85 protein-coding genes and 1 tRNA gene are annotated in these 88,779 nt (G+C 34.8%); 25 read left to right on the forward strand and 61 right to left on the reverse strand.

Features of this window, described 5'->3' with window-relative positions:
• Window positions 1–539 precede the first annotated feature (539 nt).
• The 7 genes from BXY58_RS16375 to BXY58_RS16405 form a co-directional block, all read right to left on the reverse strand.
• Window positions 540–872, reverse strand: coding sequence for a VanZ family protein (locus tag BXY58_RS16375; RefSeq protein WP_120215030.1), 333 nt, complete (start codon window positions 870–872; stop codon window positions 540–542).
• Between the two features lie 28 nt (window positions 873–900).
• The gene (gcvH, locus tag BXY58_RS16380; protein ID WP_120214954.1) at window positions 901–1,278 is read right to left on the reverse strand and encodes a glycine cleavage system protein GcvH; all 378 of its coding nucleotides are present in this window, start codon (window positions 1,276–1,278) and stop codon (window positions 901–903) included.
• A 109-nt stretch (window positions 1,279–1,387) separates the two neighbouring features.
• On the reverse strand, window positions 1,388–8,494 hold the full coding sequence (gene sov / locus BXY58_RS16385) for a T9SS outer membrane translocon Sov/SprA (protein ID WP_120214955.1): 7,107 nt from the start codon (window positions 8,492–8,494) through the stop codon (window positions 1,388–1,390).
• Between the two features lie 43 nt (window positions 8,495–8,537).
• Window positions 8,538–9,122: a Holliday junction branch migration protein RuvA gene (gene ruvA, locus BXY58_RS16390; protein WP_120214956.1), complete on the reverse strand. Its 585-nt coding sequence runs from the start codon at window positions 9,120–9,122 to the stop codon at window positions 8,538–8,540.
• Window positions 9,123–9,226: 104 nt separating this feature from the next.
• Window positions 9,227–11,509 carry an NADP-dependent malic enzyme gene (locus BXY58_RS16395; RefSeq protein WP_120214957.1) on the reverse strand — a complete coding sequence of 761 codons (2,283 nt, stop codon included), beginning with the start codon at window positions 11,507–11,509 and terminating at the stop codon, window positions 9,227–9,229.
• 238 nt (window positions 11,510–11,747) lie between these two features.
• Window positions 11,748–12,608 carry a BadF/BadG/BcrA/BcrD ATPase family protein gene (locus BXY58_RS16400; protein WP_120214958.1) on the reverse strand — a complete coding sequence of 287 codons (861 nt, stop codon included), beginning with the start codon at window positions 12,606–12,608 and terminating at the stop codon, window positions 11,748–11,750.
• Between the two features lie 63 nt (window positions 12,609–12,671).
• Complete coding sequence (locus BXY58_RS16405) at window positions 12,672–12,923, reverse strand: hypothetical protein (RefSeq protein ID WP_120214959.1); 252 nt, start codon at window positions 12,921–12,923, stop codon at window positions 12,672–12,674.
• Between the two features lie 257 nt (window positions 12,924–13,180).
• Between BXY58_RS16405 and BXY58_RS16410 the strand changes: the two genes are divergently transcribed.
• From BXY58_RS16410 to BXY58_RS16425, 4 genes are all read left to right on the forward strand, one after another.
• Window positions 13,181–13,639, forward strand: coding sequence for a GtrA family protein (locus BXY58_RS16410; protein ID WP_120214960.1), 459 nt, complete (start codon window positions 13,181–13,183; stop codon window positions 13,637–13,639).
• Window positions 13,640–13,679: 40 nt separating this feature from the next.
• Window positions 13,680–14,408, forward strand: coding sequence for a lysophospholipid acyltransferase family protein (locus BXY58_RS16415; RefSeq protein WP_120214961.1), 729 nt, complete (start codon window positions 13,680–13,682; stop codon window positions 14,406–14,408).
• A gap of 73 nt (window positions 14,409–14,481) precedes the next feature.
• Complete coding sequence (locus BXY58_RS16420; RefSeq protein ID WP_120214962.1) at window positions 14,482–15,930, forward strand: MFS transporter; 1,449 nt, start codon at window positions 14,482–14,484, stop codon at window positions 15,928–15,930.
• Complete coding sequence (locus BXY58_RS16425) at window positions 15,920–16,969, forward strand: DUF3810 domain-containing protein (protein WP_229728466.1); 1,050 nt, start codon at window positions 15,920–15,922, stop codon at window positions 16,967–16,969. The genes BXY58_RS16420 and BXY58_RS16425 overlap by 11 nt, the downstream gene beginning before the upstream one ends.
• A gap of 616 nt (window positions 16,970–17,585) precedes the next feature.
• On the opposite strand, the gene BXY58_RS16430 is transcribed toward BXY58_RS16425, so the two are convergent.
• The 7 genes from BXY58_RS16430 to greA all read right to left on the reverse strand — a co-directional run bounded on the left by BXY58_RS16430 (window position 17,586) and on the right by greA (window position 23,481).
• Window positions 17,586–17,659: transfer RNA gene (locus tag BXY58_RS16430), tRNA-Met, on the reverse strand.
• Between the two features lie 46 nt (window positions 17,660–17,705).
• Window positions 17,706–18,986: a TlpA disulfide reductase family protein gene (locus BXY58_RS16435; RefSeq protein ID WP_120214963.1), complete on the reverse strand. Its 1,281-nt coding sequence runs from the start codon at window positions 18,984–18,986 to the stop codon at window positions 17,706–17,708.
• Window positions 18,987–19,044: 58 nt separating this feature from the next.
• Window positions 19,045–19,221 carry a hypothetical protein gene (locus tag BXY58_RS17010; protein WP_170144260.1) on the reverse strand — a complete coding sequence of 59 codons (177 nt, stop codon included), beginning with the start codon at window positions 19,219–19,221 and terminating at the stop codon, window positions 19,045–19,047.
• A gap of 66 nt (window positions 19,222–19,287) precedes the next feature.
• Window positions 19,288–21,258 carry a hypothetical protein gene (locus BXY58_RS16445; RefSeq protein WP_120214965.1) on the reverse strand — a complete coding sequence of 657 codons (1,971 nt, stop codon included), beginning with the start codon at window positions 21,256–21,258 and terminating at the stop codon, window positions 19,288–19,290.
• Between the two features lie 82 nt (window positions 21,259–21,340).
• Entirely contained in the window at window positions 21,341–22,519 is a 1,179-nt protein-coding gene (gene clpX, locus BXY58_RS16450) for an ATP-dependent Clp protease ATP-binding subunit ClpX (protein ID WP_120214966.1), read from the reverse strand.
• 47 nt (window positions 22,520–22,566) lie between these two features.
• Entirely contained in the window at window positions 22,567–22,956 is a 390-nt protein-coding gene (locus tag BXY58_RS16455; protein ID WP_120214967.1) for an HIT family protein, read from the reverse strand.
• Between the two features lie 57 nt (window positions 22,957–23,013).
• On the reverse strand, window positions 23,014–23,481 hold the full coding sequence (gene greA, locus BXY58_RS16460) for a transcription elongation factor GreA (RefSeq protein ID WP_120214968.1): 468 nt from the start codon (window positions 23,479–23,481) through the stop codon (window positions 23,014–23,016).
• Window positions 23,482–23,580: 99 nt separating this feature from the next.
• On the opposite strand from greA, the gene BXY58_RS16465 reads away from it, so the two are divergent.
• On the forward strand, window positions 23,581–24,039 hold the full coding sequence (locus BXY58_RS16465) for a hypothetical protein (RefSeq protein WP_120214969.1): 459 nt from the start codon (window positions 23,581–23,583) through the stop codon (window positions 24,037–24,039).
• Window positions 24,040–24,489 (forward strand): D-aminoacyl-tRNA deacylase, encoded by a 450-nt coding sequence (dtd, locus tag BXY58_RS16470; protein WP_120214970.1) that lies wholly within the window; start codon window positions 24,040–24,042, stop codon window positions 24,487–24,489.
• Window positions 24,490–24,515: 26 nt separating this feature from the next.
• Here the strand turns inward: dtd and BXY58_RS16475 are convergent, their stop codons facing one another.
• The 6 genes from BXY58_RS16475 to BXY58_RS16500 form a co-directional block, all read right to left on the reverse strand.
• Window positions 24,516–25,247: an SIMPL domain-containing protein gene (locus BXY58_RS16475; protein WP_120214971.1), complete on the reverse strand. Its 732-nt coding sequence runs from the start codon at window positions 25,245–25,247 to the stop codon at window positions 24,516–24,518.
• Between the two features lie 62 nt (window positions 25,248–25,309).
• Window positions 25,310–25,819 carry an RDD family protein gene (locus BXY58_RS16480; RefSeq protein WP_120214972.1) on the reverse strand — a complete coding sequence of 170 codons (510 nt, stop codon included), beginning with the start codon at window positions 25,817–25,819 and terminating at the stop codon, window positions 25,310–25,312.
• A 24-nt stretch (window positions 25,820–25,843) separates the two neighbouring features.
• Complete coding sequence (folB, locus tag BXY58_RS16485) at window positions 25,844–26,206, reverse strand: dihydroneopterin aldolase (protein WP_120214973.1); 363 nt, start codon at window positions 26,204–26,206, stop codon at window positions 25,844–25,846.
• 387 nt (window positions 26,207–26,593) lie between these two features.
• Window positions 26,594–27,610, reverse strand: coding sequence for a quinolinate synthase NadA (gene nadA / locus BXY58_RS16490; RefSeq protein WP_120214974.1), 1,017 nt, complete (start codon window positions 27,608–27,610; stop codon window positions 26,594–26,596).
• Between the two features lie 17 nt (window positions 27,611–27,627).
• Complete coding sequence (gene gmk, locus BXY58_RS16495) at window positions 27,628–28,194, reverse strand: guanylate kinase (RefSeq protein ID WP_120214975.1); 567 nt, start codon at window positions 28,192–28,194, stop codon at window positions 27,628–27,630.
• A complete protein-coding gene (locus BXY58_RS16500; RefSeq protein ID WP_120214976.1) occupies window positions 28,194–29,051 on the reverse strand; it encodes a YicC/YloC family endoribonuclease in 858 nt (285 codons plus the stop codon). The genes gmk and BXY58_RS16500 overlap by 1 nt, the downstream gene beginning before the upstream one ends.
• Before the next feature lie 112 nt (window positions 29,052–29,163).
• On the opposite strand from BXY58_RS16500, the gene lpxK reads away from it, so the two are divergent.
• Both lpxK and BXY58_RS16510 read left to right on the forward strand, forming a co-directional pair.
• Window positions 29,164–30,189, forward strand: coding sequence for a tetraacyldisaccharide 4'-kinase (gene lpxK, locus BXY58_RS16505; RefSeq protein WP_120214977.1), 1,026 nt, complete (start codon window positions 29,164–29,166; stop codon window positions 30,187–30,189).
• Window positions 30,173–30,988: a purine-nucleoside phosphorylase gene (locus BXY58_RS16510; protein ID WP_120214978.1), complete on the forward strand. Its 816-nt coding sequence runs from the start codon at window positions 30,173–30,175 to the stop codon at window positions 30,986–30,988. Before lpxK ends, BXY58_RS16510 begins: the two co-directional genes overlap by 17 nt.
• Before the next feature lie 39 nt (window positions 30,989–31,027).
• Here the strand turns inward: BXY58_RS16510 and BXY58_RS16515 are convergent, their stop codons facing one another.
• The 6 genes from BXY58_RS16515 to BXY58_RS16540 are packed head-to-tail and all read right to left on the reverse strand — an operon-like array spanning window position 31,028 to window position 34,763.
• Entirely contained in the window at window positions 31,028–31,774 is a 747-nt protein-coding gene (locus BXY58_RS16515; RefSeq protein WP_120214979.1) for a T9SS type A sorting domain-containing protein, read from the reverse strand.
• Window positions 31,775–31,779: 5 nt separating this feature from the next.
• Window positions 31,780–32,298: an ankyrin repeat domain-containing protein gene (locus tag BXY58_RS16520; RefSeq protein WP_120214980.1), complete on the reverse strand. Its 519-nt coding sequence runs from the start codon at window positions 32,296–32,298 to the stop codon at window positions 31,780–31,782.
• On the reverse strand, window positions 32,298–32,840 hold the full coding sequence (locus BXY58_RS16525; protein WP_120215032.1) for a YceI family protein: 543 nt from the start codon (window positions 32,838–32,840) through the stop codon (window positions 32,298–32,300). Before BXY58_RS16525 ends, BXY58_RS16520 begins: the two co-directional genes overlap by 1 nt.
• A gap of 20 nt (window positions 32,841–32,860) precedes the next feature.
• Window positions 32,861–33,220: a c-type cytochrome gene (locus tag BXY58_RS16530; protein WP_120215033.1), complete on the reverse strand. Its 360-nt coding sequence runs from the start codon at window positions 33,218–33,220 to the stop codon at window positions 32,861–32,863.
• A 10-nt stretch (window positions 33,221–33,230) separates the two neighbouring features.
• A complete protein-coding gene (locus BXY58_RS16535; protein ID WP_120214981.1) occupies window positions 33,231–34,070 on the reverse strand; it encodes a DUF5777 family beta-barrel protein in 840 nt (279 codons plus the stop codon).
• 57 nt (window positions 34,071–34,127) lie between these two features.
• A complete protein-coding gene (locus BXY58_RS16540; protein WP_120214982.1) occupies window positions 34,128–34,763 on the reverse strand; it encodes a Crp/Fnr family transcriptional regulator in 636 nt (211 codons plus the stop codon).
• Between the two features lie 162 nt (window positions 34,764–34,925).
• On the opposite strand from BXY58_RS16540, the gene BXY58_RS16545 reads away from it, so the two are divergent.
• The 4 genes from BXY58_RS16545 (at window position 34,926) to BXY58_RS16560 (ending at window position 38,889) form a co-directional block, all read left to right on the forward strand.
• Window positions 34,926–35,441 (forward strand): TlpA family protein disulfide reductase, encoded by a 516-nt coding sequence (locus tag BXY58_RS16545; RefSeq protein ID WP_120215034.1) that lies wholly within the window; start codon window positions 34,926–34,928, stop codon window positions 35,439–35,441.
• Window positions 35,442–35,560: 119 nt separating this feature from the next.
• Window positions 35,561–36,649 (forward strand): DNA polymerase IV, encoded by a 1,089-nt coding sequence (dinB, locus tag BXY58_RS16550; protein WP_120214983.1) that lies wholly within the window; start codon window positions 35,561–35,563, stop codon window positions 36,647–36,649.
• A 333-nt stretch (window positions 36,650–36,982) separates the two neighbouring features.
• Window positions 36,983–38,452, forward strand: coding sequence for an alpha-amylase (locus BXY58_RS16555; protein ID WP_120214984.1), 1,470 nt, complete (start codon window positions 36,983–36,985; stop codon window positions 38,450–38,452).
• 38 nt (window positions 38,453–38,490) lie between these two features.
• Window positions 38,491–38,889 carry a VOC family protein gene (locus tag BXY58_RS16560; RefSeq protein WP_120214985.1) on the forward strand — a complete coding sequence of 133 codons (399 nt, stop codon included), beginning with the start codon at window positions 38,491–38,493 and terminating at the stop codon, window positions 38,887–38,889.
• A 50-nt stretch (window positions 38,890–38,939) separates the two neighbouring features.
• Here BXY58_RS16560 and deoC read toward each other — a convergent pair whose 3' ends face one another.
• Window positions 38,940–39,686: a deoxyribose-phosphate aldolase gene (gene deoC / locus BXY58_RS16565; RefSeq protein WP_120215035.1), complete on the reverse strand. Its 747-nt coding sequence runs from the start codon at window positions 39,684–39,686 to the stop codon at window positions 38,940–38,942.
• 60 nt (window positions 39,687–39,746) lie between these two features.
• The gene (locus BXY58_RS16570; protein ID WP_120214986.1) at window positions 39,747–40,217 is read right to left on the reverse strand and encodes an Lrp/AsnC ligand binding domain-containing protein; all 471 of its coding nucleotides are present in this window, start codon (window positions 40,215–40,217) and stop codon (window positions 39,747–39,749) included.
• A gap of 414 nt (window positions 40,218–40,631) precedes the next feature.
• Between BXY58_RS16570 and BXY58_RS16575 the strand changes: the two genes are divergently transcribed.
• Window positions 40,632–43,454, forward strand: a complete 2,823-nt coding sequence (locus BXY58_RS16575) for an alpha-amylase family glycosyl hydrolase (protein ID WP_120214987.1) — start codon at window positions 40,632–40,634, stop codon at window positions 43,452–43,454.
• Window positions 43,455–43,515: 61 nt separating this feature from the next.
• Here the strand turns inward: BXY58_RS16575 and BXY58_RS16580 are convergent, their stop codons facing one another.
• Window positions 43,516–44,046 carry an SRPBCC family protein gene (locus BXY58_RS16580; protein WP_120214988.1) on the reverse strand — a complete coding sequence of 177 codons (531 nt, stop codon included), beginning with the start codon at window positions 44,044–44,046 and terminating at the stop codon, window positions 43,516–43,518.
• Window positions 44,047–44,330: 284 nt separating this feature from the next.
• Between BXY58_RS16580 and BXY58_RS16585 the strand changes: the two genes are divergently transcribed.
• Both BXY58_RS16585 and BXY58_RS16590 read left to right on the forward strand, forming a co-directional pair.
• Window positions 44,331–46,349 (forward strand): M3 family metallopeptidase, encoded by a 2,019-nt coding sequence (locus BXY58_RS16585; RefSeq protein ID WP_120214989.1) that lies wholly within the window; start codon window positions 44,331–44,333, stop codon window positions 46,347–46,349.
• A gap of 117 nt (window positions 46,350–46,466) precedes the next feature.
• A complete protein-coding gene (locus tag BXY58_RS16590) occupies window positions 46,467–46,844 on the forward strand; it encodes a YchJ family protein (RefSeq protein WP_120214990.1) in 378 nt (125 codons plus the stop codon).
• Between the two features lie 64 nt (window positions 46,845–46,908).
• Here the strand turns inward: BXY58_RS16590 and BXY58_RS16595 are convergent, their stop codons facing one another.
• Window positions 46,909–47,154 carry a VF530 family protein gene (locus tag BXY58_RS16595; RefSeq protein ID WP_120214991.1) on the reverse strand — a complete coding sequence of 82 codons (246 nt, stop codon included), beginning with the start codon at window positions 47,152–47,154 and terminating at the stop codon, window positions 46,909–46,911.
• Window positions 47,155–47,322: 168 nt separating this feature from the next.
• Between BXY58_RS16595 and BXY58_RS16600 the strand changes: the two genes are divergently transcribed.
• From BXY58_RS16600 to BXY58_RS16610, 3 genes are read left to right on the forward strand one after another with little or no spacing between them, the layout of a single operon-like run.
• Window positions 47,323–47,976: an SGNH/GDSL hydrolase family protein gene (locus BXY58_RS16600; protein ID WP_120214992.1), complete on the forward strand. Its 654-nt coding sequence runs from the start codon at window positions 47,323–47,325 to the stop codon at window positions 47,974–47,976.
• Entirely contained in the window at window positions 47,976–48,506 is a 531-nt protein-coding gene (locus tag BXY58_RS16605) for a YfiT family bacillithiol transferase (protein ID WP_120214993.1), read from the forward strand. The genes BXY58_RS16600 and BXY58_RS16605 overlap by 1 nt, the downstream gene beginning before the upstream one ends.
• Window positions 48,507–48,522: 16 nt before the next feature.
• Window positions 48,523–48,924, forward strand: coding sequence for a lysozyme inhibitor LprI family protein (locus tag BXY58_RS16610; RefSeq protein ID WP_120214994.1), 402 nt, complete (start codon window positions 48,523–48,525; stop codon window positions 48,922–48,924).
• A 16-nt stretch (window positions 48,925–48,940) separates the two neighbouring features.
• Here the strand turns inward: BXY58_RS16610 and BXY58_RS16615 are convergent, their stop codons facing one another.
• Entirely contained in the window at window positions 48,941–50,245 is a 1,305-nt protein-coding gene (locus tag BXY58_RS16615; protein ID WP_120214995.1) for a serine hydrolase domain-containing protein, read from the reverse strand.
• A 91-nt stretch (window positions 50,246–50,336) separates the two neighbouring features.
• Here BXY58_RS16615 and hutH point away from each other — a divergent pair, with 91 nt between their 5' ends.
• Window positions 50,337–51,824: a histidine ammonia-lyase gene (hutH, locus tag BXY58_RS16620; protein ID WP_120214996.1), complete on the forward strand. Its 1,488-nt coding sequence runs from the start codon at window positions 50,337–50,339 to the stop codon at window positions 51,822–51,824.
• A gap of 121 nt (window positions 51,825–51,945) precedes the next feature.
• Window positions 51,946–52,392, forward strand: a complete 447-nt coding sequence (locus BXY58_RS16625; RefSeq protein WP_120214997.1) for a GNAT family N-acetyltransferase — start codon at window positions 51,946–51,948, stop codon at window positions 52,390–52,392.
• A gap of 131 nt (window positions 52,393–52,523) precedes the next feature.
• Here BXY58_RS16625 and BXY58_RS16630 read toward each other — a convergent pair whose 3' ends face one another.
• The 8 genes from BXY58_RS16630 to BXY58_RS16665 form a co-directional block, all read right to left on the reverse strand.
• Entirely contained in the window at window positions 52,524–53,699 is a 1,176-nt protein-coding gene (locus tag BXY58_RS16630) for a peptidase associated/transthyretin-like domain-containing protein (RefSeq protein ID WP_120214998.1), read from the reverse strand.
• A 39-nt stretch (window positions 53,700–53,738) separates the two neighbouring features.
• Window positions 53,739–54,566: a 4,5-DOPA-extradiol-dioxygenase gene (ygiD, locus tag BXY58_RS16635; RefSeq protein ID WP_120214999.1), complete on the reverse strand. Its 828-nt coding sequence runs from the start codon at window positions 54,564–54,566 to the stop codon at window positions 53,739–53,741.
• Window positions 54,567–54,906: 340 nt separating this feature from the next.
• Window positions 54,907–55,416, reverse strand: a complete 510-nt coding sequence (locus tag BXY58_RS16640; RefSeq protein WP_120215000.1) for a YceI family protein — start codon at window positions 55,414–55,416, stop codon at window positions 54,907–54,909.
• Window positions 55,417–55,654: 238 nt separating this feature from the next.
• Window positions 55,655–56,413 carry a TIGR03915 family putative DNA repair protein gene (locus BXY58_RS16645; RefSeq protein ID WP_120215001.1) on the reverse strand — a complete coding sequence of 253 codons (759 nt, stop codon included), beginning with the start codon at window positions 56,411–56,413 and terminating at the stop codon, window positions 55,655–55,657.
• Between the two features lie 75 nt (window positions 56,414–56,488).
• A complete protein-coding gene (locus tag BXY58_RS16650) occupies window positions 56,489–56,917 on the reverse strand; it encodes a hypothetical protein (protein ID WP_120215002.1) in 429 nt (142 codons plus the stop codon).
• Window positions 56,918–56,956: 39 nt separating this feature from the next.
• Window positions 56,957–57,253: a type II toxin-antitoxin system RelE/ParE family toxin gene (locus tag BXY58_RS16655; protein WP_120215003.1), complete on the reverse strand. Its 297-nt coding sequence runs from the start codon at window positions 57,251–57,253 to the stop codon at window positions 56,957–56,959.
• Window positions 57,246–57,485 (reverse strand): type II toxin-antitoxin system ParD family antitoxin, encoded by a 240-nt coding sequence (locus tag BXY58_RS16660; RefSeq protein WP_120215004.1) that lies wholly within the window; start codon window positions 57,483–57,485, stop codon window positions 57,246–57,248. The genes BXY58_RS16655 and BXY58_RS16660 overlap by 8 nt, the downstream gene beginning before the upstream one ends.
• Window positions 57,486–57,639: 154 nt before the next feature.
• Window positions 57,640–58,896: a putative DNA modification/repair radical SAM protein gene (locus tag BXY58_RS16665; RefSeq protein WP_120215036.1), complete on the reverse strand. Its 1,257-nt coding sequence runs from the start codon at window positions 58,894–58,896 to the stop codon at window positions 57,640–57,642.
• Window positions 58,897–59,039: 143 nt separating this feature from the next.
• Here BXY58_RS16665 and BXY58_RS16670 point away from each other — a divergent pair, with 143 nt between their 5' ends.
• The 4 genes from BXY58_RS16670 (at window position 59,040) to sucC (ending at window position 62,350) form a co-directional block, all read left to right on the forward strand.
• Window positions 59,040–60,368 carry a hydroxymethylglutaryl-CoA reductase, degradative gene (locus BXY58_RS16670; protein WP_120215005.1) on the forward strand — a complete coding sequence of 443 codons (1,329 nt, stop codon included), beginning with the start codon at window positions 59,040–59,042 and terminating at the stop codon, window positions 60,366–60,368.
• Window positions 60,369–60,372: 4 nt separating this feature from the next.
• Window positions 60,373–60,543 (forward strand): hypothetical protein, encoded by a 171-nt coding sequence (locus BXY58_RS17015; RefSeq protein WP_170144261.1) that lies wholly within the window; start codon window positions 60,373–60,375, stop codon window positions 60,541–60,543.
• A gap of 2 nt (window positions 60,544–60,545) precedes the next feature.
• Window positions 60,546–60,932: a DUF423 domain-containing protein gene (locus BXY58_RS16675; RefSeq protein ID WP_120215006.1), complete on the forward strand. Its 387-nt coding sequence runs from the start codon at window positions 60,546–60,548 to the stop codon at window positions 60,930–60,932.
• Between the two features lie 227 nt (window positions 60,933–61,159).
• On the forward strand, window positions 61,160–62,350 hold the full coding sequence (sucC, locus tag BXY58_RS16680) for an ADP-forming succinate--CoA ligase subunit beta (protein ID WP_120215007.1): 1,191 nt from the start codon (window positions 61,160–61,162) through the stop codon (window positions 62,348–62,350).
• 61 nt (window positions 62,351–62,411) lie between these two features.
• Here the strand turns inward: sucC and BXY58_RS16685 are convergent, their stop codons facing one another.
• From BXY58_RS16685 to glyA, 22 genes are all read right to left on the reverse strand, one after another.
• The gene (locus tag BXY58_RS16685) at window positions 62,412–63,275 is read right to left on the reverse strand and encodes a mechanosensitive ion channel family protein (protein ID WP_120215008.1); all 864 of its coding nucleotides are present in this window, start codon (window positions 63,273–63,275) and stop codon (window positions 62,412–62,414) included.
• 63 nt (window positions 63,276–63,338) lie between these two features.
• Complete coding sequence (locus BXY58_RS16690; RefSeq protein WP_229728467.1) at window positions 63,339–63,947, reverse strand: porin family protein; 609 nt, start codon at window positions 63,945–63,947, stop codon at window positions 63,339–63,341.
• 188 nt (window positions 63,948–64,135) lie between these two features.
• Window positions 64,136–66,787, reverse strand: a complete 2,652-nt coding sequence (locus BXY58_RS16695; RefSeq protein ID WP_170144262.1) for a T9SS type A sorting domain-containing protein — start codon at window positions 66,785–66,787, stop codon at window positions 64,136–64,138.
• A 93-nt stretch (window positions 66,788–66,880) separates the two neighbouring features.
• On the reverse strand, window positions 66,881–68,005 hold the full coding sequence (locus tag BXY58_RS16700) for a glycosyltransferase family 4 protein (RefSeq protein WP_120215010.1): 1,125 nt from the start codon (window positions 68,003–68,005) through the stop codon (window positions 66,881–66,883).
• Entirely contained in the window at window positions 68,005–68,802 is a 798-nt protein-coding gene (locus tag BXY58_RS16705; RefSeq protein ID WP_120215011.1) for a glycosyltransferase, read from the reverse strand. The genes BXY58_RS16700 and BXY58_RS16705 overlap by 1 nt, the downstream gene beginning before the upstream one ends.
• Window positions 68,803–68,820: 18 nt before the next feature.
• On the reverse strand, window positions 68,821–69,900 hold the full coding sequence (locus BXY58_RS16710; RefSeq protein ID WP_170144263.1) for an EpsG family protein: 1,080 nt from the start codon (window positions 69,898–69,900) through the stop codon (window positions 68,821–68,823).
• A gap of 15 nt (window positions 69,901–69,915) precedes the next feature.
• A complete protein-coding gene (locus BXY58_RS16715) occupies window positions 69,916–71,010 on the reverse strand; it encodes a glycosyltransferase (RefSeq protein ID WP_120215013.1) in 1,095 nt (364 codons plus the stop codon).
• A 4-nt stretch (window positions 71,011–71,014) separates the two neighbouring features.
• On the reverse strand, window positions 71,015–72,058 hold the full coding sequence (locus BXY58_RS16720) for a polysaccharide pyruvyl transferase family protein (RefSeq protein ID WP_120215014.1): 1,044 nt from the start codon (window positions 72,056–72,058) through the stop codon (window positions 71,015–71,017).
• The gene (locus BXY58_RS16725) at window positions 72,048–73,763 is read right to left on the reverse strand and encodes an adenine nucleotide alpha hydrolase family protein (RefSeq protein ID WP_120215015.1); all 1,716 of its coding nucleotides are present in this window, start codon (window positions 73,761–73,763) and stop codon (window positions 72,048–72,050) included. The genes BXY58_RS16720 and BXY58_RS16725 overlap by 11 nt, the downstream gene beginning before the upstream one ends.
• Window positions 73,756–74,751, reverse strand: coding sequence for a glycosyltransferase family 2 protein (locus BXY58_RS16730; protein ID WP_120215016.1), 996 nt, complete (start codon window positions 74,749–74,751; stop codon window positions 73,756–73,758). Before BXY58_RS16730 ends, BXY58_RS16725 begins: the two co-directional genes overlap by 8 nt.
• Complete coding sequence (locus BXY58_RS16735; RefSeq protein ID WP_120215017.1) at window positions 74,751–75,716, reverse strand: glycosyltransferase; 966 nt, start codon at window positions 75,714–75,716, stop codon at window positions 74,751–74,753. Before BXY58_RS16735 ends, BXY58_RS16730 begins: the two co-directional genes overlap by 1 nt.
• Window positions 75,713–76,693 (reverse strand): glycosyltransferase family 2 protein, encoded by a 981-nt coding sequence (locus BXY58_RS16740; protein ID WP_120215018.1) that lies wholly within the window; start codon window positions 76,691–76,693, stop codon window positions 75,713–75,715. Before BXY58_RS16740 ends, BXY58_RS16735 begins: the two co-directional genes overlap by 4 nt.
• A gap of 50 nt (window positions 76,694–76,743) precedes the next feature.
• A complete protein-coding gene (locus BXY58_RS16745) occupies window positions 76,744–77,631 on the reverse strand; it encodes a glycosyltransferase family 2 protein (protein ID WP_120215019.1) in 888 nt (295 codons plus the stop codon).
• The gene (locus BXY58_RS16750) at window positions 77,631–78,695 is read right to left on the reverse strand and encodes a polysaccharide pyruvyl transferase family protein (RefSeq protein WP_120215020.1); all 1,065 of its coding nucleotides are present in this window, start codon (window positions 78,693–78,695) and stop codon (window positions 77,631–77,633) included. The genes BXY58_RS16745 and BXY58_RS16750 overlap by 1 nt, the downstream gene beginning before the upstream one ends.
• 32 nt (window positions 78,696–78,727) lie before the next feature.
• Window positions 78,728–80,002: an ATP-grasp domain-containing protein gene (locus tag BXY58_RS16755; protein ID WP_120215021.1), complete on the reverse strand. Its 1,275-nt coding sequence runs from the start codon at window positions 80,000–80,002 to the stop codon at window positions 78,728–78,730.
• A 4-nt stretch (window positions 80,003–80,006) separates the two neighbouring features.
• The gene (locus BXY58_RS16760) at window positions 80,007–81,089 is read right to left on the reverse strand and encodes a DegT/DnrJ/EryC1/StrS family aminotransferase (protein WP_120215022.1); all 1,083 of its coding nucleotides are present in this window, start codon (window positions 81,087–81,089) and stop codon (window positions 80,007–80,009) included.
• Window positions 81,086–82,519 carry a lipopolysaccharide biosynthesis protein gene (locus tag BXY58_RS16765; RefSeq protein ID WP_120215023.1) on the reverse strand — a complete coding sequence of 478 codons (1,434 nt, stop codon included), beginning with the start codon at window positions 82,517–82,519 and terminating at the stop codon, window positions 81,086–81,088. The genes BXY58_RS16760 and BXY58_RS16765 overlap by 4 nt, the downstream gene beginning before the upstream one ends.
• Before the next feature lie 6 nt (window positions 82,520–82,525).
• Window positions 82,526–84,850: a GumC family protein gene (locus BXY58_RS16770; protein ID WP_120215024.1), complete on the reverse strand. Its 2,325-nt coding sequence runs from the start codon at window positions 84,848–84,850 to the stop codon at window positions 82,526–82,528.
• A gap of 4 nt (window positions 84,851–84,854) precedes the next feature.
• On the reverse strand, window positions 84,855–85,559 hold the full coding sequence (locus BXY58_RS16775) for a polysaccharide biosynthesis/export family protein (protein ID WP_229728469.1): 705 nt from the start codon (window positions 85,557–85,559) through the stop codon (window positions 84,855–84,857).
• A 133-nt stretch (window positions 85,560–85,692) separates the two neighbouring features.
• Entirely contained in the window at window positions 85,693–86,349 is a 657-nt protein-coding gene (locus BXY58_RS16780) for an outer membrane beta-barrel protein (RefSeq protein WP_120215026.1), read from the reverse strand.
• A gap of 113 nt (window positions 86,350–86,462) precedes the next feature.
• Window positions 86,463–86,930: a regulatory protein RecX gene (locus BXY58_RS16785; protein WP_170144264.1), complete on the reverse strand. Its 468-nt coding sequence runs from the start codon at window positions 86,928–86,930 to the stop codon at window positions 86,463–86,465.
• 50 nt (window positions 86,931–86,980) lie between these two features.
• The gene (gene glyA, locus BXY58_RS16790; protein WP_120215028.1) at window positions 86,981–88,249 is read right to left on the reverse strand and encodes a serine hydroxymethyltransferase; all 1,269 of its coding nucleotides are present in this window, start codon (window positions 88,247–88,249) and stop codon (window positions 86,981–86,983) included.
• 76 nt (window positions 88,250–88,325) lie between these two features.
• On the opposite strand from glyA, the gene BXY58_RS16795 reads away from it, so the two are divergent.
• Window positions 88,326–88,622, forward strand: a complete 297-nt coding sequence (locus BXY58_RS16795) for a hypothetical protein (RefSeq protein ID WP_120215029.1) — start codon at window positions 88,326–88,328, stop codon at window positions 88,620–88,622.
• Window positions 88,623–88,779 lie beyond the last annotated feature (157 nt).

An 88,779-nucleotide genomic window follows, 5' to 3' on the forward strand; every position in this document is an offset into this window, starting at 1 on the left:
TTTTTATTCCAGCAAATATTTTTCAAGTTTTTTTTAATCGTTTTCTTAAACTCTTAAATTTAAACCCTTTCTCTATTCTACCGACCTTCTGCGCTACCAATTCTCTCGTTTTGGTTCTGCAAATGTATGGTGAATATGTAACAACTTGCAAATCGAATTAACAATAAATTTACAATTGTGTAAAACTTGATTAATTAAACAGCTGTGATAGAGGGCTCTAAAGATATTTTAAAGTTATCCACATTATGTTAAATAGATTATCGAATGGTAAAATGTTGTTATGAAAACGGATGTGCAGCAGGGATAGCAGCGGTTATCCTTTTGCTTTTTTGGTGAAATGGATACAAAGCTGTACTTGGGACAACATCTATATAATATAGAGTATGTGGAAACCGATGATCTAAAAAAGCAAAAGATATGAGCGAATAGCCCGGTGACAAAATAGCTTGGGGAATGATTTGGCTTTTGGCAGCCGCCCAAATTTGTTTTAAGAATATCTAAAGGTCTATTAAATGGATGCTTAAGATTTTTTTGGGAAATTAAATCCTGTTTTGGAATTTGACATATCTACTATATATATAGTATGATAATGACAGGCCTAATGTGTCGGCAACAGCATCAAGAATCTCTAATGATCGTCCCAACTTCATCGTGTCCTGAAGAATCTCTGTAAGTAAGGCGTAGGAAACGAGAATGAGAAAGAAATATAAGAATGTTGTTTTGGGAAATCTGAGTCTGAAGAAAAATCCCAAAAGAAAGAAAATAGTAAAATGGATGAGCTTGTCCAAATGCGGAAACATAAAGAAATACTCCTTGTTCTCTACACCCGGACGCAACAGCATATAAGTAAGAAATGCCCAATAAATGGGCAATATAATCTTACTGTATTTTGTTATGATATTATCCAACAACTTCCTGATATTCTTCTGCGGATAATAAAGTTGATAGATCTGCGGAATCTGAAACTTTCAATTTGATGATCCAACCTTTTCCATAAGGATCGGTATTCAGTAATTCCGGTTGGTCTTCCAGATCTGCGTTAACTTCTAAAACTGTACCTGCTACGGGAAGATATAGATCTGAAACAGTTTTAACAGCTTCTACGCTTCCGAATACATCGCCTTCGTTCAGATCTTCGTCAACGGTATCAACATCTACGAAAACAATATCTCCCAATTCTCCCTGGGCATAATCTGTAATTCCGATAGTTGCTGTATCGCCTTCTACTTTAATCCACTCGTGGTCTTTGGTGTACTTTAGTTCTGATGGTGTGTTCATTTTCTTAGATTAGGTTTTGGCAAATTTAATTATATAATTAGGATATAACAATAGAATAAAAATAAATTACAAAAAAAGAGTAAACAAATCTGCTTACTCTTTTTTATGATTAATTACTAGTCCCTCCGAATGTCATCGTGGCAGTGATACCAGCTCTGATTGTGGACAGCGGGAAGGCTGTTGAAATCTTATACTTGGTCATCATCTGATCGTAGAAGAATTTCAGGTTCAGATTCTGTGACATATTATAATCTGCGGATAACTTGAGACTGAAAATCTTCTGTCCTCCCGTCACCTGGGAATCATCTATCAAGATATTGGTAATAGTTGTTTTACTATCTCTCATTGATAAGTCTGCTCTCATATTAAGATCACTCTTGATGTCTCTTCCCTTCCCTTTATAATTAATTCTAATCTTAAGGTCTTTCAGGATATATCCGTAACCTACGACGAATTCGTTTCCTAATTCTTCCGTCAATGTTGTATTAACTAATCCTAACAAGTAAGTTCTATCCCTGTTATAATTGAAACGGAACTGCATATTGTTTCTCATTGTTACATCAAAACCGATAAGCGGAGAGAATGATTCTACATAACCGACTTGTGTAAATGTGTAAGGATTGTATCTGTTACCATTGGAATCATAAGCTGTGCTAGGATCTCTAAGGTCTCTGTCAAAATAATCCACACTTGCCTGAACGCCTGCCATTGTAAATGTTGAAACATAAGAATGCAGAACATCGAACTTAGAGAATTGACTGTTAACAATTGGCAAGTTTCTAAGTCCTGAATAAACCAATTTCCAGTTTGGTAACGGAATACCAGCTTTGGTTGGATTATTCAGTTTTTTCGGCGACTTACCTTCGATTGCCGCTTTGAATGCCGGAATCAAGACGTAAGAATTACTTCTGGAGTAACCTGCCGTGTAACCTTCTACATCTCTAATCCCTTCATACTGCTGAGAAATTGCCAATGCATTATCCTTAATTGCCTGATAAATTGCCGCTCCATCCTTGAAAGCCGTATTGAATGACCATGCTGTGTTGGAGTATGTGATCAATTCTGTCCCGAAAGCATCTCTGTAACCAAGGTAGTTTTCCAAATCCTTAACAACATTATAACCGCCCTGTACATAATTTCTACTATAATTCTGCAATACATTGAAATCTATTCGAAGATCATTTGCCGGCATCATCTGCAGATCTGCCGTGATGGTTCTGTTATTAAGCTCAGAATAAGCGTCACTCATTAATTCAGAATTAGAAACCCAACCGTTTTCAATAACAGTTCTTCTGATATCTGCCTGTGATCCTAATAAGAATCCAATGGTTGGACCGCCTAATGTTTGTCCATAACCGTAGAAGTTTGGCGCAGACAATAGACCTGGTAATACGATACCATTATTCTCATTGTAATTAAAATTAAATTGCTTCAATGAAGTTAATGCATACGATGCAGCCTGAAGTGGTGTCAGCTTATTCTTGAATTTATAATTCTTGAACTTGAATCTGCTATTCTTCTTAGTGAATGCCTGGTTGTAAACATTCGCAAGAGAATCTATCTCCTGACGGCGCTTCTGCATCTTCTCATTGATTTTTCTGAAGTAATTGAACTTCGTCAGGAATTTAGGAATATCAACCGTTGATGTTGCAACAATAGCATTCGTATTCTGAGAGATGTTTCCAAGGTTTTCTATTCTTCCATCAAACTCAATATTTCTTACTCCTGTAGATCTGGCATTCCAGTTATATTGGAACTGATAACTTAATTCTGCTGTGATGAAATCCAGATATGGGAAATATTCAAACGGTAATCTATAGTTCAGCTGAGCTCTGTGGTTATACAATACCGGGCGCCCTGCTCTGAAAGGATTACTGAAAATCGAACGGTTGTTCATAGAACTCACATCCATCTGGTCATTCAAAGTTTTGGTTTCGGAGTTGATTTCTAATTTCAGAGATTTTGTAAAATTAAATCCTAAGCTGTACTGCCAGCCAAAGAAGAAGTTTCTGTTCTTAATGACATCAAAATCTTCACCGGCGTTTCCAGAAAGCAATGCATCCACATTCCTGTATTCTAACTCATTATAATTTCTATCCAAAATAGTTCTGAAAGATAATCTTGTAGGAACCGGGTTGAAATTAAATTCCTTCACCCATCTCAAATATTTATAAGACTTCGCTGTGTCGCTAACCATTTTGTTGAATGGCTTCAAAACATACGGCTTGAAGGTATAGTTGTATTCTAGATAACCATTCAAATATTGTTTATAATTACGTTTTGTATAGACATCACGATAGAAGTCATCGTTGTAAATCGCTGTTACATTCAAGTTTTCTACATCATAGAACTTTGCCTTTTTATCAGGATTCATTCTTTCCTTTCTCATATTCACGACACCAATACTTCTTTGCTGCGTGTATGTGCTAACTACTTTTTTCAGCTCATCCTGATTTGGAGCTTTCGTCAACTCGATGTCATTATCCAAAGGATTATATTTTGGATTAGTCATTGTCTGAGTATAAGAGTAGTTCAAAGGAATCTTCATACCAGATTTTTCCGGTAAGAACTTATCTACATTCACAGTCGTGTTGATACTGAAAGCAGAATTCTCGTCCTGAGATCTTTCTGAAGGTTTTTGATCGATTGCTCCAAATCCTACAGATGCATAAGAAGCATTAGCATTAACCATTGCAAAGTCTCCAAGGTTGAAGTTCAGACTCGCGTTTCCGGCATACCCGCCTTTATTTTCAATTTCAGACAAACGGATCTCATTCACCCAAAGCACGAGCGTTTTTCCTGATCCAGAAGCATCATTATTTCGAACACCAATTGTAATAGTCGTTACATTCCCAATACTCGGACGACCTTTTACATAGATTCTTTTATCACTTTCAGCACCTTCATAATCATATGTGTACCTTTTTGTAAGTTCTGCCAGAGGATCTCCTGCTCTATTCAATTCATCTCTTTTTAATTTTGCGTTGACAAAATTTTCGATTTCGAGATTAACTGTATTCGCATCCGGCCAAATATCCAATGGTGATGTCGCATTACTTGCTGTATAAGTTAGTGATGATTCATACTCATAATAATTATCCGAAACATCGCTACCAAAACGAATAAAGAATTTCGCATCCTTATCCAAATAACTTTGGTTAGCTGTACTTTGGTTAGTTTGATTTTCTGCGTGTACAAACAAAGCTAATTTTTTATAGCGACGCATATCCAGACTTGTATTCTTGAAAACCCCTCTTGATTCACCTTTCAACTGAGTGGTTTTCATATATAATGAAGCCTCGTTCTGTCTCTGTGCACCAGCATTTCCACTCAACACTTGTCGGTCGATTCCCGGAGGCAGTACGTACGGCGGTGTTCCAAGAGCATTTTCTTCTAAGTTTACACTTCCCACATCGAAATTTGAATTCTGATCTGTTGGTCCTGCTGTACCTTCTTGTACATTATCAACAGTTGGACTAAATAATTTATTAGTATATTTTCTCCAATCTGATCTTACCAAATCAAATGATCCAAATCTAAGTGTTGATGTCTGGTCAAAACCTTTCATCAATAGTCTGGCAAATCTGATGTTATTCAGTACCGAAGCATCAGAACCTTCAACGTCTGGATCAAAACTTGCTACCGGGATTCTGTAGAGATACCATTTAACTTTTCCAGCTTGTCCGTTTTCAAACTTAACATCCACTTCTTTTATATCAACCACTTTGCTACCAGGTGTTCCCACCGTCATCGCTGCAGGAGAAAGATCAATCGTATACTGATTGTAATTTTCTGTTTGGTCCAGGTTGTAATCTCTGTTGATATCTTCTGCATCCGGCGTTTGTGTTGCTACCTCCAGAGTATTGGAAGCTGAGTTTCCTTCCGGACCTCTGAAATATTTGTAACGCTCTGTTAAAGATGATGCCAAATCTCCCTGGAATTGATCTGACAAATAGAATACGAAATTATCTGATGCCGGATCCAGTTCATTTGTCACAGGATTTACAAAATCAACTCCGAATTTTTGTTGTTCTTGTGTGCCGTTAAGACCATCATATCCTAAGTCCTGTTGCGCTCTTTCTTCACCTTCTGTGGAAAAAGCATATAGAATAGGCACTTGTTTTGGCTGTATCCCCCATTTGGACTCCGTTGTTGTCGTTGGTGTGCTTGCCGTCGGCATACCATTTTCATATAGCAATCGTCCATCCTTCAATACATCTTCAGAAACGTTACCTAACTGTAATAATAACTTCGGATCATTTCCCAGATTATTTCCATCAGCACGAGGATCCATTAACCAGAATTCTACATAATCTATGTTTGATGTTACAAAGTTGGTTACCGAAATTGGCCTCATTAGACCTGCCCATCTTTGTGCTGTTGTTTCTGTACCTGGGTTAACGTTATAAGGTCCTCTCTCCTGAGGATAATAAGTGATATCAAAGGTGTTCAAAATAGTTTGCTCACCTGCAACATAGTCTCTGTTATTATAGAGTTCCCGCATCTGTACCCTTCTGGATGCGTGGTTAGAAAGTCTTTGTGCATTGATCCCGTTAGGTGCCGCACCGCCAACACCATAAAATCTTGGGTCAATTGTATACCAAGATAATAGTCCTCTTCCGTAGCCACTGGTGATATTGTCACTATCTAGAGATCTAGGGAACAAAGGATCACCAATATTTTTCTCAGGGCGTGACGCCAAACTCCACATTGCAGGCTCTTTCAAAGATATTTTTGATGTTGTTTGTTCAAAATCATCGATGTATGACTGATCATTAATTCCTTTACTTTGACCTGGAATCAGGTACGCTCCTTCAGCCTTGAAGTTAAGATTTGAAGGTGCTTCTGTATTGATAAACGGAATCTTATCTGTTAATCTGGTTAAGAATGGCAGCTCATTATTATACATCATATTGAAGCCAACCATTGTATTGCTCACCGCTTCCTGTCCATAGTTGACTTTTTGCGTTAATGGTCTTTCTGTATAATTAACGGCAGTTGCGCCTACTGTAAGATGCTCATTGAATTTTCGTTCTAAATTAAGTCCCCAGAAACTTTTTCTCTGAGTATTAAAGGTCAGTTGATTTTCTAATGAAATATTAATGGCTTGTCCGGATTGTTTTACAGTTTCATTAATGATATTAACTGTTCCCGACATGTAATCGACTGTATAATCTACACCTTCGACAAGCTGCGTTCCATTAGCCGTTACTTTCACAGACCCTTGCGGCACATTGATTGCCCCCAAAGAAATCCCCTGTCCTTGTGCACCTTTGTATCGGCCTTCGATCGTATATCGCAATGGTATCTGGGAAGGTATTGCTTTTTGCTTGTCATAGATATCATTGAAAACGTAAGGTGTTTTATTAGGAACCGTCAGAATACTTTCCAGGTAACTTCCAAAAGGTTTTACTTTTGTAAATATAATTTTACCATTTTCTGCATCTACAGTAACACCGTTCACGAAGTCAAAAACACCATCACCTTTTGTCCCGTCCGAATTGCTTTGCAAATCACCATTAATATTCAACCTATCCAAGTTAAACAGGCGGAGTAGATTGGTATCAGCCGGTATACCATTGTTATATTGAGCGCCGGGCAGATAATTAACTTTAGCGGAACCCTGATCTCTGTAATAAACATTGAGCAGAAAATCCTGAGGCTGTAACTGACTTGTATTAAGAGAATAAACGTTCTTCATCATCAGTTGCCACATTGGAGAATTTACGTTGGTGTTGGAATTAGACTTCAATAGTTTGGTGACTAATACAGCATTTTCCTCTGAGAATTCACCTACTTTATAAACCTGGCTGGATCCATTAAGCGTGTACGAATAAGAAACTGCCAAAAATTGCTCGTTGTTCAACCTTTGGTTCAATGATATATAACCTAATTGTGTATTGTATTTATATTCAGAGCTGGTCAGTTTCCGTGCTTTCACATTTGTCATAAAATGTTCACCCGACACAAATGGTTCTGGTGTTCCTTGAGCGTTCGGAAAAGATCTTCCTGTCAATGTATTGTTAGCCGCAACTACATCTCTGGAGGTTCCTAATGCAGCGGTTATTTGCCCATATAGATTATTGTTGGGATTATTAGGTGTTACACCTTGACCATCACCCAAGTCACGGATACCCACTATAGGTTTTTGAGATTCTATATTAGCACCACCTTGATCCAGAACCCAAACTTCTAGTCTAGTAATATTAATTCTGGAATTGATTAGCGGATAGTTTTGTAAGGCGCTATCATAGTTGTCACTAAAATAGTGTCCCAAAAAGTAGTGCTGGTTATCTTCATAATCAAAGGCATCAACTTTGAAGGTACTCATCGTTCCTCCACCTTGTGCAACAATGGTTTTGGCTTCACCCTGCTGTTGTGAAAACACCAAAGTTCCTGTTGTCTTACCCAACTGGAATTCTGTTTTGAGACCAAACAAAGATTGAGAACCTCTAATTAAACTCGTAGAAAGCGGCATATTGATATTACCCACCTCTACTCTTTTGATAATTTTGTCCTCAGGATCCTGGCCTTTTTCATTCAAACCTTTGGACTGGAGATCTTTCCAGGAACCTTTTGCCTGCCATACCATATTCATCCGGTTCTCGAAGGCAAATCCACTTTGGGTATCATAATTAGCTTTCAGCTGAAGATTTTCACCAACTTTACCTGTAATTCCTAATTGGATCCTTTGCTGGATGTTAATAGCAAAACTAGTTCTGTTCTGAGGAAGAATCAGTGGATTGTCGATCTTCTGGTAAAGGCCACCCAAATCAAATGACGCAAAACCTTGAGGAATTAATTCGATTTTATTACTCCCAAAAATATTTTCGAACATTTTATTTTTGATTGTAATGGCCGGAATCAAGCCTTTTTTCTTGGCATCGGTCTGATCTTTTCTGCGTCCAAGATCGTTTAAAAGTGATTTTTCTTCGTAATAGGCACGAAGATTGTTTTGCATCACATAGTTTTTATACTCCTCGAATGTCATCGCAATTGGAGCACCGACCACCGAGTTACCGATTTTCGGATAGAGATAATACATTCCCGTTTTGATGTCATAAAATGCATCATAACGTATAGGATCAGCAAGACTAAAATCCTTCCTACCTGTCACCAAAGTGTCAGCCGGTTTGTCTTGTGCAAAAATGTTTGTAAATCCTACAAAAAATAAAAAAAGGAGGGTTAATTTATAAAGGTAAATATTTTTCTTCACTTATATTCTTTTAAGAAATTGATGACAAAATTGTCCTCAATTGTTAAATATTTTTTAAAATCTCTTTCACTAGTTCTTCTACGGAAATTTCCGGATTTTGCTTCAGAATTCTATCCGCAATTTTCTCGCTCATTTTCCTAGAAATCCCTAAAACTTCTAAAGCAGATAACGCTTCATTTTTGTTTTTATTGTCTGCAAAATTAGAAAGTTTTTCTTCCGAATTGCCGAAGCTACCAACTTTGTCACGCAAATCAACAATGATTCTTTCTGCTGTTTTTGCACCAATACCTTTAACCTTTTGTATCAATCCGCTGTTGCCGGAAAGTATCGCGTTAGCAGCCTCTGACAGACTGAGCGAAGATAACAATATTAATGCAGAAACAGGCCCAACACCATTAACACTTATTAACAGGTTAAACATCTCTTTTTCTTCCTTGGTAAAGAAACCAAAAAGCAAGTGCGCATCCTCACGAATAATTTGTTGGATGTAAAGTAGAACGTTTGCTCCTTGTGTCAGTTTTTGGGATGTCTGTAAACTGATACCGACATAATATCCAACTCCGCTAACATCTATCACGGCAAATGTAGGCGTTAACTCCTGAACAACTCCTTTGAGTGAATAAATCATCGAATGAAAAAATTAGGGTTTTGCGAAGATATAAATTAACTTAAAAACAAAAGCCATCTTAACACGTTAAAATGGCTTTTACTTTATATTATAGATAAATAATTCTATTTTTTATCTTTCATCTGTGCATCAAGAACTGCAATTGTTGCAAGATTTACAATTTCATCCACACTTGATCTCATTTGCAGAACGTGAACCGGCTGGTCAAGCCCCATCAGGATTGGCCCGATGGTTTGTGCGGCTTTCATTCCTCTGATGATCTTATATGATAGGTTTGCACTTTCAAGATTTGGGAAAACCAAAACATTGGCCGGATTGGTTCCTAATTTTGAGAAAGGATAATCCGCCAAGTGGTCACTATTTAAGGCAAAGTCTGGTTGGATTTCACCATCTACAATCATTTTCGGATATTTCTCGTGAAGGATTTTCACCGCAGCCGCCACTTTTTTAGAAGTATCTGCTTTGGCAGAAAAATTTTCGAATCCCAGCATCGCCAGCCTTGGTTCAATAGCAAAAGATTTTACGGTAAATTCTGCCATTCTTGCAATCTCAACAAGATCTTCTGCAGAAGGATTTTTATTTATAGAAGTATCTGCGAAGAATAATGGCTTCTTTTCAGTCAGGATCATCATCATTGCGGCAACCTTATTAACACCCGGTTTTTTATCAATGATTTCTAAAATAGGTTTCAAAACCGATGCATAGCTTTTGGAGAAACCAACAATCAAAGCATCCGTATCGCCATGCTCCAGCATTAACGGTCCAAAATAATCACGCTGTCTGACGTATCTTTTCGCTTTATATTCGTTGATGCCTTTTCTGTTGCGTTTGTCCCAAAGGGTTTTGCGGTATTTTTTACGGGTTTCTTTATTTTCGTCATCATTCGGATCGATGATTGGAATGTCTAGTGTGATTCCGTATTCTTCCATTTTTTCTTTGATAAGCCTTTTGCTTCCCAATAAACTTGGATAAGCGATGCCTTCTTCCTGTAGAATCTGCGCTGCTTTCAAAATATTATACTCTTCGCCGTTTCCAAGAGTTACCCTTTTCGGGTTTGCTTTGGCGCGGTTTTGCATCATTCTTACGAGCTTTTCATCTCTTCCCATCCTGTCAAGAAGCTGGTTCTCGTATTCTTCAAAATTATCAATTGATTTACCTGCAATTCCACTTTCCATTGCTGCTTTTGCGACGGCAATAGAAACTTTGGTAATCAACCTGTTATCAAAAGGTTTTGGGATAAAATATTCTTTTCCGAAGCTGATATCTCTCACATTATAAGCCAGCTTTACCATTTCAGGAACGGGTTCCTTTGCAATTTCTGCTAAGGCGTGAACCGCTGCTAATTTCATCGCTTCATTGATTCCTCTTGCCTGAACATCCAAAGCTCCTCTGAATATGTAAGGAAAACCAAGAACATTATTCACCTGATTAGGATAATCACTTCTTCCAGTCGCCATTATCACATCTTCTCTTGTTTCAATTGCCAAATCATAACTGATTTCCGGATCCGGATTGGCCAAGGCAAAAACGATTGGATTGCTCGCCATAGAAAGCAGCATATCAGGCGACATTACGTTTCCTTTTGACAATCCTACAAAAACATCGGATCCTATTACCGCATCTTCCAAAGTTGAAATATCAGTCTGAGCAATGAAGTCTAATTTCTCCGGCGTAAGGTTTTCTCTTTTATGATTGATGACACCTTTGCTGTCACACATCAAAATATTTTTTGGATCAAGACCAAGCGAAATATATAATTTTGCACAAGCGATAGCTGCTGCTCCAGCTCCATTGATCACCATTTTCACTTCTCCGATCTTTTTTCCTGCAATTTCCAAAGCATTAATCAAAGCAGCTGCAGAAATAATCGCCGTTCCGTGCTGGTCATCGTGCATCAATGGAATGTCTAATTCTTCTTTCAATCTTTGCTCGATGTAGAAAGCTTCCGGTGCTTTGATATCTTCCAGATTGATTCCTCCGAAAGTCGGCGCGATGGCTTTTACGGTTTCTATGAATTTGTCAGGATCTTTTTCATTGATTTCAATATCAAAAACATTGATTCCTGCAAAGATTTTAAAAAGTAAACCTTTTCCTTCCATCACCGGCTTAGATGCTTCCGGACCGATGTCTCCTAAGCCTAAAACAGCTGTCCCGTTGGAAATTACAGCTACCAAATTTCCTTTGGATGTATATTCGTAAACGCTTTGCGGATCATCGTGGATGGCCATACAAGGTACAGCAACCCCTGGCGAATAAGCCAAAGACAAATCTCTTTGCGAAGAATGCGGTTTGGAAGGAATTACCTCGATTTTACCCTTCGGTTCCTGACGGTGATAATCTAAAGCTGCTTTATCAAAAGCGTTTTGGTCTCTTGAATTTTTTGACATTGTTGATTTACTTTTGTTGTGCTTCTATATACTATTATAGACTCACGGGTTTTTATTTTTCTTTGCGTAAGGGCGGAGGGCATTGTTGGAGCTCTTTTTTGTTTTTGTTGAAAAGGCACTTCGAGCGCCTCAGGATGATAAAAACAAAAAAAGCGACTGCCCGCAGACCGGCCCGCTTGTTTTGGCGGCTGACTCAGCCCGGCAAAACAAAGGGATACGCCCTAATATTATTGCAAAGTTAAAGCTTTGGAATGATATAGTCACGATGATAATTGACCAGACTTTCTATCGGCTTCTGTACAACTGTCCCGATTCTGAAGTGAAAATCTGACGCCGCTGCCCGCAAGGAATCTTCAAAAAAGTAGGCAATGGATCCAATGAAATTGATCTCACAATCCCGGCACTCTTCGTACGGCATCACCTGAAACTCAAGGAAATTCTTGAGTTCTTTGTAAATGAAATTCTGAAAATACGGATGGTTTTTTCTGTCTACAATGAACCTTGTAAAATCTGCCATATAAGCATTCGCTCTGGGATTGTGATACATATTTTTCAATAACTCATCAATATTCAGCTGATAAATCTCAGTAAATTGCTGATGCAAATCCGGTGGCAGTTTCTTCATAAAATAATGGCGAACGAGCTGCTTTCCTAATGCACTTCCACTGCCTTCGTCCCCGATCAGGAATCCTAAAGACGGTAATTCGGTTTTGACATTTTCGCCATCGAAATAACAGGCATTGGAACCTGTTCCGAGAATGCAGACAATTGCTGGAACACCTCTATAGGCGGCATATGCTGCTGCGAGAAGATCTTCTTTGACGTGAACCTGCGCATTGGTAAAAACCTTTTGTATCTCACGTTCCACGATCAGCTTTTTTTCTGCTGTTCCACAACCGGAGCCATAAAAAAAGATGTTTTCCAGATAATCCTGAAACTTTGTAAGAGCTTGATTTTTTTCTAATTCGGGAGCAATTAATTCTGCTTTTATGATATTAGGGTTGAAACCCACCGTTTCTGTTTTCAGTACTTCTGTACCGTCGTTTTCAAGAATGACCCAGTCACATTTTGTGGATCCTCCGTCAACAATAGCAATCATATAAATATGTATTTAGAATGCTAAAATAATATTTTTTCGGGAAGGTTTTGAATTGATTTTTCACTATTGATCTTTATCTTCTATCAACCAGTCTTCTATCTCGTCCTCCAGATAAGTTGTTTGTAGTTTGATGGCATTGATGAAATCATCCGGGATACTTTCTGTAGTCTCACTGCTTTCAAGATCCCAGAGCTCATCAGACATTGTTTCATACTCAGAATAGATTCTTTTGAATCTGGAACTGCTTTTTTCCAACTCTTCGATCTTTTTTTGCTGAGGCAAAAATTTTCTGTAAGGTCTGTTAGAATTTTTCATTTGATTACTATTTGTGGTTTGGGTGTTTTATGTTTAGCGAAAAAATTTCCCGACCAATTATTATTAGTCAGGTTAACTTTATTCTTAACTTTAATTATTTGCATTATTTTCAATAAGAAAACCTTTGTACAAACAATTTTTCAATCAAATATCATTTTCTTTTACAATAAAATAAATGTAGGAATATTTCTAATACAAAAAAATTATTTAACGATTATTTTAAAACATTTAACAATTCGTATAAATTTGCAAATGAAATGAAACAATTAATTCTACATCAGAAGCAAGTTATATTCTTTATCATTGCAGGCGGACTAAGTGCTGTTATAGAAATCGGCAGCTTTAAACTTTTCAGCGTTTATCTTCCAAAAGTCTTTTTGTGGGAGTATAATCTTTATGGAATTAAATACCCGTTTAGCAATATCCTGTCAACGAGTTGTGGAATTATTACCAATTATTTTTTAAGTATTTGGTTTGTGTTTGAAAGAGGAAAACATTCCAAGAGAAAAGAGTTTGCTTATTTTATCCTTGTTTCTGTGGTTTCTACTTTTATAAGCTTGTTTTTGTTCCAGATATTATATCACTTTGTCTTCAAAGAAGTAATAGATCTGGGAATCTATGTGCTTTCTCCGGAAATGATGAGTAAGATCTCTGCCATACTTCTCGTCTCGATGCTGAATTATTCTATAAAGAAAAAAGTTATTTTTAACGGATAAAAACTTATTTTTGGTCTGATTAATTTTTTATTAGACATTAATGAAAACATTACTGGTGTATGTTTGGCGATTTTGGATGGTGATCCTGGGCACTGTTCTAACATTAATATTTTTTATTCCTGTTTATATTTTATCGATCCGGCAGAAGGATTACAAATTCTGCTATTTTTTTATCCGTCTCTGGGCTATCGGAATGTTCTACGGAATGGGTTTCCGATACAAAATGATTTCTAAAACTGATCAAAAAATCGACCGGTCACAGCCGTATGTTATCATCTCCAACCATACTTCTATAATGGATGTTATGCTGCCCTGCATCCTCTTCCCCAATCATCCGCTCTGTTATGTCGGAAAAAAAGAACTGGAAAAAATCCCAATCTTTGGAACCGTTTACAAAAGAGTGTGTGTGATGGTAGACAGAAATAGCGCAAGAAGCCGTGCCGATGTTTACCGAAGGTGTGCGGAAAGAATGCAGAAAGGTCACAGTGTTGTTATTTTCCCTGAAGGTGGTGTCCCGGATGATACGAGCATTGTTCTGGATCAATTCAAAGATGGTGCTTTTATTTTGGCAACTAAACATCAGTTTCCTATTGCGGTTTTCAGTTTCAAAGGTCTGAAAGAGATGTTCCCTTTTGATAACAAAAAGGGATATCCCGGAGTTGTGAAGGTTTTTTTCAATGATATTTTGACACCGGACTTATCATTAAAAGAGCTTAGGGAAAAAGCTTTTAACGAAATTCAATTCTCCCTCATAGAGAAAATAAAATAATTTATCCAACGAATACTAGTTTTTACTTACATTTGTTTCAATCTTAACTTAAAATTAACATTAAAATTAAATAATGGAAACACAAAAAACCAATTGGGCACAGTTCATTCCTCTTGTAACCGTCTTCTTCTTCTGGGGATTCGTTGCAGCGAGTAACGATATTTTGATTCCCGTTTTCAAAAAAGCATTTGATCTGACACAGGGTCAAAGCCAGCTTGTATCTGTCGCCTTTTATATTGCTTATACAGTAGGTTCTATTATTTATATGTTGATTTCGTTAGCGATCCGTAAGGATTTGGTCAACAAAATTGGTTATAAAAACGGATTAGCTCTGGGACTTGCGATCTCAGCATTAGGAACATTATTGTTTTATCCGGCAGCTAATCTGCACTCATTTCCGCTGATGCTTTCCGGATTATTTATTGTGGCTCTAGGGTTTTCTTTACAACAAACAGTCGCCAATCCATTAGCAATTGCCTTAGGTCCGGTAAAGACCGGTTCTCAACGATTGACATTAGCCGGAGGAATCAACAACCTTGGAACCACAATCGGTCCATTGATTGTAAGTTTTGCTATTTTTGGTTCAGCCGCTTCTGAGAATACCGAAATGAGCATCGAGAGTGTGAAAATCCCTTATCTGGTTTTAGGCGTAGCATTCTTAGCCGTTGCTATTTTGCTTAAATTATCATCACTACCAGAACATCCAGACACCATCGAAGAATCCGTAAAAGATGAAGGCGCCGTAAGAAGTTCAGCTTTGAAATATCCGCAGCTTTTATTGGGAATGCTGGCAATTTTCATATACGTTGGCGTAGAGGTTTCAACAGCAAGTAATCTACCTGCTTATATGGAATCTATCGTGAATTCGGAGACAGGTGTTCTTTACACTTTGAAAGAAATATCTCCTTACATTTCTCTTTATTGGGCAAGTTTGATGATTGGTCGTTGGACAGGAGCTGTTGAAGCTTTTACAGACAATATGAGTTTGCAAAAAGTGTTAAGATTCTTAGCACCCTATTTAGCTTTCGGAGTTTTCCTTTTAGTTAATGCTATTGCGAAACACGATTTGACACCTTTTTATATTTATGGACTAATTATCCTAGTATTAATTGCAGCTGATATGGCAAGTAAAGGAAATCCGGCAAGGATGTTATTGATCTTCTCAGCGTTAGGAATTGTGGCAACAGCAGTTGGTATGTTTACAGACGGCATTGTCAGCATCTACGCTTTCACAAGTGTTGGATTGTTCTGCAGTACACTTTGGCCTTGTATTTTCACCTTAGCGGTAAGCGGGTTAGGAAGACATACCAGCCAGGGAAGCAGCTTCTTGATTATGATGATTATGGGAGGCGGAATTGTCAGCTGGTTGCAAGGTATTGTATCTGAAAGTATCGGTATCCAAAACAGTTATATTGTTGGAGTCTTATGTTTTGCTTATCTTGCGTTCTATGCTTGGAGAGTAAGTGGAATATTAAGAAATCAAGGTATTAATTTTGATAAAAAAATATCCGGTGGACATTAGAAAAAATATTTTTTTTAAAAATAAACTTTGGGCAATCATTTTGGTTGCCCAATTTTTGTTGTTTTATATACTGTCAAAATTCACATTTGCAATCGATTTCTTTTCAGGCGTTTTTGAATGGAAAAAGGATTTGCATATTTTATTATTTTCAGAAATTGATTTTTCTTTTGGAGATTTAATTTACATTCTAAGCGTTGTATTATTGATCTATTTTCTCGTTAGTTTGATCAGAAATAGAAAATCAAAATACCTTAAATACATCCTGGTTTTTATTAACATATATTATTTTATTTACCAATTTTTTTGGGGATTGCTGTATTTCCAACCACCAATTATTGAGAAATTACAATCCAAAACACCTACCGATGCCGAAATCAAAAATCTAACACTGAAATATCTTAATCTCTGTAAAGCAACAAGAGAACAGCTCCCTGAAAATAATAAGGGTATATTGGTAATTAATGATCTTAATCAAATAAAATTGGAGATCCTGAGACAACAGATACATTTACCTTCTGAAATTAACACAAAGAAGCCAGTTAAAGTCTTAGCTGTAAAGCCAAGCCTATTCGATTCTTTTATGAATAAAACAGGAATTCTTGGCTATTACAATCCTTTTACAGCCGAGGCACAATACAATCCCAATATTCCAAGTACACAGCTTCCATTTACATTAGCTCACGAGATGGCACATCAACTCGGATACGCAAGAGAACAGGAAGCCAGCTTTATAGCTTACTTATCGGCTAAAAATTCAAACAATAAAGAATTACGATACAGCTGTCAGCTTTATGTCTTAAAAAGCCTTTTAAGATCTCTCTCTAAGAGTGATATTGCTTTTGCTAAAAATGTTGTTGATCTATATTCGAAAAAAATGAAAAGAGACAGAGAAAATGAACTATTGTTCAATAAAAACAACGAAGGATTTATCAGCGATTTTTTTGGAGTTACCAATGATCTATTTCTCAAATCCAATCAGCAGGACGGAAGTGTTACGTATTCCTACTTTATCAATCTTCTACTTCTGTATGAAACATAAAAAAAGAATCGTACTAGGTACGATTCTAAAAACACAAATGATGAAAAAAAATTTATTGCTCCTGAGTGATTGTCTCAAAAGCACCGTAAAAGTACAACATTTGAATTTACCTTCCAAATATTTTACTAATATTTTTTTAAAAAATTAAAATTAGTCAGTAAAACGTTCATTATTAGCAACTTTTCTTTCACAAAATTGTATAGTTTAAGAAATAAGTTTTTATCCTAATCTTAGTAATTAATCCGTAATTAGACATCATAAATATAAAATTTCTCCACAATAAAATACCTTTGCAAATAATCATAAAATCACAATCATAACTCAATGATTATTAGATACAAAAGCAAAATTATTTGTTAGAATTTTATAGTATAATTTCTGGAATTATTCACTACATATTTTTCATTTAATTAATTTTTGATATAGTTTTGTATCAGAAATTATGACAGTATATATTTATGTTTAAATAATTAATAATTATAACTAATTATCATTAATAAATAAAACACAAAAACACAAGTGATCGAATGAAAGTAGAAGAATTCTGCTTTCATTTTTTTTGCTAAAATTTAAAATAAAAAACCGCAAACTAAAAAGTTTACGGTTTTTTTTGTTGTAGCGAAGACGGGAATTGAACCCGTGACCTCAGGGTTATGAATCCTGCGCTCTAACCATCTGAGCTACCTCGCCATTTTTGTGGTGCAAATATAAGGATATTTTGCATTTCCACAAATTTTTAATTGACTTTTAAGTAATCCAAAACATCAGCAACGTGATTTGGCTTGCTAATTATTTTATTATCAGCATCTAAGACAAAATAAGTCGGCGTCGCAGAAATATTATAAGTATCACCATACGAGCTATACCAACCTTTTCCTTCTGAATCACTCACCCACGGATAGATATTAGCCTTGCTTTTAAATTCATCCAGATTACTATCAAGCGACAGTCCAACAATTTCGATATTTTGAGCTTTTAACTTATCATATTTTTCTAGCAATTTCGGCAACTCAGCTTCACAATGTGAGCAAGTAGAAGACCAAAAAACCACAATTTTTTTAGAGCTTTTGATATCATATAAAGATTTTGCTTTTGTATGGATCGCATTAACAAAAGTGTTATTTGGCATTTTAGCGCCGATCTCCGTGTTGTTATTCGACTTCAGCGTAGAAGCTAACCTGTCATTGATTGTACATTTCAAATTATTACCTTCTGACAGGTATTTTTGTTTCAACTTATCCATATTATATGTGTTGAAAATATCGATCAGTTCAGACAAAATAGTTTGGCCGCGTGGTGTTTCCAAATTGACCGCTTCTAATAATTTATCGACTCCGCCTTCGACATTAGATTTAGACACGTTTAGATAGTTAATTAAGGAAGGTTTCAGGATCAGAGAGGTTTCCAGATATTCTCCAGATTTTGAGTAAAAATCGATGTAATCCTGCGGTTTCAATTCAGTTGCTTTTTCCTGAACAGAAAATTTTTGATTTTTATTATAAAAATCTAAAAAAGGGTGTGCTTCATACATCGCCTGATCATCTTTAGAAAGTAAGCTGATCTCACTTTCCAAAGATATATAGAAGTTTTCAGACGGTTTGTAATAATCCTTAATTTGAATCAACGCCGGCAAAATTAACTCCTTTTTCTTTTGCTGCTCAACATCATTACTAAATAACTGATTGGTCTGATCATTAAAAGTTACATTGGAAAACTTGTTCTTGCTGTCCAACTCAACCTTAAAATCTATATTCTTATTTTCAGAAACCATATTCACAGAAGAATTTGTCTTCTGGAAAAATGCCCTCATCATTCCGACATATTTCTTATCGACCTTGAAAACAGCTTTGTTATTTGAAATTTTAGCCTTAGAATACAAGATTTCTTTAGAACCGTTAAATCCGTATAGATATATGTCTGAATCTGATAAATAAGAAGGAATTTGAACATTCACGCTAAACTGTGGGAATGCATATGCAGATAAGAGAATACTGCTTACATATAGTATTTTTTTCATAAAGTAAAAATAAAAAAAACTCACTAAAAGTGAGTTTAATATATTAAAATAAATATTTTTATTGTAATAATTTTCTTTTAGACTTTGCTGCAACAATCACAATCATAGATACAGCGATCAGCAAAAGAAATATTACATAATCGTCAATTGGAGATGCGGGATATGCACCAATATCACCGGACTCTGGATTCTCTGGCGGTGGAGGTACAGATTGTCCAAACGCAAATATACTCATTAATAGGAATAAAAACCCGTACGCCCTTTTAAATAAAAGATTTGTCATCATTAAATATTTGTGTTTTTAGTTAACAATTTTTTTAATTACAACTTCTCCTTTATCAGAAATTGCCTTTACTACGAAAATACTTTTTGCTTGATAATTCAATGGAATAGTATAATCTGTACTCGTAGATATTTGTGATTTTGAATTTAAAAGCTGTCCTGCAGCAGAATAAACTTCAACAGTTGCTTTATTCCAATTTTTAGCAAATCTTACTGTCCACTGAGCATCTTTTTTCGCAATTACAGTTTGTGAATTATTAAAGTTACCCGTTCCTAATGTGGCACCCTCTGGCAATTCGTAATATAATCCCAATTGCTGATTACCATTCATAGATAAGCTTTCCCCATCAACAATTTTCACGAATTGACCATTATTATTCTTCAGATAGAAAGATCCATCAGACAATCCTTCCTCGACTCTCTCACCAGCTTCATACAATTCAAATTTGAGCTGATAAGGCTGTTCCGTATATTGAATAAAAAGAGGAATCTCCTTAGATTTAAAATCTATCTGATTGGCTTCATTGATATATAATTGATCATAATAATTATAATCCTCACCACCATTAGGCTGTTCTTCTTTTGTATATATCTTTTTCCCTTCAACAAAAGACTGCGTTCCACCATCATTTGTATGTCCTGTAACAGAAGTTGGAGAAACTGCATAATAAGTTCTATCCAACTCTGCTCCATCAAGATCGTACATAACTACAGCAACTTGTTTTACAATTTTATCAGCAGGTATACCTTCTTTTGCTGTATAATTTGATTTTGCTGCCGTAACTGAATAATCAAGACCATCTGCACGCGATGCGAATTTAAATCTTCTGGTTCTAGAAAGATTTAAAGTTTGAGATGTATTGTTATTCAACTTTACCATAAATGCTCCCATAGGCTTAATGATAAGTCTATTTGCTGTTATATCTCCTGATTGAAAAACACCAGAAGTAGCTAATGCGACAATTGCAGTTCCATACGTAGAGCCTTGTCTAATATCCCAGTTAATTTGATTATTTCCATAGTAGGCAACACCAACAATATTTGAAATATTATTACCATCTGTAGCATTTCCTGTTTCGTTAGCCCCTATAAATTTAAGGTCTATATTAGTAAGAAAAGGATTAGCCATTTGGTATAGATTAAGTCCATAATCAGAGGACCAATTTGGAGTTTTTGACCTAAATGGATCATCTATATAGCTGTAATATTTTTCTCCAAAATAATTAGTTCCGTTACCATTAATACCAAAACCTCCGGTATAAGCACCAGCCAAAGTCATTTGGATATTGTTTATCCCACCTCCAATTACATCTGATGCAGGCGTACCAGTAAAAGTTTTTTTATCTGTAGTTGGAACCCACATATAAGTACCATCGTCTCTCCTTCTTGGCATAATATAATATGTCATCGGATTAATAAACGTTGCAGATGGGTTACCTGCAGCGTCGTAAGCTGTCCCACTATAAGCAATCTGATCAAAACGAGCTCTTGCATTGTTCCACCAGAACGCTGAAGACAAATTAAATCGCCCAGAAGAATTGTTCGTAGTATTAGTAACATTAAGATTCCCTGCTCCAAATGCAGTTACAAGTTCCGGAATTGTAAAATTATAAAAAGGTAACGCGATCTGTTGTCTACCGGTCGTTCCGTTTAAAAAGTCAGATGTATATTCCTTATTAACCTTACCTGTAATATTAGCTTGGGGAACACCAGTAATATACAGTTGTCCATAATCTGTAGTCGAAGCTAATCTTAGATTAACACTTGAAGTTGAAGCAACATTTAAAACATCCGTTGCTACTCCATTGATCATAATGTTTCCAGAATTGTTAACCACAGCGGAACCAGCCGTTTGCAAACCTCCACCGTTGTAAACCAAAGTCTGGCTTTGGATAGTAACTAACGCTGAGTTTCCTACATAAGTCAGAACTTGAGAAAAAGCAATACTATTGAATAGTATTAGTTTGATAATAAATAATTTTCGTATCATATGTGTATGTGTTTTCGTGTTCTTCCTGCAAAGATATTAATTTTTTGAATATTTAAAAAAAATATCTTATTAATTAAAGATTTTATAATATTGACTCAATTCTTATCTTGGAATTATTCTCTATATCAAACATATAATCTTCCAAAACTTTCTCTGTTGTTCCTCTAAGCCCTCTTGCGCCAAGGCCTTTATTCATAGTATCTTCTACAATTTCTTCAATAGCATTATCGGTAAACTCAAGAACCACATTATCCATTTTGAATAATTCTGTAAACTGATTTATGATTGAATTTTTTGGTTCCTTCATAATTCTTACAAGCGTTTCTTTCGTCAATTTATCCAGATATGTGATGATCGGAAACCTTCCTAAAAGTTCAGGAATCAATCCAAAACTCTTCAAATCGATAGCATTGATCTGACTTAAAATATAATCTTCTTCATCGGTTTTATTGATTTTATCTGAAGAAAAACCAATGGCCTGCTTGTTGAGTCTTCTCTCAATAATTTCTTTCATCCCGTCAAAAGCGCCACCCGCAATGAACAAAATATTCTGGGTATTAACCTGAATATATTTCTGATCAGGATGTTTGCGTCCACCTTGAGGCGGAACATTCACGATACTGCCTTCCAGCAATTTCAACAAACCTTGCTGAACACCTTCTCCCGAAACATCTCTCGTGATACTCGGATTATCAGATTTTCTGGCAATCTTATCAATCTCATCAATAAAAACAATTCCTCTCTCGGCTTTTTCTACATCATAATCAGCAACCATCAACAATCTCGAAAGGATACTTTCCACATCTTCACCCACATAACCTGCTTCTGTAAGGATAGTCGCATCTACAATACAGAATGGAACATTCAGTTGTTTTGCAATCGTTTTTGCCAGCAATGTTTTTCCTGTTCCGGTCTCACCGATCATTATGATGTTGGATTTTTCAATCTCAACTTCACGGTTTTCGTCTTGTGCATGTAATAATCTTTTGTAGTGATTATAAACCGCTATCGACAATTGTTTTTTTGCCTGGTCCTGACCAATCACATATTCATCAAGAAAAGCTTTTATTTCTCTCGGCTTTTTAAGTTCTTCCAGAGATTCCGCCATAGATGCAGAATCCGAAGTTTTATTAACACTATCTTTTACAATAGCATGTGCCTGTTCTATACAGTTTTCACATATAAATCCATTTTGCCCGGAAATCAGTATTTGTACTTCACTCTTTTTCCTTCCGCAAAATGAACATTGATTTGGATTCATAATTTTTCTCTAAGTTCTAAATTAAAAAAAGAAGCTCAAGACTTCTTTTATGCTTTTGTTATGGATTCCTGAATCTCCTTATACTCTTCGGGTGTAAAAATCAGCCTGGCATTTTTAAAATTAAGGTCGTCCATACTGTTAAGTGGTATCAAATGTATATGAGCATGCGGCACTTCCAAACCAACAACAGCCACTCCTACTCTTTTGCAAGGGATAGCTTTCTTAATCTGCTTAGCAATATCCTGTGTAAAAGCCCAAAGCTCTTTATAATCTTCAGAATCTAAATCGAAGATAAGGTCTGTTTCCTTTTTCGGAACAACCAGCGTGTGACCTTTTACCAAAGGCATCGCATCCAGAAAAGCGATGTGTTTTTCGTCCTCGGCAATTTTATAACTAGGAATTTCTCCGTTGATGATTTTAGAAAAAATAGTGCTCATAATTTTTAATATTGATTTTAAATCTCAGCAATTTTTAAACCAACATCTCTGTTTATTTTATAACGAAATTTCTAAAACTTCAAAAGAAAGCTTGTTACCATTAGGCAATACGATATCGGCTGTTTCACCAACAGATTTACCCAAAAGCCCTTTCGCAATAGGTGTATTCACAGAAATTTTTCCAGCCTTCAAATCACTCTCATTATCAGGAACCAAAGTGAATTTTTGTTCACCTTTTGTTGCATTATTTTTCAGTCTAACCGTCGTAAGTATAGATACTTTGCTCAGATCCAGCTGGCTTCCGTCGATAATTTTGGATGTAGAAATAATATCCTTCAATTTAGAGATTCTCATTTCCAACATCCCCTGCGCTTCTTTAGCTGCATCGTACTCTGCATTTTCAGACAGATCCCCTTTATCTCTTGCTTCAGCAATCTGCTGCGTTATTTTTGGTCTTTCGATCGTTTCTAGTTGTTCCAGTTCGGCTTTCATTTTGTCCAAACCTTCTTTGGTCACGTAGTTCATAACAATAAAATTTATCGTTTGTATAAAAAAATAATCCGACCTTTGCCGGATACTAATTTGTCTCGAATTGAGTTTACAAATATATAATTTATTTTTGAAATGAAAACCAAAAAAATCGCATCGCTATTCGCATTATTTTTGATTATCAGCGTTTTAAGTATTAATAATTCTTGTAGCGAAAGAAATGAAACCGTAAGCTGTTTTCCCAATTCCACGATTGCTGTACAACTTAACCTGACTTTACCACTTTATTATAAGTTACAGACCGTTGGATCCTGGGTTTACGTGAATGAAGTTGGAGCGGGAACCAGAGGGCTGATCGCGGTAAGAACAACAAGTGGATTCAAAGTTTATGATAGAAATGCACCACATATCTGTCCGGATACAGATACAACTCTTGAGGTCAAAAATGACACTTCCATTTATTGTCCGAAAGATGGCTCACAATGGATACTAATCACGGGACAACCTACAGATAACAGCGTTGCCAAAATAGCACCTAAAACCTACGGCTATAGTTTCGATGCTAATACTAATATTTTATCAATTTATAATTAAATGAGAGTCGTAATCCAGCGCGTTTCCGAAGCAAGCGTAAAAGTAGATAAGCAAATTGTCGGAGAAATCGGAAAAGGATTGATGCTTTTGATTGGCGTTGATGAAAGTGATGAAAACGCAGATGCAGAATGGCTTGTGAAAAAAATTCTTGATGTAAGAGTTTTTTCCGATGAAGATGGAAAAATGAATCATTCCGTGAAAGACATTAATGGCGAAATCCTTTGCATCAGTCAATTCACTCTGATTTCTGATTATAAAAAAGGCAATCGCCCTTCCTATATCAAAGCTGCCAAACCAGATAAAGCCATTCCGTTATTTGAATACTTTAAAGATGAAATAAAAAAATCCGGACTGAAAACCGAAAGCGGCATTTTCGGTGCAGATATGAAAGTTTCATTGATTAATGATGGTCCGGTCACATTAGTTTTTGACAGCAAGACAAAATTATAAAGGAGCAAATATTTGCTCCTTTACTTTTAATCGACCTCGTATTCAAGTTTTATGGTAATGCTTGCTTCTTTTTCCTTGGAAGTGGTATTGTAAGTTCCGCCATAGGAATAATCTTCGTTGGAATTTGGTGCCGTAATCTGAATTACACCCATTGTTGCTTTTTTCAGATTTCCGAGACTGCTTCCCGCATTTTCAGCAATTTTCTCCGCTCTTTCTTTCGCATCTTTTGTAGCGTTAGCAATCATTTCTTGCTTAACATCAGACAACTTGGTGTAGAAATATTGCGGTGAAGAAGATGTGAACTCTATTCCACGATTGATGATTTCGGTAATGTTTCTGGAAATATTTTCAATTTTTGAAACTTCTTTGGATTGGATAGAAACACTTTGGGTCAAATTATATCCTGAAAATTCTCCCTGTTGATAATTCCCGTTGGAATCCGTATAGCTACGGAATTGTTTCTGAATATCAACCGCAGAAAAAACCATTTCATTTTGCTTCACACCTTTGGAAAGAAGATAATCGGAGATCACTTTTCTGTCAATTGCCAAAGCATCATAAGCCGATTTCAGCTCAAAATTATTCTTGGAAAAGCTTCCTGACCAGGTAATAAGGTCTGATGTAAATTTTTTGGAACCAAGTCCGGTCACAGAAACGGTATTTTCAGATTTGTTTCTATTTTTGATGGCGCTGCCAAGCAATCCAGCAGCAATAATAAAACCTAATGCAGCAATTCCAACTGCAATATAATTCTTCATAAAATTTTGTATTTGAGTTTTTTGCATCAAACTTGATACCAAATTTTATGATTTTATTAACATTATGCTTCCGCTAATTTCCCAATATCTTCAATAGAATTCTCTCTTTCCAATGCTTCCAGATAGGATTTACGTTTTACAACCCTGGTATCGCTCCAGCTGTCGTGCCATCCTAAGCTTCCCAAAAATGAGAGTGCATCAAACGGAACAATCCTACTGAAGTTTCTTTTCAGGAAATCATTTCCTGTTGGCAAGCCACCGTTTTCCTTCACTACCATTGTTCCCGTAATCAGTTTGCCGAGACTTCGTCCTTTTGAAATCATCTCTGTGAGATACATAAAAAGCGCATAGAAAAAAGCAGTAACCAGTCTATCTAAAAAAGAATTAATATTGGAAACCTTGTCTGCAACTATCAAATAATCTATTCCTGAAACAAAGGAATAAATAACCATCATTACAGCATAAAGCAGAATGACAAGCAAATAAGTGAAAAAATAGTCGATGAGAAAATTGATAAAGCGTAATAATTTTTCCGCCTGATTTCTGTCTACGATTTTGGAGTGGTTTTTCATTGGTTTAGTTTTTTATTAATGATTTTAATTAATTTCCTTCTCGAATTCCAGACTAACACCTTTCATCTCGCCCGGCATTGGCGGAACGGATTTGGTTAATTTGATTTTGATAAAAGTGATTTGTGGAAACTGGTTTTCGATTTTGTTAATGATTCTTCCAATCACGTGTTCCAAAAGTTCGGAACGGATTGCCATTTCCCGATGAATAATTTCGCTGACCTCAGCATAATTGATAGTATCGCCTAGATTATCGGATTGCAATGCTTTTTCTAGATCAGCGTGTAACTCTGCATTGATGATATAATTATTTCCAATCAAAGCTTCTTCCGGCAAAACACCGTGATAGGCGTAGATTTTTATGTCTTCTAATAGGATTTTTGATTTCATTCTTTAAAAATAGAAAAATATTTTGAACGCAAAGTACACAAAGATTTTTTAGCATTAATTGAAAATATTTTAAGGTTCGCAAAGGCGCTTCGCTCAGCAAAAGAAAGTTATATTTTAAATATAACGTTTGTCATTCCGGAGGAATCTCTTCAATTTAGATTCTTACAGAATGACAAAGATTCTGGTAAGCTCTTATTTACTCTGAAGGTTTCTTTCGTGCACAGATGCAATAGGGATAGTAGTGGAAATCCTTTTTTGCAAAAAAAGATTGCAACGGATAGCCCGGCTCTGCAAATTTTTGCTTCGGGAAAGCTTGGAAAAATCTTGCGGAGATTGCCCAAATAATTCCACAAAAAAAACCTCATCTGTAAAGACAAGGTTTTGATTTTATTTGATGCTTTTGGAAAGTTCCAGCATGGCTTCAATCGGTTTCAATGCTTTGAGACGAATATCCTCGTCCATTGTAATTTCCGGAAGTTCATATTTCATACACAGATAAAGTTTTTCCAGCGTGTTTCTCTTCATAAAGAAACATTCTGAGCAATTGCAGCTCTCGTCGAAAACTAAAGCGGGAATCAAAGATTTGTGTGGCGCACGTTTTCTCATCTCGTGAAGGATGCCTTCTTCAGTCGCAATGATAAACTCTTGGCAATCATCTTGTTCTACATAATTCAAAAGCGCGGACGTTGAACCGATGAAATGCGCCAGTTCCAAAACCGGTGTTTCACTTTCCGGGTGAGCGATCAGTTTTGCATTCGGGTGGTCTGCCAGCTGTTTTGCGATACGCTCCATAGAAAACGCCTCGTGAACGATACAGCTCCCGTCCCAAAGAATCATATCACGACCTGTTTTCTTGCTGAGATATCTTCCTAAGTTTTTATCCGGAGCGAATATAATAGGTCGGTCTTTTGGTAAAGCATTAATGATCTGTTCTGCGTTGGAGCTCGTTACAATAATGTCCGAAGCAGCTTTGGTTTCCGCATTACAGTTGATGTAAGTTGCTACTAGCGCATCTGGATATTGCTCGCGCATCTTGTTGAGACCTTCCGCCGAACAACCGTCTGCTAAGGAACAGCCTGCTAAAGTATCGGGCAGAACAACTTTTTTGGTCGGGTTAAGGATTTTTGCCGCTTCTGCCATAAAGTGAACGCCACAAAAAGCGATCATATCTGCATCGGTTTCCTTTGCCTGTCTTGCCAACTGTAAAGAGTCTCCCAGGAAATCAGCAATATCCTGAATAGGACCTGGCTGATAATAATGCGCCAGAATAACGGCATTTTTTTCTTTTTTGAGGTCAAGAATAGCTTTCACAAGGTCATCGCCTGTTGGAATCGCAAATTCTTTGAGGTCAAGAAAACCTTTTACAGGCATATTGTTGATTGCAATGTCTAATGTATTTTCCATTACGTGTTTTTCAGATTTTATTCGTTGATAAAGTTATTAATAATTTTCTCGACTTCCGCTTTTGCCTCATCCAAATCTGTATTAACAATAATTTTATCAAAATGCTTTTGGTAAGTCATTTCCTCGCCTGCTTTTTCCACTCGGGTTTTTATGGTTTCTGCGCAGTCGGTGTTTCTTTTTATCAATCTCTGTTCCAACTCGGCGATGCTTGGTGGCATTACGAAAATCGACAATGCTTTGTCACCGAAAATCTCTTTCAGTCGGATTCCGCCTTTAACATCAACATCAAAAATCACGACTTTTCCTTCTTTCCAGATTCTTTCTACTTCGGATTTCAGCGTGCCGTAATATTTGTCGGTATAAACTTCTTCGAATTCTACAAATTCATCTTTCGATATTTTGGTTCTGAATTCTTCCGGTGTCAAGAAGTAATAATCTACTGCATGTTTTTCTTCGCCGCGCGGTTGTCTTGTGGTGGCAGAAATCGAAAAGCTTAATTGAGGAACTACTGAAAGTCCGTGTTTGACCAACGTTGTTTTTCCACTTCCGGACGGTGCTGAGAAAATGATGACTTTTTCTTTCATTACAGGACATTCAAAGTTTGCTCTTTGATTTTCTCCAAATCATCTTTCATCTCGACCACCAATTTCTGAATCTCAGAATGATTGGCTTTTGAACCCAAAGTATTGATTTCTCTTCCCATTTCCTGCGCAATGAAACCCAATTTTTTTCCATTAAAATCTTCGTTTTTCATCACTTCGAGATAATATTTGATGTGTTGGGACAATCTTACTTTTTCTTCAGAAATATCCAATTTTTCAACAAAATAAACCATCTCCTGATAATACCTTGTCTCATCAATATTTTCAAAATTCTTAAGCGCAGCCTGATATCTGTCTTTGATGGGCTGGATTCTTTCTTCTTCGTATTGAGCAACCTGATTGAGGTTATATTCTATGTTCTGAACGATTTTTTCTATTTCGACAGCCAGATTATTTCCTTCCGTTTGTCTGAACTCGATAAATTTAGAAATAGAATTCTCTACAGTTTCCAAAAGAGTTTTCCACTCGTTCTCTTCCAAATCGGAGTTTTTTGTAGACAAAGCGTCCGGCATTCTGACCGCCATTTTCAGCAATTCGAATTCAGGTGCATCGGAACCGACCTCTCTCAACTGATTCATATAATTCTTGACAACATCCTGATTGATTTTGACATCATTATTATCCTCCAGACTTTCGCAGTTGATGTAACAATCTACTTTCCCTCTGAGGATTTTATCATTCAGTAATTTTCTGATATCAAATTCTTTTTCTTTGTATCTCAACGGAATTTTAACATTCAAGTCAAAGTTCTTGCTATTCAAAGATTTGATATCGATTGTAATTTTTTTTCCTTCATAAACAGTCTCAGCGCGGCCGAAACCTGTCATAGATAATATCATACGATTCTATATAAGAATGCAAAGATAATTAATTTTGATTCTCCGGATTCAATTTCCTTTTTGAATTAAAAACACGATCAGAATTCGAAGTATTTCCTTATTTTTGCCTCCTATGAAAAGATGGTATCTCTACCCTTTTTCCTTGGGTTATCATCTCGGCACTTCTGTTAGAAACCGGATGTATGATTGGGGAATTTTTTCTTCTTCGAAATTCAGAACACCAATAATTGGTGTCGGAAACCTGTCGGTTGGAGGCAGTGGAAAATCGCCGATGGTAATGTATCTGGCAGATTATCTTTCACGCTCGTTCCGAACCGGAGTCCTGTCAAGAGGTTATGGCAGAATTACAAAAGGTTATAAAATCGTGAATTACGAAAGTAATTACAAATTGGTTGGTGATGAGCCAATGCAATTGTTCGAGCGATTCCGAAACCGTTTTGTGATCGGTGTATGCGAGGACCGTGTTTTTGGTGCAAAAAAAATCATTTCCGATATGGATCTGGACGTGTTGATTTTGGATGACAGCTACCAGCATCGCGCTATAAAACCAGGAATGAATCTTCTCCTGACAGATTATAATGATCCTTTTTTCAAAGATTTTGTATTGCCGGCTGGTGATCTTCGCGAAAGCAGAAGAGGAAAAAGCCGTGCCGACATCATTATGGTAACGAAATGTCCCGATGATCTGACGGAAGAAAAGAAGCAATACTATATCTCCAGAATACGACCTCAACATTATCAGAAAGTATTTTTTTCATCAATTTCTTATGATGAAAACATTCTCGGAATAGATAAGATGATGCCTGTAAAGAATCTGGATTATTATGATGTTTTACTGATCACGGGAATTGCAAATCCTTCTCAGCTGCTGAAAGAAATCTCCAAATACAACAAAAAGATTAAACATCTTCAATTCAAAGATCATCATAATTTTACTGATGATGACATCAAAAAAATCACTGCAGAATATAAAAAACTAGGCGAATACAAGGTGATTCTGACCACTGAAAAGGATTACGTGCGCCTAAAAACTTTTGACTATCTTAGAGATAAGATCTATTATTGGCCAATCAATGTAGAGATTGATAAGCGAGAAGACTTCAACAAGATTATTCAGAATTATGTTAGAAAAGTTTAAAGAAACAGCAGAATTCATCAGAGATATTATTGGTGAAACGCCTGATTTTGCTATTGTTCTCGGTTCCGGACTTAGTAAACTTCAGTATGAGGTAGAAGCGATTCATACTTTAGACTACAAAGACATTCCGAACTTTCCCCAAACCACTGTTGCGGGTCACGGCGGAAAATTAATTTACGGAATTCTCGAAGGTAAAAAAGTTTTGATGATGAGCGGTCGTTTCCATTATTATGAAGGCCATTCTATGGAAACGGTAACTTTTCCTTTCCGAGTTTTTCACTTATTAGGAATTAAGAATTTGATTCTTTCCAATGCTGCCGGTGGTGTGAATCCCAATTTCAAAGTAGCTGACGTAATGATTCTGACAGACCATATCAATATGATGCCGGAACATCCGTTGAGAGGAAGAAATATTGAGGAATTAGGGCCTCGTTTCGTGGATATGAGCGAACCTTACAATCGTAAAATGATTGAATTAGCTAAACATATTGCTGTTCAAGAAAATATCAATTTAAAAGAAGGTGTCTATGTCGCTTTAACAGGACCAACTTTTGAAACACCAGCAGAATACGGAATGGTAAAGGCTATTGGCGGAGATGCTGTTGGAATGAGCACTGTTCCGGAAGTCATTGTTGCAAAACATCAAGGGATGGATTGTTTCTGTCTTTCTATCATCACAGATTTGGGAGGTCCGGATATTTCCTTCGCTGTTTCTCACGAAGAAGTTTTGGAAGCAGCTAACAAAGCAATGCCCAATGTTATTAAAATCGTAAAAGGACTTGTAAAAAACTACATTTAGATAAAATTAAAATCCTCAGAAATTTCTGAGGATTTTTCGTTAATTCTTAATTATTTTCTCATAACTCTTCGAACCATCTATATTTTCAAATTCGATGAAATAAATGCCTTTCATCAATTGAGAAACATCGATTGTTGCAGCAGATTTCTGAGACAGAACTTGCTTCCCTGTAGAATCGTAAATTTTCAGAGAATTCGCTTTGTCAGAGTTGCTGAGGTTCAAAACATCTTTTACAGGATTTGGGTAAACACCAATTTTCTTCGTAAATGCATTAGTATCGTCAACAGCCAAAGAAGGTAACAAAGTCAAAGTCGCAAAATCTCTGTTTCCGCTACCGTGATTTGCCAAAGCCAAAGCGGCTCCTTTTGCATAAAATATTGGAAGAGTGCCTGCAGAATTGGTAAAAGCAAAATCACCAGCACCACCCGCAAGCGTTCTTCTTACAACCAGAGTTCTTGTGCCGGAAGCTACTGTATTAGATACTTCTGTCCAATTTTGTACAGCATCTGCACTAGGGGTTATACCGACGCCATTGAACGTATAATCTCTATTTGCGGTACTGTTATAAATGAAACCATCCGCTCCAGCAGCCATCCCTTCCGAACCGAATCCTACGCCTAGCCACGCCGTGCTGCTTCCCGTGAGCGTCATTGTAACATTGGTCGCATCAGTATCAATTTTTATTGTCATTGCTGTGGTTGGCAGACTGACAACTCCAGTAGAAAATTGAGAAAACATTGTTCCGCCAATCAACAGCGGAAGCATCTTTAGTAAGTTTTTTGCCATATTTTTTAATGTTTCAGAAGATTAATTAATTCGTTATTATTAGATTTCAAAGCATATTCAAAAGCTGAAACTCCCATAGAGTCTTTTATATTCACGTCTGCTTTATTCTTTAGCAAAATGCTTACAAGTTCCAGGTTATTCCTTTTCACCGCCCATAAAAGAGGTGTATTCCCAAAAGAATCCTGAATATTAGGATTTGCATTTTTTGCTAATATTTTTTCCACAAGCTCTTTATTATAATTGATGCAAAGCGAAGAAAGCGCTGCGCCTTCCGGACTTGCATAATTCAAATCTTTGACGTTATCAATCAGGTATTTGGCAACTTCTGTATTGCCCCTGTAGCAAGCGAGAATCAAAGGTGTAAAACCTCTTTCATTTTTAGAATTAATGATATCCGGATTTTGACTAGCTAAAGCTTTCATTTCATCAACAGTTCCGCTCCGGGCAATATCGAAAACGTTTTTGGTTTGAGAAAAACCTAATCCAAAAATCATTAGTGCAATTATTGTAAAATATTGTTTCATTATTTCTGAAGTAAAAAGTTATAATTGACATTCACATTTTCCGCCACTTTCGCAGCCACCATTTTTGGAATTTTAACTTTATAATCTGCTGTTTTAGCAACAAATTTTCCCTGAACAACAATCTTGTCATCTTTCAGATAGATGTTAGCCATTGATTGAACTGCGTTATCAACACCGTGGAAATTCAGAGTTCCGGAAATGGTGTAAGTTTTCGGTTTGGCTGACAGATCACTTTTATTGAAATTCTGGATTTTACCTTTGAAACTCGTCTTGGGATATTTGGCAGATTCTGCATAGTTTTCATTGAAATGTTCCTGCATCAGGCTAACTTTAAAAGTAAATCCATTAACCATTGCAAGTGAGGCAATATCGCCCGTATCAGCATTCATGATTGCTGTCGAATTGTTATTCTCGGCATACACATCTTCAAATAGCGGAACCGAAGCTTCAAAAGTAATTTTCCCGGTTTTGGTAGAATATTTTTGAGCAAAGGCGAAATTCGAGGTTAGAATAATGCCCATAAAAAAAACTAAAGCTTTCATTTTTTTCATTTGTTTATAGATTAATTTTCCAGTAAACCATCTGCTTTCCATTTGATGATCAGGTTGATATTATCCTGAGACAATGTTCCACCCTGAGGCATTTTCAAAGGGTCGCCGTTAGCTCTCTGGATTCTGTCCAGAATGTTGTCAATAGAATTTTTCACAGCCGTGTAATCCGTGAGAGGAAAATAAGGATTAGAACCCGTCGGCGAGTGGCAAACGACACAATTATTATCAATGATTGTTTTCACATTTTTGTTGTAGCTCACTGTTTCTGTAATCGGCTTCACATCAGAAATTTCTTCAAAAGTTTTGGTATCGCAACTCATCAACATCAAAAATCCTGAAACCGGAACGAATAGTTTTATTGTTTTTTTCATAATCAGCATTCTAAAAAACTCTGTAAAGATTAAACCCAAAAAAGAAATGTCCTTTTCCCCAATCACCAGTCGCATTGGAAATGTAACCGGTTTCCGTATTGGCCTGCGAATTACTGAAAACCAACTGGAACACGTGTCCGCCAGTATCGATGTCCAACCCTACAGATAAAGGATTTTTGTAAAAGTTCTTATCCTCGAAATTGTAGAAATATTCTGCGTTGATAGAAACCCGTTTCGAGATTTTATATCGTCCGCCTAAACCTGTTGAGAAGAGATTTTTGCTGTCAATGGTTGGTTCGATGAGATTTTTATGAACAAAACTTGGCATCAATTGTATGGTCAGATTTTCTGTGAATCTTCTTGAAATCAACAATTGAGATAGATAGGCAAATCTGTCGGAAAATTCCAACTTTGGGAAATCATCTTTTCTGAGTTCCGAATTGATGTCCAAAACATTGTAACCAACAATATCAAATGGCGATTCTTTTTCCTGTTTGAAGAGTCTATATTTTGCACCAAACTCATAAGTTTTTTGGTAAGTATGCCGGGAAGCACTCAAGGCAAGCCAATCTTCCAAGCCATAGATTACGCCTAATTTTGTGGTCGCATTATCTAATCCGAAGAAATTTTTGAACCCATCACTTACATCCCCGAATCTATGAGAAATGTCAAGATAGAATTCTTTTCTTGCAGGTAATTTTGTGGATTGCGCAGTAACAACCTGCAGTGCTTTGAAACTAGGAGAATATGATTCTTCAGTTTTTACAGTATCAATTTCTTTTAACAAATCATCCTGTGCATAAGAGAAAATTAAAATAAATAGAGAAATAAATGATAAAAATTTCAACATATTAACATTTTAATGTCAAAATTATAACGTATCTCTACAAAAAAACGGTGACTAAAGTCACCGTTTTTCAAATATTTCTATCCCTAATGGGGTTTGTGAAATCAATCCTTCTTTTTCAAATTTTTTCAGAATACGGCTTACGACTTCCCTCGCTGTTCCCAATTCATCAGCAATCTTCTTGTGGGAGACCTTTACAGCATCAGCCCCATTTCTTCTGATTCGTTCGTGGAGATATTCCAACACCCTATGGTCAAGCTTTTGGAAAACAATTTTATTGATTGTCTCCATCATAAACTTATATCGGGAATCATATTCCAGGAAAAACATTTGGTTCAGCATAGGATATTTCTGAAGCCAAATTAAAAATTGAGAAACGGGCAAAAGAAGAACATCGGATTTTTCCTCAGAGACGGCGTAGATTCGGCTCACTTTATCGGTGAATATCGTAGAAAAAGTCATAATGCAACTCTCACCTGGTGATATATAATAGTAAACAAGCTCTTTCCCGTCATTCAAATTATAAACCTTTACCGAACCCTTTATCAGTATAGGGATAAATTTTACCTTATCACCTTCAGCAATCAATTCTTGTTTAGCATTGACCGAGGTGAAAATCCCGTGTTCTTTGAGTTCCTGATAAAAGCCTTCATCAAATTTTTCAAATTTTCTTTTGATGAAATCCAAGTTTCCCATTAATAATTTTTAATCAAAATTAAATATATTTTGATAATTTCAATCAAATTCAAAACAAATTTCAAAATACCTTACAGATTAATCATTCTTCAACACAAACATTTCTTAAGACTTACAGATTCGATATTAATCACTAACTTCGTTCATCAAAATTTAAAAAAAATGAAGAGGATATTAGTTTACACCTTATTATTTGTGTTTCAATTGGGATTTTCTCAGGAAGTTCCAAAAGTTCTGAAAACCAAATTTTCCAAAGAAGCACTCGCTCAAAAATTACAGGATGAAAGTGGAAAAGAAACTTCCATAAAAGATATTTTGCATCAGCACAAAGGAAAAGTTTTGGTACTAGATTTCTGGGCAGGTTGGTGTAGAGACTGTCTAAAAGCATTTCCAAAAGCTAAAGAACTGGAAGCAAACAATCCCAATATCGATTTTGTTTTCCTTTCACTGGAACGCTCAAAAGAAGGTTTTGATAAAAGCCTCGAAAAGCACGAAATGACTGACAAAGAAAACTATTGGTTTGCTTCCGGTTGGAAAAATAACTTCAACAATTATGTGGATCTCAACTGGATTCCTAGATATATTGTGGTTGACCAAAAATCGGATATTGCAAAATATTATGCGATTTCTCCCGAAGACCCAGAAATCCAATCGACAATAGATAAGCTGACAAAATAACAATTGACAATCCCGAAATTTTCGGGATTCTTTTTTGTCTAAATTTGTAATAACCATAAAAGATAAAAAAAGACTTTTATTCTTTTGTGACTTTTGTGGTAAAAATAATCGAACATCAGATGCAACCGCAACGCAAAATCATCCATGTAGATATGGACGCTTTTTATGCTTCCGTGGAGCAACTCGACAATCCGGGTTTGCGAGGGAAAGCGATTGCTGTTGGCGGCGGACATCGTGGCGTGGTTGCAGCGGCAAGCTATGAAGCGAGAAAATTCGGGGTGCGTTCTGCGATGCCCAGTAAAACGGCCAAAGAAAAATGTCCACATCTCATTTTTGTAAAGCCGAGATTCCAACGGTATAAAGAAATCTCCAACAAAATCCGAAACATCTTCCACGAATACACGGATTTGGTTGAACCGCTTTCCTTGGACGAAGCCTATCTGGATGTTACCGAAAATAAAAAGGATATAGAATCCGCCAACGATATTGCCAGAGAAATCCGAAAACGCATTTTTGAAGAAACTGGATTAACCGCTTCTGCAGGGATTTCTGTCAACAAATTTTTGGCAAAAGTCGCATCTGATATCAATAAACCGAACGGACAGAAAACCATTCACCCCACAAAAATTAATGAATTTTTGGAAAATCTCCCCATTGAGAAATTTTACGGTGTCGGAAAAGTGACTGCTAACAAAATGCATACACTCCACATTTTCAAAGGATCTGATTTGAAGGCTAAAACCCTAGAACAGCTTGAAGGTCTTTTCGGGAAATCCGGAAGGTATTATTACAATGTAGTTCGTGGCATCCACAACGGTGAAGTCAAACCTAACAGAATCCAAAAAAGTGTGGCCGTTGAAAGAACATTTTGGGATGACATCAATGAAGATGAAGAGATTGATGAAAAACTAAAATCCCTGAGCCAGGAACTGGAAGAACGTCTCGGAAGAAAAGAAATCCAAGGAAAAACCTTAATGCTTAAAATCAAATACAAAGATTTCTCACTCTATACGAGAAGCAAAACGCAGGAATTATATTTTGAAAATGCCGAAAAATTCTATAAAACTGCAAAACAACTTTGGGAATTGAGGCCTTTTAACAAAGCCATTCGCTTGCTTGGATTATCACTTTCCAATCTTAATACAGAAGAAAAAAAACAGGTTTCTGTTCAGTTGAAAATTCCGTTTGAGGAGTTTGATAATGATTAATTCGAGCGATTTATACTCACAATTGAGCCTTTTTGATTCTTCATCGAGTCTTTTATACTCATTTTTGAATCTTTTACACTCATCATCGAATCTTTTTGACTTGAAAACGAGCCTTTTTGATTCATCATTTAGTCTATTTGCCTAGAATTTAAGTTTTTTAGGTTGAAAAACCATCCTTTTTGCCCCGTTCTTGCACCTCTTAGCTTGGAAAACGAACCTTTTTGCATGGTTTTGATTCTTTTTAATTTCTCTTAAGTGCTTCCAAAATTCCTTGGCTTGATATTTTCATAGAACGAAACATCAAATCAAACAATCTGAAAAATCTACAATCTTATGAACGGGACTATGATTCAGTTTTTCCATTGGTACACCGATGGTGATTCTTTCCTTTGGAAACATACCAAAGATTCGGCGCAATATCTTTCAGACTTAGGAATCACGGCGGCTTGGCTACCTCCGGCTTACAAAAGCACGAACGGCGGCTACTCCGTTGGTTATGATGCTTACGATCTTTTTGACTTGGGAGAATTTGACCAAAAAGGAACGACTGTTACAAAATACGGTTCGAAGGAAGAATATCTGGATGCCATCAAATCTCTGAAAGAAAAAAACATCCAAGTCATCGTAGATGTCGTTTTGAATCACAAAGCTGGTGGCGATGAACTGGAGAAATTCAAAGTTATACAGGTGGATGAGGAAGACCGAAACAAAGACATCTCTGATGTGATGGAAATAGAATCTTACACCAAGTTCACGTTTCCTGGAAGAGGTGATACTTATTCTGACTTCAAATGGGATTTTAACTGTTTTACAGGTGTAGATTATGCGGAAGGTAAAGAAAAAGGCATTTTCCGTCTTATCCACGAACACGCCGATGGCTGGGATGATATTATTTCTGATGAGAAAGGAAATTATGATTTTCTGATGTACAATGATATCGAGCACCGTAATCCTTTCGTCCGCGAAGAGCTGAATCATTGGGGAAAATGGTATTTTGACCAGACGGATTTCGATGGCGTGAGGCTGGATGCCGTGAAACATATTTCGCCAGATTTTTATAAAGAATGGTTAACGCTTCTGCGTTCCAACTCCGGAAAAAATATTTTTGCCGTTGGAGAATATTGGGCGCCCGGAGAACTGCCTCTTTTGCAAGCTTATATAGATTCTACCGAGGGTTGTATGAGTTTATTTGATTCCTCCTTACAGCATAATTTGCATCAGGCTTCCAAAAATCCGGATTATGATTTGAGAGAAATTTTTAATGAAACGCTTGTCAGCTCTCATCCGGACAAAGCAGTAACCGTGGTTGACAATCACGACACACAGCCGCTTCAGGCTTTGGAAGCTCCGGTTGAGACTTGGTTCAAACCGATTGCTTATGCTTTGATTTTGTTAAGAAAAGATGGTTATCCTTGTGTTTTCTACCCCGATTTGTACGGCGCGAGCTACAAAGACCAAGGAAAAGATGGCAACGAATATGAAATCTTCCTCGACAAAGTGGATGCGATTGAAGAACTCATCCGAGCCAGAAAGGATTTTGCTTATGGTGAGCAAAGAGATTATTTTGATGATGCGCATTGCATTGGCTGGACTCGTGAAGGTGATGATGAACATCAAGGTTGTGCCGTTGTTTTGAGCAACAAGGATGTGAATCAAAAATCTATGGAAATAGGAAAACGATACGCGGGAAAAACATTTTATGATTTCACCGGACATCTTGAGGATAAAATTACAATTGATGAAAATGGCTGGGCAGATTTTCCTTGTCCTGCGGGAAATGTGAGTGTTTGGGTAGCGGAGTGATGACCTTCGGAAATTATTTAAATTAAATCCAATCAATTATGGAAAATGCAGAAAAACCACCAAAAGTAATAGGCATCGGCGGCATCTTTTTTTTCTCCGATGACCCGAAAGAAACCAGAGATTGGTATACCAAAAATCTTGGGATGGATATCACAGAATGGGGAGCAACATTTGAGTCCAGAAACAGTTCCGACCCAGACATCGTAGAGTCGATACAATGGAGTCCCTTCAAAACAGGCAGTTCTTATTTTTCGCCTTCGAAAAAGGAATTTATGATTAATTATCGTGTTCAGAATATCGAAGAGCTTGTGAAAAACTTACGAGGAAATGAGGTTACAATTTTGGATGATATTGTAGATTCTGAGTATGGAAAATTTGTTCATATAATCGATTCTGATGATAATAAGATTGAACTCTGGGAACCTCCTATTAAATAAACAAAAAACCTCTTAAAATTTTAAGAGGTTTTTAGTCTTATCATAAATCCTTAATAGCCAGCTCCAGCTTCGCCTTCTCCAAGAAGTGCTTTGGCTGAGGAAGTTCCGATTCTCTGGATTCCCATTGTAATCATTTTTTCTGCATCAGCAGGTGTTTTCACACCGCCAGCTGCTTTCACTGGAAGTTTTCCGGCATTATCAAGCATTATTTTCACACCCTCGAATGTTGCGCCATTTGGTTTTCCTCCTTCGGTTACATAAAATCCTGTTGATGACTTAACAAAGATTCTTGAAAAATCTTTTTCTTCAAAATTTTCCTGTGCCCAAGTCCAGATATTAGCCGTTAAATTAGCAATTTGAGCATCTGAAAGTGCAGCAATTTCGATAATCCATTTCACCGTTTTATCGAAATCCAAGCCTAATTTGGTTCCTTCAACAAATTCTTTTTTTACCAATTCTAATTCTCCGGCTTTGAAGGCTTCGTAATTGATAACATAATCCAACTCATCTACGCCATCTAGAATGGCCTGGTTAGCTTCTTTCAATTTATCTTCTACAGAATAAGTTCCCTCGTGAAAACCGATAACTGTTCCCACCAAAACATCAGAATTTTTTGAAATTAAATAATCTTTGATAAGCTTAACATAGTTTGGACGAATCATAACCTCTTTGAAATTGTAAGCAATGGCCTCGTCCGTTAACTCTCTAACTTTGTCAAATGTCTGTTCTTCTGTCAAACCGGACTGTTCCGGTGTTTTCAGATATGTTGAATCTAAATATTGATTGATTTCCATAATTACAAAAATAAAAAAAGGATACAAACTTATTTGTATCCTTCCAAAAATATATTTAATTTTTTAAACTTTCAACTGTCTGTTGATGCTTTGTTCCAGTGAAATAAAAGTTTCGGTTCTCGTAACGCCTTTCAATTTCTGGATCTTGTTAAGAATCTGCATCAGGTGATCATTATCCTTACAAAGGACTTTTAGAAATATCGTATAATTTCCTGTCGTGTAATGCGCCTCTACCACTTCATTCACCAGGTTAAGATTTTTGATGGCATCTTGATAATGGCTTGGTTGTTCCAGAAAAACACCAATATAAGAAACAACTTTGTAACCTATTTTTCTTGGATTAAGGAAAGAAATAGAATTTTCTATAACGCCGGCCTGCTCTAGCTTTTTGATTCTCTGGTGAACTGCCGTTGTAGAAATCCCAACGTGCTTGGAAATATGTGCAAGGGAAGTTTTCGCATTGTCCATTAACATATAAATGATCTCTTTGTCAACTCCGTCTAGATGGTAACCTGTTTCAGATGCACTCTTCATAATGTAGTTATTGATTTTTAATTGCAATTTAAAACAAACATTTAATTAAACAAAAAAAACACAATGATTTATATTTTTTTGATATTGAATTATAAATCATTGGATTAATTAAAAATAAATGTTTATTATTTTTTACTTGCTCGTAAAATTATCGAATTTTATATGAATTATAAAAATATATTGTTGATTATTTTACAAAATAATACAAATATCATTTAAATCAAAATCTGTTTTGATCTGCTCTTCCCCTTAACTTTCCGTTAAATTAAGATTAATAAAATTATCAATCCACAGTTTACAATATAAACATAAAAATATGATTATCAATACTTTAAAATTATAAATTCTCACAAATTAAAAATCAGATTGGGTATTATGAAAAAGTATATATTTATGACTTAATATATAGACCTTATGAAATTTTTTTACAACCTGATCGCATTTTTTATTGCGATCACAACTTTTGCGCAGACACAGACTGTGACTTCGTCTATCAGTCCTCCGACTTTTAACGAAGATGAATCGATTACCATTACGTTTAATGGAAGCAGCATTAACGAATCTACTTGGGGCGTTACAAACAATGCTTTATATCTTTGGGCTTGGTCTTACGACAGCAATGATGCTAACAGCCAAGACTGTCCAACCAACGGAACCTGGGCTTCATCGAATGAATCCAATAAGCTGACTTACAATTCCGGAACAGACACATATACAATTACATTTGTTCCCAGAACGTTCTACAACAGAACAGGAATTGGCAGAATTGGTTTTCTTTTAAAAACTAAAACAGGAAACGGACAATCTCAGGATATCTACTCGGAAGTTGGAAGATTTCAATTTACAAGTACTTCTCCGCAAAACGGAACTGTTAATTTTGTAACTTCAGGAAGTAACTTCCCTATTACTTACAGCACTTCTTTGCCGGCTAATTATGTCGTAAAATCTAATGGTAATACAATTTATACAGCCAGCAATGTCTCCACAATTAATACTTCATTAAACGTTACTTCGGATAATAACATTGAAGTTTCCGCGACAGCATCCGGAACGACTTTGACTTCTAATTTTGTAGTTTCTCCTACTCCAGTTTCTCAGTCGGCTGCAATGCCTTCTTACATGAGACAGGGTATCACTTACGATCCTAATGATCCGACGAAAGTTGGAGTAGCATTGTATGCGCCTTTTAAGAATTATGTGCATGTGCTTGGAAGTTTCAACAACTGGCAGATTTCTTCCAATTATATCATGAAAAGAGATACTAATAACACCGATCTATTTTGGTTAGAAATCACAGGATTGACACCTCAGCAGGTTTATACTTTCCAATACAGAACCAATGACGGCGTAAAGGTTGCCGATCCTTATTCGACATTAGTATTATCTCCGGATGATGATCCTTGGATTTCATCATCTACATATCCTAATTTGCCGGCTTATCCAGCTGGACAGCAATATGACGTTTCAGTAATTCAGACAGCAAAACCCGCTTACAACTGGACTGTAACTAATTTCCAAAAACCTGCAAAACAAAATCTAATTGTTTATGAAGCTTTGGTAAGAGATTTTACAGAGCAGAAAAACTGGCAATCGATGATTGACAAAATCCCTTATATCAAAGGATTAAATGTTAACGCCATCGAATTAATGCCGGTAATGGAATTTGACGGGAATAATTCTTGGGGATACAATCCAGGGTTTCATTTAGCATTAGATAAAGCATACGGAACACCAGAAAAATTTAAAGAATTTATCGACTTATGCCACCAGAACGGGATTGCTGTCATTCTTGATGTTGCGCTTAACCATGCATCAGGAAGGTCTCCACTGGAAAGGCTTTGGTCTACAAGTACAAACGGTGGTTATGGTGATGTTGCAGCTAATAATCCATATTTCAATCAGGTTGCAAAACATGCTTATAGTGTATTCTATGATTTCAACCATTCAAAACCTGAAACAAGATATTATGTAAACAGAGTTTTGGAACAATGGATCAATGAATATAAAATTGATGGATTCCGTTGGGATTTGACGAAAGGATTTACACAAAACTGTACAGCTTCAGATGAAAACTGTACAGGCTCTTATCAGCAAGACAGAGTGGATGTTCTGAAATTATATTCAGATTATCAATGGTCCTATGATCCAACTTCTTATATTATTTTCGAACATTTGGGAGGAAATGCTGAAGAAAAACAATGGGCTGACTACAGATTGAACGAAGGGAAAGGTGTAATGATGTGGGATAATTTGGTTGGACCTTATAATCAAAACACGATGGGTTACGCTTCTGACAGCAACTTCAACAGAGTTGATTTTGAAAACCATACTTTTTCTGAAAGAAGAAATATGAGCTATGGCGAGAGTCACGACGAGGAAAGACTGATGTTCAAAAACTTAGCTTATGGTAATGCCAACGGTTCTTACAGTGTTAAGGATTTGAATACTGCACTTGAAAGACAAAAAGCTTTTGGTGCTGTTTTCTTCACAGTTCCAGGTCCAAAAATGATTTGGCAGTTCGGAGAATTGGGTTACGAATTCAGTATCAACAGATGTGAGAACGGAACAATCAGTAATGATTGTAGAACATCTCCAAAACCCGTAGCTTTCACTTTAGGTTATGATACCAATGCGAATAGAAAAGCAGTTTACGACACTTGGTCAAAAATCTTAGCAATCCGATTATCAAGCCAGGTTTTTGACACAACAACCTTCACAGTAGAATCAGGAAATCTTTTACCTAGAATCTATGTTTGGAATGATGCCTTGCCTGCAAGTTCTTTGAAAAACGTAGTGGTAGTTGCTAACTTTACAACAACAGCTCAAACTGTGACGCCTAATTTCCCTTATGCCGGAAACTGGTACAATCTAATGGACAATTCTTCTATGAACGCCAATGGCTCTACAACAGTAGTTCTTCAACCGGGAGAATTTAGAATCTATGGAAATCAAACCGCTTTGGCAACGGACGAAACGAAGATTGATGCGAATAAAACATCATTGCAAATCGTTCAGAATCCTGCAACAGACGGATTATTGAAAATCAGATATAACAAAGCTAAAAACGGACAAATCAACATCTATGATCTTAATGGTAAACTGGTAAAATCTTTCGGACTAAAATCCGCTAAAGGAGACGAAACATTCTCTGTAAATGGCATCATCGGAACAGGAAATTACTTAGTACAACTAAAGTCTGATGAAGGTTTGGCAGTTTCTAAGTTAATCATCAAATAAGACAAAATAAATTTTCAAATCAAATGAAAACGCCTCAGCTAGCTGAGGCGTTTTTTGTTTACTATTTTTCAGAAAGTTGTTTCAGTTTTCCAAGACCTTCCGAGAAAGATTTGTTCATTTGCCAGGTCATCAGCGGCTTCATAGGTTTGAAAAGCGTTTCAATTTCATAATCAATTGTCCAGGTTACTTTGGTTCCGGAACCTTCAGAAGCCAAAAGCAAATCTGAAGTCGCATTATCATCCATTGGTTTGATAAAATGCATTTTTGTGGCGACTTTTTCATTTGGGACAATTGCTGTGATCTCCTGTTCGCCTTCACCAACATCATCATTTCCTTTCCAATGGTAGCCATCACCCACTTCACCAGGCGTTCCTTTGTAAGTTACTGTCAGATTCGGGTCCATTTTCATCCAGGGATTCCAGGTATTGAAAGCTTTCATAGAATTCACATTTTGCCACACTTTCTCTTTCGGAGAATTGATAACGAGAGATTGTTCGTTATGGCATTTACTGTCAAAAAACAACATAGCAATCACGCAATAAACGATGATTATTGCCACGATGACGCTAATGATTTTTAGAAATTTCTTCATAATAAATTAGTTTTAAGTTTAAAACAAATCTAAAAAGAATTTGAACACAAAAACTTTTTCTAGGATAATATTTACTGGGGCGCCTTTATCCGCCTTCCACTCCCGCTATTTTTTTATTGCAAAGAAAGTTAGTCCGACAATAGAAATTTCGGACATTGCAATAAAAAAATGAGCTCCGTTCAAGTCGGGGCGCAATTTTGTCATACTTTCAACTTTAGGTACTAAATTTGTCAATTAAGACACACAGAAAATCATTTATAATTTATCATTAATAATTCATCTTTATGAATCCACTTTTAGAAAAATTCAACACCAAATATACCTCATCGCCTTTCGAGGAAATCAAAGAAGAACATTATCTGCCAGCTTTCCAGGAATTAGTCAAAACTTCTGAAAAAGAAATTGATGAAATAACAAATAATTCAGAAGAGCCGACTTTCGAAAATACAATTGAAGCAATGGCTTTTTCAGGAGAACAACTGGACAGAGTTTCCAATATTTTCTTCAATATCAATTCTGCTGAAACCAATGATGAGATTCAGAAAATCGCTCAGGAAGTTTCGCCACTTTTGACAGAATTCTCTTCCAAAATCTCTCAAAACGAAAAACTGTTTGAAAGAATCAAAAACGTTTACGACCAGAAAAACGCTTTAACTTTAAACGAAGAACAGGAAATGTTACTCAACGAAACTTACAAAGGTTTTGTAAGAAGCGGCGCATTGCTCAATGAAGAAGACAAAAAGAAACTGGAGAAAATCAATATGGATTTGTCTATCAAATCACTTCAGTTTGGGCAAAATGCTTTGGCTTCCACCAATGCTTATTTCAAACATATCACAAATAAAGATGAATTGAAAGGAATTCCGGAAGCCATTCTTCAGCAATACGAGGAAGATGCAAAGGAAAAAGATTTGGAAGGTTATGTGATTACTTTGCAATACCCAAGCTATCTTCCGGCAATGACTTACGCTGAAAATCGTGAATTGAGAAAAGAATTAGCTTTAGCAAACGGAAAAAAATCCTTTGACGGTGGCGAATTTGACAATCAGAATTTGATTAAAGAAATTGTAAAACTTCGTCAGGAAAAAGCAGAATTATTGGGTTATAAAAATTATGCTGATTTTGTTCTTGAGGAAAGAATGGCACAATCGCCGGCAAAAGTTTTTGAATTTTTGAATGAACTTCTTGAAAAAGCAACACCTTATGCCCAAAAAGAAATCGAAGAATTAAAATCTTTAGCAAAAGCTGACGGAATCGAAGATATCCAAAGCTACGACCACACTTTCTACGCAGAAAAATTAAGAAAACAAAAATTCGATATTGATGATGAAGAACTGAAACCATATTTCCAATTGGAAAAAGTTCAGGAAGCCGTTTTTGGATTAGCCGGAAAATTATTCGGATTAGAGTTTAAAGAAATTACTGATGTTCAGAAATATCATCAGGATGTGAAAACTTACGAAATCACAGAAAACGGAAATTATAAAGCTCTACTCTACGCCGATTATCACCCGAGAAAAGGGAAACGTGCCGGCGCCTGGATGACGAGTTATAAAAATCAATATAAACAAGACGGAGAAAATTCTCGTCCGCATATTTCGGTCGTTTGCAACTTTACAAAACCGACCAAAGACACACCAAGTTTACTGACTTTCCAGGAAGTAACCACCTTGTTCCACGAGTTCGGACACGCACTTCATGGTGTTTTAGCAGACACGCAATACCCGAATCTTTCCGGAACTTCGGTTAAATGGGATTTTGTAGAATTACCTTCTCAATTTCTGGAAAACTATTGCTATGAACCAGAATTCTTAAAAACATTTGCAAAACATTATCAAACCGGAGAAATTCTTCCAACCGAAAAAATCGAGAAATTATCGCAGAGCAAATCCTTTATGGAAGGTTATCAGACTTTGAGACAGCTTGGATTTGGATTGTTGGATATGGCTTATCATACAGAAGTTGGAGCGTTGGAGAATAAGACTGTGAAAGCGTTTGAAGTGGAGAAAACTGCGGCAACTAATCTTTACCCGAGCAATCCGGAAACTGCAGCAAGTCCAAGTTTTTCGCATATTTTCCAAGGCGGTTATTCGGCGGGTTATTATTCTTACAAATGGGCTGAGGTTTTGGATGCGGATGCTTTCCAGTATTTCAAAGAAAATGGAATTTTTAATCCTGATATTGCGGCGAAATATAAAGTTCTTCTTTCTTCTGGTGGGACCAAAAATCCAATGGAATTGTACAAAAATTTCCGTGGAAGAGAACCTAAAGTCGAGAGCTTACTGAAAAGAGCTTTTGGATAAGTTTTAGTGTTCGAGAGTTTTAGAATATTAGCATTTAACCCTTTCAGAGTTTTAAATTGACTTGTGTAATCTTCGATTTCTGAAAGGGTTTTTAAATCAATCAATTAAATTTAGAAAATGAATTGTCCTTGCTGTTCCGGAAAGCCCTACGAAGATTGTTGTCAGCCTTATCATCTGAAAGAGAAATTTGCTCCAACAGCAGAAGCTTTGATGCGTTCAAGGTTTTCTGCATTTGCTATCCCAAACGGCGACTATCTTTGGGAAACGACTTCTCCCAACAAAAGACAATTCCATAACAAAAAGGATTTGCAGGAATGGGGTGAAATCAATGAATGGACGAAGCTGGAAATTATCGATAAACCTTCAACTAATAAAGTAGAGTTCAAAGCTTTTTATAATGATGAAGAAGGAAACCCTCAAGTTCATCACGAGTTGTCACAATTCAAAATGATTCAGAATCGCTGGTTTTATGTGACTGGGGAATTTTTGGATTAATTATTTTCAACCACAAAGTCACAAAGTTTTTTATTGAAAATTCTTTGTGACTTTTGTGGTTATTTTATTCTTTTGATTGCTTTTTCTTTTGTCTCAAAACGTAGAGATACAAACTTTCTACTTTTGCCCTTGCCCAAGGTGTTTTACGAAGAAATTTGAGAGAGGAACTAACACTTGGATTTTCGCCGGTGAAACATTTGATGTTGATTTGTTTTCCCAATTCGCCGTAACCTTTGTAATATTCTAGTAATTCTTCCAGAATCGCATCCAATCTTTTTCCGTGCAAAGGGTCTTTCGAAGTGTTTTCCATTTTGTAAAATTATTGATTTTATTATTTCAAAACCACAAAAGACATATAAGTTTTAGTTTATAAAAAATACTGTTGACTTTCATTTGCTTATTTCTTTTGTGACTTTTGTGGTTAAAAAAGAAATTTCTCTTTTGTCATTTCATATATTTGATAATCAAATTTAGAAATATGAAATCTATAGCATTTGTCTTATTATTACTTTCAACAATGTCATACGCTCAAGACTTTGCCAATTTTGGCAGATATCAAAAACAAAACCAAGAAGTTCTTTCTCAAAATATTGCTCCAAATTCTGTCTTGATGGGCGATTCTATCACAGAAGGTTGGTTTGCTACAGACCCAGGATTTTTCACAAAAAATAACTTTGTAGGACGAGGAATTGGTGGCCAAGTAACTTCGCAGATGCTTTTGAGATTCAGAGAAGATGTGATTAAATTGAAACCCAAACGTGTGATTATTCTTGCCGGAACTAATGATATTGCGGAAAATCAAGGTCCGATTTCTCTGGATAAAGTGTTCGGAAATATTGTTTCTATGGTAGAATTGGCAAAAGCTAATAACATCAAAGTGGTTTTATGTTCTGCACTTCCGGCTTACGATTTCCCTTGGAGAAATGATATGCAACCTGCTGACAAAGTAATCGCGCTGAATAAAATGATAAAAGATTACGCTCAGAAAAATCATATCACTTACGTGGACTACCATTCAGTTTTAAAGGATGAAAAAAATGGTTTGCCTAAAGAAATTGCTGAGGACGGAATCCATCCGAACAAATTAGGTTATGAGAAAATGGAAGCAATCCTGATGAAGAATTTAAAATAATGAACTTAGACGAACTAAAATATCCTGTCGGAAAATTCATCAAACCGGAGTCAATTACTAAAGAAATCATCGATTCTGCGATTTCTGAAATCGAAAACTTTCCGAGTCTTGTTAAAACAGAAATTCAAAATCTTTCCGAACAAGATTTACATCTAAGATACAGACCAGAAGGTTGGACAATTACTCAAGTGGTTCATCATTGCGCCGACAGTCATATCAACAGCTATATGAGATTTAAATTGGCATTGACGGAAAATGTTCCAACAATTAAACCTTACGAGGAAAGTCTTTGGGCAGAGTTGCCGGATAATCAATTGTCGTCATTGATTTCGTTGCAACTTTTGGAAGCTTTGCACGCAAGATGGGTTTATCTTTTGAAAACTTTGAGTGAAGAAGATTTGAATAAAGAATTCATTCATCCAGAACAATCAAAAAGAATTTCGCTCAAAGAAAATATCTTGATTTACAGCTGGCATTGTCAGCATCATTTGGCTCATATTCGCCAGGCGAAAAAATTAAGATTTGAGTGAATCTAAAAAATAAATTATGAGAAAGTCAATCGTTATTTCTTTTCTACTTGCAATCCCTATTTTTCCATTAGCTCAAAATAAAATAGACCAAACACTGGAAAAATGCCTAAACCAAGATAACTCGACGGCTGGTCAAAGAAACTGTATTATTTCGGCTCAACAATCTTGGGACAAAGAGCTGAACAAGTATTACACTTCACTAAATCAAAAATTAAACAAGACAGCAAAAAAAGAATTGCTGGAAGCACAGCGAAACTGGATTTTATTCCGAGATTCCGAATTCAAACTAATCAACAAGTATTATTTTGACGTCAAAAAAGGAACAATTTTTCAAGTGATTTCTGAAAACAAAAAATTACAAATCATCAAAGAAAGAGCGTTGCAACTAAAAGAATATGATGAACAATTTGATTATTAGATAAGCTATACTGTAATTAATCTACTTTCTTATAAACGTAAGTATTTCTTTTGGTTGTCATAGTCATTTTCTTTTTCTCGGGTGAAAATAACAATTCTACTTTGTTTGTATCGTAAACAAATTTGTTCTTTTCCTTGGCTTCAATCAGAATTTCAGGAGAATCTCCTTGTTGAAGATATAATTTGTCATTAATAATATAAACATTCAAATCTTTTGAATCACTATTATATTGATACTTCCCAACAAATTGTTGTAATTCGTGATTACTAAGTTTGATCCTTTTAAAATCCGGCACTTCATATTTATCATTATACAAATCATTAAGAACATACTCCAAGATATCGCCAATGTCATATCTCACACCATTTTCTGTGATACAAATAGCAATTTTATCTTCAGGAATGTAAAGTGCATATGTTAGATAGCCAAAAATAGAACCTGTGTGTCCGTACATATTTTTGCTTTCATAAGGATAACGAAACAATCCTTTCTGTAGATTTTTCATTTGAGTGAGAGATTTTTCAGAAACCAATTTTCCATCAAACAAAGCTTTATAAAAAGTATTGATTTCCGAAGGCGTTGATATAATATTTCCGACAGAGGCAAAATTATGAATGCCCAAATGCCCATCTTTTTGCCAACCATTATAATATTTATAGGATTTAGCCTCATTATTTTTATCATCAATCAAATTTCCTACGTCTGTATTTTTTAAATTTAGAGGTTCTGTAATATTTTCATTCAAAAGCTCAGCATAAGTTTTACCATAAACCTTTTCCAAAATAAATCCTAAAAGAGCATAACCAGTATTAGAATAAGAAAACTTATAATCTGGCGGAAAGTCCGAAGGCAATTTATAAATCATTTCTAATAGAGTATCCTTAGGATATTTTTTGTACATAATTTCATCAAAAATCTTAGATTGGTAGTAATTTCTAATTCCACTTGTATGGTTTAGTAAATTAGAAATTTGTATAATATCTGCATTTTTGACTCTCGGAAAAAACTTAGAAAGCTTGTCAGTTTGTTTTAATTTCCCTTCCTCAATCGCTTTGAAAATCAAAACTGCAGTGAAGGTTTTGGTTACAGAACCAATTCTATATTTGGTATTATCATCCGGAACGGTTTCGTTTTCCAAATCAGCAAATCCAACATTTTTTTCATAGATATCTTTTCCGTCTTTTTGGACCTTAATTCGGAACATCGCTTTATCATAAGTTCCAAATGCGTCATAGACACTATCAAGTTTACTTTTGTTATGGATTGTCTGAGCAAAAATCTGCTGACAAAATAAGAGAAATAGTAGGTAATAGTTTTTCATCTTTTACAAATATAAATAAATCTGAGAATCAAGGTAAAATCCTTTTTTAATTCCTCCCGAAAAGTGTATTTTTAGGCAAAATTTTTCAGTGATGATTTACGGAATCGACCAATTTAAATATCAGGATGTTTTAGAGATTTTAAAAAATCCTTCCAAAGCCAAGCTCAATAAAAAGTCAAAAGATCAGATCATAAAATCGCAACAGAATGTTCAGAAAATTGTAGCGTCTGACAGAACGGTTTATGGCATCAATACAGGATTTGGACCGCTTTGCGATGTTAAAATTTCAGAAGAAGAAACGGCTCAGCTTCAACATAATTTGATTATTTCACACGCTGTTGGCGTCGGAAAACCGATTGACAAGAATATCTCCAAAATAATGATGATTTCCAAAATCCACGCTTTGTCGAAAGGATTTTCGGGTGTTTCGTTAGATGTTATCGAGCGATTGATTCTGATGTTGGAATTGGATATTATTCCGGTTGTTCCGGAGCAAGGTTCTGTTGGAGCTTCAGGAGATTTGGCACCGTTGGCACATTTGGTTTTGCCGCTTTTAGGATTAGGTCAGGTTTGGGAAAATAATAAAACTGTTGAGACGGCTAAAGTTTTGAAGAAACATAAACTTCAACCTCTAAAACTTGGTCCGAAAGAAGGTTTGGGATTGATTAATGGAACGCAATTTATATTAGCGCACGCAATTACAGGTCTAGCAAAATTTGAATATCTTTTGGATTTAGCAGATTTAACAGCAGCTATGAGTCTTGAAGCTTATCGTGGCTCATCAAGTCCGTTCAAGAAAGAATTGCATGAGATTCGTCCATTTGACGGAAGTCAAAAAGTAGCGGAAAGAATGCGAAATTTCCTTAAAGATTCAGACAATCTCAAGTCTCACGAATTCTGTGACAGAGTCCAGGATCCTTATTCTATGCGTTGTGTTCCACAGGTTCACGGTGCGAGTAGAAATGCTTTCGAACATCTGAAGCAAATGGCCGAAACGGAACTGAATTCCGTGACCGACAATCCTATTGTTTTAAGCGCAGAGGAATCTATTTCCGGCGGTAATTTCCACGGACAATTGATGGCTTTGCCTTTGGACTACGCTTCGTTAGCAGCCGCAGAATTAGGAAACATTTCCGACAGAAGAAGCTATCTTTTGCTCGAAGGAAAATATGGCTTACCGAAATTGTTAGTAGAAAGCTCTGGTCTTAATTCTGGCTTTATGATTCCACAATATACGAGTGCTGCTTTGGTTACAGAGAACAAAACGCTTTGCTTCCCAGCTTCTGCAGATTCTATACCGACAAGTTTAGGTCAGGAAGACCACGTTTCTATGGGAAGTATTTCCGGTCGCAAATTCAATCAGGTTTTAGGAAATTTGGAAAATATTCTAGCGATTGAGTTAATGTTCGCAGCCCAAGGTTTGGAATTCCGAAGACCAGCAAAATGTTCCAAAATTGTTGAGAAAAATTATGACATCATTCGCTCTGTTGTTCCAAAATTAGAAGACGACCGATTGATTGGTGAAGATATTTTGAAGATTGCGGAGCTGATTAGAGAAAAGAAATTTGTGGTGAATTAAACCTCAGCAGACAAAGTCTTCGACTCCGTTCAGACTGACAATTTTAAAAATAAATGTTAATAATAAAGATGTCGTGCTGAGCAAAGTCGAAGCATTTTTACTTAATATAATAACATTGCTAATGCAAACCCTCAGAACAACTTCCGAAAACCCAGACTTTCAAAAATTAGTAAAACAATTGGATTCTTATCTTTCCGTTATGGACGGCGATGAACACGACTTCTATCATCAATACAACAAAATCGATATGTTGAAAAATTGTGTTGTTATTTATGATAATGATGAAGCCGTCGCTTGTGGCGCTATCAAAGAATTGGATTCAAAATCTATGGAAGTCAAAAGAATGTTCACGCTACCTGAAAAGCGCGGAAAAGGTTTAGCTTCAGCTATTTTAAAGGAATTGGAAATTTGGTCTAAAGAATTAGGTTACAAAAAAACAGTTCTTGAAACAGGAAAAAGACAAATCGAAGCCGTTGCACTTTACAACAAATGTGGTTACAAAATCATTCCGAATTACGGTCAGTATATTGGTGTTGACAATAGTGTTTGTTTTGAGAAAGAACTATAAATTTTATCGCAAAGGCGCAAAATGAATCTTTTCTCATTCTGCTTTAAGTCGCCAAGAATTAATTTTCGTATTATGTTTTGCGACTTAAAAACATTACAACTGATTCAGTTTTTGTGCATTTGCGTTATCAATCAATTTCCAAAAGTATAATCCAAAGGCAACATTTTTGAAATGTTTTGTTGAGAAAATGTCTCTTCCAAAATCAACAAATCCGGTTCCGAACAAATACCTTCCGGAAAAATCTCAAATTCTGCGGCTTCGGGATGAATTAATGACGATTGCGAAACAGCATTGGCCGATTTGATAAAGTCACCTTTCTTGATTTCGTAATAATATTTCTGATAATTGACCATCAGTAAATCGTCAAAATCAAGGAAAAGTCTGCCATCTTTACGTTTCGTGAAATCAGATTCTTTGATTCTCGTCTTTAGAATTGCTAAGACAAATGGAGAATTTTTATGTTTTCGCTGTGAGATTTCTTCCAATTCCGGCGATAGATTTACATTCATCACTTTCTGAGTTCTCACAAAACTGAAATAATCTTCCAGTTTTTGTAATTCGGCTTCAGTTGGATATTTTGGATTTGGGATTCGTTTGGCGTGGTTGACGATAAAACCTTCCTTTTCTAATTCATTATTATAAAGACTTCTGAAAAAATGCATCAAACTACCTTGGTAAGCATTCATCCGGTTGAGAATCACATTTTTCTTATTGCTGGTTTCTTTGAAAAAAGAAGTTCCTAAATAACTATTGGTTTTGTTTTTAAAATCTGATTCAAAATTGATGAGATTATATTGAATGTTATAACCCAGATTTTTATTTTCAATAATCAAGGTCTGTGGCGCTTTGACTTTCAGAAATTGATTTTTCTTATCATAAGAAAACTTAAGTGTTCGTTGATTTTTAATGACGACACCTTCCCTGTCAAAACCAATAAATCTATCCAGAAAGTAATTGATAAAGTCTTTATAAGCCTGCTCTGTATAAGGAATAATAACAACTTCCTCAATCTCTTTAACAGGATTGATAATCACTTTTACAGACTTTCCGATAGCTTGATTAAGAGGAAAAATACTTGTCTCATAATTATCTTTCTGGAAAATCAGATTGCCGCTTTTCTGTCCCTGGACATCCAGCTGAAAGCTTCCGTCGTTGGCAGAAACTGTTGAGATTTTGGTTCCGTCGAGATAGACATTCACGTTAGTAATCAGATTTCCGTTTTCAGTTTGGATTTTCCCAGAGATAATCTGAGAAAAACAATAACAAACAAAACTAAAATAAAAGCAAAAAAGTAATATTCTTTTCATCCAAACAATATTACTAATTTTTTAGTTATAAAAAGGGGCTTATCCGATTTTAATTGATGTCATACTCAAAGAGCCGCCAATCAGCGAGTCATTGAATAATGATAATTCTTCTGATTTTTCTTTCAGTCCGAGATTATAAATCATTGGCAGAAAATGATCCGGTGTCGGAACAGCATATTGCAAAAACGAACCTTGTTTTTGATAATCAATCAATTTTTGAAAATCACCGTCCAAGAGCCAATTGTTGGTTTTTTCTCTGGCTTCTATCGCCCAATCCCAGCCTGCACCAACGGTATCAATGTTTTTCCAGTCAATCAATCGGAGATTATGAACAATGTTTCCGCTTCCAATAATCAGGATTCCTTTTTCGCGGAGTTTGGATAGTTTTTTTGCCAAATCAAAATGATATTGAGGTGGTTTTGTATAATCGATACTCAACTGGATAACCGGAATATCCGCATCAGGATAAAGATGTCTGAGAACCGACCATGCACCGTGGTCCAATCCCCAATTATGGTCTTCTTCCACCAAAACCGGAGCGAGTAGTTCCGAAGTTTCTTTAGCCAATTCGGGACTTCCCTTTGCCGGGTATTGTACGTCGAACAGTTCTTTTGGGAAACCGTAAAAATCGTGAATCGTTTTCGGCATATCCATCGCCGTGACAAAAGTTCCGTTCGTAAACCAATGCGCAGAAATACAAATGATTGCATTGGGTTTCGGGATTTCTTTGCTGATATTCCTGAATCCCTGAACAAAAACATTCTCTTCGATAGCGTTCATCGGAGAACCGTGTCCTAAAAACAGAACCGGCATTTTTTCTGTGGTTCGGAAGTTATCAGATATTTTTGAAAGGTGGTTGAGGTTCATATTTTTTTGTAAAATGTAAAATGTATTATTATAGAAAGTATTTTATTTTCTCGCGGATTTGGCTGATTGAGCTTTTCTTTTCACACTTAAGTTGATTGTTTTAAACCACAAAAGTCACATAAGGACAATTAAGTTTTTAAATCTCCGATTTTTTTTGGCAAATGTTGTTTTTATACTGAATCTGCAGCCCGGCCTGAGTGGAGCTCTTTTTCTTTTTTATCAAAAAAGAAAAAAGCGGGAACGGAGGACGGATTAAGCTGCCCAAATAAAAAAAGTATAAACAAAGCGAACTCTGTTTATACTTTAAAAAAACTCAAACTATAAATACTATTGTATTCTTTTATTGTTTTACAAACTGCAATTCGCCTGCAAGTTTTACTTCTTCGCTCACCATTACACCACCTGTTTCCAAAGCTGCGTTCCAGGTCAAACCGAAGTCGCTTCTTTTGATTTTTCCTTCGAAAGAGAAACCTGCTTTGGTGTTTCCCCAAGGATCAGAATTGATTCCGCCAAAATCCACGTCCAGGGTCACTGGTTTTGTAACGCCGTTAATAGTGAGGTTTCCTGTAACATCACCGTTAAGAGTTGAAGCTTCGAAAGTGATTTTCGGGTTAGCTTCTGCGTTGAAGAAATCTGCAGATTTCAGGTGATTGTCACGGTCTGTGTTGTTGGTGAAAATAGAGTCTGTATCAATAAAAGCTGAAACTTTTGCGTTCGCGAATGTATCGTCTTCTGCATCGATTTCTGCGTTGAAAGTCGTGAATTCTCCTTTTACGTTGGAAATCATCAAGTGTTTTACTTTGAAAGTGATCTCGCTATGTGTTGGGTCCAATAACCATTTAGTTGCCATAATTTTAATATTTTGTTGTTAATTATGATGCAAATTTAGGTCGGTAAGATTTCCCACACATTGATGTAAGTTAAGAATTGAATAATGGGGCAGAATTTGGGCAGCCCGTCAGATTTTCCAGAGCTTTCCCGATGCAAATCTGCCGGCCGGGCTATCCGCTGCTATCTTTTTGCCAAAGCTTTTGCCAGCGCAAAAAAGGATATCCGCTACTATCCCTGCTGCGGGCGACGGCTCCGAATCACCATTTCTCCGTCAAATATTTCCAGTATCGCTTCGGGACGTGCTGAATGTGAAGTTTTGTATTTTTTCTTTCTTTAATATTGGTTTTAGTGAAATAGCTTTGCCAGAGCGTTTGGTATTTTTTCTCTTCGTCGTGGAATTTCTCCTGGTATTGGTTTAAATCTAATTTTTCATCGGGATAAAAGAATTCGCAGTTTTCCAAATCGTAGAATAAACCATAATGTCTTCGTAGGTCATATATCATCCATTTTTGATCGGCATATCGGTCTTTAAAATGTTTCCGAATCAGAGGCAACACATTGAAATCAGGATCAATTTTTGCAAAGAAAACATCATCCTGCATTTTTTCAAACCTTACGAAAGCGGTCATTCTGTGCCTTTCTCTGCTTACGGATTTGCAGATTTTGGAGATTTTCAAAATATCATCGTTGGCGAAGTTTTTCAGGACATTATCATTGGGAAATTTCACAGATTGTCTCACCACTGATAAAACCAGCTGTTCCAATTCATTATCTTCCGAAAGATATACGCGCAGCAAATCATTGATTCCTGATTTACCGATACTCTTTTCCAGCTTATTCAGAACTCTTTCAGATTTTTCCTGTTGGGTAACAACCTCGTGGACTTCTGCAAACATATTTTTCTGTTGGAAATTTTCTCTGTTCACGATTTCCACATCCTGATAACGATACTCGAAAACTTCAAATATCGCTGTGAAAAGCCCGTCGAAACTTCCGTCGTAGAGGAGGGTTGTCATTTTTGAGTAGGAGAGTTTTAGAATCTGTGAATTCTAAGCGTAATATTTGTCATTCCGGAGGAATCTAGATTTATTTTAAATTTTATAACAAACAAGTTTCAATTCATTTTCATCAAGTTCTAAATAAAACTCGCCGACTTCTTTTATTAATGTAAAAATTCTGTCTAAATCTTGATTTGTCTTCGAATCAATAACTTTAGGAAAAATGAGATATTCTATTTCTCGATATTCGAGCCAATCATTAAATGAATTATTTCCTTCAAAGCCTGTTTGCCAATAATCAAATTCAAAAATACTTTCACTATCTAGATACAATTCTCCATTCTTATTATTTTGAACTTTTTTGAAGAGAATCTTTTTAATTTCATCAGCATTATCAACAATCTGTTTAATCAACTTAACCCATTTTGAATTAGACATCAATGGTTGTGAGAATTTCGAAATTGCGCTATCAATTTCTTTTATCTTTTGTTCGTCGTAACGTAAAGCTTTTTTTGTTCTCATATTTAATATTGAGAGAAATTATTTTTGAAAAATTTGACTCTAAAAATACTTCGGAATATCTCGACTCCCGTGAAGAACTCTAACAATACGAATGTGATTATCCAGCATCCTATAGAAAATAATATGGTTGTCTTTTGGGAAACTATATAAACCTTGTTTTATTTCGTTTCGTTTTTTTCCTAATTGTGGATTTACAATCAAATTTTGAAAAATCTCCTCAATCTCTAAAAGATATTTTTCCGCTTGGTCAAAACCAAATTCATCCAAAGTATAATCAAAAATATCTTCCAAATCTTTATCAGCAATTTCTGATAAAATGTAGAACTCTTTAGACATTACTGTCGTTTGTTTGTTTTTTAGCTTTGATAATATCTTTTACAGAGCGAGAACTCGATTTATTATCCCAACCTTTTTCTATCTCAGTTTTCAAATCTTGAATCACACGATGACGATAAACTTCGTGAAGACGTAATGCATCACGTACCACCTCACTAGCGTTTTGAAAATCTCCAGATTCTATTTGATTTGAAATATATTCTTCCTGTTTTTTTGTGAAACTAACATTCATTGTGAATTCTTTTTTCGAAGTTACAAATTATGTCTAAATTTAGCAAATATAGATAAAATTAAATCGCTCTGGCTTAATTCAATGTCACAATTCTAATAATCAAAAGTAATATTAAAATACATTTGTCAAGTTAAAGCTCTCGAAGCCTTGCCATTTAAAACAATGTCAATTGCTGAGAAAACTGATTCTGAAATTTCGACTGACTTCCACTGAGAATTAATTTTCTCAAATTCAAATCGGTTAAATGTTTCAGAAACGGATTTCCGTAAGTAAAATCAATAAAATATTTAGCACGGTTGACTGCTGCGCCGAGTTTTTTAAGATGGTCTATGCTCAGAACCTGGAATTTTCTTGCACTTACAATTTTCTGTGCCGTTTTCACACCAATCCCAGGAATTCTGAGAATCATTTTATAATCTGCTGTTTGAAGATTAACAGGAAACTGGTCGAGATGCCGCAACGCCCAGCTTAATTTTGGATCAACTTCCAAGTCTAAAAAAGGCATATTAAAATCCAAAATTTCATCCGCTTTGAAACCATAAAAACGCATTAACCAATCTGACTGATACAAACGGTTTTCTCGTAAAACAGGAACTTCTGCCGTAATTGCCGGTAAGCGATTGTCAACAGTTACAGGAATATAACCTGAGTAATAAACCCGTTTCATTCCATAGTTTTTGTAAAAATGGTCGGCCACTTTGATGATTTGCAAGTCATTTTCATTGGTTGCGCCTACAATCATTTGGGTTGATTGTCCGGCTGGAGCAAATTTCGGCGTGCTTCTGATGATCTTCTTTTCATCTTTATATTGCTGAATTCCTTTCTGAACAATCCGCATAGGCTGAAGCATATCCTCGCGGTTTTTATCAGGAGCCAATAATTTTAATCCAGATTCAGTTGGAATTTCTAAGTTTACGGAAAGTCTATCAGCGTAAAGTGCGGCTTCATTCATCAAATCGTCACTCGCTCCTGGAATTGATTTTAAATGAATGTAGCCATTGAAATTATGTTCAGTTCTCAGCTTTTTTGCCACCCGAACCAGGCGTTCCATTGTCGTATCTGCGTCTTTGAAAATTCCGGAACTTAAAAATAAACCTTCGATATAATTTCTACGATAAAAACTGATGGTCAAATCGACTACTTCCTCAACTGTAAAAGCAGCACGTTTGATATCATTTGATTTCCTGGAAACACAATAGATGCAATCGTAAATACAATGATTAGTCAAAAGAATTTTGAGAAGCGAGACACAACGTCCGTCTTCCGTATAAGTGTGACAAATTCCGCTGGCTGAGCTGTCGCCCAAACCACCGTTATTCTTTCTTTTACCGCCGCTGGAAGAACACGAAACGTCATACTTGGCAGCATCTGCAAGTATTTCGAGTTTTTCTTTGATGCGGTCGAAATTCATTTTTGAAGATTTATTTTTGAATGAAATTAATTCAGAAATTAATGTCAAAAATAAGTCCATAATGATAAAAGTCAATCGATATATACGTTAAGTTATTAACAAAATGTGTTAAAATTTATATCTTTACCAATATAATTTTTGATATGCAACATCAACCTGTTGAAGGGTTTTCAAAACTTTCCAAACAAAGAAAAATCGACTGGCTTATTTCAGAATATCTAAGTAATGACAGAAGTTACGAGCAGATTTTACAACAATATTGGAATAATGACGACAACTTGCAAAAACTTCACGAAGAGTTCTCGGAAAATACAATTTCCAATTTTTATATGCCTTATGGAATTGCTCCTAATTTCCTGATTGACGGAAAACTTCTGGCGCTTCCAATGGCTGTGGAAGAAAGCTCGGTTGTTGCCGCTGCTTCCAAAGCTGCAAAGTTCTGGCTGGATAAAGGCGGTTTCAAAACGACGATTATCAACACAGAAAAATTGGGTCACACCCATTTTGTTCTGAATGTTGAGCCTCATAAACTGCTGCATTTTTTCAATTTTAAATTAAAGAAAAAATTGCTTGAAGCGACCGAAGATATCACTGCCAATATGAGAAAAAGAGGCGGTGGAATCTTGGATATCAAACTGATTGATAAAACTTCTGAACTGGAAAATTATTTCCAGCTGAAAGCGAGTTTTGATACGGTAGATTCGATGGGCGCTAATTTTATTAATTCTTGCCTAGAACAGTTCGGGAAAACTTTGAAAGAAGAAGTTGCGAACGAAGCAGAATTCTCTCAGGAAGAGAAAGACTCGCTTCAAATTGTGATGAATATTCTTTCGAATTACACACCGGATTGTGTTGTGAGAGCCGAAGTTTCCTGTAAAATTGAAGATTTGAAAGATGACAGCGGCATATCGAATGAAGAATTTGCTTGGAAATTCAAACGTGCTGTGACGATTGCAGAAATCGAGCCTTACAGAGCAACAACTCACAACAAAGGAATTATGAACGGTGTAGATGCAGTTGTCATCGCAACCGGAAATGATTTTCGTGCAACAGAAGCTTGCGCTCACGCTTATGCAGCGAGAAACGGAAAATATTCTTCACTCACTCATTGTACAACAGATAATGGGATTTTCAGATTTTGGATTGACTTGCCAATTTCTGTTGGTGTAGTTGGTGGTTTAACCAATCTTCATCCTTTGGTTAAATTTTCTTTGGCTTTGTTAGGAAAACCAACTGCGCAGGAATTGATGAGTATTTTGGCGGTTTCGGGATTGGCTCAGAATTTTGGAGCCCTTCGTTCTTTGGTAACAACAGGCATCCAGAAAGGTCATATGAAAATGCACCTTTTCAATATCTTGAATCAATTTGGAGCAACGGAAGAAGAGAAACAACATTTTGTGACTTATTTCAAAGATAAAACAGTGAGTCATCACGAGGTGATTTCGGAATTGGAGAAATTGAGAAACAAATAGAATTATGTTTGGAATCGCACTTTCAGCTTTTATGCTTGTTTTTGGAATATTTCTTAAACTGACAAAAAATCCGGGCTTTGCTAGTTCCAAAAGATTTGCTTGGCTTTTTATTATCTTAGGAATCATTACGCTGTTTGGAAGAATTATTATTTTAAATCAAAAAGGGGAATTATAAAAATGAAAAACTTTACTTTAATCATAGGCGGAATCTACGGTTTATTGTCCGTAATTCTTGGTGCATTTGGCGCACACGCCTTCAAAAAAATATTATCCGTAGAAAGATTGGAAAGCTTTGAAACCGGGGTGAGATATCAAATCTATGCGGCTTTCTTTTTGTTGATTGTAGGTTATATTCTGAAATTTGAAACCTCATCTGAAAAGTGGATTTCGATTTTGATGATTGCTGGCACCTTCTTGTTTTCGGTAAGTATTTATTTCTTGAGTTTTCAGGATTATTGGGGCGTTAATCTGAAATTCCTTGGTCCAATTACGCCACTTGGAGGCTTGTTGATGATTATCTCTTGGGGAATGCTGATTTGGTATTTTGCTAAGACGAAATTCTAATGTATGAGCGATGATAGCGAAAATCCCGGAATAAGCTTTGGACAAAGCCTCGGAATGAGGAATTGCAGCGGCCGTAGCGACCCGAGCAGCTGGAAAAAGTGCTGGAGAGGGATACACCCGAATTATTTTGAAAACTGATTTCAATCAGACATTTATATCAAGTAATTCGTCACTTTTTCTTAAATTTGTGCGTCTTATAAAATTTAAAAATTAATCAATAATATATTATGAATCTTCACGAGTATCAATCAAAAGAGATTTTAGCAAAATACGGGGTTAACATCCAACGTGGTTTTGTTGCAAACAACGTAGATGAGGCAGTTGCTGCTGCTGAAAAATTAACGGCTGAAACCGGTGCACAAGGTTGGGTTGTAAAAGCTCAGATCCATGCAGGTGGTCGTGGTAAAGGTGGTGGCGTTAAGTTCTCTCCGAATATGGACAAACTTAAAGAAAATGCCGGCAACATTATCGGGATGCAGCTTATTACGCCTCAAACTTCTGCTGAAGGCAAAAAGGTAAACTCTGTTTTGGTAGCTGAAGATGTATATTACCCAGGTGAATCTGAAACAAAAGAATTTTATGTTTCTATCCTGCTAGACAGAGCGCTTGGAAAAAATACGGTGGTCTACTCCACTGAAGGAGGAATGGACATTGAGCACGTTGCTGAAGTTACACCTCACCTAATCCACAAAGAAGTGATTGATGCTGCTTACGGGCTTCAAGGTTTTCAGGCTAGAAAAATTGCTTTCAACCTAGGTCTTTCCGGTAATGCTTTCAAAGAATTTACGAAATTCATCACATCATTATACAACGCTTATATCGGTATTGATGCTTCTCTTTTCGAGATCAACCCGGTTTTGAAAACTTCTGATGACAAAATCATCGCTGTAGATGCAAAAGTAACTTTGGATGATAACTCATTGTTCCGTCACAAAGATCTTGCTGAGCTGAGAGACACAAGAGAAGAAGATCCATTGGATGTTGAAGCTGGTGAAGCTGGTCTTAACTTTGTGAAATTGGACGGAAACGTTGCTTGTATGGTAAACGGTGCCGGTCTTGCAATGGCGACTATGGATATCATCAAATTGTCTGGTGGTAACCCTGCAAACTTCCTGGACGTTGGTGGAACGGCTGATGCACAAAGAGTACAGACTGCTTTCGGAATTATCCTGAGAGATCCTAATGTAAAAGCTATTTTGATCAACATCTTCGGAGGTATCGTAAGATGTGACAGAGTTGCTCAAGGTGTTGTGGATGCTTACAAAGCGATGGGAAGCCTGCCTGTTCCGTTGATCGTAAGATTACAAGGAACTAACGCTGTAGAAGCAAAACAATTAATTGACGAATCCGGACTTCCGGTTCATTCTGCAATCACTTTGGAAGAAGCGGCAAACAAAGTAAAAGAAGTTTTAGCTTAAGTCTATAAAAACTTTTAATATAAACAATAAGCCGATTCGTTTGAATCGGCTTATTATTTCTCTATAATTCTTTATTTTCTGGTGACTGTTCTACATTTGTGATATTAATGCTTGTAGGTGTTACCATTTTTATATCTTCTTTGTTGAGCCTGTCATTGATCCTCATAATCGCAGCACTTTTAACGGATGCCATATCAGCGCCAACCTCTAGCCAGAAATTAACCTGAATTTTAAACACCCCTTGCGTGGCTGATGTAAACACAACCGTCACGGCATCTTTTCTGTCAACGTGCTCCAGATTTTTTATTTCCTCCAAAATGGCTATCCTGGCTTTATTGATATCTTCGCCAATAGGAATTTCGAAGTCTAAATATATTTTGCGCTGTGGAGATGCTGTGATATTAAAAAATGGCGAATTAAAAATCACCTGATTGGGAATGTAGACCTTTTTACCGTCATCCGTAATCAATTTAGTCGTTAGCAAACCAATATCCTGAACTGTTCCGGAATTACCTCCAATTGTTACGTAATCTCCAATTTTGAATGCTTTATCGATTCCTACCAACATCCCGGAAAATATACTCGAAACCAAATCCTTCAGCGCTACCCCGGCAATAACCCCGGCTACACCCAAACTTCCCAGAAACTTCATAAAAAATCCGCTGAATCCCATTATTTCCAACGAAATAAAAGTTCCCATCAAAATAATCAGAAACCGAAATACAGCAATCAATGTAATAACAGAATCATTTTTGGTTTTAGGAAAAAGCTTGTGAAACAGCTTAACTGACCATCTACTGAGATATTTGCTGGTCATCAAGAAAAACAGGAATACTAAAATTCCTACAATTAATCGGGGCGTCAATTCTGCAAAACTGATATACCACCTTTGCAATACTGCATAAACCGTCTGTAAATATTCCATAGCAATTATTTTAATAAAAAAACCGACCAAGGCCGGTTATATTTTGTCTATCAAATATAGAAATTATTTAGCTTCGTCAGCAATTCTCTTTGCTTGTCTTGTTGGTAAATAGATACTAAAGCCTACATTGAAAGTTAACTGCGAATTATAAGGTGTACTTCCAAAACCAGCTTGCGCATTATACTTTACTAAACCTTCAATACCAATATTAGGTGTGATAAAATAAGAATAACCAGGTCCAACACCAAAATCTAAACCAGTTGTAGAATTCCCTCCTTCAGTTGAGGTACCTCCAATACCAACATTACCTTCAAAAAACCAACGACCGTGATTCAAAAGATTATCAACTCCCGCTTCTCCCGGAGAAATATAATAACGTCCTAAAGCACCCACACCATACTTAAACTGAGTAGCTTCGCCTTTGCCAGTTTTCAAAAAATTCAAATTTACCATTCCCCCCAATGCTACATTATCTTTAATAAAATATGCTGCTTTTGGCTCTAGACCAATTTGATAACCTCCCCCAGTATTTAATCCAAAATTACTAGTTAAAATACTACTACCAACCAACCAATTACCTTCCTGTATCTGAGCATTAGCTGTTGAAAATAATCCTGCTGCTAAAATGACTGCTCCAAAAAATAATTTTTTCATATGTTTAAATTTTTTCATTAATAATTATCTTTTTTACATTTTACAAACGTTATGCCATTAAAGCAAATAAGCTTTGGGAATAATCTAAACATATCATTTATGAAAAATGATTTGAAATAAAATATTAAAAAATAAAAGACTTTTGTAATCAAAAATAAAAAAGCCAATCTTTTCAGACTGGCTTAATATTTATAATTTATTATTTGTTATAAAATAACTTTTTTAGTTGTTATCCCTTTTTCAGAAGTAATCTTCAGGATATAAACTCCTTTTACAAATCCAACCGTGCTTAGCTTAACTTCTTTGGATTTTTGACCAGAAAGCGAGGTAATCAATTTACCAGATGCGTCAAAAACATCTACAGCAGTAATATTATCTTTTGTATCGATAACAATTAATTCCGCTTCGTCTTTGATCACATTAACGCTACCAAGAGTTCTGTTAGCCACACCAAAAGAAGACAGATCCTGATAAATGATTTCGAATCTTGTCTCATCCAGACCTTTGCTTGCCGCAAATCTGTAAGAACCTTCCTCGGTTAAATTAATAATTTGATTCAGTTTTTTATCTTTCAAATAAACGGTTTGCTCACCATTGAATACACCTTCTTTTTCGCCTAACGTAATAGTATAATCTCCTGTTTCGTAATATTTAGTTCCAAGAGTAACAACATCATTTTGCTGTAAAGGATATCTTCTACCCTGGATTGCTAATTTAGAAGAACCATTGATTGAATAAAAAGCATCTGAACCAACAACCAAAAGATCCGCATCATACAATCTTTCATAGCCATCTGTTGCCCCCGGAAGGTAAGATAACAAGATAGTATTGTTGATATTTGACGGTGATTTTAGATTCAGCCAGAATCTGTCTTTGGAAGGTTTTTGATTTTCCCCTTTGTTAAAGAAAATGCTTGACGGACTGTAGCTTCTCATCTCATTGGTGAACTGCAATGGTTGATTATTAGAACCAGCCATACTTTGTACTAAGAATCCTTGACCGACTTTGATGTATTGCGTCGGTACTGGTGAAGACACTCCATCCTGATATGTAGAAGGGACTCCTCCACTTCTGTTGTAAATCGCATAGTTTGATCCAGCATAATCAGAGCCTTGTTGATCCGGGATATACTGCTGGTTTGTCCAGAAAAATGCCGTCCCATAAATCAATGAGCTATTGGCATCATATAAAGCATCGAAGTCCAAGTTAGATGGATAAGGATTACCTACTAAATTAAACCCATGATCTGCATTCGTCCATTTTAAATTCTGATAAGCTAAATTTCCATTATTAGGAATACCAGTAAATGCAAAAGTATAAGGAGCCGGACTATTAAAGTCTGTATTGTAACTGTCTTTCCCTCTAATGGCATAACCCTGACCAATTCTAAAGCTGTAAGCATCGTTAAGACCAGTAGTTACGAAAAAGTCATTTGATTCATTATAAACAAAGAATCTATTTTTCGGCGTACCTCCTACCAGGCCACCATCTGAAAATGCATATAAATTCTGGTTAGATACTGGCGAACTCCAATATGTAAAATGCATTTTTGCCATATTAGCCACTCTTCTTACTGTGATATTACCACTGTTTGTAAGCTCGGAACTTTGCATAATATTAGCATCGCTTTCTACTACAAATCTATCGCCACTTATATTATTTACAAACTGATCTGCAGTAACTACAGTATTTGGACTTACCGTTAGTAAACCATTATTATCAACTGTTAAATTTTTAGCGACAAAAGAACCGTTAGTCGCCGTTACATAAGGCTCATATATATATGTATTAACGCTTGCATTTGGTATTCCATTAGACCATCCCGTCACACCACTGTTTTCTCTCCAAACAGTTTTATTAACCAGTACAGAAGCAATTCCGACAGTAGTACCACTGTTACACACTGTGTCAGTAACAGATGTCAAGGTATAATTTGTATTGACTTCAGGAGAAACGGTTAAGATGTAAGGCGAATTTGTGACCCCAGTCACTGTCTGAGGATTGGCTCCATTTGACATATAAGTTATGCTCCAAGGTGCAGTGCCTGTAAGCGCCACTTGTAAATTAACAGAACCAGGCTCTGTATCAATTGTTCCACCACCAGTAAGCGTTGCAGTAGGACCTGTTTTCATGCCTACACTTATAGTTTTGGTCTCAGTTACTGTTCCAAATGCAGTCGTATAAGTTCCTGTCGCTGTATAAGTTGCGGCCTGGCTTGGATTAGCAGTTACTGTTGCTCCCGTAGTTTGTACAAGATTGCCCCCTGTTGTACTGGCCCAAGTATAATTAAATGGTACAGAACTTTGTGCAGATAAAACTACAGGACTGTCTTTACAAACTGTTGAATTGTCGGATCCTAAGATAAAAGAATGGTTGACTTTTACAATATCAACAAGTGTTGTATTAGCACTACTGGTTGATACTATTCTAAAACTTAAGTTATCACTATAGTCATTAACGGGGACTACAAAATTTGTGCTTACATCTGTGTCAATAGATAAAGTCTGTAAAGTTTGCCAATCTCCACCATTAACACTTTTTTGTACATTTATTCTGCCAAAATAACCGGTTAATGTTGTTGTTCTACGCATAATAGAAAGTTCGATAGATTTAGCGCCACCTTTTGTAATTGTCGGAATAACGAGTGTACCCCCACTTTTGTTGGTTAAATCAGATGAATTAACTTTTGCTAATTCTATAAATCCTTTAGACACCCCTACTGCTGTAGTCGGGGAAATCCGAGAATTTGTTATAGTCCAAACACCAGCTGAAGTTGTTTGATTATAATCTCCAAAATCAAAACGTCTTGTCCAGCCTGTTGTAAAACCATCATTAATTTGTGCACTTGCAAATGTCATAAATATAACACTTAAAAACAGCACATATTTCCGTAAAAAATATATATTTATCATCTCTTTTTATTGCAAAGTTAAAATTTTTTATAAAAAAAACTATAATTTATTGTAATATGCTAATGCAGAAGTAACTACATCTATATGATTATAATTTTCAACTATTAAGCTTTTACAATAGTCATTCATTTTTTTTATTTCGTTATTGTTCTCTTTTGCCCAGACCATTTTTTTTTCAAGTGCTTCTTGATCTTTTACCGGTATTAAAAATCCGTTAACTCCTTCTTGTATAATTTCAGAATAGCCAGTAATCTTTGTTCCAATAACTGGAATTCCCATAAGATTGGCCTCTATTAAGGATAACCCGAACCCTTCTCTGTAAGAAGGAGAAACAAATATATCCATAATGGAAAGATACTTTTTAACATCTTCTTGAAATCCTACTTCAATAATATTGGGGTTATTTTCAATTATTTTTTTTGTTTCGACGTCCACTGGATCAAGTTCCTCTTCCCGAAATCCTACCAAAAGTAGTTTCGATCCTTTAATCTTTTGATTTTCAAAAGCATGAATTAGCTCATTAATTCCTTTATCTTTTACAATTCGACCCACAAAGCCATAAATGAAATCATCTGATGAAATATTTAACTCTTTTCTAATTTCTGAAACATTATATTTTGTTGAGTCAAACTCATTTACTATTAAACCGTTGGAACTACCATTATGGATTACAACAACCTTCTTTTTAGTCAGATCTTTTTCAACAATTTTTTTCACCCCCTTACTAACTGCAATTATATCGGTAGCACAGGCACATGCAATTTTTTCCAGAAAAATTAATAATCTTCTTTTTGTACCGTATTCCCCCTCATAACGTAAACCATGGATATAATATACTCTTCTAGGAACGAATGCTAGTTTACCAGCTATTAAACCTAGCAAAGATGCTTTTGGTGTATTACAATGGATAATATATGGTTTTTTTGATATAAAGAATAAAAATAATTTAATCAGGCTAATAATGTCATTCATCAAGGAAATACTCCTTTCTATATTTATATCTTTATAATTTACTTTTTCTCTTTGAGCTATATTTTTTAATTGAGATGATGATGAGGAAATCAATGTTACATCAAATATGTTTCCCAACTCCATAATTTGTCCCCTAAAAAATTCAAGAGATATCGAAACTGTTGTTAACAAAAAAAATTTCTTCTTTTCCATTATTGCATCATTCTGTGCCTCCTTATTATTTTCATCAATGAATTAGGTATAAAACCCTTTAAAAGATCAGAAAAAGAATATACGAAATAATATTTGATTCCTAAATCTTTTAAAATTTGATTTTTCACCAAAAAACCATAATATCTTGTTTTAAATGTCCTCCTTTTCATAGCATCCTTACCATCTCTCATTTTATATAATGTCTGTTGCAGATTATACCCTACATAACCTTTTTTATATATTTTATACCATAAATAATAATCTTGTCCTCTAATCAAATATCTGTTAACGGTGTAACCTTCAACTTCCCTCATCACCGAGGTACGAATCATCGATGGTGCATGACAAAAGGGGGTTCCAATTTTGAAATCATTTTTTGTAGGTTTTTCTATAGCATTACCTTTGCCCCAATTTCCTGTTTCATCAAAATAAATCATTGGACAACTTACTAATGCATATTCTAAATTATTATCTAAAAAATTTATTTCTTTTTCAAATCGCTTGGGAAGAGAAATATCATCTCCATCCATTCGAGCTACATATTCGGTATCCACATATTGAAGACATTTATTAAGAGAAGCCGGTAAGCTTAAATTTTTTTCATTTTTTATCAATATAATATTATCATATTTTTTTGCATATTTTTTTGCAATTTCATATGTCCTATCTGAGGAAGCATCATCACAAAGAACAAGTTTGAAATTTTTGTAAGTTTGATTATATAATGAGTCCAGCGCTTCTTCTAATGTTGACTCGCAATTATAAACAGACATTAATATTGTAATACGTGCTTTCATTAAGATAGGTTGTAATATCTAAAATTTAACATTCATTAAAAAAGTGAACATAAAATACATAAAAAGTATTATCCCAAAAACTTTATACTGATCATTCCATATTTTATACCGAAACATTGGATATGCAAATATCACAGGCATTAAAAACCAAGATAAGTAAGCAAATCTATTACTAAAAGCAGCAGAAATTACCAATATCCAAAACGCATTTGCAATGCAGTATATTCCAAACAAGTGGACATAAAAATCATCAACAATTTTCTTTTTATAAATAAAATAATATCCTGCAAATATTGCTGTTACGCTGTATAGTACAAAATCCCATCTAAATCCAGTACTTGAAAACTTTGACATATTTTTGACATTATCTACTAAATATCCGGTTGCTCGATCTTCAGCAATACCCAGATTAGAAAAAAATGACATCCAAACATCTCCACCTAATAATGACATCGGGATTGCTAGTATCCAAATAAAAATATAAATCTTGGGATTTTTATAAAATCCTGAAACAAAAAACGCAAATGTGGGTATAATCATAGATGCGTGCATAAAATATGCTAATAAAAAAATTGGATAGATTAAATATTTTTTTTGATAAAAGCATAGTCCTAAAATAAAAAGAGCAGTTGCTAAACCATTTCTCATACCATTTACACCATATGCCCAAAATGAAAATGAAGAGAGAAACATTAGTACTGCAAAAAACCAATACTGTCTAAAATATTTTTTTGAAAATATAATACAAGGAACAATATATAAAGTTGCTAAAAAGAAGAAAAAATTTTTAGCTGACATAAATGTACTACACCATTTCATAAAATAATTAAATACATAATCTTTTTCTATTTTAACGGTAGCTCCTCGTTGAAATTTGTAAAAACTATTTGCATAGACCATCATGTCAATAAAAACTCCATTAATAGGACGAAAACCCATATAAAACATTATGAAAATAGTTACAAACCATCCTACTATGCTAATTATGGAAATACTTTTCTGATCTCTCACATCAAAAGAGAAAGCATTTACAATTACAAAAATCATTACTACTAATAAAATATAATAATATAAATTAGAATATGATTCTAATGGCACCCAATCGAACATCTTTTAAAACATCTGTTGATATATTGTTTGTAGTAGTCGAGCATTTTGAACGACATCAAATCCTTTTTCCTTTAAGATTTGGATACGTTTATAGTTAGAAGTTTTGACATTTTCTTTTGTAATTTCTACAATTTTAAGTACCCAATCCTCAGGTTTTTGTATATTCAAAAATGTTATTAAATCTGCTCCCAAATCTACTTCTTTTGAAATTCCTGAAGAAATTATTGCCTGTAAGCCTACGGCCTGCGCCTCTACTAGCACAACAGGAAAACCTTCATGTAAAGACGGCATTAAGAGAACATCTGCACCCGTCATTAACTCTCCAATATCTGAACGTAGTCCTAAAAGTGTTATATAATCATTTAAGTGATGTTTATCTATTTCCTGTATAAGCTTTTTCTCCAGATTTCCTTGTCCGATAAAATAGATATGCGCCTTGATTTTTCTTTTTTTCAGTTCCTTTGCAATCTCCAGTGTAAAAAATGGATTTTTCACGTCGCTAAGTCTACCAACCTGTAATAAAACAATTCCATCTCTTTTTTTTTGGTATGGCAAATGGTGATTCTCAATATTAATGACTGCTAATTTTTCAGCTTCAACCCCATTAGAAAGCAATAAAACATTCTCATGGTTTGGAAATAAATATTCCGAGGCGGCAACTCCACAAGCAATTTTTTTTGTAGAATTTTTTTTTATTGAAGCTAAAGCCAATTTTTTATATAGTTCTGCAATGATACCTTTCTTACTATTTACAGTATTATGAGAATGTGCAATCCTGTGTTTAACCCCAGCAATTTTTGCCGCATATAGACTAAACATAGAATTCAAGAGCATATGACTATGAACAATTGAATATTCTTTATGAGACTTTAAAAACCTGATTAATTTTAAAGTGCGAAAAATATTATTAGATGCTAAAATTGGAATAATTCTACCCCCTAAAGAAAATATCTCATCATCATAATCACCTTTCCGGTCTGAAAACACAACAAAATCAAACTGTATTTTCTCTCTATCAATATTACGATAAAGGTTCATCAACATAGTTTCTGCTCCAGCCCTATCCATTTTTCCGACAATATGCAAAATTCTTTTCATATCATTATTTAAGCAGGTTGTATAATGGTTGATATTTATCTTCTAGAACAATATTGTTTTTATTATTTTCTAAATTATTAATAAACTGTAAAATATCGTTTTCATTGAAATCTGAAATCAAACAAATATTTTTATTCTCTTTAATCCATTCATATGTTTCCCTAACCTTATGATTATTATTCTGAAATACTACAGCTGGAGTTTTGGTAATATGACAAAATATCATCCCATGTAACCTATCAGTAAAAACAATCTCAGAGTTTTTAAAAGCATCCCATATTTTATTAAGCTCCATCAATCTCTCGTCAATTGTTAATTGTGACTTGCCAATATGAGTATCATAGAATGTAATATCATTATATTTAGACGCAATAATATTACTAAGAATTTCTGTTTGCTGAGTAGTTATTTTTTTTTCAACATCATTTCTCATGCAAACTAATGCAGAGCTTCTAACAGTTGAAGAGTTTTTATCAAGGCTTAATACTATGTCTGGAGTTTTATAAACTGAAGCTGATTCAAAATTTTTTTTCATTTTTTGATAAGAGGTTTCTTCTCTTGCAAAAAGATGAAGATTATTATGTCCATTGTATATTTTTTTTGCTTTTTTGAGCGCTTTTTCTCCTTTCTTAGATTCGGAAAAATCAAGGGTTTGTGGAAAGGAAATTATCTTATTATCCGGAAAAAAATTAATAACTACTTGTCGTATGTGCTCTATTTGGTCATAGATGTCTCCCATATTACCACCTCCAACTGTAGTTACTATATCATTTTTTTTGATATTTCTTTTTACAAACCATAAGCCTTTAAGGCTTTTACTAATTGGAATCTCTACCACTTGTGCATCACTGTACTTTTTTATAAATTCTGTCTGTGCATATGTTATAGCAACATCCCCAAGATTTCCATAGTCAGCTGCTAAGAAAATATAAATTGTTCGCTGTTTAGGATTTAACTTAATTCCATTGAAAGCATTATTACCTTTCAAACCTTCAATAAAAAGTTTGGTATTAAATTTATATTTAAATGGTATTCTTTTAAAAATCATTTTTATTAATTAATTTAGAATCGTTTAAATAGATATTTGACAACTCATTGATTAGTATTATACGGTACGCTAATTCTATTCCATTAAAATATTTTGGAATTTTAGATTTTAATTTAGATTTTAATGTGATAGGCAAATATTCTGATAAAATACTTTTAATTTTTAAAATTAATGATTTATTATTCTGATTAAAACCTTCTTGGTGGTGTGGTTTTAGGAGCGATTCCTTTACTTGCTGAATTAATTTATCAGAAAAAACAGCATTATTTTCTAGAGCTTTTATTAAGTATTGTATGCTTTCATTTTCAAACAAATCTGACAATCTTGGGATAGAGGGAACAGCATTAAAGGGGACTTTTGATTTATCCATTTTTTTACTTAGGCGTACAATATGTTCTTTATTTCCCTTATGATTATCATTTTGCTGCTGGTAAAGTAAAAAGTGGCTGTAAGTCATCATAGGAGAACTGTTTTCTACAAAACAACCAATCATATCGTTGAAAGCTGAAATCACCAAGGGTATTCTAAAATCGATGTACAATCTATCTCGCCAGGCAATTAAAGACTCTTGAGCGCTTTTATTAATATCTGGCAAATCAGACTGTTGAATAGATTTCCATTTTTCTAAATCAAATTCTTGTTCATTCTTGTAATCTGAAAAAAGTGGTATACCAATATGTGCTCTTGCCATATTGGCATTCAGGTCCAAACCTTCTGTAAATGGGATATCTCCACGTACTATATTTCTATAGCGGCTTTTATAGAGATTTTCAAATATTTGAAAATGATCCGTGAAAGCATTAAAATGATCAATTCGACAGTCTGTAAGTTTTATATATGTTTCAAAGAACAAGTCTGGATTATTTATTCTTTTGGGTAGATATTCATTAACCATCTCAGATTTGTAAAATTCGGATATCTGTAATGCAGCCTTTTTATCATCGAAGTGTAACTTATTTTCTGTACCCCAATTTATTAATTTTATATTTTTGAAGTGTTGAAGTTCCTTACTTATATAAAAAAGAAGTCTGCTGTCATTCCCACCTGAAAGAGGCAAAATATAATCATTATAAGAATGTGATACGGGAAAGTTATTTTTTGTAAGATTCAGAAAATCATTATCAAACTGTTTTTGATTTTTATATTTTATTTTTAATGTATTATAGTCAGCATCTACAATATTTAATTCAAACGAATTAACATTAAAAACATAACGTTTCTTATTCAGAACTTTTTTAATTTCTACATCCCAAGCATTTTGAAACCCTAAAGTACCTGACGATAAAAACCAACTTACAGCTTTATCGTTTAAAAAAAATGTTTTTTTAAGGCTGATAAGTGCTCTTTGAGAATTAGATATTATCAATTTTTCATCATCATAGAAAAACCATATTGTTTTTGATTCGAATCTGTCACAATAAAATTCAATACTATTACTATCATATGTAATCTCAGCATAAGAGCCATCTGGCAAAAGGTTTGTTTTCTGAGTGAGTTTTTTTCCATATGTAAAAAAACCAGTATCTTCAATATTTTTGTTAGGATTCAACATGCCAATATAAAGCTCATCAAGCCTATTAGATTTTTTGACTACATATTCATTTTCTACACGATCAGAAGAAATGTTTGTCAATACTTTTTCTAATTGTTGCTCTACGTCTTTCGGTTGAACATTTTTATATTTAATTAAAAAAAATTTACTCATATTTTTTCTTCTTTAGTATTCTCAATAATCTATCACTTTTAAGTCCCAACGCAAAGAAAAAGATTTTAGCTTTTAAATTTTTTGCTGTATAATATGGTTTCAAATATTTATATCGTGGATGTAAAACTATTTCTCTAATATATTGTTTTCTATTTTCTAGTGATATTGAAGGTTTTGAGCTGTAAAGGTTATTGATACAAAACCTGATGCCATTGAAAAGTATTTCACTAAGAATATTTTTTTCGTCCTTCACTTTCCAACTTTTAAAAAATTTCTCTAGTTCGATATTTTTCAAAACCTTCAGCTTAAATGCATCTGGGTAAAACTTTTTCATTAATGTTTCCTCGTCTCGATTGACGTAATGATAATAACTTTTTTGATTGAAATGTATCTCTTTCGAAATTGTATAAATAGGTGCATTAAATAAAATATCCTCTACAAGAGATATCCCCTTTTGGAACACAAATCTATTTTGATCCAAGAATTTTTTTTTATAAATTTTGTTCCATGCATATCCTAATAAACCTATATGAAGCTGATCTATAGAAACATTTTCTTCATTTTTAGAATAGGATTGTACTTTAGGTTGAAAATTAATTGATTTCGTTACCTTTCCATTAGCATCTTCATTATCCTGTATATATCCAAAAACTAGAAAATCCAAATGTTTTTTGTTTAATATTTTCAGATTATCTTCTAAGAGCTCTGGCTCTATCCAATCATCACTATCCATAAAATAGACATACTTACCTCTTGCTCTTTTTAATCCATAATTACGCGCATCAGACAATCCGCCATTTTCTTTTTCAAATATAGAAATTCTCTTATCCGAAAAAGACTCTGCTACAGTTTTGGAATTATCCGGAGAACCATCAATAATGACTAAAAGCTCAAAATCTGTAAAGGTTTGTGATAATACAGAACTGATACTTTTAGCTATATATTTCTCAACATTATAGGCTGGGAGAATGACAGATACAGTAGGCATTATATTAATTTTAATAACAGGTAATACAACTTCAGTTCAAACAATTTTATTAATAATGATTTTTTAGGATTGTTCCAATTGTAGTAATAATTTTTAAATGTATGGTTATAAATTATAGATTGTCTAATTTTTTTTAATTCCGCAAGCCTGTCTTTAGATTGTTTTGCATTGCTAATCAGCCAAAAAAGAATATGCTCTATATAATAAGACGCAATGTCTTTATCACCTTTTTCACCTTGAATATCTAATGAGCTTTGATGAATTTTAACCCTTTCAGAAAAATGATTCTCCATACTCTCTAGAAGGAAACCACGGTATGATTTATCTTGTGTAAGAGAAGCTTCATTTTCTACATAATTATATAAAACTTTTTGTAGAAAAAAAACATTATTACAATGTAAAAGATAATTAAGATTAAAAATTGTATCTTCTCCTATTCTGATTTTTTCAGAAAATCTAATATTGTACTTATCAATAATTTCTTTTTTATATAATTTATTCCAAGGGAACCATAACATTTTTGAATTAGTAACAGTTGAATGAAATATCTTTAGAATTTCACTCTTATTAAAGATTCCTTCTTTTAATAATTTTTGGTCTCTTTTAGAAGGTTGTATTCTATACGCATATATTGCTAAATCATTATCCAATAAAGCCATTTCTTCTAAACTGACAAAATAATCGTCTGAAACATAATCATCACTATCCACAAAGGTTATAAATGTCCCGGAAGATTTTTCAATTCCCAAATTCCTTGCTGCAGATGGGCCTTGGTTAGTTTGTGAGTAAAGTTTTACAATGGGGAACTTTTTTGCATAATCTTCACAAATTTCTTTTGAATCATCTGTAGAGCCATCATTCACTAATAATATTTCACAATTATCAGATACTTGCTTCAACAAAGAGTCGAGACATCTCTGGAGATATTGTGATGCATTATAAATTGGAATAATTATAGAAATCATAAACCTTTGATTATTAATACATCTAACCTATATAACATTCCCCTAAATAATTTGTCTACCATTTTCACTTTCATCAATAAATTAATGATGATTATAAATAGGTAAGCAACCAAAACATTTATTTCTTTCAACTTATTATATCCATTGTTCTTTACAAGCGCTATGTTCTCATTATCCTTGTTGTCGAGTGCTTTAAAAAATTGTAACACCAAACCTTTGTAATGATAGGAAATTAATTTTTTATGTTTTATTTCTACACTTCTACTCAAATTATCCAAATGTAGTTTTAATCTTGAATGCAGAAATTTTTTATTATAAACATTTGCATTTTGCGTGATAGAATTCGTATGCTGACGGTATAAAAATGTGGGTTCTGAAGAAATTATATATACATTTTCTGATATTTTAAAAAAAATCCTTGAAAAAAATTCTGTTTCTTGAGATCTATACATTTGCTCAGAAAATAATTCTTTATTCTGTAAAAAACTTTTACGAAAAAGAACACAATTTGTAGTAAGGTTGAGTTTCCAAGTTTGTAAATCCGCATAAAAATCATTTGTAGGGTATATTGCCAGTGGATTATTTATTTTTTTACCATCCCAATAATATCCGCCGGTGATTACAAACTGAAAGTCTGTATTTTTTATTAAATCAATTTTCTTTTGAAGACAATCTGGTAACATCACATCATCACTATCAAACCAATTTATAAATTCTCCTTTACTAAGTGTAAATCCATAATTTCTGGCACCGTTACCTCCTGCGCCATAGTTATCCGGTCTCTTATGATACTGAATACGACTATCTGCTGTTACATATTGACTAACAATTTTCTCCGTATTATCAGTACTTCCATCATCCACAACAATACACTCCCAGTCAGAATAAGTCTGGGATATGATGGAATCCAATGTTTCCGAGATATAATTATCGCGGTTATAGGTAGGAATAATTATGGAAAACAATGGACTATTCATCACTATTTTTATTATTTAGCTCTAGTTTGAAAATGATTGTTAAATTTCTTTTACAGATATTGCTTTTTTAAGTAAAAAACATAAACTTTAAACTGAGTTATGTTGCTGATATATTTGAAGGCATTTAACATAATTTTGTTATCATAGCCACTGCAGCCTATCATACTATAAAAAAGACGGCTTTTCATATCACTTGTTTTATTATATTTATATAAGTCCTGAAAAACTTTATAATGTGTCAACTTCAAAGATTTCTTTTCTAGAGGGCTGAATATTCCTCCTTCATGTTTTTGATATACACCCAAGATGGATTTCATATAATAGCCTCTTCCATTTTTCAGCAAATGATAATTAAGATGTACATCTCTAGCAAACTCATATTTTTTCAAAACATTTAAATCAACTGCATCTTTCCTAAATACTAAGGTTAAAGTTTTTGTATACCATTCCGAAAAAAATCTATCTAATGTAATATCAAAACCTTTTTCTGAATTATCCGGAAATAACGATCCATCTTTTAAATCAATAATTTCTTTGCCAGTTGTAACATCCTTTGATTTAAAACCTCCTGCCACCAAAGTATAATCAGGGTTTTCCTTTAAAAAATCTACTTGCTTTTGCAATTTTAAAGGATCTGTCCAATAGTCATCTCCCTCGCATAGGGCAATGAGCTGTCCTTTTGCTCTTGGAAAATTAAATTTAAAGTTAATACCTCTTACACCCTTAGAGTATTGATTTTCTGTCTGTAAAATTGGTTTTATAATAAGTGGATATTTTTGCTGGTATTCTCGGATTATATCCTGTGTGCCATCTGTAGAAGCATCATCATGAATTAAAATCTCAAAATCAAAATTACATTGTTGCATCAAAAAACCATCCAAACATTGACGTATATATGGTGCATGATTATATGTAATACAAGAAATTGAAACCGTCATTATTTTAAGATTACTTTTTTTATTTTTTCGAAAGCTTGTTGCGAATTAGCATCAAGTTCTTTATTAATGCCTATATATTTCTCTATCAGTGACTCTCTACTATCTTGAAGCAATTTTATTTTTTCATTTAAATCAGAAAGAAAATTTTCCTGATCTATTTTAACATTATATTCTAGCAAGTCTAATTCTTGCATTAGCCCTCTATGCTTCGGATGGTTTTCCAATGCAATAACAGGTGTATTGAAACCTATAGGTAATATTTGACCGTGACCTCTCATAGCAAGTACAAAATCTGCATATTTGTAGTAGCCAATCATTTTATCAGAATGGTCAAATGCAAACGTCCCAAAATCAAGAACTTCTGTATTTTCTATACCAGCGCTTATTTCTTGAGAAATAGAAACATCATCTAAGACATGTGGAGCAAAGATAACTTTATAATCATTTGACAAATCTTTTGTTACTTGTCTCATTTCATCTATAAACTTTTGTACTTTTTCTTCTGATCCAAATCTATTAATTGGTTTATCATTTGCCAACTGTATGATTACATATTTCTTTTCTTCTAGCCTTTCATACTCAGTATTCAGATCAATGTGAAATCCTGGATCAGGAAGTACCGATGCATCTATCCCTGTCTGGTTAAAAAGTCTGTTATAACTCCCGTCATTTCTAACAGAAAAAAATGCCGCTTTATCAAAAGTTTCTTTCAAGTGTACCTTCCCTTTTTCTGGAATGCCTCCTTCTTCTTCCCAATAATTGTAACCTACACCATATACGATGAAAGGAATTTTGATTTGACTTATCAGTTCTTTATTAATAAGCCAAAACCATCCATTTGGCCAGTGGCTACCATGGATAATTCCTCCGCCTCCGATTACAAGAAGATCATACTTTTTATTAACAACTTCATTGATATAATACTCGTCAAAGTTTCTACCCTGAAGATTTGTATTACCAATATAGTCAATGTTCAAATAGTTTCTTAGTAGATTTTTGACTCCGATACCCAATGCATAATCTCCAATATTATAATTAAGACAATATGTATGTAAAACTCTCATTATTATTTTTATATATTTTTATTATTTTGTAATTATAGAAGCGCCTCAATATTATCTGGAGCAAATACAGGAATCTTTAAGTGATTATAAACTTCCAATCTTTCTTTATATGAATCATCTATAAATATTGCATTTTTATGATTTATATATTCATATTTGAAATCGTTATTGGTCAAATGAATTACTTTATCGAATACCTTACTCAAACGATACTTCTCTAAACTTTCATCAATATTTAGTGCATGTTTTGTTATTAGATAGACTTTTTTCCCTGCATTAATACATTTAAATATAAATGATAGTAACTCTGTATTAACCTGATCTCTGATAATCAAACAATCATCAAAATCAACATACACGTTGTTGTAGTCTATTTTTATTTTATACTTATTATCTAATGCTCTGTCAAGTTCTATATCGTAATCATTAGTAAATAATTCTACATCATAATCAAAAGCATCAAACAAACTTAAAAGTGCAAAATTAACTCCTATATTTCTGTATAAACTTGATGAGCCTCCAAATCTTGCAGCTATTTCAAGCAGCGTAGGTTCACCATTATTGTTCAGCTTTAATTGAACAAACCAAGCTCCTCTGAATTTGATTTTAGAATTAATTGTATTTACTATTCTTTTGATTTCTTCTTTTCTTTCTGAAAAGATAGTTGTATTGACACTGATTCCGTTCGATATTCTTTTTCTCAAACGTGGCCCATAAAATCGTAAGCTCCCAAACCTATCTGTGAAACAATCTACTGTCAATTCTTCATTTGGCAGATACTCTAAAATCATTGAGTTAGGATGTGTCAGCAGTTGTATATCAATTTCTTCTTGGGAATTAACTTTTGCAACACCTCGTGAGCCATAACCAACGTCAGGTTTCATAAACAATGGAAAGTCCTGATCTTTCACATCATTTTTATTGTAAACCTTTGGACAATTAACAACATCTTTTAGAAAGCTATATGTTTTCTTCTTTGACAAACAAATTTGATTAGTCTCATCTGATGAACCAATGATTTTGCAATTGATTTGATCTTTAATCTCTGATAACTTAGCTATCACAGAATCCATTGCTGGGTAAATTGCATCTATTTTGTAGTCCTCAATTATTTTATTAATAGATGAAACAAAATCCTTATTATTAAAAAAAGGAACATCATCGATATAATTTTCAAAGATGAAACGACCATGATCCTCTACACTATTTGCACCAAATAATTTAAAATGCCTCGAATATTTTAATGATCGGTGTATTTCTAATGCAATTTCAGAACCGCAAGGGAACACCAGAATATTTAATTCCATTCTACTACTGGTTATATACTTTAATTATTAAATTACAAATCATTTTTACATCTTCTAAAGTAAGATCATAATACAAAGGAAGACATAGTATTCTTTTTGAGATACCGTCTGTTATAGCAAATGATTGCGATTCTAAATACGGTAATGATGATGCTAAACTTGGATAAAAATAACGTCTTGTCTGAATTTGGTTTTCATTTAAAATCTGAACAATTTTTAATAAAACATCTTCAGATGGAAATAATACAGGATAATAGGCGTAGTTATTTTTAGATGAAACATGCCAAACAGGTTTTTGCAGTTCTATATCTTTGAGTAATTCATCATAATATTCGCAAATCTCTTGTCTTTTTTTAGAAATACTTTTGATATGATTGAGATTAACTAAGCCCATTGCTGCATGATATTCTGAGTTTTTCCCATTTAATCCTAATTCTGCGAAACTATCAAAACCTGAAATTCCAAAATTTCTTATATAATTTAATTTTTTGAATAGATTTTCGTCATTGCTAATAACCATCCCCCCCTCAACACTGTGATACAATTTGGTAGCATGTAGAGAACAAGTAGATATATCTCCATATTCAAATATGGATTTTCCGTTCACTACTACACCAAAAGCATGAGCCGCATCATAAATTACTTTTAAATTATGCTTTTTTGCTATCTTATCTATTGCTTCCACATCACAAGGATTCCCATAAACATGTGTTGCAAGAATTGCTGTTGTTTCCTGAGTAATAGCTGCTTCTATTTTAGTTGCATCAATATTCAAAGATTGTTGATCGATATCTACAAATACCGGAGTGCATCCTTCCCATACGATAGATGATATAGTTGCTACAAAGGAAAAAGGCGTCGTAATGATCTCTCCTTTTAAATCTAAAGCTTTGATTGCCATCTGTAACGCTACCGTTCCATTAGTTACAAATAGAAGATTTTCAACTTCAAGATAATCTTTAAGTTGATGTTCTAACTTCTTGGACAATGGCCCCATATTGGTAAGCCACTCATTATCCCAGATTTGTTCCAGATATTCTTTATATTCTGAGATTGGAGGAAGAAAAGGTTTTGTAACTAATATCATTTTTTTATCAATTCTTTGATATAATCAATTTCTTTAAATTTAAATAGCAGAACTAATGCTAAGTACAAAATTATATAAATAAAAACTATAAGTATTATTCTAACCCAATCTAAAAAATTAGTCAAAAAGTATTGATCTAATCCAAAAGTAACGGCACCAATAATTGCAACCAATAGAATAGTAGGAAACAAATCCAAAATCTGCTGTACACTATTATAGTTTAAAAACTTACCTGTGTAATGGGTATTAATAAAAAAAGCTATAGTAGAAGTAACACACTGCCCCCATAATAATCCATAAATACCAAAGCGTAAAGAAACCGATATGGTTAAAACAAAAACCAGCTTTTTAATCACCTCTAATCTTAAAAACAAATCCGATCTTCCTTTAACCTTAAGAATGTTGAGATTATATGCATGAATAGGGTACAAGAGCCCTGCAAATGATAAAATCTGAAAATAAGGTACTATAGGAAGCCATTTATCTGTTAATAAAAATCTTATCAAGGGTTCAGCAGAAACTACCATCATTGCAAGTACTGGTGCAATAATAAAAATCACTACTTTCATTAGTTTTTTATAAACCTGCTTTAACCTGACATTATCGTGGCTAATCTTGGCAAATAATGGAAAACTTACTTTGTTGAGTGCATTAGATAAATTAGTTACTGGTAACTGTTTCAAAGAGTCTGCCCTACTGTAAAAACCTAATTGCTGAATACTATAAAACTTACCTATAACTATTGTATAAACATTTCGAAAAGTAATATCCAAAAGTCCGGAAAGTGTCATTTTATAGCCATACTTGAAATGGTACCTAAATTTTTTTTTATCAAAAATAAATTTAGGTTTCCAATCACTATAAACCCAATGTTGTGTAGTAAAAATAAAAGTTTGAATAAGTGCTGAATATACAAGACTCCAGACTCCAAACCCAGAATATGCAAAACCTATCCCAGATATACCTCCAATAATCAAAGAAGGCAACTGAATTTTAAAAGCTGTCTTAAAATTAAGCTCTTTTATGAAATGTGTTTTCTGTACTACTACAAAAGCATTAATTATGATAACTAATGAATAAACCCTAATAATAGGAGTTAGTATCAATAATTTATAAAATTTAGAAATGAAAGGCGCAATAAAAAATATAGTCCCATATAAAACTAATGAGACTGCTATATTAAACCAAAAAACTGTTGATAAATCCATCTCATCAGCATCCTTGGTTCTGATAAGACTACTTGCCATTCCACCATCTATCAAAGTTGAGGCAATTCCAATTACAACACCAAACAATGCAATCGTTCCGAAGTCTTTTGGCACTAATAATCTTGCTAGAATTATACTAATTGTAAAACTAATCAGCTGTGTTCCAAATTGATCTGCAAAAGTCCATACCATCCCAGACAAAGCTTGCTTTCTAAGTGACATTATATACTAGTTTCTCTTAAAAAATCTACTAAAATATCCCCTCTCTTTTACATCACTATAATAGCCATAGCCATATTTGTACTCATATCTAGCGTATTCGGGTTTAACATTATTAAGAATAAAAACCAAATTATTGATATCATTATCTTTTCTAAATTGATCAGCAAATATTAGCATTTCATTCTCCGTAAAATCAGATTTTACAGTATAAAGTAGTAAGTCTGATACGTCTACCAAATGAAGAGAGTCGCTTACAAGCATTACTGGCGCAGAATCTAAAATGATATAATCATATTTTTCTTTAAGATTTGCAATCAAATCATCAAACTTTTGCATATCAAGCAGATCATTTGGATTAGGCGCCTTGGTTCCACTGAATAAAATATCCAGATTATCATTCAGTTGAGAATTGACTATATAATTATCAATAATACCAGATTCTGAAACCAAGAAATCTGTTAGCCCTCTACCATTATATTTAACATACTTGTGTAATTGTGGATTTCTGATATCCGCTCCTATTAACAAAACTCTTGCTCCGCCAGCAAGACTCAATGCTGTATTAATTGAAATGGTAGTTTTACCTTCTCCCTTAACCGAAGAAGAAATAAGTATTACGCCTCCTTTAAAAATTTGTTTTGATCTAAGGATAAATTTAATATTAGAGGTTAGGATCCTGAATGACTCTGCAAAAATTGTAAAATCGTTGTTCTGAATCATTGGTCTATCGCCTTTGTTATAAGGGATTTCGGCTATTATAGGGACATCCGGGATAACAGATTGTATATCCTCTTTTGTTCTAATCTTAGAATCAAGCACCTTAATTATAAAAATAATCAGTAATGGCAGTAGTAGCCCAAAAGCAATTGCAGCGATTCTTATCTGCTTGTAATTAGGTTGTACAATTCCTGTTGTATATGCAGGATTAACCACTTTTGCTTTAGGCGTTGTAACAGCCAAAGTGATAGCGTTCTCTTCTCTTTTTTGCAAAAGATAGAGATATATTGACTCTTTAAGATTACGCTGACGTTCAATATTACGAAAGACTTTTTCCTGCGTAGGATACTTGTTAATTGTAGACTTGTCCTGACCTATCTCCTGATTGGTCTGACCTATCTTTTTTTGTAGCTGCGCTCTTGTCTCCTGCAAATTACTTCTAACCGAGAATAATAAGTCATTCAACTGCTTATCATAGCTTTTGATCGTTGGGTTGATGTCTGTCGCCTGCTTTAAGGTTCTCTTTTTGGTCAGAAGCAAATCATTATACTGTGACAGAAGATTTTCAGTAGTTGTATTAAGACCAAGTCCTGTAGGAAACAATTGTTCTTTACCCGAAACAGCTTTCTCATACAAAGCATTGATCAATTCTAATTGAGCAGACTCGTTAAAAATAGATTCTACATTACCCGTCAATCTTGTAACAGCTACATTAGCCTGAATGTCCAGATCTGTGAGCTGATTAGCTTTTTTAAAATTTTCCTTATCTTTTTCTACTTCGCCCAGATCCTTTGTTATCAAGTCTAGTCTGTCGTTGATAAAATTTTGGGTATTCTGAGCTTCTGCATTCTTATCATTAACACCATCTACATTGTATTGCTTTGTGATTTCATTAAGAATATCTTCTGATTTTTTAGGCGTAAATCCTGTTAAACTAAGATCCATCAAAAGCCCTCCAGGTAACTTTGTTATTACCCCATTTTCCAATTGTTTAACCACATTATTCAAACTATTAAAAACAAGAAAATTCTTATATGGTTTAAACCCTCCTAAGTTCCTTTCAATTTTAATGACACCCCAAGGCAGCTCGATATTCTCGCCATACCTATAAACACCTGTCCCTTTTAAAGGTCCTTCTGATAATCTATAAGAATTCTGATCAACTGGTTCTATATAATAGGTAGCTCCTAAGAAGTCTTTTTTGGATGATAATATAGATCCTTTGTATGGAGCCAAGTTATACAACTCTATTTCTCTAATTTTTCCTTTAGCAAAAAAAGAAACATCCAGATTAAGATTTTTAACAACTTTTTGAAGGATTGGTTTTGATGTGATTACAGCTGCTTCCCCTATCAATTCACTATCATCACTAACCCCCATTCCCAAACTTCTCAAATCATTAAGAGCATTTTTGCTTGGATTTGCCTGTTGAAATAAAAGTGTGGTTTTAGAAGAATACTGTGGTTGGGTATATTTTAAATAAAAATATGACGCAATATAAAACAGAATTACACTCAGTATTATCCAAGGCCAATACTTCAAAAATTTAAATAACTCTTTTTTGAAATTAATTTTTTTGGAATGAGAACTCAAGTTAGAATCTAGTAACTCCATCTGATCAACGTGTAAATCTTATTAATAATGCGGTTGCACTAATAGCAACGGTCATTAACTGCCAAAACAAAGCTTTATTAGGGTTGGTGCTGTTAGCAGCAATTTGTTTGTTTGTATCAGGCTCAACATACAGAATGTCGTTCTGCTGCAAATAATAATAAGGCGAATTAACAATACTTGATTCTGAAAAATCCAAAGTTATTACAGAATCTTTTTTAGTTTCATCAGAGTATCTTAGTAACTTGACACGTGTTCTGTCTCCTGCATCTGTCATATCACCTGCAAGGGCTATTGCTTGGAAAAGATTTATACGTTCCGTAGCTGCTGTTTTCACTCCTGGGCTTCTAACTTCTCCTAAAACAGATATATTGAGATTAACCAATCTTATATCTATCATCGGATCTGTAAGAAAAGGCTTTAATCTCTCTTGCAAATCTTCATTTAATTGCTGCTTGGTCATCCCTTTACAAAACACCTTACCTAAAACTGGAAAATTGATATATCCTCCCGTAGAAACTGTATATTGACTTGGTTTGATGGCAGAATTAGAGTCTGGTATATTTGTTGAATTAATAGAAGAAAGATTAAATGGGCGAACTGCATTTTCGTCAAAAGCCGACACCAGAATTTCCAAAACATCGCCTTCTTTTATTTTTAATCCAAGGTATCTTGCTTCAGTAACTTCTCTTTCAAAGTTATGATTGCTCATATAGATCATATTCTTTTTAGGCTTACAAGATGCTACCAAAAAAAACATGAGAAAAAGGTATATAAGGTTTTTCATTATGCTGATCTACAAAAACAATAATTAATAGTTTTGTAGTATAAAAGTAGTAATATCGTTAATTTGTTTCTCCTAAATAATAACTAACGCCAATTCCTAAGAATCTATTGTATGAAGTATTCTGAGTGTAATCAGGATATATTTTTGCAAAACCTCTATCAAATCTGATAAAAGCTTCCAGCTTATCGCTAACCTTTGCTCCAACTTTTACAGAAAGGCCATAACTAAATTTGTTTATTTTTTGGCCAAGACCAAATTTTGCAGGGTTATAACCCGACATTTCAGCTTCTTTAACCGCATTTCCTTCATCAGTTTTTTCACTAACCAAAAATTCCAACTTAGGCCCCGCCATAAAATAAATATCTCCTTTATAACCATGGTTTTTCAAGTAGTACTTAATATACAACGGCACAGCAACATAAACATTACTATATTTTTGATAATCCACTTTATCCTCGTTCCAATCTCCTTTTTCACCTATTGTATATACTTCCAATTGCGGTGTAAAATAAAGCCATGCAGAATCATAAATATCATTCGGCACTAAGGAAAAATCTGCAAAAACACCAACATTACCACCAAAGTCGCCTTTCGACACCCCATGAATACCTGCAATAGAACCCTTGTGGAAACTCCCTGTAACTCCATATTTTATAGATTGTGCATTTGCAAATCCAAATAATACCAAAGCATATATGATAACTAATTTTTTCATGAATCTTGTTTGAACAAATTTGGGACGAAATTAAGAATTTTTTATTTATTTTTAAGAAATATTTCACTTTGTTGAAATAATTCAATATTAATTTAAGTTAATCTTTGATTATATCACTCATTATTAACTTCTAATATGATGTCGTATTCAAAGCCTTTGGATAAAAGATATTTAATAGTTTTACTTTTTCTCTGATAATCCTTGAGTCCTTTTTGTTTGGAAAAATAATCTTTATAAATCTTATCGATCGTCTCTTCGTAATCATTCTCGTCAATCTCATCCATACATTTGGAAATTAATTTTTCCGTAATGCCTTTTTGTTTAAGATTCAATTTGATCTTATTCTTTCCCCAATGTTTGATATAGAATTTACCTCTTATATAACTTCGGGTAAAGCGCTCTTCATTAAGGTAATTTTCTTTGATGAGATAAAGTAGGATATCATCTTTAGCTTCTGGAATCAAGAGAAACTCTTTCATCTTCTGTTCAACTTCAGAATGACATCTGTCTTGATAAACGCAGTAGTTGACCAGCTTTAATTTGATCTCATCAAAAGTAAACGATTTTTTTTCCATTGTTATAAAAAAAGAATGAGCCATTGCCCACTCTTTATTTTTATTTAATCAATTTGTTAATAATTGAACAATGCTTTTCCTTCCATCAATTCATTAACTTTCTTTTTAACAGAAGCTAATCTATCTTCGTTTTTGATATCATCTACGACTTCAGAAATCAGACCTGCAATCGTTGCCATATCGTTTTCTTTAAGACCTCTTGTAGTAATCGCTGCAGTTCCAAGACGAATTCCGGAAGTTGTAAAAGGCGATTTATCATCAAAAGGAACCATATTTTTGTTACAAGTGATGTCCGCTTTTACCAAAGCTTTTTCAGTTTCTTTTCCATTTACATTTTTATTTCTAAGATCAATCAGCATCAAGTGATTATCTGTTCCACCACTCACGATTTCGAATCCTAAATCGATCATTGATTTTGCCAAAGCCTGAGCATTAGCTTTTACTTGCTTAGCATAAGTTTCAAATTTAGAATCAATGGCTTCTGCAAATGCAACAGCTTTAGCCCCAATTACGTGTTCTAATGGACCACCTTGGATTCCCGGGAAAACAGCGCCATCCAAAACAGCACTCATCATTTTCGTTTCTCCTTTTGGCGTTTTATGTCCGTAAGTATTTTCGAAATCTTTCCCCATCATAATCATTCCACCTCTTGGTCCTCTCAATGTTTTATGAGTCGTCGTTGTCACTACGTGGCAATGTTCGAATGGATTATTCAACAAACCTTTCGCCACCAACCCTGCCGGATGTGCAATATCAGCCCAAAGCGTCGCACCAATTTCATCCGCCACTTCACGGAACTTAGCATAATCCAAATCTCTGGAATAAGCAGAAAATCCTGCAATCAGCATTTTGGGTTTTTCTCTCAGAGCCACTTCTCTCATTTGGTCATAATCTATCAAACCCGTTTCTTTTTGAACGCCGTAAGAACAAACCTGATATTGGATTCCTGAGAAATTAACCGCAGAACCGTGCGTCAAATGTCCTCCCATAGACAAATCCATTCCCATTACTTTATCTCCAGGTTTAAGAACTGAAAGATAGATTGCCGCATTGGCCTGAGAACCAGAGTGCGGCTGAACGTTAACATAATCTACTCCGAACAATTCTTTTGCCCTGTCGATTGCCAATTGTTCTACCTCATCAACAACTTCACATCCTCCGTAATATCTACGTCCAGGATAACCTTCTGCATATTTATTGGTCAGCACGCTTCCCATTGCTTTCATCACGTTTTCGGAAACAAAATTTTCCGATGCAATCAATTCAATACCGTGGGTTTGTCTTTGTCTTTCTTTTTCAATTAATTCGAAAATCGGGTCTTGCATTTCTTAGATTTATTTTCCCAAAAGTAAGAAATTCTCGATAATTTTTTATAACTTTCATTGATTAACATATTCAAAAATGAAATCAAAGAAAAAATATAAAAAGGAACTCCTAAAATCTCTGAAACATCTTGAAGCGGCAGAAAGTGCTTCCCTGAGAGTAATGACCAATCTGATGCTTCTCAAGGAAATGAAAGAAAACAATATCAAGTTCAAAAAAGGCGATGTATTTTCTTTCGAAGACGATATTTTTGATTACAGCGAGGACAAAAACGTCCGCATCCTTGCCAAGATTCGTAAAAAAACAATGAAAGCGATGCAAAAGTTGGTTGAAAACAACAATTTTAAAGATAAAGAGCTGAAGTTTTTGGCTTAAATTATTAATAGTCTTCAAAAGCCTCAGACTTACAATTAATTAAATCCCCTTCTTTGGACTGCCCCCAAAAAGTTAGACACTTTTTAGGGGCATTTTATTTATGGGAATATCAAAATATAGTTTATCATTTAAGTTGAGTTGCATTGAAAGAATTGCA

This window comes from Epilithonimonas arachidiradicis (genome assembly GCF_003610695.1).
Lineage (GTDB): Bacteria > Bacteroidota > Bacteroidia > Flavobacteriales > Weeksellaceae > Epilithonimonas > Epilithonimonas arachidiradicis.

Coding starts and splice junctions, on each gene's coding strand:
- BXY58_RS16675 (WP_120215006.1), top strand. CDS start 60,546: ATGAAAAACTTTACTTTAATCATAGGCGGAATCTACGGTTTATTGTCC.
- clpX (WP_120214966.1), bottom strand. CDS start 22,519: ATGAATCCAAATCAATGTTCATTTTGCGGAAGGAAAAAGAGTGAAGTA.
- BXY58_RS16575 (WP_120214987.1), top strand. CDS start 40,632: ATGAAATTTTTTTACAACCTGATCGCATTTTTTATTGCGATCACAACT.
- BXY58_RS16400 (WP_120214958.1), bottom strand. CDS start 12,608: ATGATTGCTATTGTTGACGGAGGATCCACAAAATGTGACTGGGTCATT.
- dinB (WP_120214983.1), top strand. CDS start 35,561: ATGCAACCGCAACGCAAAATCATCCATGTAGATATGGACGCTTTTTAT.
- BXY58_RS16730 (WP_120215016.1), bottom strand. CDS start 74,751: ATGCCTACTGTATCTGTCATTCTCCCAGCCTATAATGTTGAGAAATAT.
- BXY58_RS16700 (WP_120215010.1), bottom strand. CDS start 68,005: ATGGAAAAGAAGAAATTTTTTTTGTTAACAACAGTTTCGATATCTCTT.
- BXY58_RS16770 (WP_120215024.1), bottom strand. CDS start 84,850: ATGGAGTTACTAGATTCTAACTTGAGTTCTCATTCCAAAAAAATTAAT.
- BXY58_RS16555 (WP_120214984.1), top strand. CDS start 36,983: ATGAACGGGACTATGATTCAGTTTTTCCATTGGTACACCGATGGTGAT.
- BXY58_RS16705 (WP_120215011.1), bottom strand. CDS start 68,802: ATGAAAGCACGTATTACAATATTAATGTCTGTTTATAATTGCGAGTCA.
- glyA (WP_120215028.1), bottom strand. CDS start 88,249: ATGCAAGACCCGATTTTCGAATTAATTGAAAAAGAAAGACAAAGACAA.
- BXY58_RS16545 (WP_120215034.1), top strand. CDS start 34,926: ATGAAGAGGATATTAGTTTACACCTTATTATTTGTGTTTCAATTGGGA.
- BXY58_RS16795 (WP_120215029.1), top strand. CDS start 88,326: ATGAAATCAAAGAAAAAATATAAAAAGGAACTCCTAAAATCTCTGAAA.
- BXY58_RS16480 (WP_120214972.1), bottom strand. CDS start 25,819: ATGAAAAACCACTCCAAAATCGTAGACAGAAATCAGGCGGAAAAATTA.
- sucC (WP_120215007.1), top strand. CDS start 61,160: ATGAATCTTCACGAGTATCAATCAAAAGAGATTTTAGCAAAATACGGG.
- BXY58_RS16515 (WP_120214979.1), bottom strand. CDS start 31,774: ATGGCAAAAAACTTACTAAAGATGCTTCCGCTGTTGATTGGCGGAACA.
- BXY58_RS16510 (WP_120214978.1), top strand. CDS start 30,173: ATGTTAGAAAAGTTTAAAGAAACAGCAGAATTCATCAGAGATATTATT.
- BXY58_RS16755 (WP_120215021.1), bottom strand. CDS start 80,002: ATGGAATTAAATATTCTGGTGTTCCCTTGCGGTTCTGAAATTGCATTA.
- BXY58_RS17010 (WP_170144260.1), bottom strand. CDS start 19,221: ATGAGTATATTTGCGTTTGGACAATCTGTACCTCCACCGCCAGAGAAT.
- BXY58_RS16455 (WP_120214967.1), bottom strand. CDS start 22,956: ATGAGCACTATTTTTTCTAAAATCATCAACGGAGAAATTCCTAGTTAT.
- BXY58_RS16395 (WP_120214957.1), bottom strand. CDS start 11,509: ATGTCAAAAAATTCAAGAGACCAAAACGCTTTTGATAAAGCAGCTTTA.
- BXY58_RS16660 (WP_120215004.1), bottom strand. CDS start 57,485: ATGAATGTTAGTTTCACAAAAAAACAGGAAGAATATATTTCAAATCAA.
- BXY58_RS16655 (WP_120215003.1), bottom strand. CDS start 57,253: ATGTCTAAAGAGTTCTACATTTTATCAGAAATTGCTGATAAAGATTTG.
- BXY58_RS16420 (WP_120214962.1), top strand. CDS start 14,482: ATGGAAACACAAAAAACCAATTGGGCACAGTTCATTCCTCTTGTAACC.
- BXY58_RS16750 (WP_120215020.1), bottom strand. CDS start 78,695: ATGAGAGTTTTACATACATATTGTCTTAATTATAATATTGGAGATTAT.
- BXY58_RS16670 (WP_120215005.1), top strand. CDS start 59,040: ATGCAACATCAACCTGTTGAAGGGTTTTCAAAACTTTCCAAACAAAGA.
- BXY58_RS16720 (WP_120215014.1), bottom strand. CDS start 72,058: ATGATTTTTAAAAGAATACCATTTAAATATAAATTTAATACCAAACTT.
- BXY58_RS16745 (WP_120215019.1), bottom strand. CDS start 77,631: ATGACGGTTTCAATTTCTTGTATTACATATAATCATGCACCATATATA.
- BXY58_RS16415 (WP_120214961.1), top strand. CDS start 13,680: ATGAAAACATTACTGGTGTATGTTTGGCGATTTTGGATGGTGATCCTG.
- BXY58_RS16530 (WP_120215033.1), bottom strand. CDS start 33,220: ATGAAAAAAACAATAAAACTATTCGTTCCGGTTTCAGGATTTTTGATG.
- ruvA (WP_120214956.1), bottom strand. CDS start 9,122: ATGATTTATTCACTCAAAGGAGTTGTTCAGGAGTTAACGCCTACATTT.
- BXY58_RS16735 (WP_120215017.1), bottom strand. CDS start 75,716: ATGATTTCTATAATTATTCCAATTTATAATGCATCACAATATCTCCAG.
- greA (WP_120214968.1), bottom strand. CDS start 23,481: ATGAACTACGTGACCAAAGAAGGTTTGGACAAAATGAAAGCCGAACTG.
- BXY58_RS16690 (WP_229728467.1), bottom strand. CDS start 63,947: ATGAAAAAATTTAAACATATGAAAAAATTATTTTTTGGAGCAGTCATT.
- BXY58_RS16740 (WP_120215018.1), bottom strand. CDS start 76,693: ATGAATAGTCCATTGTTTTCCATAATTATTCCTACCTATAACCGCGAT.
- BXY58_RS16580 (WP_120214988.1), bottom strand. CDS start 44,046: ATGAAGAAATTTCTAAAAATCATTAGCGTCATCGTGGCAATAATCATC.
- BXY58_RS16595 (WP_120214991.1), bottom strand. CDS start 47,154: ATGGAAAACACTTCGAAAGACCCTTTGCACGGAAAAAGATTGGATGCG.
- BXY58_RS17015 (WP_170144261.1), top strand. CDS start 60,373: ATGTTTGGAATCGCACTTTCAGCTTTTATGCTTGTTTTTGGAATATTT.
- BXY58_RS16570 (WP_120214986.1), bottom strand. CDS start 40,217: ATGAAGAGTGCATCTGAAACAGGTTACCATCTAGACGGAGTTGACAAA.
- BXY58_RS16525 (WP_120215032.1), bottom strand. CDS start 32,840: ATGAAAGCTTTAGTTTTTTTTATGGGCATTATTCTAACCTCGAATTTC.
- BXY58_RS16520 (WP_120214980.1), bottom strand. CDS start 32,298: ATGAAACAATATTTTACAATAATTGCACTAATGATTTTTGGATTAGGT.
- BXY58_RS16500 (WP_120214976.1), bottom strand. CDS start 29,051: ATGATATTATCTATGACAGGTTTCGGCCGCGCTGAGACTGTTTATGAA.
- gmk (WP_120214975.1), bottom strand. CDS start 28,194: ATGAAAGAAAAAGTCATCATTTTCTCAGCACCGTCCGGAAGTGGAAAA.
- BXY58_RS16590 (WP_120214990.1), top strand. CDS start 46,467: ATGAATTGTCCTTGCTGTTCCGGAAAGCCCTACGAAGATTGTTGTCAG.
- BXY58_RS16605 (WP_120214993.1), top strand. CDS start 47,976: ATGAACTTAGACGAACTAAAATATCCTGTCGGAAAATTCATCAAACCG.
- BXY58_RS16725 (WP_120215015.1), bottom strand. CDS start 73,763: ATGAGTAAATTTTTTTTAATTAAATATAAAAATGTTCAACCGAAAGAC.
- BXY58_RS16780 (WP_120215026.1), bottom strand. CDS start 86,349: ATGAAAAAATTAGTTATCATATATGCTTTGGTATTATTTGGATTTGCA.
- BXY58_RS16645 (WP_120215001.1), bottom strand. CDS start 56,413: ATGACAACCCTCCTCTACGACGGAAGTTTCGACGGGCTTTTCACAGCG.
- BXY58_RS16475 (WP_120214971.1), bottom strand. CDS start 25,247: ATGAAGAATTATATTGCAGTTGGAATTGCTGCATTAGGTTTTATTATT.
- BXY58_RS16405 (WP_120214959.1), bottom strand. CDS start 12,923: ATGAAAAATTCTAACAGACCTTACAGAAAATTTTTGCCTCAGCAAAAA.
- BXY58_RS16560 (WP_120214985.1), top strand. CDS start 38,491: ATGGAAAATGCAGAAAAACCACCAAAAGTAATAGGCATCGGCGGCATC.
- BXY58_RS16465 (WP_120214969.1), top strand. CDS start 23,581: ATGAAAACCAAAAAAATCGCATCGCTATTCGCATTATTTTTGATTATC.
- BXY58_RS16585 (WP_120214989.1), top strand. CDS start 44,331: ATGAATCCACTTTTAGAAAAATTCAACACCAAATATACCTCATCGCCT.
- BXY58_RS16765 (WP_120215023.1), bottom strand. CDS start 82,519: ATGTCACTTAGAAAGCAAGCTTTGTCTGGGATGGTATGGACTTTTGCA.
- BXY58_RS16630 (WP_120214998.1), bottom strand. CDS start 53,699: ATGAAAAGAATATTACTTTTTTGCTTTTATTTTAGTTTTGTTTGTTAT.
- BXY58_RS16695 (WP_170144262.1), bottom strand. CDS start 66,787: ATGACATTTGCAAGTGCACAAATTAATGATGGTTTTACAACAGGCTGG.
- BXY58_RS16615 (WP_120214995.1), bottom strand. CDS start 50,245: ATGAAAAACTATTACCTACTATTTCTCTTATTTTGTCAGCAGATTTTT.
- BXY58_RS16650 (WP_120215002.1), bottom strand. CDS start 56,917: ATGAGAACAAAAAAAGCTTTACGTTACGACGAACAAAAGATAAAAGAA.
- BXY58_RS16665 (WP_120215036.1), bottom strand. CDS start 58,896: ATGAATTTCGACCGCATCAAAGAAAAACTCGAAATACTTGCAGATGCT.
- gcvH (WP_120214954.1), bottom strand. CDS start 1,278: ATGAACACACCATCAGAACTAAAGTACACCAAAGACCACGAGTGGATT.
- BXY58_RS16610 (WP_120214994.1), top strand. CDS start 48,523: ATGAGAAAGTCAATCGTTATTTCTTTTCTACTTGCAATCCCTATTTTT.
- folB (WP_120214973.1), bottom strand. CDS start 26,206: ATGAAATCAAAAATCCTATTAGAAGACATAAAAATCTACGCCTATCAC.
- dtd (WP_120214970.1), top strand. CDS start 24,040: ATGAGAGTCGTAATCCAGCGCGTTTCCGAAGCAAGCGTAAAAGTAGAT.
- nadA (WP_120214974.1), bottom strand. CDS start 27,610: ATGGAAAATACATTAGACATTGCAATCAACAATATGCCTGTAAAAGGT.
- lpxK (WP_120214977.1), top strand. CDS start 29,164: ATGAAAAGATGGTATCTCTACCCTTTTTCCTTGGGTTATCATCTCGGC.
- BXY58_RS16600 (WP_120214992.1), top strand. CDS start 47,323: ATGAAATCTATAGCATTTGTCTTATTATTACTTTCAACAATGTCATAC.
- BXY58_RS16435 (WP_120214963.1), bottom strand. CDS start 18,986: ATGAAAAAAATACTATATGTAAGCAGTATTCTCTTATCTGCATATGCA.
- BXY58_RS16685 (WP_120215008.1), bottom strand. CDS start 63,275: ATGGAATATTTACAGACGGTTTATGCAGTATTGCAAAGGTGGTATATC.
- BXY58_RS16640 (WP_120215000.1), bottom strand. CDS start 55,416: ATGGCAACTAAATGGTTATTGGACCCAACACATAGCGAGATCACTTTC.
- BXY58_RS16625 (WP_120214997.1), top strand. CDS start 51,946: ATGCAAACCCTCAGAACAACTTCCGAAAACCCAGACTTTCAAAAATTA.
- BXY58_RS16410 (WP_120214960.1), top strand. CDS start 13,181: ATGAAACAATTAATTCTACATCAGAAGCAAGTTATATTCTTTATCATT.
- BXY58_RS16445 (WP_120214965.1), bottom strand. CDS start 21,258: ATGATACGAAAATTATTTATTATCAAACTAATACTATTCAATAGTATT.
- BXY58_RS16535 (WP_120214981.1), bottom strand. CDS start 34,070: ATGTTGAAATTTTTATCATTTATTTCTCTATTTATTTTAATTTTCTCT.
- hutH (WP_120214996.1), top strand. CDS start 50,337: ATGATTTACGGAATCGACCAATTTAAATATCAGGATGTTTTAGAGATT.
- BXY58_RS16760 (WP_120215022.1), bottom strand. CDS start 81,089: ATGATATTAGTTACAAAACCTTTTCTTCCTCCAATCTCAGAATATAAA.
- ygiD (WP_120214999.1), bottom strand. CDS start 54,566: ATGAACCTCAACCACCTTTCAAAAATATCTGATAACTTCCGAACCACA.
- BXY58_RS16715 (WP_120215013.1), bottom strand. CDS start 71,010: ATGAAAAGAATTTTGCATATTGTCGGAAAAATGGATAGGGCTGGAGCA.
- BXY58_RS16775 (WP_229728469.1), bottom strand. CDS start 85,559: ATGAGCAATCATAACTTTGAAAGAGAAGTTACTGAAGCAAGATACCTT.
- BXY58_RS16540 (WP_120214982.1), bottom strand. CDS start 34,763: ATGGGAAACTTGGATTTCATCAAAAGAAAATTTGAAAAATTTGATGAA.